The organism is Bradyrhizobium sp. SZCCHNR1098 (assembly GCF_032489375.1).
Lineage (GTDB): Bacteria > Pseudomonadota > Alphaproteobacteria > Rhizobiales > Xanthobacteraceae > Bradyrhizobium.
This window is the reverse complement of record NZ_JAUEXY010000007.1, coordinates 226,770-342,112: the sequence shown is the minus strand read 5'-3', so window position 1 is coordinate 342,112 and position 115,343 is coordinate 226,770. Positions and strand designations below refer to the sequence as shown.

The 115,343-nt window shown below is 65.0% G+C and carries 92 protein-coding genes, 1 tRNA gene and 2 pseudogenes (2 of these 95 cut by a window edge); 51 read left to right on the top strand and 44 right to left on the bottom strand.

Annotated features, from left to right (window positions below; genetic code table 11):
- On the top strand, positions 1-1,034 hold the 3' portion of the coding sequence (metC, locus tag QX135_RS17710; RefSeq protein ID WP_315738051.1) for a cystathionine beta-lyase. 160 nt of this gene lie to the left of the window's left edge; the window shows 1,034 of its 1,194 coding nt (coding positions 161-1,194); its start codon lies beyond the left edge, outside the window; it ends in the stop codon at positions 1,032-1,034.
- 120 nt (positions 1,035-1,154) lie between these two features.
- Positions 1,155-2,849, top strand: coding sequence for a Na/Pi cotransporter family protein (locus QX135_RS17705; RefSeq protein ID WP_316178151.1), 1,695 nt, complete (start codon positions 1,155-1,157; stop codon positions 2,847-2,849).
- 145 nt (positions 2,850-2,994) lie between these two features.
- Here the strand turns inward: QX135_RS17705 and QX135_RS17700 are convergent, their stop codons facing one another.
- From QX135_RS17700 to QX135_RS17675, 6 genes are all read right to left on the bottom strand, one after another.
- Positions 2,995-3,333, bottom strand: coding sequence for a lipid-A-disaccharide synthase N-terminal domain-containing protein (locus tag QX135_RS17700; protein ID WP_172109779.1), 339 nt, complete (start codon positions 3,331-3,333; stop codon positions 2,995-2,997).
- Positions 3,333-4,070, bottom strand: coding sequence for a glycosyltransferase family 2 protein (locus tag QX135_RS17695; RefSeq protein ID WP_315780016.1), 738 nt, complete (start codon positions 4,068-4,070; stop codon positions 3,333-3,335). The genes QX135_RS17700 and QX135_RS17695 overlap by 1 nt, the downstream gene beginning before the upstream one ends.
- 96 nt (positions 4,071-4,166) lie before the next feature.
- Positions 4,167-4,958: a phosphatase PAP2 family protein gene (locus QX135_RS17690; RefSeq protein WP_316158790.1), complete on the bottom strand. Its 792-nt coding sequence runs from the start codon at positions 4,956-4,958 to the stop codon at positions 4,167-4,169.
- On the bottom strand, positions 4,959-6,701 hold the full coding sequence (locus QX135_RS17685) for a glycosyltransferase family 39 protein (RefSeq protein WP_316178148.1): 1,743 nt from the start codon (positions 6,699-6,701) through the stop codon (positions 4,959-4,961).
- Between the two features lie 51 nt (positions 6,702-6,752).
- Complete coding sequence (gene pbpC / locus QX135_RS17680; RefSeq protein ID WP_316178146.1) at positions 6,753-8,966, bottom strand: penicillin-binding protein 1C; 2,214 nt, start codon at positions 8,964-8,966, stop codon at positions 6,753-6,755.
- Positions 8,963-14,182 carry an alpha-2-macroglobulin gene (locus QX135_RS17675; protein WP_316178144.1) on the bottom strand — a complete coding sequence of 1,740 codons (5,220 nt, stop codon included), beginning with the start codon at positions 14,180-14,182 and terminating at the stop codon, positions 8,963-8,965. Before QX135_RS17675 ends, pbpC begins: the two co-directional genes overlap by 4 nt.
- 485 nt (positions 14,183-14,667) lie before the next feature.
- Between QX135_RS17675 and QX135_RS17670 the strand changes: the two genes are divergently transcribed.
- The 3 genes from QX135_RS17670 (at position 14,668) to QX135_RS17660 (ending at position 16,247) form a co-directional block, all read left to right on the top strand.
- Positions 14,668-14,744 (top strand) — tRNA-Arg (locus QX135_RS17670).
- 131 nt (positions 14,745-14,875) lie between these two features.
- Positions 14,876-15,613, top strand: coding sequence for an FkbM family methyltransferase (locus QX135_RS17665; RefSeq protein WP_316234203.1), 738 nt, complete (start codon positions 14,876-14,878; stop codon positions 15,611-15,613).
- A 487-nt stretch (positions 15,614-16,100) separates the two neighbouring features.
- Positions 16,101-16,247: a hypothetical protein gene (locus QX135_RS17660; protein ID WP_315738058.1), complete on the top strand. Its 147-nt coding sequence runs from the start codon at positions 16,101-16,103 to the stop codon at positions 16,245-16,247.
- An 82-nt stretch (positions 16,248-16,329) separates the two neighbouring features.
- Here QX135_RS17660 and QX135_RS17655 read toward each other — a convergent pair whose 3' ends face one another.
- The 3 genes from QX135_RS17655 to QX135_RS17645 all read right to left on the bottom strand — a co-directional run bounded on the left by QX135_RS17655 (position 16,330) and on the right by QX135_RS17645 (position 19,345).
- Positions 16,330-16,542, bottom strand: coding sequence for a hypothetical protein (locus tag QX135_RS17655; RefSeq protein WP_316234201.1), 213 nt, complete (start codon positions 16,540-16,542; stop codon positions 16,330-16,332).
- Between the two features lie 122 nt (positions 16,543-16,664).
- Positions 16,665-17,138, bottom strand: a complete 474-nt coding sequence (locus QX135_RS17650) for a hypothetical protein (protein ID WP_315759349.1) — start codon at positions 17,136-17,138, stop codon at positions 16,665-16,667.
- A gap of 149 nt (positions 17,139-17,287) precedes the next feature.
- Positions 17,288-19,345 (bottom strand): acyltransferase family protein, encoded by a 2,058-nt coding sequence (locus tag QX135_RS17645; protein ID WP_316234200.1) that lies wholly within the window; start codon positions 19,343-19,345, stop codon positions 17,288-17,290.
- A gap of 1,105 nt (positions 19,346-20,450) precedes the next feature.
- On the opposite strand from QX135_RS17645, the gene QX135_RS17640 reads away from it, so the two are divergent.
- The gene (locus QX135_RS17640) at positions 20,451-20,606 is read left to right on the top strand and encodes a hypothetical protein (protein WP_315738062.1); all 156 of its coding nucleotides are present in this window, start codon (positions 20,451-20,453) and stop codon (positions 20,604-20,606) included.
- Between the two features lie 265 nt (positions 20,607-20,871).
- The gene (locus QX135_RS17635) at positions 20,872-21,147 is read left to right on the top strand and encodes a hypothetical protein (RefSeq protein WP_315738063.1); all 276 of its coding nucleotides are present in this window, start codon (positions 20,872-20,874) and stop codon (positions 21,145-21,147) included.
- An 85-nt stretch (positions 21,148-21,232) separates the two neighbouring features.
- On the opposite strand, the gene QX135_RS17630 is transcribed toward QX135_RS17635, so the two are convergent.
- Both QX135_RS17630 and QX135_RS17625 read right to left on the bottom strand, forming a co-directional pair.
- Positions 21,233-21,601, bottom strand: coding sequence for a PRC-barrel domain-containing protein (locus tag QX135_RS17630; RefSeq protein ID WP_315738064.1), 369 nt, complete (start codon positions 21,599-21,601; stop codon positions 21,233-21,235).
- A 72-nt stretch (positions 21,602-21,673) separates the two neighbouring features.
- Positions 21,674-21,838, bottom strand: coding sequence for a hypothetical protein (locus tag QX135_RS17625; RefSeq protein WP_315738065.1), 165 nt, complete (start codon positions 21,836-21,838; stop codon positions 21,674-21,676).
- Positions 21,839-22,049: 211 nt separating this feature from the next.
- On the opposite strand from QX135_RS17625, the pseudogene QX135_RS17620 reads away from it, so the two are divergent.
- A pseudogene (locus QX135_RS17620) lies at positions 22,050-22,461 on the top strand (SDR family oxidoreductase); the annotation flags it as partial.
- Positions 22,462-22,477: 16 nt separating this feature from the next.
- Here the strand turns inward: QX135_RS17620 and QX135_RS17615 are convergent.
- Positions 22,478-22,609: a hypothetical protein gene (locus tag QX135_RS17615; RefSeq protein WP_315756589.1), complete on the bottom strand. Its 132-nt coding sequence runs from the start codon at positions 22,607-22,609 to the stop codon at positions 22,478-22,480.
- Between the two features lie 24 nt (positions 22,610-22,633).
- On the bottom strand, positions 22,634-22,825 hold the full coding sequence (locus QX135_RS17610) for a hypothetical protein (protein ID WP_315770763.1): 192 nt from the start codon (positions 22,823-22,825) through the stop codon (positions 22,634-22,636).
- A 650-nt stretch (positions 22,826-23,475) separates the two neighbouring features.
- On the opposite strand from QX135_RS17610, the gene QX135_RS17605 reads away from it, so the two are divergent.
- Complete coding sequence (locus tag QX135_RS17605) at positions 23,476-29,655, top strand: HAMP domain-containing protein (protein WP_316234202.1); 6,180 nt, start codon at positions 23,476-23,478, stop codon at positions 29,653-29,655.
- A gap of 13 nt (positions 29,656-29,668) precedes the next feature.
- Positions 29,669-31,162: an HWE histidine kinase domain-containing protein gene (locus tag QX135_RS17600; RefSeq protein WP_315797467.1), complete on the top strand. Its 1,494-nt coding sequence runs from the start codon at positions 29,669-29,671 to the stop codon at positions 31,160-31,162.
- A gap of 14 nt (positions 31,163-31,176) precedes the next feature.
- Here the strand turns inward: QX135_RS17600 and QX135_RS17595 are convergent.
- Positions 31,177-33,428: pseudogene (locus QX135_RS17595) on the bottom strand (FdhF/YdeP family oxidoreductase).
- A 266-nt stretch (positions 33,429-33,694) separates the two neighbouring features.
- On the bottom strand, positions 33,695-34,255 hold the full coding sequence (locus tag QX135_RS17590; RefSeq protein WP_316178038.1) for a type 1 glutamine amidotransferase domain-containing protein: 561 nt from the start codon (positions 34,253-34,255) through the stop codon (positions 33,695-33,697).
- On the opposite strand from QX135_RS17590, the gene QX135_RS17585 reads away from it, so the two are divergent.
- Positions 34,248-34,832, top strand: coding sequence for a hypothetical protein (locus tag QX135_RS17585; RefSeq protein WP_316178036.1), 585 nt, complete (start codon positions 34,248-34,250; stop codon positions 34,830-34,832). The two genes, QX135_RS17590 and QX135_RS17585, sit on opposite strands and share 8 nt — an antisense overlap.
- Before the next feature lie 103 nt (positions 34,833-34,935).
- On the opposite strand, the gene QX135_RS17580 is transcribed toward QX135_RS17585, so the two are convergent.
- Positions 34,936-35,130 carry a hypothetical protein gene (locus tag QX135_RS17580; protein ID WP_316178034.1) on the bottom strand — a complete coding sequence of 65 codons (195 nt, stop codon included), beginning with the start codon at positions 35,128-35,130 and terminating at the stop codon, positions 34,936-34,938.
- 289 nt (positions 35,131-35,419) lie between these two features.
- Here QX135_RS17580 and QX135_RS17575 point away from each other — a divergent pair, with 289 nt between their 5' ends.
- Positions 35,420-35,707: a hypothetical protein gene (locus tag QX135_RS17575; protein ID WP_315738073.1), complete on the top strand. Its 288-nt coding sequence runs from the start codon at positions 35,420-35,422 to the stop codon at positions 35,705-35,707.
- 20 nt (positions 35,708-35,727) lie between these two features.
- Here QX135_RS17575 and QX135_RS17570 read toward each other — a convergent pair whose 3' ends face one another.
- Complete coding sequence (locus QX135_RS17570; RefSeq protein ID WP_316234199.1) at positions 35,728-37,089, bottom strand: glycoside hydrolase family 3 N-terminal domain-containing protein; 1,362 nt, start codon at positions 37,087-37,089, stop codon at positions 35,728-35,730.
- Between the two features lie 210 nt (positions 37,090-37,299).
- Here QX135_RS17570 and QX135_RS17565 point away from each other — a divergent pair, with 210 nt between their 5' ends.
- The 7 genes from QX135_RS17565 to QX135_RS17535 all read left to right on the top strand — a co-directional run bounded on the left by QX135_RS17565 (position 37,300) and on the right by QX135_RS17535 (position 46,457).
- Entirely contained in the window at positions 37,300-38,772 is a 1,473-nt protein-coding gene (locus QX135_RS17565; RefSeq protein WP_316234198.1) for a DUF4173 domain-containing protein, read from the top strand.
- Positions 38,773-38,795: 23 nt separating this feature from the next.
- Entirely contained in the window at positions 38,796-39,497 is a 702-nt protein-coding gene (locus QX135_RS17560; protein ID WP_316178029.1) for a response regulator transcription factor, read from the top strand.
- Positions 39,494-41,104: a HAMP domain-containing sensor histidine kinase gene (locus QX135_RS17555; RefSeq protein ID WP_316234197.1), complete on the top strand. Its 1,611-nt coding sequence runs from the start codon at positions 39,494-39,496 to the stop codon at positions 41,102-41,104. The genes QX135_RS17560 and QX135_RS17555 overlap by 4 nt, the downstream gene beginning before the upstream one ends.
- Positions 41,105-41,380: 276 nt before the next feature.
- Complete coding sequence (locus QX135_RS17550) at positions 41,381-42,997, top strand: ABC transporter substrate-binding protein (RefSeq protein ID WP_316234196.1); 1,617 nt, start codon at positions 41,381-41,383, stop codon at positions 42,995-42,997.
- A 24-nt stretch (positions 42,998-43,021) separates the two neighbouring features.
- A complete protein-coding gene (locus tag QX135_RS17545) occupies positions 43,022-43,999 on the top strand; it encodes an ABC transporter permease (protein WP_316160138.1) in 978 nt (325 codons plus the stop codon).
- Positions 44,000-44,001: 2 nt separating this feature from the next.
- Positions 44,002-44,832, top strand: a complete 831-nt coding sequence (locus QX135_RS17540) for an ABC transporter permease (RefSeq protein WP_316178023.1) — start codon at positions 44,002-44,004, stop codon at positions 44,830-44,832.
- On the top strand, positions 44,829-46,457 hold the full coding sequence (locus QX135_RS17535; RefSeq protein WP_316178021.1) for an ABC transporter ATP-binding protein: 1,629 nt from the start codon (positions 44,829-44,831) through the stop codon (positions 46,455-46,457). Before QX135_RS17540 ends, QX135_RS17535 begins: the two co-directional genes overlap by 4 nt.
- On the opposite strand, the gene QX135_RS17530 is transcribed toward QX135_RS17535, so the two are convergent.
- Complete coding sequence (locus QX135_RS17530) at positions 46,454-47,764, bottom strand: FAD-dependent oxidoreductase (protein ID WP_316178020.1); 1,311 nt, start codon at positions 47,762-47,764, stop codon at positions 46,454-46,456. The two genes, QX135_RS17535 and QX135_RS17530, sit on opposite strands and share 4 nt — an antisense overlap.
- A 150-nt stretch (positions 47,765-47,914) precedes the next feature.
- Between QX135_RS17530 and QX135_RS17525 the strand changes: the two genes are divergently transcribed.
- A complete protein-coding gene (locus QX135_RS17525; protein WP_316178018.1) occupies positions 47,915-48,772 on the top strand; it encodes a VOC family protein in 858 nt (285 codons plus the stop codon).
- A gap of 40 nt (positions 48,773-48,812) precedes the next feature.
- On the opposite strand, the gene QX135_RS17520 is transcribed toward QX135_RS17525, so the two are convergent.
- From QX135_RS17520 to QX135_RS17510, 3 genes are read right to left on the bottom strand one after another with little or no spacing between them, the layout of a single operon-like run.
- Positions 48,813-49,847: a 2Fe-2S iron-sulfur cluster-binding protein gene (locus tag QX135_RS17520; protein ID WP_315738084.1), complete on the bottom strand. Its 1,035-nt coding sequence runs from the start codon at positions 49,845-49,847 to the stop codon at positions 48,813-48,815.
- Positions 49,847-51,778 (bottom strand): ethylbenzene dehydrogenase-related protein, encoded by a 1,932-nt coding sequence (locus tag QX135_RS17515; RefSeq protein ID WP_315738085.1) that lies wholly within the window; start codon positions 51,776-51,778, stop codon positions 49,847-49,849. The genes QX135_RS17520 and QX135_RS17515 overlap by 1 nt, the downstream gene beginning before the upstream one ends.
- Entirely contained in the window at positions 51,775-51,957 is a 183-nt protein-coding gene (locus QX135_RS17510) for a hypothetical protein (RefSeq protein ID WP_315738086.1), read from the bottom strand. Before QX135_RS17510 ends, QX135_RS17515 begins: the two co-directional genes overlap by 4 nt.
- Before the next feature lie 777 nt (positions 51,958-52,734).
- Between QX135_RS17510 and QX135_RS17505 the strand changes: the two genes are divergently transcribed.
- The 9 genes from QX135_RS17505 to QX135_RS17465 all read left to right on the top strand — a co-directional run bounded on the left by QX135_RS17505 (position 52,735) and on the right by QX135_RS17465 (position 71,865).
- A complete protein-coding gene (locus tag QX135_RS17505) occupies positions 52,735-54,597 on the top strand; it encodes a type I secretion system permease/ATPase (protein WP_315738087.1) in 1,863 nt (620 codons plus the stop codon).
- 3 nt (positions 54,598-54,600) lie between these two features.
- Positions 54,601-56,556 carry an HlyD family type I secretion periplasmic adaptor subunit gene (locus QX135_RS17500; RefSeq protein WP_316234195.1) on the top strand — a complete coding sequence of 652 codons (1,956 nt, stop codon included), beginning with the start codon at positions 54,601-54,603 and terminating at the stop codon, positions 56,554-56,556.
- Between the two features lie 68 nt (positions 56,557-56,624).
- Positions 56,625-58,757 carry an autotransporter strand-loop-strand O-heptosyltransferase gene (locus tag QX135_RS17495; RefSeq protein WP_316234194.1) on the top strand — a complete coding sequence of 711 codons (2,133 nt, stop codon included), beginning with the start codon at positions 56,625-56,627 and terminating at the stop codon, positions 58,755-58,757.
- Between the two features lie 562 nt (positions 58,758-59,319).
- Positions 59,320-62,583: a hypothetical protein gene (locus tag QX135_RS17490; protein WP_316234193.1), complete on the top strand. Its 3,264-nt coding sequence runs from the start codon at positions 59,320-59,322 to the stop codon at positions 62,581-62,583.
- A 566-nt stretch (positions 62,584-63,149) separates the two neighbouring features.
- Positions 63,150-64,964 (top strand): hypothetical protein, encoded by a 1,815-nt coding sequence (locus QX135_RS17485; RefSeq protein WP_316234192.1) that lies wholly within the window; start codon positions 63,150-63,152, stop codon positions 64,962-64,964.
- Positions 64,965-65,216: 252 nt separating this feature from the next.
- Positions 65,217-69,443, top strand: coding sequence for a sulfotransferase (locus QX135_RS17480; RefSeq protein ID WP_316234191.1), 4,227 nt, complete (start codon positions 65,217-65,219; stop codon positions 69,441-69,443).
- Positions 69,444-70,140: 697 nt separating this feature from the next.
- On the top strand, positions 70,141-70,734 hold the full coding sequence (locus QX135_RS17475) for a formyltransferase family protein (RefSeq protein ID WP_315738093.1): 594 nt from the start codon (positions 70,141-70,143) through the stop codon (positions 70,732-70,734).
- A gap of 290 nt (positions 70,735-71,024) precedes the next feature.
- Positions 71,025-71,375 carry a hypothetical protein gene (locus tag QX135_RS17470; RefSeq protein WP_315738094.1) on the top strand — a complete coding sequence of 117 codons (351 nt, stop codon included), beginning with the start codon at positions 71,025-71,027 and terminating at the stop codon, positions 71,373-71,375.
- Between the two features lie 22 nt (positions 71,376-71,397).
- Complete coding sequence (locus tag QX135_RS17465) at positions 71,398-71,865, top strand: hypothetical protein (protein ID WP_316178006.1); 468 nt, start codon at positions 71,398-71,400, stop codon at positions 71,863-71,865.
- Between the two features lie 6 nt (positions 71,866-71,871).
- Here the strand turns inward: QX135_RS17465 and QX135_RS17460 are convergent, their stop codons facing one another.
- On the bottom strand, positions 71,872-72,102 hold the full coding sequence (locus tag QX135_RS17460) for a hypothetical protein (protein WP_315738096.1): 231 nt from the start codon (positions 72,100-72,102) through the stop codon (positions 71,872-71,874).
- 223 nt (positions 72,103-72,325) lie between these two features.
- On the opposite strand from QX135_RS17460, the gene QX135_RS17455 reads away from it, so the two are divergent.
- A complete protein-coding gene (locus tag QX135_RS17455; protein WP_316178004.1) occupies positions 72,326-73,216 on the top strand; it encodes a DMT family transporter in 891 nt (296 codons plus the stop codon).
- Between the two features lie 208 nt (positions 73,217-73,424).
- The gene (locus tag QX135_RS17450) at positions 73,425-74,885 is read left to right on the top strand and encodes a caspase family protein (RefSeq protein ID WP_315738098.1); all 1,461 of its coding nucleotides are present in this window, start codon (positions 73,425-73,427) and stop codon (positions 74,883-74,885) included.
- A gap of 75 nt (positions 74,886-74,960) precedes the next feature.
- On the opposite strand, the gene QX135_RS17445 is transcribed toward QX135_RS17450, so the two are convergent.
- Positions 74,961-75,200 (bottom strand): BrnA antitoxin family protein, encoded by a 240-nt coding sequence (locus QX135_RS17445; protein WP_315711784.1) that lies wholly within the window; start codon positions 75,198-75,200, stop codon positions 74,961-74,963.
- A gap of 2 nt (positions 75,201-75,202) precedes the next feature.
- Positions 75,203-76,165 (bottom strand): cysteine synthase A, encoded by a 963-nt coding sequence (gene cysK / locus QX135_RS17440; RefSeq protein ID WP_315738099.1) that lies wholly within the window; start codon positions 76,163-76,165, stop codon positions 75,203-75,205.
- Between the two features lie 488 nt (positions 76,166-76,653).
- Here cysK and QX135_RS17435 point away from each other — a divergent pair, with 488 nt between their 5' ends.
- Positions 76,654-76,872, top strand: a complete 219-nt coding sequence (locus QX135_RS17435; RefSeq protein WP_315775303.1) for a hypothetical protein — start codon at positions 76,654-76,656, stop codon at positions 76,870-76,872.
- A 174-nt stretch (positions 76,873-77,046) separates the two neighbouring features.
- Here the strand turns inward: QX135_RS17435 and tgt are convergent, their stop codons facing one another.
- Positions 77,047-78,201: a tRNA guanosine(34) transglycosylase Tgt gene (tgt, locus tag QX135_RS17430; RefSeq protein WP_316178001.1), complete on the bottom strand. Its 1,155-nt coding sequence runs from the start codon at positions 78,199-78,201 to the stop codon at positions 77,047-77,049.
- Between the two features lie 272 nt (positions 78,202-78,473).
- On the opposite strand from tgt, the gene QX135_RS17425 reads away from it, so the two are divergent.
- Positions 78,474-79,499, top strand: a complete 1,026-nt coding sequence (locus QX135_RS17425) for an aspartate-semialdehyde dehydrogenase (protein ID WP_315738101.1) — start codon at positions 78,474-78,476, stop codon at positions 79,497-79,499.
- A 39-nt stretch (positions 79,500-79,538) separates the two neighbouring features.
- Here the strand turns inward: QX135_RS17425 and queA are convergent, their stop codons facing one another.
- The 4 genes from queA to coaD all read right to left on the bottom strand — a co-directional run bounded on the left by queA (position 79,539) and on the right by coaD (position 82,655).
- Positions 79,539-80,633, bottom strand: coding sequence for a tRNA preQ1(34) S-adenosylmethionine ribosyltransferase-isomerase QueA (queA, locus tag QX135_RS17420; protein ID WP_315797486.1), 1,095 nt, complete (start codon positions 80,631-80,633; stop codon positions 79,539-79,541).
- Positions 80,634-80,772: 139 nt separating this feature from the next.
- Positions 80,773-81,237, bottom strand: coding sequence for a peptidylprolyl isomerase (locus QX135_RS17415; protein WP_316177999.1), 465 nt, complete (start codon positions 81,235-81,237; stop codon positions 80,773-80,775).
- A 291-nt stretch (positions 81,238-81,528) separates the two neighbouring features.
- Complete coding sequence (locus tag QX135_RS17410; RefSeq protein ID WP_315711771.1) at positions 81,529-82,092, bottom strand: peptidylprolyl isomerase; 564 nt, start codon at positions 82,090-82,092, stop codon at positions 81,529-81,531.
- A 68-nt stretch (positions 82,093-82,160) separates the two neighbouring features.
- Positions 82,161-82,655, bottom strand: coding sequence for a pantetheine-phosphate adenylyltransferase (gene coaD, locus QX135_RS17405; RefSeq protein WP_315738104.1), 495 nt, complete (start codon positions 82,653-82,655; stop codon positions 82,161-82,163).
- Positions 82,656-82,945: 290 nt separating this feature from the next.
- On the opposite strand from coaD, the gene QX135_RS17400 reads away from it, so the two are divergent.
- Positions 82,946-83,203 (top strand): hypothetical protein, encoded by a 258-nt coding sequence (locus QX135_RS17400; protein WP_316177997.1) that lies wholly within the window; start codon positions 82,946-82,948, stop codon positions 83,201-83,203.
- Positions 83,204-83,301: 98 nt separating this feature from the next.
- On the opposite strand, the gene gyrA is transcribed toward QX135_RS17400, so the two are convergent.
- The 3 genes from gyrA to QX135_RS17385 form a co-directional block, all read right to left on the bottom strand.
- Positions 83,302-86,052, bottom strand: a complete 2,751-nt coding sequence (gene gyrA / locus QX135_RS17395; RefSeq protein WP_316177995.1) for a DNA gyrase subunit A — start codon at positions 86,050-86,052, stop codon at positions 83,302-83,304.
- A 170-nt stretch (positions 86,053-86,222) separates the two neighbouring features.
- Positions 86,223-86,621 carry a DUF2306 domain-containing protein gene (locus tag QX135_RS17390; RefSeq protein ID WP_315797487.1) on the bottom strand — a complete coding sequence of 133 codons (399 nt, stop codon included), beginning with the start codon at positions 86,619-86,621 and terminating at the stop codon, positions 86,223-86,225.
- A 58-nt stretch (positions 86,622-86,679) separates the two neighbouring features.
- Positions 86,680-87,180, bottom strand: coding sequence for a single-stranded DNA-binding protein (locus tag QX135_RS17385; protein ID WP_315738108.1), 501 nt, complete (start codon positions 87,178-87,180; stop codon positions 86,680-86,682).
- 461 nt (positions 87,181-87,641) lie between these two features.
- On the opposite strand from QX135_RS17385, the gene QX135_RS17380 reads away from it, so the two are divergent.
- From QX135_RS17380 to uvrA, 6 genes are all read left to right on the top strand, one after another.
- Positions 87,642-88,397 (top strand): outer membrane protein, encoded by a 756-nt coding sequence (locus QX135_RS17380; protein WP_316177994.1) that lies wholly within the window; start codon positions 87,642-87,644, stop codon positions 88,395-88,397.
- 192 nt (positions 88,398-88,589) lie between these two features.
- On the top strand, positions 88,590-89,345 hold the full coding sequence (locus tag QX135_RS17375) for an outer membrane protein (RefSeq protein WP_315774929.1): 756 nt from the start codon (positions 88,590-88,592) through the stop codon (positions 89,343-89,345).
- A 266-nt stretch (positions 89,346-89,611) separates the two neighbouring features.
- Positions 89,612-90,397, top strand: coding sequence for an outer membrane protein (locus tag QX135_RS17370; RefSeq protein WP_315738111.1), 786 nt, complete (start codon positions 89,612-89,614; stop codon positions 90,395-90,397).
- A gap of 212 nt (positions 90,398-90,609) precedes the next feature.
- Positions 90,610-91,338, top strand: coding sequence for an outer membrane protein (locus QX135_RS17365; protein ID WP_315780073.1), 729 nt, complete (start codon positions 90,610-90,612; stop codon positions 91,336-91,338).
- A gap of 288 nt (positions 91,339-91,626) precedes the next feature.
- Positions 91,627-92,265, top strand: coding sequence for a porin family protein (locus QX135_RS17360; RefSeq protein WP_315774932.1), 639 nt, complete (start codon positions 91,627-91,629; stop codon positions 92,263-92,265).
- Positions 92,266-92,556: 291 nt separating this feature from the next.
- The gene (gene uvrA, locus QX135_RS17355; protein WP_316177990.1) at positions 92,557-95,544 is read left to right on the top strand and encodes an excinuclease ABC subunit UvrA; all 2,988 of its coding nucleotides are present in this window, start codon (positions 92,557-92,559) and stop codon (positions 95,542-95,544) included.
- Positions 95,545-95,729: 185 nt separating this feature from the next.
- Here uvrA and QX135_RS17350 read toward each other — a convergent pair whose 3' ends face one another.
- The 3 genes from QX135_RS17350 to QX135_RS17340 form a co-directional block, all read right to left on the bottom strand.
- Complete coding sequence (locus tag QX135_RS17350) at positions 95,730-96,059, bottom strand: hypothetical protein (protein ID WP_315756628.1); 330 nt, start codon at positions 96,057-96,059, stop codon at positions 95,730-95,732.
- A 235-nt stretch (positions 96,060-96,294) separates the two neighbouring features.
- On the bottom strand, positions 96,295-96,612 hold the full coding sequence (locus QX135_RS17345) for a hypothetical protein (RefSeq protein WP_316177988.1): 318 nt from the start codon (positions 96,610-96,612) through the stop codon (positions 96,295-96,297).
- A gap of 163 nt (positions 96,613-96,775) precedes the next feature.
- Complete coding sequence (locus tag QX135_RS17340) at positions 96,776-97,768, bottom strand: lipase family protein (RefSeq protein ID WP_316177986.1); 993 nt, start codon at positions 97,766-97,768, stop codon at positions 96,776-96,778.
- Positions 97,769-98,041: 273 nt separating this feature from the next.
- Here QX135_RS17340 and QX135_RS17335 point away from each other — a divergent pair, with 273 nt between their 5' ends.
- Positions 98,042-98,686: an HAD hydrolase-like protein gene (locus QX135_RS17335; RefSeq protein ID WP_315738118.1), complete on the top strand. Its 645-nt coding sequence runs from the start codon at positions 98,042-98,044 to the stop codon at positions 98,684-98,686.
- 128 nt (positions 98,687-98,814) lie between these two features.
- On the opposite strand, the gene QX135_RS17330 is transcribed toward QX135_RS17335, so the two are convergent.
- The 6 genes from QX135_RS17330 to QX135_RS17305 all read right to left on the bottom strand — a co-directional run bounded on the left by QX135_RS17330 (position 98,815) and on the right by QX135_RS17305 (position 105,488).
- Positions 98,815-99,747 carry a cytochrome D1 domain-containing protein gene (locus QX135_RS17330; protein ID WP_316178386.1) on the bottom strand — a complete coding sequence of 311 codons (933 nt, stop codon included), beginning with the start codon at positions 99,745-99,747 and terminating at the stop codon, positions 98,815-98,817.
- A 276-nt stretch (positions 99,748-100,023) separates the two neighbouring features.
- A complete protein-coding gene (locus QX135_RS17325) occupies positions 100,024-100,578 on the bottom strand; it encodes an SRPBCC family protein (protein WP_316160122.1) in 555 nt (184 codons plus the stop codon).
- A 114-nt stretch (positions 100,579-100,692) separates the two neighbouring features.
- Positions 100,693-101,514 carry a UPF0149 family protein gene (locus QX135_RS17320; protein ID WP_316177983.1) on the bottom strand — a complete coding sequence of 274 codons (822 nt, stop codon included), beginning with the start codon at positions 101,512-101,514 and terminating at the stop codon, positions 100,693-100,695.
- A gap of 662 nt (positions 101,515-102,176) precedes the next feature.
- Positions 102,177-102,947 carry an AAA family ATPase gene (locus QX135_RS17315; protein ID WP_316177981.1) on the bottom strand — a complete coding sequence of 257 codons (771 nt, stop codon included), beginning with the start codon at positions 102,945-102,947 and terminating at the stop codon, positions 102,177-102,179.
- A gap of 75 nt (positions 102,948-103,022) precedes the next feature.
- Positions 103,023-103,880 carry a PCC domain-containing protein gene (locus QX135_RS17310; RefSeq protein WP_316177979.1) on the bottom strand — a complete coding sequence of 286 codons (858 nt, stop codon included), beginning with the start codon at positions 103,878-103,880 and terminating at the stop codon, positions 103,023-103,025.
- A gap of 6 nt (positions 103,881-103,886) precedes the next feature.
- Positions 103,887-105,488 carry an acyl-CoA synthetase gene (locus QX135_RS17305; protein WP_316234190.1) on the bottom strand — a complete coding sequence of 534 codons (1,602 nt, stop codon included), beginning with the start codon at positions 105,486-105,488 and terminating at the stop codon, positions 103,887-103,889.
- A gap of 255 nt (positions 105,489-105,743) precedes the next feature.
- Here QX135_RS17305 and QX135_RS17300 point away from each other — a divergent pair, with 255 nt between their 5' ends.
- From QX135_RS17300 to QX135_RS17290, 3 genes are all read left to right on the top strand, one after another.
- Positions 105,744-106,286, top strand: a complete 543-nt coding sequence (locus QX135_RS17300) for a DUF3828 domain-containing protein (protein ID WP_316234189.1) — start codon at positions 105,744-105,746, stop codon at positions 106,284-106,286.
- A 6-nt stretch (positions 106,287-106,292) separates the two neighbouring features.
- Entirely contained in the window at positions 106,293-106,565 is a 273-nt protein-coding gene (locus tag QX135_RS17295) for a GNAT family N-acetyltransferase (protein ID WP_315774943.1), read from the top strand.
- Positions 106,566-106,680: 115 nt separating this feature from the next.
- Positions 106,681-106,845 carry a DUF1127 domain-containing protein gene (locus QX135_RS17290; RefSeq protein ID WP_315797499.1) on the top strand — a complete coding sequence of 55 codons (165 nt, stop codon included), beginning with the start codon at positions 106,681-106,683 and terminating at the stop codon, positions 106,843-106,845.
- A 91-nt stretch (positions 106,846-106,936) separates the two neighbouring features.
- Here the strand turns inward: QX135_RS17290 and QX135_RS17285 are convergent, their stop codons facing one another.
- Positions 106,937-107,341: a DUF3597 domain-containing protein gene (locus QX135_RS17285; protein WP_315738127.1), complete on the bottom strand. Its 405-nt coding sequence runs from the start codon at positions 107,339-107,341 to the stop codon at positions 106,937-106,939.
- A 403-nt stretch (positions 107,342-107,744) separates the two neighbouring features.
- Here QX135_RS17285 and QX135_RS17280 point away from each other — a divergent pair, with 403 nt between their 5' ends.
- Complete coding sequence (locus QX135_RS17280) at positions 107,745-108,656, top strand: DUF2189 domain-containing protein (protein WP_315810938.1); 912 nt, start codon at positions 107,745-107,747, stop codon at positions 108,654-108,656.
- Between the two features lie 193 nt (positions 108,657-108,849).
- The gene (locus QX135_RS17275) at positions 108,850-109,671 is read left to right on the top strand and encodes a lytic murein transglycosylase (protein ID WP_315770787.1); all 822 of its coding nucleotides are present in this window, start codon (positions 108,850-108,852) and stop codon (positions 109,669-109,671) included.
- A gap of 72 nt (positions 109,672-109,743) precedes the next feature.
- On the opposite strand, the gene QX135_RS17270 is transcribed toward QX135_RS17275, so the two are convergent.
- Positions 109,744-110,007, bottom strand: coding sequence for a hypothetical protein (locus tag QX135_RS17270; protein ID WP_316160239.1), 264 nt, complete (start codon positions 110,005-110,007; stop codon positions 109,744-109,746).
- A 474-nt stretch (positions 110,008-110,481) separates the two neighbouring features.
- Between QX135_RS17270 and QX135_RS17265 the strand changes: the two genes are divergently transcribed.
- From QX135_RS17265 to QX135_RS17245, 5 genes are all read left to right on the top strand, one after another.
- Positions 110,482-110,634, top strand: a complete 153-nt coding sequence (locus QX135_RS17265; RefSeq protein ID WP_006614327.1) for a DUF1127 domain-containing protein — start codon at positions 110,482-110,484, stop codon at positions 110,632-110,634.
- Positions 110,635-110,790: 156 nt separating this feature from the next.
- Positions 110,791-112,224: a methylenetetrahydrofolate--tRNA-(uracil(54)-C(5))-methyltransferase (FADH(2)-oxidizing) TrmFO gene (gene trmFO, locus QX135_RS17260; RefSeq protein ID WP_316177970.1), complete on the top strand. Its 1,434-nt coding sequence runs from the start codon at positions 110,791-110,793 to the stop codon at positions 112,222-112,224.
- Between the two features lie 7 nt (positions 112,225-112,231).
- Positions 112,232-113,332, top strand: coding sequence for a serine/threonine protein kinase (locus tag QX135_RS17255; protein WP_316177968.1), 1,101 nt, complete (start codon positions 112,232-112,234; stop codon positions 113,330-113,332).
- A gap of 67 nt (positions 113,333-113,399) precedes the next feature.
- Entirely contained in the window at positions 113,400-114,290 is an 891-nt protein-coding gene (locus QX135_RS17250; RefSeq protein WP_316177966.1) for a TauD/TfdA family dioxygenase, read from the top strand.
- A 244-nt stretch (positions 114,291-114,534) separates the two neighbouring features.
- Positions 114,535-115,227: a TauD/TfdA family dioxygenase gene (locus tag QX135_RS17245; protein WP_315797505.1), complete on the top strand. Its 693-nt coding sequence runs from the start codon at positions 114,535-114,537 to the stop codon at positions 115,225-115,227.
- 13 nt (positions 115,228-115,240) lie between these two features.
- Here QX135_RS17245 and QX135_RS17240 read toward each other — a convergent pair whose 3' ends face one another.
- A protein-coding gene (locus QX135_RS17240) for a phytoene/squalene synthase family protein (protein ID WP_315797506.1) crosses the window boundary here: on the bottom strand, positions 115,241-115,343 show its final stretch. It continues 761 nt past the right edge of the window; 103 of the gene's 864 nt are visible here — the last part of the coding sequence; the start codon falls outside the window, past its right edge; it ends in the stop codon at positions 115,241-115,243.

Here is a 115,343-nt window from a genome sequence, read left to right as displayed (position 1 = left end):
ACCGCGGCGAATTCCAGTATGGCCGCCACGGCACGCCGACGACGAAGGCCCTGCAGCAGGTCCTGATGGCGCTGGAGGGACCGCAATGCGCCGGCGTCGGCATCGCACCATCCGGCCTTGGGGCAATCTCGACCACGCTGCTGTCGGTGCTCAAGGCCGGCGACCACGTGCTGGTGTGCGACAGCATCTATCGTCCGACCCGCAATTTCTGCAACGGCATGCTGGCGCGCTACGGCGTCGAGACGACCTATTTCGACCCATTGATCGGCCCAGGAATTGAGCAACTGCTCAAACCAAATACACGCGCGGTGGTTGTCGAGGCGCCCGGCTCGCAGTCGTTCGAAATGCCGGACATCCCCGCCATTGCGGCGGTCGCACATGCGCACGGCGCACTGGTCATCGACGACAACACCTGGGCGACGCCGCTCTACCACCGCTCCCTCGACCAGGGCGTCGACATCAGCATGCAGGCGGCCACCAAATATATCGGCGGCCACTCCGACATCATGTTCGGCACGATTTCGGCCAATGCGAAGGCATGGCCGCTGATCGCCGAGGGCATTCGCCTGCTCGGCGTCTGCGCCGGCCCGGACGACGTGTTCCTCGCCCTGCGCGGGGTGCGGACGCTGGGCGTGCGCCTGGCGCAGCACCATCGCTCGGGGCTGGAAATGGCCCGCTGGCTCGCCGCGCGTCCCGAGGTGATCGAGGTGCTGCATCCCGCCCTGGAGAGTCATCCGGGACACGCGATCTGGAAGCGCGACTTCACCGGCGCCTCCGGCCTGTTCAGCATCGTGCTGCAACCAAAGCCGCAAGCCGCGGTTGATGCGATGCTCGACACGCTGACGCTGTTCGGAATGGGCTATTCCTGGGGCGGCTTCGAGAGCCTTGCGATTCCGTTCGACTGCGCGAGCTACCGCACGGCCACCACCTGGGCGCCGGGGGGGCCCACGCTGCGTCTGCATATCGGCCTGGAGAACGTGGAGGATCTCAAGGAGGATCTCGACCGGGGCTTTGCGGCGTTCAACGCGGCTTAAGCACGCCCGCAGCCAGCGGAGCGCCGCGCGATCGGGCAGCCGGGGCCGACAAATTGGCGTTGATGTCCCGCCGATTGGGGGTAGCCTGCGCGGCAAGGAAAGCTCGAACGAACGGAAATCATGGTTCTGCTCGATCTGATGGGCGGCGTGGCGTTGCTGCTGTGGGGCCTTCACATGGTCCACAGCGGCATTCTCCGCGCCTTCGGCCCGGACCTCCGGCTGCTGCTGTCGCGGGCGCTGCGCAACCGCTTCAGCGCCCTCGCTGCCGGCCTCGATCTGACCGCTCTGCTCCAGAGCAGCACGGCGACCGCGCTGATCACGACCTCCTTCGCAGCGGAAGGCCTGGTCGGCCTGATCCCGGCGCTCGCGATCATGCTCGGCGCCAATATCGGCACCACGCTGATCGTTCAGGTGCTCTCGTTCAACGTGGCGGCAGTCGCCCCCATCCTGTTCGTGCTCGGCCTGGTGGCGTTCCGCAGTGGGCCGCGATCGCGCATCAAGGATCTCGGCCGGGTAGCAATCGGCCTCGGCCTGATGCTGCTGTCGCTGCATATTCTGATCGATACGTTGGCACCCGCCGAAGAAGCGCCGGCGATGCGCGTGTTCATGCAGGCGATCACGGCCGATGTCACGCTGTGCATCATCTTCGGTGCGCTCGTCACCTGGGTCGTGCACTCCAGCGTCGCCAGCGTGCTGCTGGTGATGTCGCTGGCCTATGCGCATTTCGTTACGGCCGATGCGGCGCTGGCGCTCGTGCTCGGGGCCAATCTCGGCAGCGCCGTCAACCCGGTGTTCGAGGGCGCGCACCGCGACAATCCCGCGAGCTATCGCCTGCCCGTCGGCAATCTCCTCAACCGCATCATCGGCGTCGCGCTGATCACACCCTTCCTGCATCCGCTCGGCAATTTGCTGCAATCGTGGCAACCGGATCTGTCGAAGCTGACAGCGCAGTTCCACATGGCGTTCAATCTCGGCACGGCCGTGGTCTTCATCGGCCTGCTGGGCGGCATGGAGAAGTTGCTCACGCGACTGCTTCCGGACCGCCCGGCCGAGGTCGATCCGGCGAAGCCGCGCTATCTCGACGAGACCGCGCTGGAAACCCCGTCGCTTGCGCTTGCGGACGCGGCGCGCGAGGCGCTGCGCATGGGCGATCTGGTCGAGACCATGTTGCGCAACGTCATGACCGCGATGATGACCAACGACCGTGGCCTCGTGGATCAGGTGTCACGCGCGGACAACGTCGTCGACCGGCTCGACGAGGCCATCAAGCTCTACATCACCAAGCTGACGCGCGGCAGCCTGGACGAGCGCGAGGGCAAGCGCGCGATGGAGATCATCTCCTTCGCGATCAACCTCGAGCATATCGGCGACATCATCGACAAGAACCTGAGCGAGCTCGCGACCAAGAAGATCAAACGCAGGTTCCAGTTCTCCGCTGAGGGCGCCGACGAGCTGCAGGCCTTTCACCGCCAGATCATGGAGGCGCTCCGCATCGCGTTCGGCATCTTCATGTCCGGCGATGCGCAGCAAGCCCACCAACTGCTCGATCAGAAAGCCGAGCTCCGCAACGCCGAACTCGGCGCGACCGAGCGGCACCTCGAACGTCTGCGCGAGGGCCGCTCGGAGACGCTGGAAACCACCTCGCTGCATCTCGACGTGCTGCGCGATCTCAGGCGTATCCACTCGCACATCTGCTCGGTCGCCTATCCCGTGCTCGACGCGGCCGGCGAGGTCGCGACCCGCCGCAGCGAAGCAGTCGAGAGCGCAGAGGCCGCCGCCCTGCCCGCATCGTCGGCCCAGCCATTGCCGCGCTGAGTCTTGCGCGTCCTATCAGTGAAACTACTCTTCCGGTTTCACGGCCACCGTCATTCCTGGGCAAGCGTCAATGTGCAGCCGCGACGCGGCTGCGCGTGGCGATTGAACCCGGAATGTCGGCGGTGGTGAGACCCCTACGGCCCGATCAATTGCTCAGCGTCTGCGATTCCCGCTGGCGGTTCTTGAAGATCAACATCACGTTGCGGACGTAGATGATGTTCGACAACAGCTGGCCGAAGATGATGACCGGCTCGCGCTTCACGAGACCATAGATCAGCGTCATCAGCCCTCCCCCGATCGAGAAGAACCAGAATGCGAGCGGCACGACGCTCTTGCCCGCGCGCTCGCTGGCGATCCACTGCACCAGGAAGCGCGCAGCGAAGGCCAGTTGTGCGGCGAGGCCGAACACCAGCCAGAAATCGAACTTGGCGATGAAGATGTCGTAGAGATAGTTGCTGAACGCCTGCCCGAATTGAATCAGCATTACTTCACCTCGATCGCAACCGGCGTCGGCTTCTTGCGGCGGATCAGCCACCACACGCCGGCGAGATCCATGATCCCGATCCAGAGCCGGTCGAAGAACCCGTAGTTCGAGACACCGGAGTGCCGAGGCCGGTCGATCACGTCGACATAGGCGATGTCATAGCCCTCGCGCCGCACCAGCGCCGGCAGGAAGCGGTGCAGACCATCGAAATACGGCATCATCAGGAACACGTCGCGGCGAACCGCCTTGAGGCCGCAGCCGGTGTCACGCGTTCCATCGTGCAGCACCGCATTGCGGATCTTGTTGGCGAGCCGTGACTGCAGTTTCTTAAAGCCAGTATCCTTGCGGCCGACCCGCTGCCCGGCGACGAGGCCGACATGCGCACCGCCCTTTTCGAGCGCGGCGATGAGCTCGGGCAGAAAAGCAGGGTTGTTCTGCCCGTCCCCGTCGAGCGTCGCGACGACAGCGCCGTGGGCGGCGCGGATGCCGCTCCTGACAGCCGCCGATTGGCCGGAAGACGTCTCATGCCGCAGGACGCGCAGGTTCGGCCGCCGTGCCATTTCCTCGGCGAGCCGCTGCGCGGTCTCGTCGGTCGAGCCGTCATTGACGTAGATGATCTCGTACGGCCACAGACCATCGAGCGCGGTCGCGATCTCGCTGATCAGCGGCGTGATGTTGCCGGCCTCGTTGCGCACGGGAACGACGATGGAGACGGCAACGGGGGATTCGGTCGACAAGAGTTGAGACTCGTAAGGGCGTGATCGGGCCGGTTCCTGCCCCGGGGCGCTCCGGCGGAGGCTTCTTATGGGGCTTGGGGCCCGCTATCAACCCCTTTAGCGCGGTACGATTTGGCCGTCCTTGCCGAGACGAAAGCCGAGCCGACGAGCTGCGAACCAGTAGCGGACGAGCATGGCGCAGGCCAATCCCACCACGGCGCCGGCGACCACGTCGCTCGGATGATGCGCCAGCAGCACCAGCCGACTCAAGGCGATCACGACGGCATAGATGAACATGGGAACGCGCAACCGCGGCCAGATGGCGGACATTGCAAAGGCCAGCGCGAAGGCCGTCACCGCATGTGCGGACGGCATGCTGAAATAGGCCGGCGTGCCGTTGAACGGGTCGAAATTGAAGGCATTCGCCTTGCCGCCGACGAAGGGGCGGCCGCGGCCGATGATGTATTTCAGCACTTGGGCAGCAAGTACCGCGCTCAGCACCGCGAAGAAGGCGTATTGAACGTGGGTCGCGAAATTCAGCAGACGGCTGCGGCTGGCTTCCGGCCACAGCGGCGCAATCAGGATCGTCGCGACGACGCTCACGGCCAACAGTCCCAGCACGTATTCATCCTGACCGAACTCGGTGATGATCCGCACCGGCCAAAGGCTCGATGTTCCGCGTGTCGGCATCAGCCCGATCTCGTAAGCATCGAACGCGAACATCAGCATCAGGATCGCACTCAGGCCGATGGCGCCGAGCAGGAGAAGCTCGCGCCCCAGGCGTTGCCGGCTCGCGGCCTCCGGCGCCGTTTGCGGCTGGCGGACCAGCCGGCCGAGCGAGAATTTGCCGACCAGCGCGAGCTGGGCGAAATAGCCTGACGATCGCGCGGGGCTGTCGGGCGCCGACATCTATTCGGTGCCCTCCGAGCGATAGATCGCGATCGAGACCGGACGGCCCTGCGAGATGTTGTAGCCGTCGATGCGCTTGGCGACGTTGTAGCGCAGCCCGATCGCTTCGGCCCGTTGCACGAAGGCGCGCTCGGTGCGCTGCTCGACCAAAGCAAAGCGGCAGGTGCCCTGGCTGAGGAAGTCGGCGGCGCCGGAGCCGTCGGCGAGTTGCGTCGACGACCCTGTCATGAAGACGAGGCTCGGCTCGTGGAAGCCTGCCGCCGCCGCCTTCGGCCCGACGCAGACCACGTTGCGGAGCGCGCGCGCAATCTCCGCGCTGGGAAACAGCGGCGTCAGCGCCGGCAGCACGGCGCCGTATACCACGAACGCCAGGAACATCGCCGCCACGCCGGCATTCAAGAGCGAGCGCTCGGCACGGCCGTCGTCATAGAGCCACCAGGCGAACAGGCCGAAGATCAGCGACGCCGCGACGAACGGCCAGGCCAGGAACACCGGCTGGTGCGTGACGATGATGGCGCCGATCACGGCCACCACCGAGGTGATGGCGGGAATCGCAAACCACCAGGCCGCGCCGCGCCGCAGCCAGTTGCGCGCCAGCACCCGCCGCTCCAGCGCGCCCACCGTGAGGATCGCGATCGCCGGATACAGCGGCAGCACATAATGCGGCAGCTTGGTCAGCACCGCCTCGAACACGATCCAGGACGGCAGCAGCCAGGCCAGCAAGAACTGCGCCCCCGGCTCGCGCCGCGCGCGCCACACCGCAGGCGCCGCCATCGCGGCCAGCGGCGCGCCGGGCCAGAAGGTGATGAACAACAGCAGCAGATAGAGGCCCGGCGGCGCGCCATGCGACTCCTGGGCGCCGATCTTGCTCAGCATGTCGCCGCCGACGGAGTCGGCGAAGAAGGTGTCGCCGGCGCGCAGGAAGATCAGCACGAACCAGGGCAGCACCAGCACCAGCATCCACATCAGTCCCCACAGAGGGCGCAGACGCGATAGCCAGCCGGCGCCGCGATCCATGATCGCCAGGGTCACGATCGTCAGTCCCGCGAACATCAGGATCAGCGGGCCCTTGATCAGGATGCCGCCGGCGAGCGCCGTCCAGAAGATCGCGGGCGGTCCCCAGGGCGGATGCACCGGATCCTCGCCGCGCTGCCACGACAGATAGACGCGCGCCAGCGCACCCATGGCAGCCACCACCGTGAACAGCAGCATCGCGTCGGTCTTGGCGAGCCGGGCTTCCACGCCGAGCAGCACCGAGCAGCACATCAGCAAGGCGGCGAACACGGCGCCGCGCCGTGTCACGAAGGAGAGCGCGGTCCAATAGGTCAGCAGCACCGCGCCGATCGCGCCGATCAGCGAGGGAATGCGGTAGACCCAGATGCGCAGCTGCGCACGCGGCAGACCGATCGCCGACGCCGTCTCGACCGCGGCCGATTGCAACCAATAGATGCCGACCGGCTTCTTGTAGCGCACGTCGTCCTGGAAGCGGATGTCGACGTAATCGCCGCTCTCGACCATCTGCTTGGTCGCCTGGGCGAAGCGCGCCTCGTCGCGATCGATCGGCGGGATCGTGAAGAAGCCCGGCAGGAACAACAGCAGCCCGCAGACGAGCAGGAACGCCGCCGCCCTGGTGTGGCTCACGGTGACGGCATCGATCATCCGCACCAGCCGATTGCCTGGATTGACCAGGTTCTTCGGCTCGCGCGGCTCTCCAAAACGGGGGCGGGCATAGGTCTCGACCATGGGGTTCCGAATACGCTGAAACCGCCATGCCGACAACCGCTTAGCGAACCCTCACTGGATTCTGACCACAACTGTGTCCGCAGCGCCCGTGGCGTCGATCACGGTGAGGCGGGCAAAGCCCGGCCCGGGCGGATCGATCAGGCGCTGGCGGCGGCTGTCGATCTCGCCGACGGCCAGTCCATTGACCAGCATGGTCAGCGGCAGCACGCCGCCCGACACTTTCACCGGCATCACCGATGCCTCGCGTCCCGCGGATCGGTCGACATCGATGCGCGAGCCGTTCAGCGGGAACTGGATGTGCGGCGCCTGTTCGGCGCCGGTCCGCAGCAATTCGCCGATCGGCCGGAACCGGCGCAGCGGCAGCGGCAACTTTGAATTGCTGGCGACCAGCGCCCCCTTGGGCGGCTTCGGCAATGTTGCTGGCAGCTTGCCGCTGCGGGCAAAAGCGTCGAACAGGATCGGCGCCGCGGCGACGCGGCCGATCAGGCCGGGCACCGGCGCGCCATCGGGCCGGCCGACCCAGACGCCGATCGTGACGCGGCCGTCGAAGCCGACCGACCAAGCGTCGCGATAGCCGTAGCTGGTACCGGTCTTGAAGGCGATCCGGTTGCGGGCTGCGTTTTCCGGCGGCGGCGTCCCCAGCAGCACGTTGCCGACCTGCCAGGCGGCCGCCGAATCCATCAGCCGCATCGGCTCGCGCGCGCCGTCAGTCCCCTCAGCCGTCATGATCTCGCGCAGCGGCCTGGTGGTGCCGAGGCGCGGAAAGCCTGCATAGAGCTGGGCGAGGTCCTGCAGGGTCACGCCGACGCCGCCGAGCCCCATCGCAAGGCCGGGCGCCTCGTCCTTCGGCAGCACCAGATTGCCGCCGGCCTGCTTCAGCCGCGATGACAGCCGGCTCGCCCCGACGCGATCGAGCAGCACGATCGCCGGCACGTTCAGCGACAGCTGCAGCGCCTTGCGCACCGGCACCGTGCCCTGGAACGTCATGTCGAAATTCTCCGGCGCGTAGGAGCCGAAGCGCACCGGGCGATCCTCGATCAGGCTCTCCGGGTGCACGAAGCCGTCCTCGAAGGCGAGTCCATAGATGAACGGCTTCAGGGTCGAGCCCGGCGAGCGCACCGCGCGGGTCATGTCGACCTGCCCTGCCCGCTTCTCGTCGAAGTAGTCGGCCGATCCGACATGGGCGAGCACGTCGCCGCTGTCATTGTCGACCACGATGATGCCGACCGAGACGTTCGGTCCCAATGCGATGGCGCGATCGCGCGCCAGCGGCTCCAGCACTTTCTGCAGCGACGCATCGAGCGTCAGGCGGATGATCGGCTGATCCTTGACGGCCGCCGAGGCCTGGTCGGCGGCATGCGGCGCCAGGATCGGCATCGGCTTGCGGAAGGCCGGAACGGCTTGCGCCTTTGCCTGCGCCGCGTCCTCGGCGGAGATCACGTTCTCCGACACCATGCGGTCGAGCACGCGGTCGCGGCCGCGTCGAGCGGCCTCGGGATGCCGGTCGAGCCGCCGCGTCTCCGGTGACTGCGGCAGCGCCACCAAGAGGGCCGCTTCCGCCAGTGACAGCCGCTTCGGCTCCTTGCCGAAATATGCAATCGAGGCGGCGCGAATGCCTTCAAGATTGCCGCCATAGGGCGCCAGCGTCAGGTAGAGATCGAGGATCTCGTCCTTGCTCAGCTCTCGCTCGAGCTCGAGCGCGCGCACGATCTGCCGGAGCTTGGCATGCAGCGAGCGCTGCCGCCGCGGCTCGAGCAGCCGCGCCAGCTGCATCGTGATGGTCGAGCCGCCGGAGACGATGTGGCCGTGCGAGCCGAGCTGGATGGCCGCCCGCACCAGCGCGCGCGGATCGACGCCGTGATGGTCGAAGAAGCGCTGGTCCTCATAGGCCAGCAGCAGCTTCAGATAGGTCGGATCGACGTCTTTTTTGGCGCTGACCGGCAGCCGCCACCGCCCGTCCGCCATCGCATAGGCACGCAGCAGCTTGCCGTGGCGATCGACCACGGTGGTCGAGACCGCCTTAGCTTCCTGCAGCGGCAGCGGGCCGAGGGAGATGGTCCAGGCGGTGATGGCAACGGCGACCGACGCGACCAATGCGAGCGCAATGGCGAACAGCCGTTTGACGCTCCACCCTCTCCTGCCGTCATGGCCGGGCTTGTCCCGGCCATCCACGTCGTTCGGAGCGCGCGGAGCGACCGGGCATGGCGGAGTGTGGAGGTCCGTCTTGCCACCCAGCTCACGATCGCTCGTCCCACCCTCGCTCATTTGGCCGCGCGGACCTCCACCGAGCCCGTGCCCGTCCGACCATAGCGCGAGGGATTGTACATGTCCTCAACATAGGCCTGCGGCAGCACGTATTTGCCGGGCGACACCGCGCGCACGACGTAGGCGACCGTGAACACCGACTTGGAATCCGCGGCGCGGTCGAGCGCGGCGGTGAAGCGGTCGTCGCGGAACTCGGTGTTGACCGGTTCCTGGCCGTCCTCGATCCAGTCCAAGGTGCCGCTGTCACCCGACGACACCAGGTGCGGATTGTCGATCTCAAGCCCCGCCGGCAGATAGTCCGACACCATGATGTGGCCGTACTCCGGCTTGGCCTCGGTGACCTTCAGCACGACAGCGAAACGGTCGTTCTGCTTCGCGGTTCTGATATCGGCCGGCTTGCCGTCGAGCGTGTAGTAGCCGCGCTCGATCTTGAAACCGTTCGACGCGGCCGGCTCCGGCGTCAGCGGCGAGCCGGAGACCGAGACCACTGCCTGCACCGGCGCATCACCGGTGTTGGTGATCTTCAGCGGCTGGCCTGAGAGCTCCGCCGCCTTGTAGCTGCGGTACATCGCCTGCTTTACGGCCTGGCCGTTGATGTCGAGCGTCAGCGTCTCCTTGGCCAGCGCGCGCGCCGCCAGCACCATCCACGCATTCTCCTGCGTCGAGGTGTACGGCGTCAGCCCGCGCGCGGCTTCGACACGGGCGACGGCCTGCGTCAACGTCGCCCGCGGCGCATTGCCCTCGCCCGCCAACGACACCAACGCCGCTGCATCGCGCAGGTCGGAGCCGTAATCGGTGCGGCCGAACACCAAGACCGGCTTCGGCGCGAGGCTGTCGGCCGCGGCGGCATAGACCCGCTCCGCACGGGCGCGGTCGCCGACCAGCGCCAACGCCGCGGCAAGCTGCGCCTTGGCGATCGGGGTGGCGAGATTGCCGAGCTTGGTGTCGGCGAGATACCGCAGGTCGCCGATCGGCGCCGCGCCATTGCGCGCCAGCACGTAGAGGCCATAAGCGAGATCGCGGCCGCCCGTCTTCTCCGGCTCCTCGGCATTCACCACCGAGTTCCTGACGCGGTCGAGCGCGCTCTTGAGCAGCACGTCCGGCACCGCAAAGCCCTTCTCGCGGGCGCGGGTCAGGAAGTCCGTGACATAAGCATCGAGCCAGGGATCGTCGCCGCCCGACGACCACAGGCCGAACGAGCCATTGGATCCCTGCCGCGCCAGCAGCCGGTCGATCGAGTCGCGGATGCGCTGGTCGACCTCGGTGTCCATCGCCAGATGCGCGCCGGCCGCGAGCTCGTTGACATAGAGCAGCGGCATCGCGCGGCTCGTGATCTGCTCCGAGCAGCCATAGGGGTAGCGGTCGAGCGCCTTCAGGATGGTCGCCGCATCGAGCGCGGTCGACAACCCCGCCGACAGCGACACCGTGCCGGTGCCCGCCACGAGATCGGAGAACATGTCCGATGTCAGCGTCAGGCTTTCACCCTTCGCGAGTGTGCGGATCGAGCGACGCGCCAGCACCTGGGTCGCCGGCTTCACGTCGAACTGATAGTGCCGCGCCAGCGAAAGCCCGTTGGGGCCCTTGATGTCGACATCGAGCTGCGCCTGCCCGGTGCCACTGGCGTCCAGCGACAGGGTCGCCGACGCCCGCTGCTTGGCCGCGAGCTTCATCGTGACGTTGGCATTGCCGGACACCTTGACCGGACCGCCCGCCTTCACGCTGACGACATAGTCGCCGGGCGCACCTTCGACATTGTCGACATCGAACGACAGCGTGCCGCGATCGCCTGACAGGAGGAAGCGCGGCAGGGTCGCGGTCAGCACCACGGGATCGCGCACGGTGACGTCGACATTGGCGCGGCCAACTTTGGTGGCGCTCCACGCCACCGCCATCACCCGCGCTGTGCCGGCGAACTCCGGAATGTCGAAGCTGACCTCGGCAGTTCCGTCGGGCCCGACGGTGACGATGCCCGAATACAGCGCCAGCGGCTTCTGCGTCGGTGGCGAGCCCTGCAGCTCGGCGCCGCCAGAGTCACCGCCAGAGCGGATCTGGCCGCGCGTGCCCTGCATCCCGTCGATCAACTGGCCATAGAGATCGCGGATCTCGGCCGAGAGCTGGCGCTGGCCGAGATAATAGTCGTCCGGCGCCGGCGGCTTGTAGTTGGTGAGGTTGAGAATGCCGACATCGACTGCGGCGATCACGACCTTGGCGTCCTCGCCGGGATTGAGCCCGCCGATCTTGACCGGAATCTTCAAGGCCGAGCCCGGACGCACCAGCGCCGGGGGCGTCAGCGCGACATTGAGCGTGCGCGCCGACTTGTCGATACCGAACCAGGCGACGCCGAGCGCTCGGCCCGGCATGCGCTGCGCGGCCGTATCGAGCGGACGGCGCAGCGTCGTCACGACATAGGCGCCAGTGCCCCAGTCCTTGCCGACTGCAAGCTTGACCTGGTTGGTGCCCTCCTTGACCTCGGTGGTCTGCGTCGTCAGCAGCCGGTCGCCGAGCACATTGACCGTCAGCTTGCCGGCGGTGCGCGCATTGACCGTCACGACCATGCTGTCGCCCGACTGGTATTGCGGCTTGTCGAGCGAGGTCTCCAAGAGATCCGGCGTATCGGCGCTGCCGTCGGTGTACCAGCCGACGTCGAACTGCAGCGACGTCACCGGACCGTCGGCATCCGCCGACTTGACGTCGAGGCGATAGCGCCCGGCCTCCGGCAGGAAGCTCAGCCGCGCCGGCTTGTTGGCGGCGATCGTGACGTCGCCATCGCCGACGCGGCGCGTCGACTTGACCGGCTCGTAATTCCAATAGGCGTTCTGCCGATACCACTGGTACCGCGACTCGATCTTGAGCAGCTCATAGCGCAGGCCGTTGCGCGCCAGCGTCTTGCCCTCGGGCGAGACGAACACGACGTCGAACTCGGCCTTGTCGCCCTCGCCAACGCTTTTGCCGGTAAACGACGGCTTGATGCCGATCTGCGCGGCCTTGGGCGCCACCGGGAGCACCAGCTTGCGCTCGACGGCGCGGCCGCCGGTCTCAGCCAGCCGCACATAGATCTGCGCCTCCTGCGGCCGGCTGGAGGACGGCGGCTTGGACAGGCTCACGGGGAACGTCGCCGCGCCCTTCTCATCCGTTTCCGGCATGCCTTCGATCGGGGTGCGCTCGTTGGAGGCGCTCTCCTCGTCGGCGACGCCGAACTGATAGCCCGGGAAGCCCGGCCGCTCGGAGGCGGTGGTGACCAGGAGGTCGCCCTCGAGCTGCAGGCCGGAGGCCGGCGCGCCGTAGAGGAAATGGCCGTCGACCTTCACCTCCACAGGAGTCTCAGCCTTGATCTGCTTGTCCTTGGACGACAAGTCGAATTCCAGCCGCTCGGGGACGTAGTCCTCGACCATGAAGGTGGTCTCGCCGACGGACGCCCCCTTGGGATCGGTGAAGGCGCGCACGCGGTAGGTGCCGGTCGGCACCGCCGAATTCAGCGCCACACTGAACGACCGCCCGCCGGCACCCTGGTCAGGCAGCACGGCGCGGCGGAACTCGACTCCATCCGGGCGCTCGACCACCAGCGTCAGCGGCGTGCCGGTCATGGCGTTGCCCTTGCCGTCGCGCAGCAGCGCCGTGAGGTAGACGGTCTCGCTGGACCGGTAGACGCCGCGCTCGGAATACACGAAGGCGTCCGGCCCGGCCGGCGCCTCGCGGCCGGACACGCCACGGTCGGAGAGATCGAAGGCGGTCGTCTTCAGGCTGAGGAAGGCGTAGTCGGCTTTCTCGCCGACCACCGTCAGCATCGCCGGCGACAGCCCGCCCTCGCCCCGCGCCAGCCCCGTCTCGAAAAGCGCGTGCCCGGCCTCATCGGTCCTGCGGGTCGCCAGGATCTCGTTGTTGCGCGCCACCAGCCTCACCTCGGCGCGCGCCACCGGATCGGTTGAAGCCAGCGAATTGACGAACACGTGGATCCCGTCATTGCCGGAGAACGCGGCGACGCCGAGATCGGACACGATGAACCATTGCGTGGCGAGCTGGCCGCCGCTGTCCTCGTCATTGCCGCTGGTCGGGCCCTTCGGCGCGGCCGTCATCACATAGACGCCCGGCTGCATGTCGCTGAGCGCCTGATCCACCGGAAAGGCGGTGGTGACGTCCTGGTTCAGGGTCATCGCGGTCGAGAGCTCGCCGCTCCACACCTTCATGCCGCGCTGGTCGCCGAGCTCGCTGAGCTGGTAGCTCGACAGCGGCCGCTGGAAATCGCTCTCGATCACCGTGTTGATCAGGTTGCGGTCGCCGATCCGGAAGACGTTGATGTTGACGGCGGGCGTGTTGACGCTGACCAGCGGAATGCCCTTCTGGCCGGTGCGCGGCAGCACATAGGCCTTGCCGGTGAAGCGCACGAACGGCTTGCGGTCGCGGACATAGATGTTGAACTCGGCCGATTTCGGCAGGCTCTCCTTCACGACTGACGGCAACCCGGCGCGCAGGTTGATGTTGTAGCGCTCGCCATGCTTGAGGCCCTCGACGCAGAGCTGCTTGTCCTCCGAGGTCAGCGCCGGCTTGTCGGTACCTGCCTGTGCCACGAACGGCGAGAAGTCGGTGCGCTTGGCAAGATCCTCGGAGAACTGGAAGCAGGCGCGCGGGCTCGCCGAGTCCGAGTCAACGGTGTAGTCGAGCAGCTTAAAGCCGTGCTCGTCGCGCATCCGCTCATACTGTCCCCTGATATCGGCGACCTCGCGCAGCTCGAGCGACATCCTGAGCGTATCGAGCGCCGGCCGCCACAGCTTCCGCTCGGCCATGGTCTTGCCGAGCACGGCGAGCGCGTCCGCTTCCTCGCCGGCATTGCCGGCGCGCTGGTAGGCGATGTAGGCCGCCGTCGAGGCGCGCTCCAGCAGGAAGGTCTGCTCCGACGAGTTGATCGGCTTGATCTGGTTGAGCACGGTGCGCGCCAGCCGCAGCCAATTACCGGAATCATCCGGGGCCACTGTGGCGATCTGTCCGAGGATTTGCAGACCCGTGCGCAGGTCGTTGCGGCGCAGCGCAGCATCGGCGTCGGTGCGCAAGGTCGCCAGCGGCTTGTTGACCGCCCCCGCCTCGCTCTTTATCTGGGCCTCCAGCTTGACGGCGGCGTCAGCCAGATCGTCGCGCTTGAACGCCTTGTCGGCGGCATGGGCGGACACGAGGCCGAGCGCCATGATGGCGCAGAGGGCGGCGGCGCGAACCAGACCGATCATGGGACAGCTCCTTGGACGGCTCTTTGAAAGTTCTCTGGAAAGATTTCCAGACAGGTCCTGGCGGTGCACGGATCGACGCCCGTGTTTGGCCGATTGGTGGCGAGAATGGACGCGAAATGGTGACGGACTGGTGGCAAGGGTTGTAGGGGCCAAGATAGCGACCCGTGGCCTTGGCTGCCATCGGCAGGCGGCCGCGGCCGGGAAAATCTGTTCATCAACGGCAATTCACAGGACATGTTCACAGGACATGGCATACCGGCAAAGGCCGCGGCAGCCGTTTGACCAGCGCCGCTGACGCGCGAACGGCCCTTGATGACCCTCCTCCGCCTCCGCTTGGTCGCCGCCGGCCCGTATCCGGTTCGGATGGTCTTGGCGAAACGGAAGATTTTTCATATGACCCATGCTATGGGATGGCCGTACCGGCGGGGCTCCGCCTCGGGGGGTCATCCCGCGACGTCCGCCCGTGCCGTTCACGTCGCGACGACGGTCCCATAGCTCAACTGGATAGAGTAGCGGATTTCTACTCCGCGGGTTGCAGGTTCGAGTCCTGCTGGGATCGCCAGTCGCCACGCCAGCGCCATCGTGGCGCCCCGCCGCTCGTCCATTTCGAAACATTGCCGTGAACGACAGGGCGTGCGCACCCAAGCTTGCCTTCGTTTGGCGGATGCGTGGCCATGGCATTGGGGGGCTCGGTTGGCGAAACATGAGGCATCCCGGTTTCTGGTGAGAATTTTGCGGTCCAGATTCCGCGACCACAAGACGGAGCTTTCCGAGCTGCGGCGTCACATCCGGCGCGGCGACGTCGTCTGCGACATCGGCGCCAACAAGGGCAGTTTTCTCTACTGGCTGGCGCGGTGGTCGGCGCCGGGGCGGGTCGTCGCCTTCGAGCCCCAGCCGGACCTGGCCGAAAGATTGGCGCGGCTCTGCAAGCGGTTCTCGCTCGACAACGTCGTGGTCGAACCACGCGCCGTCTATTCGTGCTCCAGCAAGAAGACCCTGTTCGTGCCCGAGGGGCACCAGCCCGGGGCCTCGCTGCTCCGCCCCGCCGAGACCTCGAAGACGATCCAGGTGCAGACGACGTCGTTGGACGACTATCTCCCCGATACGGGAAACGTGTCTGCGATCAAGATCGACGTCGAGGGTGCCGAACTCGACGTGCTGCGCGGCGCCGAGCGCACCTTGCGCCGATGCCGGCCGTTGATCGTGGTCGAGTGCGACCACCGCCTGGCGACGCTCGACAGGGTGAAGGAGACGTTCTTGCTCCTGCGGGGTCTTGGCTATCGAGGCCAATTCCTGAGCCGCGGGAGATTGCTTCCGTTGTCCGCCTTCGACCCGGAGATCCACCAGCGCGCCGATGGCGAATGGTTCTGGAAGCGAAAGGACTACTGCAACAACTTCATCTTCAGGAGCTTGCACGCGCCCACGTCCTGAACTGCGGATGAGCCGGGCTGGTCGATGATGACGTCACAGTCGCTGATCACTCGCCCCTCCCCCGCGCAGGACGAAACATTCCGGGAGCCGATCGAAACCATTTCGCCGCACCTACGAAGTCGTCGTGAAACAGACCCCCGGCATGTTGCCGAACATCAAATCGACCGTAGGGGCTACCGATGTCCGCGTTGCTGAGCTTCATTTTCGAATCCTATTGCCTGAGCTGCCGGGCGATGTTTCCAGAGCTCAATACCGATCAGTCGACCGTCGCGGAGTAGGTCGCGGCCGAGTGGCCGGAATTTCGATCCGAGATTGAGCCGCGCGGGCGCCGCCGGCCCACTTTGGCTGTCTGCCTGCAGACTGCTCGTCCGGAAAACCCACGCGCATCAAGCTTTGCTCTTCAGCTTAATGGCGGCTTCCATTTGACGCCGACGCCCTTCATCCGCCACGTCTTGGGCGATGGAGTTGGACCATGTTTGAACTAGCCATGTTTGCCGCAATCTGTTTCATCGCCGCTGTCGCCCTCACGATCATTTACCGGCGGCGTCAGGACGTCCTCTACGGCCCCTATATCGCGGATGTCTCGTGGCCGACGGCGCTGCCCGACGACCGCATCGAAGCGTCGTCACCCTGAACCTGGATGTGCTCCCGGGAGGCACCGGGCAGGCCGTCGCGATCACGCCAGCGATGATTGCCGATCTGCATGACGCCCGGCTTCACAAGCCGATGCGCCCGCCGGAATCGTTGAGCAGCGCATCGAGCCGGTCTGGGCTCATCCTCTGTCCACCCGGCGTCTCTATGCTGACGCAGGCAGCGCCGAGACGCAGATAGGCGTTTGCCGTGAGCAGCGCATCCTGCGCGCTGCAGCACCTGATGGTGGCGATCGCGCTGGCGCTTTCGGCCCGGACGGTGAAGGACGCGGCGGCCATGAGGGGCGGGCTCGTCTGTAAGCGGCGACTGAAATGAAGCCGAAGTTTATGCGACGGAGCCCGACGGTATCATTGAGGCGGATCAAAGCCGCCGGTCCCAGGCTTCGCTATGGGCGTCCCGCTCAGCTCCGATTCAGCGACAGGCTGATGCGGGTGACGATGCCGTCCCAATCGCGCTCCCAGGCCCGGGGGTAGTTGATCAGCACGCAGTGGACATAGCCCCCAACGAAGTTGCAGCGATTATACCAGACGTAGTCGCCCTTGTAGCTCGACACCGCGAAGAAGCGCGAGGTGATCCGCTTGTACTGGATGTTCGGCGGCGGGTTCTTCTGGGCGAGGAATCGCGCCGGCGACTCCCGGGTGTCATTGGGCATCGACTGCACGGTCAGATTGGCGCGACCGTCCGCGGTCTGGAAGCGCTGGCCATAGCCCCCGGGTTGGCCCGCCGTGTCGCTGAAGATCGAGACGGGAATGTCGACCGACGTGCCGGTCTCCGGGATCCTATAGGTGTTCCAGCGCACCGATTCGGCCGGCGCGGCGTTGCTCCAGCACGCGGCGCATGCAAGCACAGCCATGGCCTTGATGATCGGATTCATGTCTGTCGTCCCCAACGGCTTGAGAAAACATGACGTTGAACCACCTTCGCGGCTCAGCGAAGGCAGCGTCCGCCATCAGCGGCAGGCGAACGCGCGACCCCAGTCGAAGGTTCATGGCTCCCGCAGGTCCCGTGCTCGATCGCTCCTCATCATTGAACCTGGGATGGAGCGACGTTCCGGGTTGCCGTCGGGCCGTCACCCGCCATGAGTTCGTGCGTTCCGGTCTCGGCGGGCTGCTCAAGTCTCCGCAAGAACGCATCCAGTTGCGGCGCGAGTTGCGAAAGGACAAACCTCAACCCTTCCGGGGTGAAATGGATGGTGTCCCAAACAATCGGCGTTTCCGCGTCGATCGTCAGCGGGCAACGCCTCTTGCTGCAAATCGTGTCGAGAATGGAAACGTATTGAACGAGCGGATACGCGCTGGCGATCTCCTTCAAACGGTCGTCCGCCTTGAACGCCCCCTCTCTCGGCAAGAGCGAATTGCCGATTGGGACGTGCGTCTGCTCATGGTTGAACAACGTCGAAGCCAAGGGAGCGGGGAACTCGATCGAAGGACCGAGGAGCAGAACTGGAACGCCGGCTTCCTGAGCTGCCGCCAGCAGCGCGTTCAAATACCGATCGACGCGCCGTGCAGGAGGCTGGCCGTAGGTTTCGAGATAGGCGCGCCAATTGCCGGAAAGAACGACGCCGTCAAAGCCGTGGGCCCTGATCTGATCGCGTAGCAGCTGATTGACGTCGTTGCAGTTTCGCGAGGTGCTCAGCTTGAGCTCGACGAACGGGGGACAGGCCGCTGACGTAAGCTGCAGAAGATGATAGGCATCGGAGGATAGGTAGCTGCGCAATCCCCAGGCATAATGTGCGGCGAGACTGTCGCCGGCGAGCAGAATGTTGCGCTTGTTTGCGGCCGGCTTCAGGCACGCATCAAAGTCGTAGGCCGATGGCGGCTCATCGGGCTGCAAGAAGCAGCTGTGCGCACGATAGAACGGCTCCATCGTCCGGGAATCGTACCGGAGCATTCGTGCCTGGGATTGCGGGAAGCGATCGGCGTAGCCGTCATGAGCGATGCCGTGAACTCCGACCGCGATCAGGACGACGGCAATGCCCGCGATCACCGGGGAGCCACGCACGCCAACCCACTCCGTTCGCGCGCGTGCCGGCCGCTCGACGATGACGTAAGAGAGATAGGCCAGCAGCAGCGAGCACAGCAGGAGCCCGGCGGTAGCAAACGCCGAGGTCGCGACATCGAGCGGCAGCGCGGCCCTGCCGAGGACGAACACCGGCCAATGCCAAAGATAGAGCGAATAGGACAGACGGCCGAGGAAGGCTCCGGTCTCGCGGAACGGCAGCCGGGGCCTGCCCTGCTCCTGATTGAAGGCGACAATATAGAACGCAGTACCGAGACAGGGAATCAGCGCATGCAACCCGGGGAATCGTGTCTCCGCGCGGAAGATGACCACGGGAATCAGCATGGAGCCCATGCCGGCTGTCGCAAGGATGAGACGCGCCTCGCTTCTGACCGGTGACCATCGATGCAGAAAGAACGCGATGCTTCCGATCAAAAACTCCCAGGCCCGCAGCGGGGCGATGTAGAAGGCGGCAGAGGGCGATTGCTTGATCCAAAGCTCATCGAGCACGCACAGCGCGACCGTTCCGGTGACGACCAGTCCGAGCGACAGCTTCGACGTTGGGTCGGGAAACAGCCTGCTCCAGAGCCAAGTCACGACCGGAAACAGGAAGTAGAACTGCTCCTCCACCGACAATGACCAAGTGTGGATCAGAACCTTCCCGATCGTTGGAAGATCGAAATAGCCGGTCTGCGACCAGAAGAAGATGTTCGACGAAAACAGAAGCGTAGAGACCGCGCTTCCGAAAAACATTCGGTAGTCGCCAGGAGGCGCAAAGAACCACGCGACTATCCCGGTGACGACAATCATCAGGTAGAGCGCCGGAAGCAGGCGCCGCGCCCTTCGTTCGTAGAAGGCGATGAACGAAAACGAATTGGATTGAATGCCGGTCCAGATGAGCCGGGAGATCACATAACCGGAGATGACGAAGAAGATATCGACGCCGACAAACCCGCCGCCAAAACCTGGCAACTCGAAATGAAATCCAATGACCGAAATCACGGCTACGGCGCGCAGCCAATCGATGTCCGGCCGGTACTCAAAAACTTTGTGCGCGTCATGCTGGTAGCCTGGGCGGGCCATTCGCCCTAACGAGTTACCTGCTGACATGTCCGCAAATGGATTGCAACGTACCGAAACACACGGAAATACCGTTCTTGGTTGGTGTATCCGAATTGCCGCACCATCTCACGGCCCCGCCGCGTGGGGACGCCGACGGATCGCAGACCCAGCGGGAGGCCATTCGCCTGCGGGGGTCATCCCGCGAGCATCAAGAGAACTCGCACTCGGTCCCGATCCCGGTGCTGACTTTGAGGCGGTGATTGAAAGCCCGACGCGCCAGAGAGAATGGCAGCACCGTCAAGGCCAACATGCCGGCAAGCCGGATCATTCACTGCGCCAGCGCGCCCCCGCCCGACGCAGCTTTCGACACGAGGACCGCTTGTGTGTCAGTGACTGACCAGCCCTCCGCCTTGATTGCTCCGGCTAGCAACGCGCTGTCGTCACGCGGGCAGACGTGCCGCGCGTACTCCCGCGATCATCATCCACGAAACGCCTGCCACGCTGACGCCTCAACTAGGCTCGACGCGAGACGCACGCGGGATCCACGCTCGATGATTGTGCGGCTGTTGTTTGATGAGCACACCCACCCGCGAGATTTCAGCGACCGCCTTCCGTCGTCACCACTCACATGATACCAGTCATGCCAAAGAAGCTGGCGAGCGAGTGGCGACATCGCCATAGCCGTTAACACCTCGCCACAAATCGGCCGAGGTCGAGGTGGGCTACCTCTATACTTCGAGTTGCTTTTGCAACCGCATTGGCGTCGTACCTCGGACAGTGCTTATCGGCACCGGCCCGCGCAGGCTGAGCGCGCCTAAACCGCTTCCCTGAAGGAATTTGGCTTAAAAACGTGCGACGCCGCGTCTCCGCAACCTGGCAACTTCTTTCAACAGCCAAAACGTGCAACAATACTGCACGCAACTAATATCAACCTCAGATTTCATTTACTGATCATTTACTTTCCGCAACTTTGCCCCAAAAACTGCACGATGCTGGGTTCCTCTTTCACAATTAGAACTCTTCTGGGGCCCTACAAAACCACCTCCCCAGAAACGGGATCTAACAACCTCGGATATACTTTTCAAAACTCACTCTCCGTCTTCGTTTCGCGTACAGAGGTCCCACAATGACAACACTCATCAAGGCTCTCCCGACCCATCTCGAAGAGACTCGTATCGACTCCGAGAAGCTGCGCACGATCCTGATGCTCTGCGGCGCCACTGCGTTTGGCTTCATTCTCCACGCCACCTACGGTCTCGATCTCAGCTACGCCTTCTTCTGATTTGATCAGTCTGCCGGTCGAGGCTGGCGGCTCTTCATTGCCGGACGCAATCGGCGTCGGTCCGGGCTCGCGGGGTTGTTGAACGGCCCCGCGCGTCGCCTTTTCGAAGTGATACGCGCCACGCGAAGAATATGGCAGATGCCGTCCATTGCAGGCTTGATCGTGCTTTTGCACAGCTTGGCCGCGCCGCTCCCACAATTCCGCCGCGACGACGCGACACGCTGAGGGTGTTGAGGATTGCGGTTGCTTGAGGACGAGTAGCGTCATGCGTTCACCAGTATATGATCTCTATCAGATGAAGCAGGATCGCTTGCCGAAAGGAGCTCGTTCGGCATGGCTGAGGACGAGGCCGAATGAGCCGCCGCCCGCCGCCGACGACTGGGTCTTCGTCGGCAAGGAACGGCATCCGAGCCGGTGGACGGTCGCGGAGATGAATGAAAAAGGCACCTGCTACCGCGAGATCCCGATCTGGCTGTCGAGCCGCCGCAGCATGATGGCTGGATCGGCGGCCGAAAGCGGCGCTCAGCCGCCGGCCGCCTGAGATTCATCGGAGATCGCTGACGATGGCCGCTACGCGCCACGTTCGTCAGCAAGCCTCGCCAGGGCAATGAACGGGATCGGCGGTCCTACGCGAGTTGGACGCCGTAATAGTCGTCGACCTTGCGCCCCGCCCCGGCATCCCCCCAGTCCCACTCACGCTCGTCGGAATATTTCGGCGCTCCTCGCAGTTGGTTCTCGGTCACGCCGGTAACGTAGCCGCCGAGTCGCGTGTCGTACTTCAGGGATTGCCAGGGCAACGGGTAGTGATCATTCCCAAGCCCGAGGAAACCGCCGAAGCCCAGGACGGCATACGAGACCCGCCCGCTCAGCTTGTCGATCATCACGCGTTCGATGGTGCCGATCTTGGTGTCGTCGGCGCCATAAACGGCCGTGCCTTCGACCTTGTCGCTTCCAATCAGGTTGCCATATTCGCGTTCATCGAGCATCGACGTCATGTGGTCCTCCCGGTGCGAGTGGATCGATAACGTTCGGCCGTCACCGGCCGTTCCCAAGAGCCTGAAGCGCTCTCAGTCGGCCTCCGACGGGTTACCGTCCTGCTCGGGATGACGTGTCGCCTCGCGGGACGGAGCATCCGGAGATGTGGTCTTATGAACCTGCTGCGCACGCTCCTTGTCGGCGGGCTGATCCTCACCGCGTCCTGTCCTGACGATGCCTTGGCCTTGCTGCGCCATCGGATGGCTCTCCTTGGTTGGTGATCCACGAAGGGCGCCGGATTGGATAGCGCTGACGCCGCTGCGATTCGATCGAAACGACGCGGGCCGCGCCTGTTCGTTCCCTCCTTGAGCCAACAGGCCGCAGAGCCGACCGCGCATCTGGCGCAACACGGTGCTTTGAGCGATCCAAACGAAACGTTGGCGATCTCAGGCTGTTGACCACGTCCCTCGAGAGGAGACGTTCTGCCGGCGGCTGGTGCAACGGGCCGTCGAAGCACTCGGCGGACTCGACATTGTCGTCAATAACACCCGCGCGGCAGCAGACGCGTCAGTCGACCCTGGATGTCTCGTCCGAAGATTTCGACGCGACGATGAAAACCAATATCTATGCCCCGTTCTGGATCATCAAGGCCGCCCTGCCCCATCTGAAGCCGGGATCGGTCATCATCGGCACCTCGTCCGAGCAGGCCTATGATGGCTCTGCGGATCTCTACGACTATGCGCGAACAAAGGCGGCGACCATGAACTATGTGAAGTCGTTGGCCAAGCAGCTCGGACCGAAGGCCATACGCGTGAACGCCGTCGCGCCCGGGCCGATCTGGACGCCGCTTCAGGTCTCCGGCGGGGCCACGATGGAGAAGTTCGGCTGCCGCTGGTTCAGATGTGGGTGATGGGCTGCGGCAGCGAATACGCTTCCGTATGCACCTGACGAATCGTCGTGAACGCGGCGACGGCCGAGGCCAGGCTAAAGGCCGTCAGCAGCGCAATGAGAACGGTGCGGGGGGTCATGGGACGCTCCTCCATCCAGATTGGTTACTCGCGTAGCGCGGTCCGGTACTCGCCGAGCGGTGCGATTTCGCCATCGAGCCAATCCTGCTGGAGCGCGAGCGCTTTCCAACCTTGGGCCATGCGTCGATAGCGCCGGAACGCCGGCTCTCCGTCGGCGCGCTCCGCGAGCTGGAGACAGTTGTCTGCGTTCTCTCTGAAAAGATCCGATCGTTTCATCTCAATCAGCTGGGAGCCACGGCGGACCGCCGCAACTCTGTTACACGATATTAATGTTCGCTCTGCGCTGGTGGAACATGGCGCACGTTGCAGCGCGGGTCCTGCTCAGAAGCGACGCGACACTGCCAACGTGAAGGGCCTGCATTCTTAGGCGTCTCGGGATCTTCGGATCCGTCGGCATCTCGGCGCCATTGCTTCCGGCATCCCCGTCTCTGCCGTGGTTTCCATTGCTAGTCCCCTTCGGAGGCATCAAGACGGCAGCAATAGCGAACTTGAGGCGGGTTCTCCTCTTACTCGAATGAGACGCGCCCCCTTTCCCCGTTCCAATGGAAATCGCCTCCTTCGTCAGCGACGAATAGATGGGAACCCTTTTCCTGGATTGGAGTTGAAGCACTCGCGCCAGTAAAGGCCGGTTCCATTAGCCTTGGAAATCGGCATCCTGGCTTGATTTGAGTAGTTGCGGCGGCTTCTATGGCCGCCGGCTATCCGAGTCTCGGATTTTTGCTGGTAGACGGTCTGCCACGGGGAACTTGATGAGCGATCTCGATTCTGCTGCCGGTCCGATGCCCGAGCGCCAAGGGTTTGGCCGCCAAGGCAACGGAGCCGAGGCGGCCGATGCCAGCCAGGACCTGCTCCGCGCTCTCCAGGCCATGCGTTCCGGAGATTTCTCCGTGCGTATGGGCGGCGACTATCTCGGCATCGACGGCAAGATCGCCGACACGTTCAACGAGATCATTGCGGCCAACGAGCGGATGGCGCAGCAGCTCGAGCGCGTCGGCCAGGTCGTGGGACGGGAGGGAAAGACGCGCCAGCGCGTGCGGTTCGGCATCGCAAGCGGCTCCTGGGCGGATATGGAGAGCTCGATCAACACGTTGATCGACGATCTTCTATGGCCCACCCGTGAGGTGACGCGCGCGGTTGCCGCCGTGGCCCAAGGCGACCTCCTGCAGACCGTGAAACTGGACGTCGATGGCCGGCCTCTGGGCGGCGAGTTCCTGCAGTCGGCGACCATCGTCAACACGATGATCAAACAGCTCAGCGTCTTCACGTCCGAAGTGACCCGCGTGGCGCGCGAGGTCGGCACCGAGGGCAAGCTCGGCGGCCAGGCCCAGGTTCCCGAAGTCACGGGCGTCTGGAAGGACCTGACCGAGAGCGTCAACTCCATGGCCAACAACCTCACCGGCCAGGTCCGCAACATCGCGGAGGTGACGATCGCAGTCGCCAATGGCGACCTATCGAAGAAGATCACGGTCGACGTTCGTGGCGAGATCCTGCAGCTGAAGGAAGCCATCAACACGATGGTCGATCAGCTCAGGTCGTTCGCGTCGGAGGTGACGCGTGTGGCGCGCGAGGTCGGCACCGACGGCAAGCTCGGCGGTCAGGCCATCGTTCCCGGCGTTGCCGGCACCTGGAAGGACCTCACCGACTCCGTCAACGCGATGTGCGGCAACCTCACCGCTCAGGTCCGCAATATCGCCAACGTCACCACTGCGGTCGCCCGCGGTGACCTATCACGCAAGATCACGGTCGACGTGCGCGGCGAGATCCTGGAGCTGAAGGACACCATCAACACGATGGTCGACCAGCTCAACGCCTTCGCCTCCGAGGTGACGCGCGTGGCGCGCGAGGTCGGCACCGAGGGCAAGCTCGGCGGCCAGGCGCAGGTGCCCGGCGTTGCCGGCACCTGGAAGGATTTGACCGACAACGTGAACTTCATGGCGTCGAACCTGACGGCACAGGTCCGCAACATCGCCGACGTCGCCACGGCCATCGCCAGCGGCGACCTGTCGAAAAAGATCACAGTCAACGTCTCCGGCGAGATCCTTCAGCTGAAGGAAACGCTGAACACAATGGTCGACCAGCTCAATGCGTTCGCCGGCGAGGTCACGCGCGTGGCGCGCGAGGTGGGCACCGACGGTCGGCTCGGCGGCCAGGCCAACGTGCTCGGCGTCGCCGGCACCTGGAAGGATCTCACCGAGAGCGTCAACTCGATGGCGTCGAACCTGACGGCGCAGGTCCGCAACATCGCCGAGGTGACGACCGCCGTCGCCAATGGCGACCTGTCGAAGAAGATCACCGTCGACGTGCGCGGCGAGATCCTGGAGCTGAAGGACACCATCAACACGATGGTCGACCAGCTCAACGCGTTCGCCGGCGAGGTGACCCGCGTCGCGCGCGAGGTCGGCACCGAGGGCAAGCTCGGCGGCCAGGCCATGGTGCGCGGAGTCGCGGGCACCTGGAAGGACCTGACCGACAGCGTCAACTCGATGGCCTCCAACCTGACCGGCCAGGTCCGCAACATCGCGGAGGTCGCCACCGCCGTCGCCAAGGGCGACCTGTCGAAGAAGATCACGGTCAACGTCTCCGGCGAGATCCTTCAGCTGAAGGAGACGCTGAACACGATGGTGGACCAGCTCAACGCCTTCGCCGGCGAAGTGACGCGCGTCGCGCGCGAGGTCGGCACGGACGGCAAGCTCGGCGGACAGGCCGAGGTGCCCGGCGTCGCCGGCACCTGGAAGGATCTCACCGACAGCGTCAACTCGATGGCCGGCAATTTGACGGCGCAGGTGCGCAACATCGCCGAGGTGGCAACGGCCATCGCCGGAGGCGACCTGTCGCGCAAGATCACCGTCGACGTGCGCGGCGAGATCCTGAGTCTCAAAGAGACGCTGAACACGATGGTCGATCAGCTCAACCGCTTCGCGGGCGAGGTGACGCGCGTCGCGCGCGAGGTCGGCACCGAGGGCCGGCTCGGCGGCCAGGCCAACGTGCCCGGCGTCGCCGGCACCTGGAAGGATCTGACCGACAGCGTCAACTCGATGGCCGGCAATCTGACGGCTCAGGTCCGCAACATCGCCGAGGTGACCACGGCGGTGGCGCGCGGCGACCTGTCGCGCAAGATCACCGTCGACGTGAAGGGCGAGATCCTCGAGCTGAAGAACACCATCAACACCATGGTCGATCAGCTCAACGCCTTCGCCTCCGAAGTGACGCGCGTGGCGCGCGAGGTCGGCACCGAAGGCAAGTTGGGCGGCCAGGCCGAGGTGCCGGAAGTCGCGGGCACCTGGAAGGATTTGACCGACAGCGTCAACTTCATGGCCTCGAACCTGACGGCCCAGGTGCGCAACATCGCCGAGGTCGCGACCGCGATCGCCGGCGGCGACCTGTCGAAAAAGATCACCGTCGACGTGCGCGGCGAGATCCTGCTGCTCAAGGACACCCTGAACACGATGGTGGAGCAGTTGCGCTCGTTCGCGGCCGAAGTGACGCGCGTCGCGCGCGAGGTCGGCACCGAGGGCCGGTTGGGCGGCCAGGCCGTTGTGCCCGGCGTCGGCGGCACGTGGAAGGACCTGACCGACAACGTCAATCTGCTCGCCGCCAACCTGACCACGCAGGTCCGCAACATCGCCGAGGTGACCACGGCGGTGGCGCGCGGCGACCTGTCGCGCAAGATCACCGTCGACGTGAAGGGCGAGATCCTCGAGCTGAAGAACACCATCAACACCATGGTCGATCAGCTCAACGCCTTCGCCGGCGAGGTGACGCGCGTGGCACGCGAGGTCGGCACCGAGGGCAAGCTCGGCGGACAGGCGCAGGTGCCGGGCGTTGCCGGCACCTGGAAGGACCTCACTGATACCGTGAACTTCATGGCCGCGAATTTGACCGAACAGGTCCGCGGCATCGTCAAGGTCGTGACCGCCGTCGCCAATGGCGATCTCAAGCAGAACCTCACGGTCAAATCGAAGGGCGAGGTCGCAGCACTCGCCGAAACCATCAACAACATGACGGAGACGCTGGCGACCTTCGCCGACCAGGTGACGAGCGTTGCCCGCGAGGTCGGCGTCGAGGGCCGGCTCGGCGGCCAGGCCAACGTGCCCGGCGCGGCTGGCACATGGAAGGATCTGACCGGCAACGTCAACCTGCTTGCGGCCAACCTGACATCCCAGGTGCGCGCCATCGCCGAGGTCGCGACGGCCGTGACCAAGGGCGATCTCACCCGCTCCATCCAGGTCGATGCCCGCGGCGAGGTGTCCGAGCTCAAAGACAACATCAATACGATGATCACCAATCTGAGGCTCACCACCGACCTCAACACAGAGCAGGACTGGCTCAAGACCAACCTGGCCAAGTTCACCAACATGCTGCAGGGCCAGCGCGACCTGACCACCGTCGGCCGCCTGCTGCTGACCGAGCTGACGCCGCTGGTGAACGCCCACCGCGGTGTGATCTACCAAGTCGAGACCGAGTCCACGCCACAGCTGCGCCTGCTTGCCTCATACGCCGATGACGGCATCTATCCTCACCGGACGCACGTCCAGTTCGGCGAGGGGCTGATCGGACAATGCGCGATCGACAAGCGACAGCGGCTCGTCTCCGAGATTCCATCCGACGTCATCCCCGTGGGCTCCGCCCTGCTCCGCGCCGTCCCGAAGAACCTCGTGGTGCTGCCGGTGTTGTTCGAGAACCAGGTCAAGGCGGTGATCGAGCTGGCGTCGCTTAGTTTGTTCACGACGTCGCAGATGACGTTCCTCGAGCAGCTCACCGACTCCATCGGCATCGTGCTCAATTCGATCGAAGCCACGATGCAGACCGAAGGGCTGTTGAAGCAGTCGCAGCAGCTCGCCGCGGAGCTTCAGACCCAGCAGCGCGAGCTGCAACAGACCAACGAGCAGCTCGAGCAGAAGGCGCAACAGCTCGCCGAGCGCAACGTCGAGGTCGAGCGCAAGAACCAGGAGATCGAGCAGGCCCGCCGCGCGCTCGAGGAAAAGGCGACCGAGCTCGCGCTGACATCCAAGTACAAGTCCGAGTTCCTCGCCAACATGTCGCACGAGCTGCGCACGCCGCTCAACAGCATCCTGATCCTCGGCCAGCAGCTGACCGAGAATCCGGACGGCAATCTCACCCTCAAGCAGGTCGAGTTCGCCCGCACCATCCATGGCGCCGGCACCGATCTGCTCAATCTGATCAGCGACATCCTCGATCTCTCCAAGATCGAGTCCGGCACCGTGACGGTCGATGCCGAGGAGATCCTCACCACCAACCTCCTGGAAACCGTGGGACGTCCGTTCCGCCACGAGGCGGAAAATCGCCTGCTCGCCTTCAACATCGACGTCGACCCGAACCTTGCGCGTAGCATCGTCACGGATTCCAAGCGCCTGCAGCAGGTGTTGAAGAATCTGCTCTCGAACGCCTTCAAGTTCACCGCCGAAGGAGGGGTGCGCTTGAAGGTATCTGCGGCGCTCGGCGGATGGAGCGCAGAACATCCGGTGCTCAACACTGCGCCGGCCGTGATCGCGTTCGAAGTCTCGGACACCGGCATCGGCATTCCGCAAGACAAGCAGAAGCTGATCTTCGAGGCGTTCCAGCAGGCGGATGCCGGCACGAGCCGCAAATATGGTGGCACCGGCCTCGGGCTCGCGATCAGCCGCGAGCTCGCCAACCTCCTGGGCGGCGAGATCCATCTCAAGAGCGCACCCGGCAAGGGCAGCACCTTCACGCTCTATCTGCCGCTCAAATATTCTGGTCCCGCAACGACGCCGCGCGTCAGTCCAGCATCGCCCGCTCCCTATGTTCAACCCCCAGCCCTACAGCAAGCGGCCGCGCCGGAGCGCGGGATCGAGCCCCCGCCGGACGATCGTCTCGATCTCGAACCCGGCGATACGATCCTGCTCGTGGTCGAGGACGATCCGCACTACGCGCGCGTCCTGATCGACCTTGCGCGCGACAAGGGCTTCAAGGTCCTGATCGCCGGCCGCGGCGCCGAGGCGCTGGACCTCGCCAAGCAGTATCAACCGGCCGCGATCTCTCTCGACGTCTTCCTGCCGGACATGCTCGGCTGGACCGTTCTGAGCCAGCTCAAGCACAATCCGCTGACGCGGCACATCCCGGTGCAGATCATCACGCTCGACGAAGACCGCCAGCACGCTTTGGCGCGTGGCGCGTTCTCCTTTGTCAGCAAGCCTACGACAACGGAAGGCGTCAGCGCGGCCCTGTCGCAGATCAAGGAATACGCCAAGCCGCGACGCAAGCGGCTGCTGATCGTCGAGGACAACGCGGCCGAGCAACTCAGCATCCGCCAGCTGTTGGATCACGACGACATCGAGATCATCGCGGCGGATACGGGAGCTTCGGCGCTCGAGACGCTGCGCAGCGCGCCGTGCGATTGCGTGGTTCTCGATCTGCGGCTGCCAGACATGAGCGGGTTCGACGTACTCGATCAATTGCGCTCCGACGATTTCTTGTCGAGCGTTCCGGTGGTCGTCTTCACCGGGCGGGAATTGTCGGCCGAGGAGGATGCGGAACTGCATACGATGGCGCGCAGCATCGTCGTCAAGGGCGTCGAGTCACCGGAGCGGCTGCTCGACGAGACGTCGTTGTTCCTACACCGTGTGATTACGGAACTGCCGCTCGAGAAGCAGCGCATGCTGGAGAAGCTGAACAGTTCCGACGAAGATCTGATCGGCAAGACGGTGCTGCTGGTCGACGACGACGCCCGCAACATCTTTGCTCTCTCCAGCGTGCTGGAACGCCGCGGCATGAAAGTGCTGACGGCGACCACCGGAAGCGAAGCGATCGACCTGGTGCAGAGCAATCCCGCGATCTCGATCGTCCTGATGGACATCATGATGCCGCAGATGGATGGTTACCAGACGATCGGCGTCATTAGGCAAAATCCCGCCTTCGTCCGGCTCCCCATCATCGCGTTGACCGCGAAAGCCATGAAGGGAGACCGCGAAAAGTGTCTCGAAGCTGGCGCCTCCGATTATCTGGCAAAACCCGTCAACACCGAGCAGCTGCTCCTTGCGATCCGCATGTGGCTGCACCGCTGAACGGTTCATCATGATGGAACATGCGAAGGTCAACATCCTCCTGGTCGACGATCAGCCGGCGAAGCTGCTGGCTTACGAGGTCATCCTGAAGGAACTCGGCGAGAAACTCGTAGTCGCCACCTCCGGGCGCGAGGCGCTCGAAATTCTGTTGAAGAACGAGATCGCGGTGATCCTCGTCGACGTCTGCATGCCCGAGCTCGACGGCTTCGAACTGGCGCAAATGATCCGTGAGCATCCGAGGTTCCAGAAGATTGCGATCATCTTCATCTCCGCCATCCAGGTGAGCGACTTCGATCGCCTTCGTGGCTATGAGATGGGCGCCGTCGACTACGTACCGGTTCCCGTCGTGCCGGAGGTGCTGCGCGCCAAGATCAAGGTTTTTGCCGAGCTCTATCGCAAGACACGCGAGCTGGAACATCTCAACCTTGAGCTGGAGGACCGGGTACGGGCCCGCACGGCCGAGCTTGAGCGATCGACAGCAAAGCTCGTCGAGAGCGAGCAGCGTCGGAGCATGGCGATCGCGGCCGGCAGGATGGGCTCGTGGGACTGGGACGGTGTCAATGGCGATTGGATGTGGGACGAGGGCCAGTACCGCATCTTCGGCGTCTCGCCTCAGAGCTTCGAGCTGAACACCGTGAACATCATGGCGCTCCTGCACCGGGAGGATGCCGAGCGTGCCCGCCAAGTGGTCGCGGAATTCAGCCGAGGCACGACATCGTATGAGGCTGAGTTCCGGATCAACCGGCCAGATGGCGAAGAACGCTGGTGCGTCGGAACAGCCGCAGCGACAACCGACAGGACCGGTCGCGTGATCCGCGTCAGCGGGGTCACGATCGACATCACCGAGCGCAAACGCGCCGAGGAACGCCAGAACCTGCTGACCCGCGAGGTCGATCATCGCGCCAAGAATGCGCTGACCTTGGCCCAGTCGATCGTTCGCCTGACAAAAGCCGACAGTGTGAAGACCTATGTCGACGCGGTAGAGGGGCGCATCAGCGCGCTGGCCCGCGTACACACCATCCTCTCGCTATCAAGCTGGGAAGGTGCGAAGATAAGCAGGCTGGTGGCCGAAGAACTCGCGCCCTATGCAACCGGCGGCCAGGTCGCCTTCGACGGCGCCGAGCTGCAACTCGAGCCGGCGACCGCGCAGACGCTGGCGCTGGCGCTGCACGAGCTGGTGACAAACTCGGCCAAATACGGCGCGCTGTCGGTCCGCTCCGGGCATCTCTCAGTCAAATGGACCATCGAGAATGAGCGCCTGGATCTGATCTGGATTGAAACCGGCGGTCCCTTGGTGCGCGCGCCGACCTCGCGCGGCTTCGGCACGCGCAGCCTGATGGCCAGTGTGGAAAGCCAGCTCGGTGGGCGCGCCTCGTTCGACTGGCGTCCCGAGGGATTGGTGTGCCGGCTGGTCGTCCCGCTCCGCCCCGGCGCGACCCCGCCGGAGATCACAAGCCCTTGCGCAACGGTGGCGCCGGGCGACGCACGACAACGGGCTGCGGGCTGACCGCTCCGGACGGCTCAGGCGGCCATGTCGCGCGAGATCCGGACCGGGATCGACTTGGCGGCGGGCACCTTGCTCCCCTCCGCGTAGTGCCATAGCGGAATCAATCCGTTGCATTCGGGGTAGTAGGCCGCGACGCTGTAGCGCGGAATGTCGAACGCCACCGCCTGAAGCCCGCCCAGCGAGCGCGCCACGCCGTCATCGGCCTCGGTCGAAAGCCGAACCAGTTCGCCCTGCTTGATGCCCAGATCAGCCATGTCGCTCGCGTTCATGAAAACGATCTGACGGCCACCCGTGACGCCGCGAAATCGGTCGTCCTCATTGTAGATGGTGGTGTTGAACTGGCCGTCGGCGCGCAAGGTCATCAGCTGGTACACGCCATTGCCTTCCTCCAGCGGATTGAGTGCCGCCTTGGGCACGGTGAAGTTCGCCTTGCCGGTCGATGTCTTCCATTTGCGTTCGCGGGCGCCAATGGGCCGCGGAAAGCCGCCGGGCTGAAACAGGCGCTTGTTGAAGTCGTTGAACTGGTCGGGATAGGTTCGCTCGATGGCATCTCTGACGCGCGCGTAGTCGCCGACCCAGGCATCCCAGTCGACTCGCGGATTTGGCTTCAGGGTGGCCTTGGCGAGACCGGCGACAATGGCTGGTTCGGACAACAGGGTCTCGGCGACTGGCTGGCGCTGGCCGCGCGAGCCGTGAATGCAGGTAGTGGAGTCCTCCATCGAGACCGCCTGCTCTCCGCCCGCCTGCCGGTCGATTTCGATGCGGCCGAGGCACGGCAACAGATAGGTCACCTCGCCCGGAACGAGGTGACTGCGATTGAGCTTGGTTGCGATCTGCACCGACAGCCGCAGCTTCGACCATGCCGCCTCCATCAGCGAACGTTCCGGAACGGCGCGCAGGAAATTGCCGCCGAGGCTGACGAAGCCCTTCACGTCGCCCTTGATGATGCCCTGGCAGGCATCGACCGTGCTGAGACCGTCCCAGCGCGGCGGCTCGAAGGAATAAAGCTCGGCCAGCTTGTCGAGCGGCACGAGCTTGGTCTTCTCCGAGATTCCCACGGTACGCTGCCCCTGCACGTTGGAATGGCCGCGGACAGGCGAGATACCCGCCCCGGGCTTCCCGATGTTGCCGCGCAATAGCAGCAGATTCACGATCATCTTGGCGGTCTCGACGCCATGGCGATGCTGGGTAATTCCCATCCCATAGTTGGCTATGACGGCGCGTGAGCCTGCGTAGACCTTGGCGGCCTCCAGAATAGCGCTGCGCGTGAGGCCGGAGGAGCGTTCGATATCGCTCCACGACGCCTGCCGGCAGCAGGTTGCGAAAGCTTCGAAGCCGGACGTGTGCTGCTCGATGAAGGCGACATCGAGCACGCGCGCGCTCTTGGTCGCGACCGCGGCATCATCCGCCTCGATCACGGCCTTGCACAATCCGAGTAGCGCCGCACCATCGCCGCCAATGCGCAGCTGATGATACTGCGTGCTGATCCGCGTTCCCCCGGTCAGCACCATTTGAATGGGATTTTGTGGATTGGTGAAGCGCTCCAGCCCACGCTCCCGCAGCGGATTGAACGTGATGATGGGCACGCCGCGTTGTGCCGCCTTCTGCAACGGATGCAGCATGCGCGGCGAGTTGGTCGTCGTGTTCTGGCCGAAGAAGAAGAAGCAATCCGCCTTGTCGAACTCCTCAAGGAGCACCGTACCGACGGGGACGCCAATCACCTCCGGCAGAGCCACTGATGTGGATTCGTGGCACATGTTGGAGCTGTCTGGAAAATTGTTGGTGCCGTACATGCGGCCGAACAACTGATACATGTAGCTGGTCTCGAGCGAAGCCCGGCCCGAGGTATACATCACGACCGAATGCGGATCGAGATTGTTCAACTCCGCGCCGACGTCACGAAAGGCCTCCTCCCAGCTCACGGCGACATAGCGATCCGCCGCAGCATCGTAGCGCAGGGGATGAGCAAGACGCCCTTGCTCTTCCAGCTGATGATCCGACCATGTCCGTAACTCAGCTAGCGTGTGCCGAGCAAAGAACTCCGGTCCGACCGTCTTGCCGGTGATTTCCCACGCGGTTGCCTTGGCGCCATTCTCGCAGAATTCGAACGGGTGCGGCTTTGCCGGCTTGGCTTGTTCTGTTTGAGCAGGATCTCGCTGCCGAGCAGCGTGACCTCCTCCTGCGTCAGGATGCTCGCGACCGCGCGCACCGATCCCCAACCGCCGGCCGGAGCCTTGTAGTCCTCGATTTTTGCTTTCTCACTCACGACACATCTCCCGCGGCCCGTTCAAGAGCAGCAAGCCCGGGATGAGCAGCGAAGTTCCGACGTCTCACTGAACGTTGCGAGGCCGTCGACCACTGGCCAATGTGCGATCGGGGGCGGAATTGGGAACGACCCGGCCCGCCGCGCGTCTTTTCCGGGTCTCTGGCGGCGTTCCCCCATCGCGCTGGAGGCGCTCCGTGTGGACTGCGGCCCAGCGTCCGAACACCTTCGAACGCTGGGCCCGTCCCCGCGCCCCGATCGTTGCGGATTCAGGCCGCATTGCGTTTGAGATGGCGGCCTTCCTTGACCTCTTCGATGATCTTGGCGCTGAAGGCTTCCAGATCGCTGGGATTGCGCGACGTGATCACGCCCTCATCGACCACGACCTCCGCGTCCTGCCACTGCGCACCGGCATTGGCGACGTCCGTCTTGATCGATTTGTAGGACGTCATCTTGCGCCCCTTGGCAATTCCTGTCTCGATCAGGAGCCACGGTGCATGACAGACCGCCGCAACGATCTTCTTGGCTTCGAAGATCTCCTTGATGAATCGCAGTGCCTTCGGCTCCAGACGCAGCAGATCCGGATTGATCTGGCCGCCCGGCAGCACGATGGCGTCGTAGTCCGCAGCAGAAGCCTGGTCCAAAGTCTTGTCGACCTTGACGGACCGTCCCCAATCCTTGTCATCCCAGCCCTTGATCTCGCCCGGCGCGAGCGAGATGATCTCGACGGTCGCGCCCGCATGCTTGAGGCGATCGCGCGGCACTTCGAGCTCGGATTGCTCGAACCCGTTGGTTGCGAGGATCGCGATCCTCTTTCCCTTGATGTCCATTGAATTCTCCTGGAAATTCGACACCGCGGGCAACCTCGCGCTTGCGTCCATGTTCCGCCGGGCGGGCCGGACGGATCCTCACAACTGGTCGATCGGATCGGCTCTCTCCTGCGTGGAACCAGCCAGCACCTGCAGCAGTTTGTCTGGACGTGCCTGCCTCGAATGGACGGCCGGCTTTGAGCAGCGCGGCATCGCTGCCTCGATGGATCGCAATCTGGAGGCGCTCGTGCCCTACGCATTGTTTGAGAATGACGAACAGCTGACCCGTCCGTTTCGTACCGAGCGCGAGGTCTGGGAGGCTGCGGAACAGGCTGATCTCATCACGCTCGGCACGCACGGCGAAAAGATCCTGGACAACAATTTCGAGATCAAATCGTGCGAGGCTACCGCGGAAGAGCTCATGACCGTGCCGCCGGACATCGTCTTGCCCGAGGCTCGTACCTCCGAACCAGCGCCAACGACGGCAGCCAACAGGAAGTCGCAGGGCTCCGCACGCCCCAGCCAGGGTGCAACGGATCAGGATGAAGTCGGCTCGGGCGCGCCGAACAACGACCTGTCGCAAGCATCGAACCGCTGACGCACATCGGCCGGTCAGAGCCCTCGCGTCCGGAGGGTCCGTTTTTCGCTCTGGCTCCAGATGACTGGCATCGCTCCGCGATGCTCCCAACGCCGCCAGCATCTCATGCGTGCCGGGCGCCCCGCTGCTTGCGAGGCAGCAGGCTCGCCTGCTCCACCTTGAGCTGCTCGCGCTGCTGCCGCAGCCGCTCGAGAGTTTGCGGCATGCGCTGCAACAGCGCCTCGGCCGCGGCTGTCGCCACTCCGGCTCGCCGCAGTTGCAAGATTTCACGACGCTGCCGCCCGACCTGTAGACGCATTCGATCGATCTCGTCTCGGACCCAACACAGATCGCGCATGGAGCACCCATAGGCAAGCATCGCTGCAATCTAGAACAAATCATGAACTTACGCAAGCCACTCCACAGGCTGGGGCATCCGAACTGATTAATGAGATCGAGACGCTCGCGGGGGACTGGAGCGTTCGTGCCCCAAGTAATCAGGACAACAGATCGACAAATGGTATTCCCATGTTGCCGATGCCGGCCTGGAGCCGTCGCGAATCAAGACCTGGTTGTGTAGTCTTCGCGGCATTTCGCGGGAGTGCACCATGGTTGCGGACAGTGACAGCAAGGTTGCCTGGCATCGCGCCCAGCTCAAAAAGAATCGTGCGGTCTTGAAGCAGATCGAGACGGCCCGGTTCACCGTCGGCGAGAGCGCCGACGGGAAAGCGCTGGAACTGACCAAGCGGCAAGTGGCTGAGCTCCAGCTCAAGATTCGTGAGTCCGAGCAGGTCATTGCCCAGCACGATAAGCAGACGCGACGCCCGCTGGCGACCGACCTGCGTAGCCTCTCCAACGTCGCCTGGCGCAACTGGACGGGCAACGGCCCGCGCTGAGTGTGGGCTCCTGCTGCGAGTCAGTCGACGACATTCCGACGCACGCCTTCCACCCGAACCGTCGAGATGGTCGAAGGCTCGGACGGATTGTCCTCAGGCCTCCAGCGCCTCAGCCGCTCATCGCTCCTCCGGAGTGCATCGAGATCAATGCGTCTTTCCGCCAGAGCTTCCTTGGCGCAAGCAAGCACGCGATGGAACTGGGTCCCGTCATAGGCCACCAGCAAGAGATCGGCGCCGCCATTGAGCGCTTCCACAACGGCTTTGCACAGATCATTGCCATAGACCGCCCCCATGACCAGATCATCCGTCACGATCACGCCCTGATAGTTCCAGCGGCCGCGAATGAGGCCATCGAGCACGGCCTTGGAATGTGAGGCAGGCCGTTCTGGATCGATCGCATAGACCATCACGTGACCGACCATCATTGCCGCGTGCGAGCCCTGCAGCACTTGTCGGAACGGCCGCCAATCCGACTGTTCCAACACATCGACTGCCGTGTCGAGCTGTGCCGAGAAGTGATGCGTGTCCGCCGCGACGCGCCCGAGGCCAGGGAAGTGCTTCACCGCCGCGCGAACACCGCTTGCTTCCAGGCCGCGGACATAACCAAGCGCGATGTCGCCGACCACCGTGGGATCGTTGGAGATCGCGCGCCGGCCGATCAAGGTGTGGAAGTCCAGTCGGTTGCGCGTCCAGCTCGGGCGAAGGTCGACGACAGGAGCCAGATTGAAGGTGATGCCCGCAGCCGCGAGCGCCTCACCTTGGGTACGTCCCATCGCGAACGCATCCTGCGCGCGGCGAGAGGCCGGCAGATCGGCCAGCGTCGCGAGGCCGAGCATGTTCGGCAGGGTCGGAGACAGGTGTGCGACAGTGCCTCCCTCCTGATCCGCCGCAACCAGCAGGGGCGACAGCCCGGCGCTCCGGCGCTCGGCCTGCAACCGCGCGATCTCGGCGCGCAATTGAGGCTCGGTCCGGCCACGTACGTTGTGGTGTGTCACATAAACGCCCGCGATCAATCCCTGTCGCGCCAGCGCGGCGGCGTCGTCCACGGCCGTGTAGCCGACGATGAAATGCCGGCCGAGCAGATCCGCCACGTCCGGAGGCGTGCGGAACGTCTCGTACTTGCGCCAAGCAAACATGAACTGCGTCGACGTCAGCATGACCAGCGGGACGCACCATGCGACGACGAGCGCGCGTCCGGCGGCACCCCGCCGCCACCGACCGCCCAGCATCAGCAGCAGCGGAGCGGCAAGTCCTATGAGAAGCAGGGCTGCGTGGCCACTGCCCCGCAGCCGAACCAGATAGGGCTCGTTGCTGTTCAGCGTGACGAAAATGAAGAGCAGAGCAAGAAGCCAGAGAACCGCGGTCCTGATACGTCCGAGCATGTGTGCAGCCGATCATCCCAAGGAGAGACGACCATTGCGTAACAATCACGCTTCCCCTGCGCCAGATGTGGAATCGCGTCTGCACGAAATCTGCAAACAAACCCTGAAATGCTGCAGACCGTCTCCGGCACCGCTGCACACGCGGGGGTCATGCTCGCTTCATCGGCGGGCGCTGCCGACCGAGTCGTGATTCAACCAAGGACTACTTCAATGAAAGGCTCCGCCGAGCTGACGGCTTCCCCAGAGGCATCTGAGTCCATGTGGCACAAGTTCATCATCGCGATCGGCCTGCTCGGGCTCGCCGACATCCTGCTTTACGACCAGACGCTAGGCCTCTCCTTCCCGATCTTTGCGGCAGCGCTCTTCGCAGCCAGCCTCCTCGCCAATCACGACCGGATCCACCGCCCGCGCGCGATTCTTGCGAATATCGTCCTCGTTGCAGGCCTGTTGCCCGCGATCGAGGACCTGACGACGTTGTCGGTATTGATCGTCGTCCTCGGGACGATATCGGCCGTCGCCCTGTCGACCGATCCGGCCGCCGAAGGACTTCTCGTGCCGCTGAGCGCAGCACGGCAACTTCTTCTGATCGGACCGTTCCAACTGATCCCCGATACTTTGGCCACGCTTCGTGCCAACGATTTTGCACGCATCGTGCTGACCTGGAGCATCCCCCTCGCCCTCAGCCTCGTCTTCATTCTCCTGTTCGCGGCAGCCAATCCCGTCATCGAGCAATGGCTCGACGAACTGCATCCTCAGCACATTGCGTCGAGCCTGAGCGTAGGCCGTCCCATCTTCTGGCTCCTGATGGTGTCCCTGATCTGGCCATTCATCAACTTGCGCTGGCGCCAACGAGGCAAGACGCAACGTCCTCCGATCGATCTCGATGGCGACCAGGCGCCGTCGGTCGTCAGCCCCCTCCTCAACCAGCAGACCGTCGTCCGCTCCTTGATTCTGTTCAACCTGCTGTTTGCGATCCAGACCGCCCTGGATGGCGTCTATCTGTGGGGACATGCGGCGCTTCCCAACGGAATGACTTACGCGACCTACGCCCACCGAGGCGCCTACCCGCTGATCGCTACGGCACTTCTGGCGGCCGCCTTTGTCATCGCCGCCGTCCGCTCGGGACAGGAGGGGTCGCGGCTCATCCGCCCGCTCGTCTATCTCTGGGTCGGACAGAACGTGATGCTGGTCGTATCCTCGATTCAGCGGGTCCACATCTATATCGAGAGCTATCTCCTGACGCAGTGGCGCATCGCGGCTCTGATATGGATGGCGCTGGTCGCCGTGGGACTGATCCTGATCATGGCGCGGATCATTCTGGAGAAGCCCAATGCATGGCTCGTGCGCATGAACCTGCTTGCGCTCGCGGCGACGCTCTACGGCTGCGCGCTGGTCAATTTCACCGGGCTGATCGCCGACTACAACGTGACCAACAGCCGTGAGGCAGGACGCAGCGGCTCCGCCATCGATAGGGACTATCTTTCCAGCCTGGGTACCCAAGCCCTGCCGGCCGTGCGGCGCGCCATGTTGCTGTTGCCGCAGGACGCCGGTCTGCCCCGGATCCACAACCGGCTGCTGGACCAGCAGGTGGCCGAAATGGCGTCGTGGCGATCCTGGAGTTTTCGCGGCTGGCGCTTGCAGCGCTATCTCGATAGACATCCTCTAACGCAGAATCCCAGTTGATGCCTCGCCGCGGAGCCCTGGCCGTGTCCCCCCGAATCCTCATTGTCGACGATGACGCGCACATCCGCGAGGTCCTGCGTGTCGCCGTGAGCAAGGCCGGCATGGCGGTGACGGAGGCGGCCGACGGTCGGGCCGCGCTGGTCAGGTTCGCCGAGGACCGGCCCGACCTGATCGTGCTCGACGTCGGCATGCCGGAGTTCGACGGGCTCGAAGTCTGCCGGCGCATCCGCCGGACCTCGCAGGTGCCGATCCTGTTCCTGTCGGCACGCGACGAGGAGATCGACCGCATTCTCGGGCTCGAGATCGGCGGCGACGACTACGTGACCAAGCCGTTCAGCCCGCGCGAGCTGGTTGCCCGCGTCAACGTCATTCTCCGCCGGGTCAACTCCGGTGCTGCGGATCGTTCGCTCGAACCGGAGGAGCTGGCGCACGGCAGGCTTCGTCTCGACCCGCAGCAGCATCTGGCGCGCTTCGGCGATACGCCGCTGACGCTCACAGCGCTGGAGTTCAGCATCCTGCGTACGCTGATGACGCGTCCTGCAGTCGTTTTCAGTCGCGAGCAGATCATGACCGCCGCCTATCAGCTCAACATCCAGGTCTCCGACCGAACGATCGACAGCCACATCCGCAACATCAGAGCGAAGCTCGCAGCCGCGCATTGCGAGGACGCGATCGAGACCGTCCATGGCGTGGGCTTCCGGCTCGGCCGCTGCGGCGCCTCATGATCGCGCCCAAGCCCAAGGCGAAATGGCGGCCGTCGCTGGGACAGATCGTCTTCGGCGTGCTGGCGCTGGTCGCCACCCTGCCCCTGGTCGGGCTGTTCTTCTTTCGCATCTACGACAACCAGCTGATCCGTCAGACACAGGCAGAGCTGATCGCGCAGAGCCGTGTGCTCGCGGCGGTCTTTGCCGAGGAGGTGTCCGCGCGCCTTGCCGCTGGCCTTCCGCTCGGCGCCGAAATCCCGCCCGAGGCACGCCCCGATTCCGCAGACGAGGTGACACCCATCCGTCCCCTGCTCGATCTGCTGGCCAACGATCTGTTCGTCCGCCGCCCGGACGCCCGCGACGCGATCCATCCTGCGGATCCCGCCTATGTCGCGATTGGCGCGCGGCTGCTTCCGATCGTCAGGGAGACGCAGAAGGTCACCTTGGCCGGATTCCGTGTGCTCGATCCGCAAGGCGTCGTGATCGCCGGCCGCGATGAAATGGGCAAGTCACTCGCCCATATCGACGAGGTGGCTGCCGCCCTGAAGGGACGCTACAGCGCCGCGCTCCGCATTCGCATTCCGGACAAGACGCCGCCACCGATCTATTCGATCAGCCGCGGCGTCGGTGTCCATGTGTTCTCGGCCATGCCCGTGATCGTCGACGATCACGTCGCCGGGGTCATCTATACCTCGCGCACGCCCCGCAACATCTTCGAGCATCTTTATCAAGAGCGCGGCAAGTTCGTTGCCGCAGGCTCCGCCATTGTCCTCACGACGCTGCTGGTCGGCCTCATCGTGGCACGGACGATCACACGGCCGATGCGCGAGCTGGTCGATCGCGCCGGCAGGATCGGACGCAACGATCCCGCCGGCTTCCGCCCGCTCGCCCATTACGGCACCCGCGACTTCGCCGAGCTCGCCGAGCACTTCTTCGCCATGGCCGAGCAACTGGCCCAACGCTCCAACTACATCCGGAGCTTTTCCGCGCATCTGACGCACGAGCTCAAATCGCCGTTGACCTCGATCAAGGGCGCAGCCGAGCTGCTGCTCGACTCTCTGGCCAGTCCTTCCGAGACCTTGACACGCGCCGAGCAGGAGAAATTCCTCACCAACATGCTTGGCGACGCCGACCGCCTCGCGGCGCTGGCCCAACGCTTGCGCGAGCTGGCACGGGCGGAGACGGTGTCGACGGTCGAGGCCGGTAGCATAGCCGAGGCCGTCAGCACGCTGCGAGCGCGTTTCCCGTCGACCGTCATCGAGACGTCCGGCCCGGTCGAGCGCAGCACCATGCTCCCGAACGAGACCGCGCTGATCGTGCTCACGCATCTCGTCGACAACGCCGTCCGGCACGGCGCCCGGCGCATCCGCCTCGAGGCCGAGGAGAGCAAGGAGATGCTGATCGTCATCGCCAGCAATGACGGCGATCCGATCTCGCCGGAGAACCGCGACCGCATCTTCGATGCCTTCTTCACGACCCGGCGCGACAGCGGCGGTACCGGCATGGGGCTGTCGATCGTGCGCGCCATCATGGCAAGCCATGGCGGCGAGATCTCGCTGCGGCCGGGCGACAACGGTGTTGCGTTCGAGCTGCGGCTGCCGATCGAAGGCCCCATGACGTCGACCTGAGATAGCGCAGTCTATTGGCGCCGCGTCAGAGTTGCCTCCGGTCGGTTCGTGGCAGCCGGCAATCCCCACCTCATTCAAGTCCCCGTCGGCGAAGATCTTCTCCCATTCGTTTGTATACGAGCAATGTATGCCACGGTGCCGCCGGCTGCATGGACCGGCCGAGAATGCCGCAGATCTGCATCGCAATTCGCAAATGACTTGGACCCGCGATCCGCGTAATCTTCGCCGCGATTGCACCATCGGCCAGCGTCCCCGCTTGGCCTTCGGGAGACCTTGATGAATTCGAGCCGTTTCGAGATCAGCCGCCGGACCGCCCTCCTGACCTCCGCCGCCATCGCCGCGAACGTGGTCAATCCATTCCGGGCCTTCGCCCAGGAGACCCCGCGCAAAGGCGGCGTATTCAACGTGCACTACGGCGCCGAGCAGCGCCAGCTCAACCCGAGCCTCCAGGCATCGACCGGCGTCTACATCATCGGAGGCAAGATCCAGGAGAACCTCGTCGACCTCGATGCCAACGGCCAGCCGGTCGGCGTGCTTGCCGAGAGCTGGGAGGCGACGCCGGATGGCAAGACCGTCACGTTCAAGCTGCGCAAGGGCATCACCTGGCATGACGGCAAGCCGTTCACGTCGGAGGACGTCGCCTTCACCGCGATGAACATGTGGAAGAAGATCCTCAACTACGGATCGACCTTGCAGCTGTTCCTGACAGCGGTCGACACGCCGGATCCGCAGACCGCGATCTTCCGCTACGAGCGGCCGATGCCGCTCAACCTGCTCCTGCGCGCGCTACCGGATCTCGGCTACGTCTCGGCCAAGCACATCTATGAGAGCGGCGACATCCGGCAGAACCCCGCCAACCTCGCCCCCGTCGGCACCGGTCCGTTCAAGTTCGTGAAGTACGAGCGCGGGCAATACATCATGGCCGAGCGCAACACCGATTATTGGCGGCCGAACGCGCCCTACCTCGATCGCATCGTGTGGAAGGTGATCACTGACCGCGCCGCCGCAGCCGCGCAGATGGAGGCCGGCGAGTTGCACTACAGCCCGTTCTCTGGCCTGACCATCTCCGACATGGCGCGGCTCGGCAAGGACAAGCGCTTCATCGTCTCGACGAAGGGCAACGAGGGCAACGCGCGCACCAACACGCTCGAGTTCAACGTCCGCCGCAAGGAGCTGGCGGATGTCAGGGTCCGCCGTGCCATCGCGCATGCGATCAACGTTCCCTTCTTCATCGAGAACTTCCTCGGCGATTTCGCCAAGCTGGGCACCGGCCCGATCCCGTCGACCTCGACCGATTTCTACCCCGGCGCCAATACGCCGCAATATCCCTACGACAAGGCCAAGGCGGCAGCGCTCTTGGACGAAGCCGGCTACAAGCCCGGCGCCGGTGGCAGCCGCTTCTCGCTGCGGCTGCTGCCCGCGCCATGGGGCGAGGACATCTCGCTGTGGTCGACCTTCCTCCAGCAATCGCTGGGCGAGGTCGGCATCGCGATCGAGATCGTGCGCAACGATGGCGGCGGTTTCCTGAAGCAGGTCTATGACGAGCACGCCTTCGACCTCGCGACCGGCTGGCACCAGTATCGCAACGATCCGGCCGTCTCGACCACGGTCTGGTACCGCTCCGGGCAGCCCAAGGGCGCGCCGTGGACCAACCAGTGGGGGTGGGACAACGCCAAGATCGACAAGATCATCGATGACGCGGCGACCGAGGTCGATCCGGCCAAGCGCAAGGCGCTCTATGCCGATTTCGTGCGCGAGGCCAATACCGAGCTGCCGGTGTGGATGCCGATCGAGCAGATCTTCGTCACCGTGATCACGGCCAAGGCGCGCAACCACTCGAACACGCCGCGCTGGGGATCGTCGAGCTGGCACGATCTGTGGCTTTCCGCCTGAGCCGGAATCCGTCAGGATAAGGCCATGCGCATCTTGAGCCTTGCGGGGCGGCGGCTCGCCGCCTCGATCCCCACCCTGTTCCTGATCCTGATCGGCGTCTTTCTTCTGCTGCAACTCGCGCCGGGCGACACGGTCGACGCGATGATGGCCCAGATGGGCGGCGGCGATGCTGCGACTGCCCGCGAGCTGCGCCGCTTCTATGGGCTGGATCTGTCGGTCCCGATGCAGCTGGCCAATTACCTGTGGCGGCTGGTGCGCCTCGATCTCGGATTCTCCGCGATCTACGGCAAGCCCGTCGCCACCGTGATCCTGGAGCGGCTGCCGCCGACCCTGCTGTTGATGACTTCGTCCCTGTCCTTTGCCTTTTTCTTCGGTCTTGTCTTCGGGGTGATCGCTGCGCGCGACGTCAACCGGTGGCCCGACACGCTGATCTCCACCGTGGGGTTGATCTTCTACGCGACCCCGTCGTTCTGGTTTGGTCTGATGGCCATCGTCGTGTTCTCGATCTACCTGCAGTGGCTGCCAGCCGGCGGCTTCGAGGATATCGGCGCGGTCACGAGCGGCCTCTGGCGCGTGCTCGACATCGCCCGCCACCTGATGTTGCCGTCCTTGACGCTCGGCCTGATCTTCCTGGCCATCTATCTACGCATCATGCGCGCATCCATGCTCGAGGTCCAGAACCTCGATTTCGTCCGCACCGCACGTGCCAAGGGCCTCGACGAGACCCGCATCATTACCCGCCACGTTCTGCGCAACGCGCTCCTGCCGATGGTCACGCTGATCGGACTGCAGGCGGGGACGATGCTCGGCGGCTCCGTCGTCGTCGAGACCGTGTTCTCGCTGCCTGGCCTCGGACGCCTTGCCTATGAATCGGTGGTCCAGCGCGATCTCAACACCCTGCTCGGCATCGTATTCGTCTCCGCGCTCCTGGTGATCGTGGTCAACTTCATCACCGATCTGCTCTATGCGCGGCTCGACCCGCGCATCACGGCGGAGAACTGAGCATGGACGCCGTGAAACGCTATTTCCGCAGTCCCTCCGCGGTGTTCGGCCTGATCCTGCTTCTCGTGGTGGTGGGCATGGCGATCAGCGCCGGCTATCTCTATCCGCGCGATCCGCTCGCGCTCGCCGGGCGTCCGCTGATCTGGCCGTTCGCCAATCCGCGCTTCCTGCTCGGCACCGACAATTCCGGCCGCGACATTGCCGCCCAGATCTTTCATGGCGCCCGCATCTCGCTCCTGATCGGCGGCGTCGCGACGCTGATTGCCGTGGCGATCGGCGTCATGGTCGGCGGGCTCGCGGGCTACTACGGCGGATGGGTCGACAACATCCTGATGCGCATCACCGAGGCCTTCCAGACGCTGCCGAACTTCGTGCTGCTGCTGGTACTGGTGGCGGTGTTCGGCTCGACCTTGACGACTGTCACGATCGCGGTTGGCATCGTGTCGTGGCCCGCGCCGGCGCGGTTGACGCGGGCTGAGTTCCTCTCGCTGCGCGGCCGCGAATTCGTCCAGGCCGGACGCACCCTCGGCATGCGCGACACCCAGCTGATGCTGGGCGAGATCCTGCCCAACGCGCTGCCCCCGGTGATCGTCTATGCCGGCGTCGTGATGGCGGTCGCGATCCTCCTGGAGAGTGCACTCGCCTTCCTGCGGCTGTCCGACGCCAACGTCGCCTCCTGGGGCAACCTGATCGGTCTCGGGCGCGATGTGCTGCGCGTGCAGTGGTACGTGTCGGCGATCCCCGGCGTTGCCATCCTCATCACCGTGCTTGCGGTGTCGCTGGTCGGCCAGGGCCTCAACGATGCACTAAACCCGCGGCTGAAGCAGCGATGAGTCCAGCACAGCCCGTTCTGACCGTCGATCGCCTCAGCGTTCGTCTGCCGAAAGGCGCCGACCGCACGCATGCCATCTCCGAGGTCTCGCTTGCGATCGCCGAAAACGAGATCGTCTGCATCGTCGGCGAATCCGGCTCCGGCAAGTCGATGATGGCCAATGCCATCATGCGGCTGCTGCCCGACGGTGTAGGCACGGATGGCGGACGCATCCTGTTTACCGGGCGCGATCTCTGCACCGCCACGGCGGCCGAGATGCGCAGCATTCGCGGCGCCGAGATCGCGATGGTGTTCCAGGAGCCGATGACCGCGCTCAATCCGTTGCGCTCGATCGGCGACCAGATCGGCGAGGTCTTCGACATCCATACCGATCTCTCCAAGGCCGAGATCAGGTCGCGCGTGCTGTCCCTGTTGTCCGACGTCCATATTCCCGATCCGCCGCGCGCGGCGAAGGCATATCCGCACGAGTTGTCCGGCGGCCAACGCCAGCGCGCGATGATCGCCATGGCCTTGGCGCTCGATCCGAAGCTGCTGATCGCCGACGAGCCGACCACGGCGCTCGATGTCACGACGCAGGCCCAGATCCTCAAGCTGATCCGCGAGCTGCAGCAGCGGCGCAAGACCGCGGTGCTGTTCATCACCCACGACTTCGGTGTCGTCGCCGAGATCGCCGATCGCGTCGTCGTGATGCAGCATGGGATCGTCGTCGAACAGGGCGCGGCGGCGGATATCCTGCAACGGCCGCAGCATGACTACACCAGGCAGTTGATCGCCGCGGTGCCGCCCGTGGCGGCGCCCCCGGCACGCGAGCTGTCGGACCGGATGATCCTCACCATCTCCGGCGTCTCGAAGACCTATCGCACCGGTGGCTTCCTCGGCCGCGGCGAGCGCGTCACCCATGCGGTCAGGGGCGTCTCGCTCGCACTGCCAAAGGGCGCAACTCTCGGCATCGTCGGCGAGTCGGGCTCCGGCAAATCCACCCTCGCCCGCTGCATCATCCGCCTCATCGATCCCGACGCAGGAACGATCCTGCTCGACGGTGAGGACTGGGCTCGCCTCTCGCGCAGCGAGGTCAGAGGCCGGACCCGGCAGATGCAGATGGTGTTTCAGGACCCGTTCGCCTCGCTGAATCCCCGGCGCAAGGCGGTCGAGCTGGTGGCGCAGGGACCGATCGTGCACGGCACCGCGCGAGACCAGGCACTGACCGAGGCGCGCGAGCTGTTCAGCCTGGTGGGGCTCGACCCGTCCGCCGCCGACCGCTTCCCGCATGAGTTCTCCGGAGGTCAGCGTCAGCGCATCGGGCTGGCGCGCGCGCTGGCACTGAGGCCCAAGGTGTTGGTCGCGGACGAACCGGTGTCCGCGCTCGACGTCTCCGTCCAGGCGCAGGTGTTGAAGCTGCTGACCAGCCTGCGCGAGCGGCTCGACCTGTCGATCATCTTCATCACGCATGACTTGCGCGTTGCAGCCCAGATCTGCGATCTGGTCGCGGTGATGAAGGACGGCGTCGTCGTCGAGCATGGACCCACGCACGACGTGTTCGGCAACCCGCAGCATCCTTATACGCAGGCTCTGCTCGAGGCCATTCCGGGCGGCGACTTCGCCCGGACCGAACATCCCACCTCTTAGCTGATCTCGCGCTCGTCACGGTATCGGTACAAGAGCAGCATCAGCGGCGCAAACGGACGCAGCAGGGCGTGCGCCGGAATGGTGACCGGCTCCGTGAATGGCAGCGCCAGCTCGTTCGCCGACACGCCGCGCACCGCTTTCGCAAGCTCCGCACCGAGGGGGATCGTGAGCGCGACCGCCCGGCCGTTGCAGCCGGTCCAGCCATAGGCATCAGGACCGAGGCGATGAATCCGCGGCATGTAGTCCGTGGTCATGCCGACATAGCCGTTCCAGACGTAGTCGAACCTGACCTCGCCGATCTGCGGCCACAGGCGCTGCAGGCGTTCGGCGACCCGCGCCTTCAGCCGCTCGGCCTTGTTGCCGGGACCGATGACGGCACCGCCCGTGACCAGACGGTTGCGCGCATCGTACCGGGCGAAATAGAGCTCGCCATGGGTGTCGGACATCGCCTGCCGCGCCGGGATGACGGTCTTCCGCACATTGTCCGACAGCGGCTGCGTCGCCATCTGCCACGACAGCACGGGCATCACTTCGTGTGCGATATCCGGTGCGAGCGCCTTGGAGAACTCGCCGCTATAGGCATTGCTCGCCAGCACCAGCGCGCGCGCCGACAGCTCCCCTCGTGCCGTGCGCACGATCCAGCGATCCCCCCGCCGGGCGAAGTCGATCACCGGAGAGCGCGCGTAGATCCGGCCGCCCAGGCTCAGCACCGTCCGCGCCAAGCCACGCGCCAGCGCGAGCGGATTGATGTGGCCGCCGGTCTTGTTCCAGAAGCCGCCATGCCAGGCGTCCGAGCCGAGCATGTCTCGCGCCTGATCGCGCGACAGCAGCTCGACCGGCGCGCCGAACTTCGACCACTGCTTGAACCTGCGCTCGGCGATCTTGATCCGGCCGGGCGTATGCACCGGCTGGACCCAGCCGGCCTGCTCATGCTCGGCGTCGATGTTGTACCGTCTCACGGTATCGAACAGACTGGACGCGCTGTCGCGTAACATCGCCACGAAGCGCTCGCCCGCGGCGCCATGACGCGCGACGAGGTCGTCAGGATCGGGACGTGACAGCGTCGGAATGACCTGACCGTTGTTCCGGCCGGATGCGCCCCAGCCCGGCTCCATCGCCTCGACGATCGCGACACCGACGCCGGCCTCGCGCAGATGCAGCGCCGTCGACAAGCCGGTGAAGCCGCCGCCGATGATCACGACATCGGCCTGCAAGCTGCCCTGTAGCACGGGCAGATCAGGGCCAGGCGGGGTCTGTGCGGCCCACAAGGACGGCGGCCATTGAACGTTTTCTGCGGTCATGCTCATGGAGGACAGCTCATCCTTGCTGATCGACCAACATCCCGGAGGTCGATCTTGCCTTGCGCCCGGCGCCCGGCTGCGCCGGTTGCGGTGCATGGGTCGATTGGGCATAGTTCGGCCGCCAATATGCCAAGTTCGCGGCAAGGAGACAAACGCGTGGCCCTCAAGAATGTCATCGGTATCGATCACGCGGTCGTCGTGGTGAAGGATCTCGACGCGGCGGCGGATACCTGGAAGCGGTTGGGTTTTACGCTGTCTCCGCGCGGCACGCACAGCGCCAAGATGGGATCCGGCAATTACACCATCATGCTCGATCCGGACTACATCGAGCTGCTCGGCATCCTCGCCGAGACCGACCATAACGTTCCGACCCGCAACTTCCTCGCCCAGCGCGGCGAAGGCATCGAGCGCATCGCCTTCACGGCGATTGATTCCGCGGCCGGCGCCGAGGAAATTCGCGCGAAGGGCTTCGAGCCGATTGGTCCCATCGACTTCGAGCGTCCGGTGCCCCTGCCCGACGGCAGCATCTCGGCCGCGAAATTCCGCGTGTTTCAATGGCCGGTCGCGGAGGCCCCGGGCGGCCTGCGCATTTTCGCCTGCCAGCACAAGACGCGCGAGACGGTCTGGATCCCGGAACTGATGCGCCATGCCAACGCCGCCAAGCAACTGAAGCAGGCGCTGATCGTGACGCCGGACCCGGCCAAGGACGCGGCTCACCTGTCGCGCCTGATCGATCGCGACGGCCGAGACGAAGCCGACGGCGCCGTGACCGTCACCTCGGGCGGTGACCGCGCCGATTTCGTGTTCCTGACCAGGGACCAGCTCGCAGCGCGCTATCCGGGCGTGTCGCTTGCCGGCCTGCCGGAGCGGGGCGGCGCCGGCCTCGTGCTGGCCTCACACGATCTGACCGCCACCGAAAAGGCTCTGGACGCGGCAGCCGTGCGCAGTGGCGCGAGCCTGATCGTTCCGCCCGCGTCGGCGAGCGGCACTCTGCTCGCTTTCGTGGCCGGCTGAGCGCCGGACTGCGGCCGCGCGCGTCGCGGCCGCCACGATCTCATTCCGCCGGCTGGAACATGGCCGGCCGGCCGCGCTGGCTGTCGAGCCACCCGACCAGCCGATTCATGAGTCCGCCGCTCGACTCGGAGGGCTGCGCCGATGATACGAACGGATCGCAGTGACACTTCGCTCCGGCCCCGCGCGCCATCTTCGCAACCGCCTCCGTCATGGCCGGCGCGCCGCAGGTGTAGACGACGTCGTTCGGTGTGAGCTCCGGCATGTGTTCGGTCGGCCGGCCGCTGCGAATCGCCGGCGAGACGTTCTGCGGCTCCGACACGATCGGGATGATCTTCACGTTCGGGAAGCGCGCGAGCCGGCACAGCGCCTGATGCATGTAGAACGACTGCAAGGTGCGCGACACAACGATGAAGACGATCTCGCGCTTCGGATTTTCGGTGATGGCGGCGACCGCGATCGCCCACATCGGGGCAAAGCCCGTGCCGCTCGCGACCAGGATGATTCGACCGCGATGCTTCTGCCGGAAGAACGCAGTGCCCAGCGGCGCCGTCAGCTTGACGCGATGGCCGACCTGGATGTCGCGGCCAAGCGCCGACGACACCAAGCCATCCTTCAGGATGCGGATGTGCAGATACAGCAGATGGCTGTCAGGCGCGCCGACCATCGGATAGGTCGGGCTGTAGCAACGCGTCGGAAAACCGCGGTACTGGACCTTGGCGTATTGCCCGGGGAAGAATCGCAGCGGCTTCGGCATCTCGATGGTGACACCGACGACATCGGGCGCGAGCCGGACGAGATCACCCACCTCGCAATTCATCGTCACCGTGTCCGGCACGGGCTCCGTGATGATCTTCAGGTCGGACACCACACGCGCCTGGCACGCATGCGCCATGTCGCCTTCCATGCCGCCGAACAGCTTGCCGTCGACGACCGTCACTTTGCAGGATCCGCAGATTCCGCTGCGGCAGTCATGGGGCAGATCCACGCCGCTGTTGATGGCGCCGTCGAGCAGGATATCGCCCACATTCGCGTAGAACGTTTCCCTGTTGTACTGGATTTTGCAAATCTTACCCATCACTGCACCTCAAGTCGCATAGGCCGGATCTGCCTCGTATGTCTGATCTGGGTATGGTCGAACGCTGCGACACGCATGAACACGCCATTCTTGATCGGAACGTCGTACTTGCTTTTCGTGTCCATTTTGCGGGCAATTTCGAGCGTCCAATGGCCCGCGGCCCAACGCGCTGCGCAACGGATGTCCGCGCGATCACCGGTGAACTCGCCGCTGACGAGAACACCGGGCACGACGGTCCCGATCGGCGTCTGCGCATCCGCCTCGGCCGAATACGGCACGGATTCGGCCTCCGTCATGAACCAGCGTGCGCCTTCACTCTCGCCGATGTTCGGATCGAGATTGATCTCGCCCATCGCCGCGGTCATCGCGGCGACGTCCTTCGGAAGACGCTTCGGTCTCACACCCCGATTCCCTAGTCTTGCGGCCTCCCTGTCGATCACGAAATTGTCCGAATAGTTCGCGGTGCCCGGATCCGATGCGAACCCACCCTTGTAGGGCGTGAGTCCCTTGACCTGATCCGGTGTCGGCTCCGCAGGCGGACCGAAATGATCATCGTCCATCCATCCAGTCGGGCCGCCGCTCGTCGCCTTCCACAGCCAGGCGTCGGCATAGAGATTCGGCGCCGGCGTGTAGTGGATGCCGCGACCCGACAGGGTCGGCGGCTTGTCTGGCATCGGCTGCGAGCTCATGTGAAACGTTCGGTCCGCGGCCAAGGTTATCGGCAGCGTCGTGAACAACAGCGAGAACTTGTCCTCGTTGAAGTCGTTCTCGTCGCCCTTGTCGAATCCGTTCTGCAGGAGATGCCAGCCATCCGCCTTCTTGATCAGCGGCAGCTGCTTCAACGACCGCGTCGGATCCTCCCAGATGACGAGGAAGTAGACCCACGTGCCGTCATGCGCTGCCTTGATCCACACCCGCGATTCGCCAGTACCGTCGAAATTGTCGCCCTGGTTGGTCGTGACCATGTGCGGCTGGATGTTGCGCCAGACACGATCCGACGAATCGCCGTCGAGGGTCGGCGCATCGGACGTGGCAATCCGGTACACCGTGACGGTGTCCTCGGCGTAGTAGTCGGCGGCGAACATCGCCGAACCGATCACGATGGCTGCGGCGATCGCGACCATGAACGGGTTGGATTGGAAGCTCGGATTGCGGCGGCGGGAATTGCCCTTGGCAGGTGCCGGCGGCGGACGCATGCGGCCTGGCGGCACACGCGGCTCGGAACGCGCCCGCATCGGCTCCTCCATGCGCCGCGGCGCCGGCATCGGCTCACGCGCTGCAGGCCGCGCAGCGGGCGCCGGCCTCTTCGGAGGCGCCTCCGCTTCCTCCAGCTTTTCCGACTGCTCGACCAGCATCGTGAGGAGCTCGACGGGATCGAGCTTCGGCGGCGGGGGCGGCAACGGCGCCGGCCGGAACACGCGATAGAGCTGCATCTTTCCGCCGATGCTGAAGTGAACCAGGACGTGCAGCACCACGAAGGCCGGGATCACCCAGGTCGCGTACCAGTGGATCATCATGGTGACGTAGCCGGAGGCCACGCCGAAGAAGAGCATGCCTCCGGTGACAATCAGGATCGCCATGGAGATGAAAAGCACCCAGTGCAGCATCACACTGATCGATCCCAGCCGCGCCGGCCGGCGGCCGAGCAAGCCCTTGAAGCGCATCTTGTCGATGGTGACGCGGCGACCGAGCCCTGACTTCGAGATATAGATCATGTAGGCGAGGGCCACGCTCGCGAGCACGACCCCAGCCGGCATGTGCCAGGTCCAGGTCCGGTGCCGGGGCAGCAGCCAGTCGAGATTGTTGGCGATCCACGCGTGTCCAGGCGCTTCGGTCGCCATGCGAAGCCCTGTCATGAAGGCGATCACAGTGGCCCCAACCAGGGTCCAGTGCAGGATGATCGTTCCATAGTCGGTCTTGCGGATCTTCATGCGTGCGCCTCCAGAGCTGCGCGCACGCGATCGGCGCGATTCACCGCCGACCCGGCGACCGTATTTCGTCTCAGCGGATCGATCCGGCGCGGGATGATTAGGTATTCAACCCTGCAGGCCGCCCCTCGACCCGAATCCATTCCCGCATCACGCGTCTCGATGGTGATGTCGTCCAGCAACTTTGTCGTCCCCCGGATACGCTTTACTAAGTGAGCAACTTCGTCCGACTTCGGCGTCACAGCGCCGTTCTGCACCCAATCGTTGCCCCGCTACGCCTGAACGTGATCGGTTGGATCACGCCTATGGTCGATCAGCTGCCGCGGCCCGAGCCGGTGACGAGTTGCTCGGATCACCCGCGGACTGATCTGCTTCGTCCTCCCTCGAGTTGATGTTGATCTCGTGCGCCCGATGCTGGACGGGTCACTGGTTCCACAGCGGCCGCACGTTCGATGATAGAACACATCGTCGGCCACCATGGCCGGCTGAGCTGATTGCACGTCTTGGATTGGTGCGCGGAGCCGCACGCCCTCGTGTTGCCGCCGCCATCATGATCGTTCTCAGCACCATCATCGAATACCGCATGATCGAGATGACAACGCCTGTGCGTTGCACCGCAGGAAGATTTATTCGCCTTCGTGGCGTCATTCGGCCCGGACCGCGACCAATGAGTACGGAACCAAGGTGATAGACGGACGAATGTGTGACGCGCGTCGCATGCCGACGGCTGTTATCACGCTGCAACTATCGACGATCGCGAACAGATTTCGCGCAGACCCGATCGCGCTGAGCGACGCCACAACTTTTCAGAGCCGGCCCGGCGCATTGCGCCTCGTGCCGGTCGTTTGCCCGCGACGCTGCGACGGAATTGCCCACTTGTCCAATTGTTGCCGGAAAATCGTCGGTATCGACTGTCAATAGCGCGGAGTGAAGCACTGTGTTTTGGGAGACGCGCCTGGATGAGTCTGGCTCAAGACCGCCCGAGAACGAAAGCCGCGGCTGCCCTCAACGACCTTCTCTCGGGAAGCGACGATCCGGTGACGCGCGGGTTGCGCCAGGCTGTCAAACGCATGGCCGGCATCGGCGTGTTCAGCGGCGTCATCAACATCCTGATGCTCTCGGGCTCGGTTTATATGATGCAGGTCAATGATCGCGTCGTTCCGAGCAAAAATCTCGCCACGCTCGTCGGCCTGTCGGTGATGATTCTAGTCGTCTATCTGATTCAAGGCTATTTCGACGCATTGCGCACCCGCATGCTGTGCCGGGTAGCGACCGTGTTCGACGCGAGCTTGCAGGACGCGATTCATCACGCTCTGGCCACCCTGCCCCTGCGCGGCACCAAGCCGATGCTGATGCAGCAGCCACTGCGCGATCTCGACCAGCTCCGCGCCTTCATGTCGAGCATGGGACCGACCGCCTTTCTCGACATGCCATGGATACCGATCTTCCTGATCGGCATGTTTCTGTTTCATCCGCTGATCGGCATCACGGCCGTCATCGGCACGGTCGGAATCATCTCGATGACGCTGGTGACCGACCGGTTGTCGCGTCAGGCGAGCAAATCCGCCAGCGATACGAGCGCCGCGCGGCAGGTTCTCGCCGATGCCACCCAGCGCAATGCCGAGGTGATTCGCGCGCTCGGAATGCTGGATCGCTTCTCGGCACGCTGGAACGCCGTCAACGAGCGCTATCTGAAGGACAACATTCGCGCGAGCGATGTCTACGCCAATCTCGGGGCCGCCGCGAAAGTGCTGCGCTTCATCCTGCAGTCGGGCATGCTCGGCATCGGCGCGGCGCTCGTCGTCTCCGAGCAGGCCTCCGGCGGCGTGATGATGGCCTCGTCGATCCTGATGGGCCGCGCGCTCGCCCCGATCGAGATCGCACTTGGCAGCTGGAAACAGCTGGTCGCCGCGCGACAGGGCATCGCGCGTCTGCGCGATATCTGCAAGGCTACCGCCAGGCCGGAAGCTCCGCCGGTCGCGTTGCCCCGCCCGTTCCGCGAGCTGACCGTACAGGAGCTGACGGTCACCGCGCCGGGCACCGATCGGCCGATTGTTCAAAACGTGTCGTTCTCGATCAAGGCAGGCACGGGTCTGGCACTGCTCGGCGCGAGTGCCTCCGGCAAGACCTCGCTCTCGAAGGCGCTGGTCGGCATCTGGCCTGCACAGCATGGATCCGTCCGCCTCGACGGCGCAGCGCTCGACCAATGGAGCAACGAGGATCTCGGCCGCCACATCGGCTACCTGCCGCAGGACGTTGCCCTGTTCGATGGCAGCATCGCCGACAACATCTGCCGCTTCGACGAGAATGCGAGCTCGGATGCGATTCTGAAGGCGGCGCAGATCGCCGGCGTGCACGACATCATCCTGCGGCTGCCGGAAGGCTATTCGACGCGAATCGGCCAAGGCGGCATGTCGCTGTCGGCCGGTCAGCGGCAGCGCGTGGGTCTGGCCCGCGCGGTGTATGGCGATCCGTTTCTCATCGTCCTCGACGAGCCAAATGCCAATCTGGACACCGACGGCGAGAACGCGCTCAGCCGCGCCATTCAGATCATGCGGCAACAGAATCAGAGCATCGTGATCGTGATCTCACACCGTCCCAGCGCGCTGAATGCGCTCAACGTGGCGCTGGTGCTGTACGAGGGCAAGGCGATCGCATTCGGGCCCTGCCAGGAGATCTTTGCCCGCGTCGCCGGGGCCAACAAGGCCGCGGGACCTGCCGTCGCGCATGCTCCTGCTCCGCCCAGGGTTGCAGCTCCGGCAGCGGCGCCAAATCCGAACGCCCGCTCGCTTCGTCGCGCCGCCCCAGCAGAAAGCGCTTGATCAATGAAACACATCAACGACTTCAGGCCCTTCGACGACGACGACTATGTGCGACCGAAGACCCGCGCCGTCGGTCCGCAGGGCGATGCATTGATTCTCGAACTGCAGCGGCTGCAGGGCGCATTCGACGACGGCTCGGACGAGGACCCGCGGCAGCGCCGCGGCGCACGTGACGGCGGCAAGAAGCGCCGGCGTCCGCCGCCGTCGCAAGTCAGGCCAAAGCCGCGCTCGAAGAAGAAGGGCAGCACCATGGGCCGCGCCCTCGGTGCGTCGCTGTCGCTGTTCGGTCTCGGCGCCCAGGCGCCCCGGGCACGCCGGGGTGAAGGCATCCGCGAGATGGACTGGCAGCAGCCCGCACCGATGCGTGGCTACGAGCCGGAGCTGTCGCCACCCCAGCGCAATCCGTCTGCACGCATGGCGGGCGGCAATTCGGCACCCCTGCTCGACCTGCAGGATGCGCGACGCGACGGCAATTTCGGCGTCGGTGCGCCGCGGCCGATGGGACAGCAGAACCTCCCTGCCCGCCTGGCGCATGCGCCTGTCGTTCCGCAAACCCGAGTCGGCCGCCTGGTCGGCACCGCCGGCACGGCCTTGACCACCGGCATGACCTTCATTGCGACGCAAGGAACGGCGGCCGATCTCGACGACGGCTCGGACGAATCGCTGGTGCCGCGCGTCAGCCGCATGTTCGAGAACGAGCTGCGTCTCGGCATGCGGGTGCTGCTTGTCGCCGGCGTTCTCGGCGGCGGTTGGCTGACCCTCGTGCCGCTCGCCGGCGCGATCGTGGTCCCCGGCAATCTCGTGGTGCAATCCAACGTGAAGGCGATTCAGCATCCGACCGGCGGCATTGTCGCGGAAATCAAGGTCGACAACGGCAAGCGCGTCGCAGCGGGCGATCTGCTCGTGCGGCTCGACGCCACGCAGAGCCAGGCCCAGCTCCAGGCGATCACCAAGCAATTGAACGAACAGCGCGCCAAGATTGCGCGGCTCTCGGCCGAGCGTGACGGTCTCGATCAGCCGGACTATCCGTCCACGCTGACCTCACGTCAGGACGATCCAAATGTCCGCACCGTCATCGCGTCGGAGAACGCGCTGTTCAAGGCCCGTGCCACGACCCGCAAGAGCCAGAAGGAGCTGCTGCAAGGCCGCATCGTCCAACTGAACAACGAGATCAGCGGTATGGAGTCTCAGCTCGAATCCAAGAACAAGCAGATCGAGTTGATCAAGGGCGAGTTGGCCGGCGTGCAGGAGCTCTATGACAAACGGCTCGTTCCGCTAACGCGACTGACGACGCTGCAGCGGGAAGCCGCTCGAATCGACGGCGAACGCGGCCAGTTGGTCTCCAGCGTGGCCGAGACGAGGTCCAAGATCAGCGAAGCCGAGCTCCAGACCGTCAAGATCGATCAGGATTTCCGCAGCGAGGTGGTCAAGGACCTCAGCGAGTCCCAGGCCAAGGAAGGCGATCTGGTCGAGAAGGGCGTCGCCGCGCGCGACCAACTCGATCGCATCGAGATGCGCGCGCCGAACTCCGGCACCATTCACCAGCTCGCGATCCACACCATCGGCGGCGTCATCAAGCCGGGTGAGACCGTCATGGAGCTGGTCCCCGATTCGGACGAACTGCAGGTCGAAGGGCACGTCCAGCCCAAGGATATCGATCACGTTCACACCGGGCAGGATGCGATGGTCCACTTCAACGCCTTCAACCAGCGCACCACGCCGAAATTGAGCGGCCAGGTCTCGTTCGTGTCGCCTGATATCACCAATGACCCGCGAACCGGCTCCACCTTCTACACGGTCAGGATCACGCTGTCCGACGAGGAGCGCAAGCGGCTTGGCAACGTCAACCTGATGCCCGGCATGCAGGCCGAAGTCTATGTTCAAACCGGCAGCCGGACGATGCTCAGCTATCTGATGAAGCCGGTTCTCGATCAGTGGCGCCGCGCCTTCGTGGAGTAACAAGGCCCGAACAGCCGCGGTCGGCGTCATCGCACACGAATGAACGCAGACCGCGTCAGCACCTCAACATGAACGCTGCAAATTTTCCCCGCACCTCGGACCCGGCGATGGTGCCGACACGTGCGTTACCCGCCGACGCCCAGCCCGGCGCCCGCACCGAGGCGTCTGATCACGCACGCAAGCCGCGACTGCCGCCGCCAGCGGCCGTGCCGACCCAGGAGGGTCCCCAGGGGCTGCGCTTCGATTTCAACGACGGCTGCCGCGTGATGCTCCCCGACACCGGACACCCCTGGCGCGTCCGGCTGAGCGATCTCGAGACCACCAACGTCCTGTTCGACATCGACCTGCGTTCAGGGCACGTCAACAGCAGCAAGCGCTATTTCGTCCCGTTCAGGCTCGAAGTCTGGTCAGGGCCCGAGCTGCTGTTGTGCCACGACTATGATGCCACCGACCGAGACGTCCTGATCCAGTTCCCGGTCGGCACGATCGGCGACATCATCGGCTGGATGGGCTATGCGGTGAGGTTCAAGGACCTGCATCGGTGCCGCCTGAGCTGTGCTATGGGCGAGCCGCTGATCCCGCTGTTCCGCGGCGCCTACCCTGACATCACGTTCCTCAGCCATGAGACGATCCAGGCGGAGCGATACTACGCCACCTACTCGGTCGCGCTGTTCTTCGACGATGCCGAGCTGGTCCATCAGCCCTGTGATTTCCGGCAGGTCGGCCTGCATCGGACGGCCGCTCATATCCTCGGCGTCGATCCGGCCGAGCAGCCGCCGCGCGTCGCACTGAGCGAAGACAGCCGTCCCATCGAGGAGCCCTATGTCTGCATCGCGGTGCAGGCGACGACCGCGTGCAAGCACTGGAACAATCCTGAGGGCTGGCAGAGCGTCGTCGATTTCCTGCGCGCGACCGGCTATCGCGTGATCTGCATCGATCAGACCGCGGCGCGCAGCCACGGCGCCTACCAAACGAAAATTCCTGCCGAAGCCGAGGATCAGACCGGTGACCGGCCGTTGCCCGAGCGCGCCCGCTGGCTCAAGCACGCCGCATTCTTCATCGGTCTTTCCTCGGGGCTGTCATGGCTGGCCTGGGCTGTCGGCACTCCGGTCGTGCTGATCAGCGGCTTCACTCATCCGACCAACGAGTTCGCGACCCCCTATCGGGTCATCAACCGTCACGCCTGCAACAGTTGCTGGAATGATGTCCGTCATCGCTTCGACCATGAGGACTTTCTGTGGTGCCCGCGATGGCAGGGCACGCCTCGACAGTTCGAATGCACGCGCCTGATCACGGCCGCGCAGGTCGAGGGCATGTTGCTTCGAATTCCCGGCTTCGGACAGGGATTGCGTCCGAAACCGCGCACCTCTCAGCAGCAGACGCCGCCTGCGCCCTTTGATCGGCATCGAACCTCCAGGGCAGAGTCTGTGCAGGACTCCGTAGAGAGCGACGAGCCGGTCGCGCTCGCCGCACTGCTGGCGCAGCCGCGCGGCGACGTTCCCCACGGGGGCCTTGCGGTCGGCGTCACGGTCGCCGCCGGCAGACTGCTGGATCAGGCCGCCGCCGGGATCGCGGAAGGCGATCGCGCGGCCACCGCCAGCGATCTGATGGAGGCCTTGCAGAACTACAAGCAGAGCATCGCCATCGTCAGACACCTGACCGGAGCCAATCCGGACGACGCCGGGTTTCAACGCAACCTCTCGGTCGCCTTGAACCGCATCGGCGCCGTGCTGTTCGTTCAGCGAAACCTCGAGGCCGCGCATGCCGCCTATTCCGCCAGCCTCGCCATCGTTCAGAAGCTGACCGCAGCACACCGCGGCAATCTCAGCTTCCAGCGCGATCTCGCCTGGTGTCACGCTCTGCTGGCGGACGTGCTGGCCGCCCAGGGCCGGCATGCCGAAGCCTTCGATCAGCGTCGCGCCAACACCGCGCTGATCACCCACCTCGCCAACAGCGCCTCCAACGATCCGTTGCTGCAGCAGACGCTTGCAAACTCCTACCAGAATCTGGGTGATGCCTTCGTTCCGCTCGGCAACGTCGACGGCGCCCTCGCCGTCTACCGGATCAGCCTCGGCCTCACCAAGCAAGGGCTGGACGCGAACGGGCAGAATGATCCGGCCTGGAATCAGCTCTACACGACGCTGCTGCAGAAGATCAGGACTGCGCTCCTGGCGCAGCGCCAGGTCGCGCCGACATCCTGAATTGCGTTCGGCGCGGTTGGCCGGCCGCCCCGCCCAGGGACGCCTTCACCTTAAAGCTCACCCGGACGGATGATCCATCGCGGCATTTTTCCAGCGATGGCCCTGCGGCAAAGCCGCGCGCAAGTGTCGCCGGGCAGCCTTGACAACGTCTGACAGACCCTACGGCTGACTTCTGGAGACCGGCCACTCACCGGCGAGATGCAGGCAGCATCTTGACGACAACATGCAGCTCGCGCCCGATCGCGCCCCCTCGCGTTTGCCGCTTGCCACCAAAAATCAATCACTTGGCACGCGATCGCGGCGCATCCGTCACAGATCCGCGATGTCTCGAGAACAACATAATTGCGGACTCCCCCACGCCTTTTTTGGCCCGATTGCTCCGAGCATATAGCGAGGTGCGACAAAGTAACGCGCGTCAGAAAAGCGCGCGGCACAGAAGCGCACGGGCGTGAGGCGCGGCGCGCAGCACGTCCGACGCAGGGCCGATGCGCTTCCGCATCGTCTGGCCAGTTTCGGTACGGGGCCCTGCCGGGCGTCGGATGAACTTGGGGAGAGATGACCTATGGCGAACAACACCTTCAACCCGACGGCGCTGGCCAACGGAACGTCGAACCTGCTGGTGCGCGCCTCAGCGCTCAACATGTCGACCGACCTCGTCCAGGCCGGCGTGGTGTTCAACGATGCAGTGCGCGCCTCGCTCGGCCTGTTCTCACAGGCCGGCAGCGGCAACTCGAACCCGTTCCTCGGCAGCTACACGACCGACCTCCACGCCGTACAGAACGACATCGCCGCGATGCTCGCCAATCCCGGTCAGGTGACGCTGGGCGGCCAGACCTTCACGCTGAATGCGACCGACACCGCCGTTCTCACCAACGTGCAGGCGCAGATCTCGACGCTGCTCACGGCCGCACCGCAGATCACGAATGCTGGCACGATCACGGCCGCGGATCAGACGCTGCACGCGGTCCAACAGGAGATCCTGCAGGAGATCAACGGCGACGCGCATCTGTCCGGCGCGCTCAACAAGGTCAACTTCCTCGCCAACACCGGCGGCCAGGACGTCGGCTTCCAGAATACGCCGGCCGGTGCCGATGATGCGGCGACCTTGGCCGCTGCGACCGCAGGCAACACGCTGAAGGACGTCGGCCTCGTCTTCAACAAGGTCGTCGACCTCGCCTCCGGCGGCATCCACACCGGCAACCTTCAGGAGGTTACCACCGACCTCACCGCGATCTCGCAAGGTCTCACCAACATTCTCAACAACAAGACCCAGCTCGCGCAAATCGAGAAAGGCGAGACGGCGAATGCAGCCGCGCTGACGACCATCCATCTGCAGACGGTGCTCGGACAGGTCAACCTCGAGCTCAACCAGTATGCCAAGGCGGAGACGACCGGCAATCAGGCCGCGTTGCGCGGCACCGCGGACAATCTGCTCGACAGCATCGACATCATCCAGAACGACGCCAATCTGAACATGGCGGCCGGCGGCAACGGAATGCCCGGCCATGCCGGCGGCTTCGCGGAGGATCCCGGCGGATTGACCGGCACGGTCACCAAGTTCCAGGACAACCAGGCGCAGACCAATTTCTGGGCCGCATTCCTGGCCGAGGCCAACACCATCAACGCGACGCTGCAGAAAATCTCGACCGGCGGCGCGCAGGCGAGTGCGGCCCTGATCACGCAGATCCAGAACTACCAGCAGTTCGGCGCCAATTTCGACGCCGCCCAAGGCAACGTCTTCCGTGGCCGCTTCGACAACGAGCTGCTCAGCGGCACGCTGGAAGCCGACTCGGCGGCCGCCGTGAAAGGCTTGCAGGGCATTCTGAACGGCGACACCGGCGCGGCGCTGGCGGCCGACAAGGCGGCGCTCGCCGCTGCCGGCCAGGGCTTCGCGGCCGACGCCATGGACGTCTCCGGCAACAACATCGCCATCGGCGGCGCGACCTATGTCGGCTCGGCGACCACGGTCTCGACGGCTACGTCGGTGCACGGCCTGGCCCAAGGCACGATCCCGGTGACGGCAACCCCGAACATTGCCAACGGCACCGGCGGCTCATCGTCGACGCCGCCGGCTGGCGGCGCCACGCCGGTGAATTTCAGCCCGACCGCGCTTGCCAACGGCACGTCGAACCTCTTGACCCGTGCCACGGCGATCCAGCATTCGACCGACCTGGTGCAGGCTGGCGTCGTCTTCAACGACGCGGTGCGCGCCTCGCTCGGTCTCTTCAGTCTCGCCAACAGCGGCAACTCGCCGGCCTTCCTCAGCAGCTACCAGGCCGACATCACGGCGGTGCAGGCCGATATTGCGGCGATGCTGGCCAACCCTGGTCAGGTCACGCTCGGCGGCAAGACCTTCGCCCTGAACGCGACCGACACGGCGGTGCTGACCAATGTCGAGGGGCAACTGGGCACACTGCTGCAGGCGGCGGGACAGTTCGCCAATGCCAGCACATCGGCAGCGGCAAGCCAGACGATCCACGCGCTGCAGCAGGAAATCCTCGGCGAAATCCACAACGACGCGCATCTGGCGAACGCGTTGAACAACGTCCCCTTCCTCGCCAATACTGGCGGCCAGGACGTTGCCTTCCAGACGTCGCCCGCGGGCGCGGACGATCCGGCGAGTCTTGCCGCCGCTACCGCCGGCAACAGCCTGAAGGACGTTGGTCTGGTCTTCAACAAGGCCGTCGAGGTCGCCTCGGGCGGCATCAACACCGGTAACCTTGCCGAGGTGACCGCGGACTTCACCGCCGTCCAGCACGGACTGACGGCCATCCTCAACAACAAGACCCAGCTCGCGCAGATCGAGGCTGGCGAGACTGCCAACGCCGCGGCGCTGACGACGATCCATCTGCAGACTGCGCTCGGCCAGATCAACCTGCAGCTGGGCAAGTATGATCAGGCTGCGACCACCGGCAATCAGGCCGCTCTCCGCGGCACTGCCGACAACCTGCTCGACATCATCGACATCATCCAGGGCGACACCAACCTCAACATGGCGGCAGGTGGCAACGGCAACGCCGGCCACGCGGGCGGCTTTGCCGAGGATCCGGGCGGGCTCAAAGGGACGGTCACCAAGTTCCAGGACAACCAGGCACAGACGAATTTCTGGGCCGCATTCCTGGCCGAGGCCAACACGATCAACGCCACCCTGCAGAAGATTTCGACGGGCGGCGCGCAGGCGAGTGCGGCCCTGATCACGCAGATCCAGAACTACCAGCAGTTCGGCGCCAATTTCGACGCCGCCCAGGGCGCCGTGTTCCAGGGACGGTTCGACAACGAACTGCTCAGCGGCACGCTCGAAGCTGACACGGCCGGTGCCGTGAAGGGCCTGCAGGGCATCCTCAACGGCGACACCGGCGCAGCACTCGCGGCGGACAAGGCGATGATCGCCGCTGCCGGCCAGGGCTTTGCGGCGGACGCCATGGACGTCTCCGGCAACAACATTCCCGTCAATGGCGGCACCTATGTCGGGACGGCCACGACGGTCTCGGCGGCAACCTCCATCAAGGGCACCGCGCACGGCACCATTCCCGTCACTGCGACACCGAACCTGGCCAACGGCACCGGCGGCACCGCAGCGGCAGGAACCACCGCCGCTGGCGGCGCCGCAGCCGGCGGCACCGCGGCGACCGGAGGCACGTCGACCGGCGGAACGGCGGCTGGCGGCACGTCGACGGGTACCACGGCCAACAACGGCAGCAACGCCACGCATCACAGCGATCATCACCATCATCACGATCACAGCCAGGGCGCGCATACGAGCCAGGCCGCGGCTGCCGGGCCCGACATGTCGCATCTCCACGCGATGCATCACATGTGGGGTTGACGAGGCAGCCGCAGCAGCTGCTGCGGCTCGAATACGGATACCTGGGAGCAAGCAGATGAGGTCCACTCGCGCAGTGCTCCCGGGGGAAATGAGAAGGACAATGAGCCGGGCGAGACGACACGCGTTGAAGAAGGAGGCCTCAGAAGATCAACAAAGATGCACGTTCCGTTCCGCATCGCGGAGGCTCGTCACGCTGGAACTTTTCTAAGGAGAGATCGGTGACCGGTCGCGAGATCGGGGCAACTTCTTGTCTGGACCGTGCGTCGAAGCGCCGCTGAGCGACGATGTTGCGGGGATGCCACGACGGAAATCAACGAGTTAGTAAGCTTCCGATCGCCGCCGTGACCCGGCTGCGACAGGAGCCATTTGCCCGAACAACATCATATTTGAGGACTCGGCGGCGCTTCTTTTGGCCCCATTGGAGCAAATAATTCCCAGGTGCTCTGAGGCTGCGACATTTCGCCCGTTCCGCGAGGGGTGAACGAGACGTCGCAGCCCGATCAACGCCCGCGTGCTGCCGATACGCCAAGCAGCAGACGCCGGGTTGAAACTTGGGGAGATGATCAATGGCAGCCAATACCTTCAACCCGACGGCGCTGGCGAATGGCACGTCCAATCTGCTGGTTCGCGCCTCTGCGCTCAACCTGTCGACCGACCTCGTGCAGGCCGGCGTCGTGTTCAACGACGCTACTCGCATCTCGATCGGGCTGTTCTCGACGCCGCAGAACAGCGGCAACTCCAACCCGTTCCTCGGCAGCTACACCACCGACCTGCATGCCGTGCAGAACGACATCAACGCGATGCTGGCCAATCCCGGCCAGGTCACGGTCGGCGGTCAGGCCTTCACGCTCAACGCGACCGACACCGCGGTGCTCACCCAGGTTTCGAACGAGCTCACGACGCTGATCAACGCCGCCCCGCTGACGGCCAATCCGGCGACGCTCGCCGAAGCCGACCAGACCATCCACAACGTGCAGATGCAGATCCTGGCGCAGATCCAGGGTGACGCGCATCTTTCGGCCGCGCTCAATAACGTTCCCTTCCTGGCCAACACGGGTGCCATGGACGTGGCGTTCCAGAGCCTTCCCGCCGGTAACGACAGCGCCACCAATCTTGCTGCAGCGGCAGCGGGCGACCTGACCGCCATCGGAACGGTGTTCAATGCCGTCGCTGACCTTTCGCTGGGCGGCATGAGCGCCAACAACATCAACCAGATCCAGACTGATTTCACGGCCGTGACGCAGGGCCTTCAGGCGATCCTGAATGACCCGGCGAAGCTCGCCGCGATTGAAGCAGGTCAAACCTCCGTTGCTGCCCAAACGACGACACTTCATCTGATGACGCTGCTCAGCCAAGCAAACCTTCAGCTGAACAAATACGACGTCGCCGAGACGATGGCCAGTCCGACGGCGCTGCGCGGCTCCGCCGACAACATCGTCGACATGATCGACGTGTTTCAGAACGACGCGGCGCTCAACGCGGCGGCGGGCGGCACCGGGGCGCCCGGTCACATTGGCGGGTTCTCCGAAATGGCCGGCGGCCTGACCGGGACCGTCACGAAGTTCCAGGACAACCAGGCGCAGACCAATTTCTGGGCCTCGTTCCTCGCCGAGGGCAATACGCTGGGCGCGAAGTTGGTTGCGGTCGCCAATGGAACAGGTACGGCGTCGCAAGCCCTGATCGACCAGATCACGAACTACCAGAACTTTGGCGCGGCGTTCGATGCGGCGCAGGGGGCGGTGTTCAAGGGACGGTTCGACGACGAGCTCGCCGCCGGAGCTCTACAGTCTGACACCATCATGGCCACCAAGGCGCTGATGGGCATCATGAACGGCGACACGGGTGCAGCCCTGGCGACCGATCAGGCGATGTTGAAGGCTGCGGCCGCGAACTACATCGGCAATGCCGGAGACATTGCTGGCAACAACATCGCGATCGGCGGATCGGCCTACGTGACATCCGCGACGAGCTTCGTGACGGCGACTGCGGTCAATGGCATTGCCCAGGGCACCGGCATGCCGGCGGGCGCCAATCCGAACATCGCCAACGGCACGGGCGGCGCCCCGGCGAGCCCGACCACGCCCGGCGGCGGCATGGGCGGAGGTGGTACGACGGGAGGCGGCACCACCGGCGGAGGCACTACGGGCGGCGGCACCACGGGAGGCGGGACGACCGGTGGCGGCACGACGGGCGGTGGAACGGCCGGCGGAGGAACAACCGGCGGCAACAACAACACCACCACGACGCACCACTGCGGCGGCCACCATAGCCATCATGGCAGCCACCACACGGCGGCAGCGGCCACAGCCGCAACGGCCGCAGCAGCTTCGAGCGGTCCGGACATGTCGCACCACCACGCGATGCATCACATGTGGGGCTGACGCCTCCAACGACACGCCCGATCAAAGCCGGTGCAGACTCCTCGGTCTGCGCCGGCTTCGCTGCATTCCGGCGAGAGCCGGCGATCGCGCGCAAGACATTGGCGAGACCGGGCAGCGAGATCGCGGAGCGCACCGACCGCACCGGCTCGAAGGGTTCTAGACGATCAATCGGGATCGGCACCCGCCAAGCCTCCGTTTCGCTTCATTCCGCCACGACAACTGCTTCCGTCGAACAATCAGTCAGTTGTGATCATGAACGAGCCAGCACTCGCCTTCCGCCCCCGACTCGTGTCCGCATCGACCAACTCCAGCGCGCCACTCCCGTCTACGCTCGACGGTCGCGCTCTGCAGGTTGCCGAGGAGGCCTACCGGAAAGTGCTTGCTCTTCAGCCAAGGCATTTCCGGACCCTGTGCAGCCTTGCGACTGTCCGCCTGCAACTCGGCGACGCGCAGGAGGCACGAACCCTGCTCGACCGGGCCGCGGACGCGGCGGGCGACTCGGCAGACCTGCACTTGACGGTCGGAAAGGCGTTCGCAGGTTTGGGCGACCTCGCCAAGGCGACATCGCATTTCGCGCGCGCTGCCGCACTCGACGAATCCTCGATCGAGCCCCGCCTGCTGCTCGGCGGCGCGCTGTACGGCCTGGGGGATCCCGCAGCGGCCGTCCGGCACCTCGAACTGGCGCTTGCCATCGATGGCACGAACCCGGACCTCCACCAGGCGCTCGGACTCGCCCTGCAGCGGCTCGGCCAGTCCGAGCGAGCGATGTCGCATCATGAGGCAGCGCTTGCGGCGAGGCCGCAATTTGCGGCAGCAGCCAGCAGTCTCGGTGATGCCTGCCGGCAGCTCGGCCGGCATCCGGAAGCCATCGCTCACTATACCCGAGCGCTCGCCATCGAGCCCAGGATGCCGACGGTCCTGCTCAATCTCGGGGGCTGTCATCAAGCGATGGGCGAACTGGATGCCGCCATTCGCACCTTGCAGCAGGCGCTCGCGTTGAGCCCTCATCTCGCCGAGGCGCACTACAATCTCGGCAATATCCACCTCGACATGAAGAGCTGGCCGGGGGCGATTTTCCACTACGAGCGAGCCGTCACTGAGCGGCCGGACTTCCCCGAAGCGCACAACAATTTCGCCAATGCGCTGCAGTCGGCGGGCCGGCACGAGGAGGCCCTGTCCCACTATGACGAGGCACTGCGGCTGCGACCAGACTACGCCATTGCCCACCGCAATCGCGCCGACTCGCTGCGGAACGTGCAGCGCTACGACGAGGCCATCGCCGGATATCAGGCCGCTCTTGCGCACGATCCCGGCGACACCACGACCATGAACCACCTTGCGGGCGTCCTGACGATCGTGGGCCGGCTCGACGAGGCGGCGCGTGCCTACGAATCCGCACTGGCTGTCAACCCGCGCAGTATCGGCACGCACCTCAACTACGGCGTGGTCAAGCCGTTCGCGGTCGACGACGCGCGCTGGGCGCCCTTGCAGGATCTGGCCGCGAGATCGGAGACGCTCACCGAGGATGCGCGCATCGCCCTGCACTTCACCCTCGGGCGGGCTTATGCCGACATCAAGGACGGCGAACGGTCGCTGGTCCACCTCAACGCCGGCAATGCCCTCGAGCGCCGCCGCATCAACTATGACGAGAACCAGACGCTGCGCCAGATCGAGCGCATCCGTGCGGTGTTCTCCAGGGACATGCTACAGGCGCGCGCAGGCCATGGCGATCCATCGCACGCGCCGGTGTTCGTCATCGGCATGCCCAGGTCCGGCACCAGCCTGATCGAGCAGATCCTGGCCAGCCATCCCGCCGTGCATGGCGCCGGCGAGGTCAACTACTTCGCGGCAGCCGCGGGGCTCTTCACCGATCGCGCCCGCGGCGACTATCCGGAGATGCTCGCCCAACTGTCCGATGCCGATGTCACCGCCCTCGCGCGCGCCTATCTCCAGCGTTTCACGGAGCTTCCGGCGAGTACCCAGCGCATCGTCGACAAGATGCCGTCGAACTTCCTGTTCGCAGGGCTCATCCATCTCGCGCTGCCGAATGCGCGCATCATTCACGTCTGGCGCAATCCGATCGACACCTGCCTGTCCTGCTACACGCAACTGTTTGCCGAGCCGCAGCCATTCGCCTATGACCTCGCCGAGCTCGGTCGCTACTACCGGGCCTACGAGGCGCTGATGAGCCATTGGCGTGCGGTCCTGCCGCAGGGCGTCATGCTCGAACTGTCCTACGAGGACGTCGTGCGCGATTTCGAGCCGAATGCCCGCAAGATCGTCGCGCATTGCGGGCTGGACTGGGATGAGGCCTGCCTTTCCTTCCACGAGAACGAGCGCCCGGTGAACACCGCGAGCGTGGTGCAGGTGCGCAAGCCGCTGTTCACCGGATCGGTCGGCCGCTGGCGCATGTATGGCGACCGGCTGAAGCCGCTGCTCGATGCGCTGGGCACCGAGGCCCTGCGGCCGACGATCGCCGAGGCGATCGCGGGCGCCAAGCCGCCCCAGCCGGTGAACGTCGCTCCGCCCGTGGTGACGCCGACGACGGCATCGCTTTCAATCGCTTCGCAGCAGGCCGGATCGCTGCAGACTCTGGCCGAAGGCGCCGCCGCCGTGGCAAAGAAGCTGCAAGGCCGCGGTGACTTCACGGATGCCGAGACGATCTTCAAGCTGATCCTCGCCGGACAGCCGAACCAATTCGACGCGCTGGTCGGGCTCGGCATGGTCTGCACCACCACCAACCGGCTCGACGAGGCCAAGGAGTTCTTCCGGCGCGCGGTCGCGGTGAACGACAAGTCCGCCGAGGCCCATGGCAGCATTGGAGCCGTCGAGGCCTCCGCCGGCCATTATGAGACGGCCGTCCAGCACTACGAGACGGCACTTGCGCTGGCGCCGAGCCACCCCGGCATCCTCTACGCCTTCGCCATGGTGCGCCAGAACCAGGGGCTGATCGACGAGGCGATGGCCCTGCTCCGGCGGGCGATCGACAACAAGCCGCAGCACCTCGATGCGCATTTTGCGCTCGGCAACCTGCTCTACACGGCGGGCAAGGATATCGAGGCGGCGAAGCACTATCTCAAGGTTCTCGACTTCAGTCCTGAACACGCCGAGACCCACAACAACATCGCCAATGTGCTGCTGCGCCAGGGCCATCGCGAGCGCGCCATCGAGCATTACAAGCGGGCCATCGCGAGCCGGCCCGACTATGCCGACGCCTATGGCAATCTCGGCAACGCCTTCCTCGAGCTCAACCGGCTCGAGGAATCGATCGAGCAGAACCTGCTGGCCATCAAGATCAAGCCGGAACGCTTCGGCTCCTACAACAATCTCGGCGTCGCCTACCAGGCGCTCGGCCGCTTCGAGGAGGCGACGGCGGCGTTCCAGAAGGCCTTGGAGCTGGCGCCGGACGACGCGCCGATCCATCTCAATCTCGCGAACATGTCGAAGTTCAAGCCGGACGACAGCCGGCTTCCTGGTCTGCGGCAGCTCCTCGAACGCGTCGACCGGCTCGATCAGGAGAAGCAGATCGCAGCCCATTTCGCGATGGGCAAGGCGTTGTCCGACCTGAAGGACTACGACCTGGCCTTCTCGCATCTGCACAAGGCCAACACCCTCAAGCGCAAGACCTTCGACTACGACTCCGAGCAGCGGCTCGGCATGATGAAAAATGTCGCGGCGCGCTTCACCCCCGAGTTCTTTCGCACGGTTACCGGGCACGGCGACAACTCCTGGGCCCCGATCTTCATCGTCGGCATGCCGCGCTCCGGCACCACCCTGATGGAGCAGGTGCTGGCCAGCCATTCCAAGGTCTTCGGCGCGGGCGAGCTCGAGACCTTCAAGGAGCTCGTCGGCGAATGCGCCAACCGCCAGAAGGTCGTGCCGGCGTATCCCGATCTGATCACGCTTCTGCCACCCGAGGAGATGACGAAGATCGGGCAGGAATACACAGCCCGCGTTCGGACGCTGGCGCCGGAGGCCGAGCGCATCGTCGACAAGATGCCGCTGAACTTCCTGTTCGTCGGGCTGATCCACGCAGCATTCCCGCGCGCCAGGATCATCAACACGCGGCGCGACCCGCTCGACAATTGCGTCTCCTGCTACTCGCTGCTGTTCACCGGAGCCCAGCCCTTCGCCTACGACCTGACCGAGCTCGGCCACTACTACCGGGGCTATGAGAGCGTGATGGACCACTGGCACCAGGTGCTGCCGCCCGGCATCTTGATGGACGTTCAATACGAGGATCTGGTCGACGACCTCGAGGGCGTGTCGCGCCGCGTGCTCGCCCATTGCGGGCTCGACTGGGAGGATGCCTGCCTCGATTTCCATCGCACCGAGCGCATGGTGCGCACGGCGAGCTTGATGCAGGTGCGCGAGCCGATCTACCGCCGTTCGATCGGAAGCTGGCGCCGCTACGAGAAACATCTCGGACCACTGTGCGCCGCGCTCGGCATCGACCATCCGCCGCCGGAAGCCACATGACCGCCGGCAAATAACCGGGTGCTGTTGCCCAGGGATCGGTGACAGGCGCGGCACCCGGCTATCCGGCCGCGCGGCGGAGCGGCTTGAGCATTGTGCTGCAGGGCCTTTAAGAAATTATCTTCGTCATATGCAGAAGCGTCAATTTTACTACGCAGACGGCCAACTGATAATACAATCACAAGTGCATTGACCTCTTCAGCCATTGGCCGAGGGGAATTGCGTTCGCAGACCGACCAGATCGCGTCCATTGAGCCGGCAGGAGTAGCGTCTTCGGTTGTCCTCATCAGTTCGGCTGATAGTTCGACCCTTTTAGTTGAGGTGTGTCGACCGATATGCCGTGATGCAGCAACCGGCCTTGACACAACCTTTCGGCGAGCTGCCGGTACCTATCCTGACTCCCGGTCCATCTGAAGCTGCAGCCGGCACCAGAGAGGGCATGTCATCCGCTCGGCCTGCATCTTGATGGCGGCCATGGCGATCGGCGCGCCGATAGGCGCGAAGGGCCCTACCCAACTCTGGCTCGGAGCGGCTTTCCCGTTCCCGTTTGGGTCCCCCAACGCCTCGGCCGGCCGGACGAAGCCAGACTGTGACGACGGCCCAGCAGGCGCTTGACCTGGAGGCCAAGGCTTGGTTTGACCCGTTTCATCCGGTCAGAGTCCGACCGGATCCAGCCCCCAACCGTGGAAGATCCCTGACCATGCGCATCACTCTCGTCGGCTCCCGCCATTTCGGTGTCGCCACACTGAACATGCTGCGCGAGAGAGGAATCGAGATCGCGCGGGTCGTCGTTCATGATGGCGAGGACCGGCTCGCAGCAGCGGCGCGGGCGGCCGGGATCGAGGTCGTAGTCCAGGCCAATCCGAAGGTCGTGCCGGCGGGCGAGATCGCCCCCGACACGGACCTGATCGTCACGGCGCACAGCCACGCCCGCGTCACCCACGAGGCGGTCGCAGCCGCCCGGCTCGGCGGCATCGGCTACCATCCGTCGCTGCTGCCGCGTCACCGGGGCATTGCTGCGGTGGAGTGGACCATCAATGAAGGCGATCCGATCGCCGGCGGCACCATCTATCACCTCGCGGACCGCATGGATGCGGGCGCCATCGCCGCTCAGGATTGGTGCTTCGTCAAGAAGGGCGAGACCGCCCGCGAGCTGTGGGAGCGCGCGCTGGCGCCGCTCGGCCTCAAGCTGCTCGGCGATGTCATCGAATCGGCCAAGGTGACCGGCACGATTCCGGCCAAGCCGCAGGACGAGCAGTTCGCGACCAACGCGCCCAGCCTCACCCCGCACTGAGCATCCGATCGCATCGCCCCGACAATTGCGTCGTCGCTCCAGCCGGCGCGCTGTGCCCTGCGACGGCAGCATCACCTGCCACTGCAAGGCTGCGACGCTGATCCGCTCGTGGGGTGCGCGAAGGCGCAGTTTGTCCATAATGCCGCCCGAATGGTTCAAGGCGGGGTTCCGCATTAATCGTTAATGATCTGAAATTGCTCGATAAAATTCCGTTGCGGCGGTGCGGCAAATTTTCGTCACAATTCTTCCAAATAAGGTCCTGATCAAACGACATTGAGGGACAACGATTCATGCGTCTCGACCGCATTGGAATGGCTTTCGCCGCGTCGATCCTGGTGGGTAGCTCGGCCGCCCCCGCATTCGCCCAGTCGCCCTATGACGGCCAGTGGCAGGTGACGATCGTGACCAACAGTGGCACCTGCGAGCCCACAGCCAGCTCGACCTTGATCGTCGCAGACGGTAAGATTTCTGCGGCTGGCGCCAATGTGTCGGGTTCGATTGGACGCGAAGGCCTCGTCAAGGTCTCCATCAATGGCGCATATGCGAATGGGCAGCTCAACGGCAATTCTGGCTCGGGCAAGTGGAACGGCGCCTCGGCAGGTATCCCCTGCAGCGGCCGCTGGCAGGCTTCGCGCCTGTAACGGCGCGCACGCGCTCCTGAAGATGGTGCGGCGGCTCGCGGCCGCCGCCGTCGTTTTGACGGCGGGTGTGACCGCTTCGCCGGGGCACGCCGATCCCGGTCCCTTCACCGCCTTGGCCGGAACATGGGGCGGCAGCGGCACGGTTGCCCTCGAGGACGGCTCAACCGAGCGCATCCGGTGCCGGGCCCGTTATGGCGTCTCGGGACCGCGGATGACGCTCGTCCTGACCTGCGCCAGCGATGCCTACAAGTTCGCTCTGCAGGCCGAGGTGATCGCCGAGGGCTCCGCCATCTCGGGAACCTGGAGTGAGTCCAGCCGCGGCATCAGTGGCATGCTGCAGGGACGCGGCGGCGGCGGCAACTTCCAGCTGGTCGCAACCACCGCCGGCTTCAATGCCAACATCGCGCTCGCCACCCGCGGCAACAGGCAGTCGGTATCAATCCGGGCCGACAGCCAGTTCCGCGCAGCCAACATTTCAATGTCGCGATGATCCCGATCAGCCGCTGCGCTTGGCGCCGGGGACCGCACCTGCGGACGGCGCCGGAGCCAGCTGCGCGGCGGTGCGCTTGATGGTCTTGGCGACCAGCAGCGCCTGCTCCCGCGTCATGGCAAAGTCCTGCACACCTTTATGGGTGGTCAGCGACAGCACCATGAGATGAGGCTCCCGCTCCGGCCAGCCAGTGGCAAAGGCGGTCACGAAGTCGGCTGAAGCGGCGCGTTCGGTCATGTCTTGTCTCTGGCTGCCTTGGGCTGTTTCACGGGCTGTTTCGCGGCGGTCGCTTTAGGACGAAACACAGCCACACTCCACGTTTTTCTCGATGACACGCGTCCGTCGCGAGCAAAGCCTGTAGCGGCGTTGATGCACTGCACCGTTGATTTCATTTGCATTGCTCTGCACGCGAGGTGATACAGCGCGCCTTCGCCGCCCTCCTCCCTGTCCCCACCACCTCATGAATCGTCCCGCTTCGAAACTGATCGCCGCACTGTGGATGACGGGCTGGCTCAGCCTGATGCTGGTGATGGCGGTGGCCGGACGCGAAGCCATGCGCGAGCTCAACGTGTTCGAGCTGATGGAGCTGCGCTGCCTGATCGGCCTGGTGATGCTGTCGCCGGTCATCGCACTGAGCGGCGGCTTTGCCAGGCTGCGCACCTCGCGGCTCAAGCAGCACGCGGCGCGCAACCTCGTCCATTACGGCGCGCAGCTCGGCTGGTTCTTCGCGCTCACCTTGATCCCGATCGGCCAGGTGGTGGCGATCGAGTTCACGATGCCGATCTGGACGGCGCTGCTGGCAGCAGCCTTCCTCGGCGAGCGCATCACCCTGTTCAAGCTGGCGGCGATCGGGCTCGGCCTCGTCGGCGTCGTCGTGATCGTCCGCCCGGATACCGGGGCGGTCAATTCGGGACAGCTCATCGCGCTGGCCGCCGCGGTCGGCTTCGGCATCTCGATCGCTCTGGTCAAGCTGCTGACGCGCACCGAGCCCACCGTGTCGATCATCTTCTGGATGCTGGCGGTGCAATCCATCGCCGGCCTCATCCCTTCGCTCGTATTCTGGACGCCGCCATCGGCCACGACCTGGGGCTGGATCCTCCTCGTCGCCTTCTGTGGGACCTTCTCGCATTTCTGCATGGCGCGCGCGCTGCTCTACGCCGACGCCACCATCGTGGTACCCATGGATTTTCTCCGCGTTCCGCTGACCGCCACCGTCGGCTGGCTGGTCTATGCGGAGCGTCTCGACGGATTGACCGTGCTCGGCGCTGGGTTGATTCTCGCCGGAAACCTGCTGAACCTGCGTCCGCCGCAACCTCGGCCCGTGCCGATCGGCGGTTCGGCAGGGACCTGAGGCGCCGGGGAGCCCCTGCCTCCCCTCGAGCGACGTGATTCGGATCACGAAACGGGCGCGCTACACGCGACCGTCGTGGATCTGGCGCAACACCCGCGAACTGGTTTGTGGCGGAAGCGTGATTTTTTGCTCGGGAACAAGACTTTTCGCGCCGATCCGCGACAAATGCTGCAGTGAACGCTTCGCTTGATCGTTGGGGGATCTCCTGATGCGCTATCTCACCGTCGCTCTGTCCCTGCTCTGCATGGTGCTGACCGCTGAAGCCGCCAAGGCCGACCGCCGCGTCGCCTTTGTCGTCGGAAACGGTGCCTATAAGAGCGTGGCTCAATTGCCGAACCCGCCGGTCGATGCCAAGGCCATGGCGGCAACCCTGCGCAACGTCGGCTTCGACGTCGTCGAGGGCACCAATCTCACGCGCGACAAGATGACCGAGAAGCTGCTCGATTTCGGTCGCAAGGCGCAGGGCGCCGATATTGCGGTGTTCTATTACGCCGGGCACGGCATCGCCATTGCCGGCACCAACTACCTGCTGCCGGTCGACGCCGACCTGAAGTCGGAAATGGACGTCAAGCTGGGCTCGGCCATCAACATCGACGTGACCCTCGACCAGACGATGGGCGACGCCAAGGTCAAGCTGGTGTTCCTCGATGCCTGCCGCGACAATCCGTTCGCCGCCAAGATCAAGTCGAACTCGCCGACCCGCAGCGTGTCGGTGCAGACCGGTCTGGCCGAGATGAAGTCCGGCGAGGGCACGCTGATCGCGTTCGCCACCGGCCCGGGCCAGACCGCCCTCGACGGCGAGGCCGGCGCCAACAGCCCGTTCACCCGCGCGCTGATCTCGCACATCGCCCAGCCCGGCATCGAGATCCAGCAGGCCATGACGGCGGTGCGCGCCCAGGTCAATGAGGAGACCAGCAAGGGCCAGTTGCCCTGGGGGCATACCAACCTGATCGGCGCGGTCTACCTCAACCCGGCGGCTGCCCCTGCTGCAACGGCCGCCACGGCCGGGACGACGCCGGCCGTCGCGACGGCCACCGTGACCGCGGGCGAGGCCGAGCTCGAATTCTGGCGCTCGGTGAAAGATTCCAACAAGCCGGAAGAGCTCAACGCCTATCTCGCGACCTACCCGAACGGGCAGTTCAAGTCGCTGGCGATGGCGCGCATCGCCGCGATCGAGAGCGGCGCCATCAACACCGCGACGCGCAATGTCGCCAAGGGCGTCGATCCCGCCACCTACACCGAGGAAGGCAGCCAGGTCAGCGAGGATCAGATCGGCCTCGACAAGACCAAGCGCCGCGACGTGCAGCGGCGGCTGACCGGCCTTGGCTTCGACACCAAGATGACAGGCGTGTTCGACGACCAGACCCGCGGCGTCATGAAGCGCTGGCAGGCGGCCCGCGGCTATCCGTCGACCGGATTCCTGACCAAGCTGCAGCACAAGGCGCTGCTGGCCGAGCCGCAGCCGGCGCCGGCGACCGCCGCAGTCGGTGACGAGGCCAAGCCGCGACGCGCCAAGCCGGCCGGCAACGTCGCTGCCGGTGGCCCGCCGCCGCAGGGCGCGCCCGTCTATCGCAATCCGCCGCCGCAGGACAACGCGGGAAACGCCGCCGGCGCCGCCTTCATCGGTGGCATGATGGGCGGTGTGCTCGGCAGCGCGCTGCGCCGGTAAACGTCGTCGTCTCCCCCACGTCAAAAGCCCGGAGCACGAGCTCCGGGCTCTTTCGTTAGAATAATGCGGCCGCCCTCAGAGCCCTGCCGCCTTGCGCAGCGCCGCATTGATGCGGTCCTGCCAGCCCGGCCCTTCAGACTGGAAGTGCTCGAGCACGTCCTGGTCGATCCGCAACGTCACCTGCTCGCGCACGCCAGGGACCGCCGCCTTCTTCGGCGGCGCCTCCACCGGCTTGGTGGTCACCTTCTTGAACGCGGCCTCGGCCTCGGTACGGGCGTCAGCGAGGGTGCGGGGCCGCCGCGGCTGGTCGGCCATGATCAGATCCCCTCGAACAGCGCGGTAGACAGATAACGCTCGGAGAACGACGGCACGATCGCCAGGATTGTCTTGCCCGCGCTTTCCGGTCGCTTGCCGATCTCGATCGCGGCCGCAATCGCCGCGCCCGAGGAGATACCGCCGGGAATGCCCTCGTTGCGGGCCAGCGCACGCGATGTCTCGATCGCGGTCGTGCTGTTGATCTTGACGATCTCGTCGATCACGGACCGGTCGAGAATGTCGGGCACGAAGCCGGCACCGATGCCCTGGATCTTGTGCGGCGAGTGCTGGCCGCCCGACAGCACCGGGCTCTCCTCCGGCTCGACCGCGACGACCTTGAGGCCGGGCTTGCGCGACTTCAGCACCTGGCCGACGCCGGTGATGGTGCCACCGGTGCCGACGCCGGCGACGAAGACGTCGATATTGCCGGCCGTGTCGTTCCAGATCTCCTCGGCCGTGGTGCGACGATGAATGTCCGGATTGGCGAGGTTCTTGAACTGCTGCGGCATCACCGAGTTCGGCGTCGTCCGCAACAGCTCCTCGGCAGTGGCGATCGCGCCCTTCATGCCCTGCGACGCCGGCGTGAGCACGATCTCGGCGCCGAGGAAGGCGAGCATCTTGCGCCGCTCCACCGACATCGACTCCGGCATCACCAGCTTCAGCTTGTAGCCGCGCGCCGCCGCGACGAAGGCCAGCGCGATGCCGGTATTGCCCGAGGTCGGCTCGATCAGCACGGTGTCGGGCTTGATCACGCCGGCCTGCTCCATCGCCAGGATCATGCCGACGCCGATCCGATCCTTCACGCTCGCGGCGGGATTGAAGTATTCCAGCTTGGCGAGGATGGTCGCCTTGACGCCATGCTGCTCCGGCAGCTTTCGCAACCGCACAATCGGCGTATTGCCGAACGCGTCGACAATTGAATCAAATACGCGCCCGCGTCCGGGACGCTGTGCTGACGACTCCATGAAATCACTCCTCTGCGCGCCCCGCGCGACATCGACAACGCTTCTGACCATCTTCAGCGAGCCTGTTGCGCTGCGCAAGCACGTTTGCGCGATCTTAAGACGATCGCGGCGCACAACAAGTCGTGGCTAAATTGCGAAAAACCAACGCATTTGTGTTGCGACAAGGTCAATAAACCGGGTGTATGTTTGACTTCAGCCGGACGAAAATTCATGATGCAGGTCGACGGCAACCCGGGCGGACATCAGCAAGATGTCATCTTCGGAGTGATACAATCGGGGCGTTCGTGCCAAACGACACCGCCGTTGTAGAACAGACATAAGAACAGACCACCCAGACAAACTCTTTGTGTGACGGACTTGATATCCGCGAAAAGTTGGACTCGTCGGAAATAGACCCGTTCGAACGCGACTCGTTCGAAATCGACCCTTTCGAAATTGACGTCGTTCAAGCAGAGATCGCCCACAAAGAGATCGTACAGGAGGTCAATATGTCAGCACTCGCTGATCTCGTGTCGACCGCAACCGCCCGCCCGAATCCCCGCGGCTGCGATCTGCCGACATGCCCGGTCTGCGCCGACTCCATGATTGCCGCGGAGGCGTCGGCATACTTGGCCGACGATGCCATCAGCTATCTCTGGACCTGCGACACCTGCGGCTATGGCTTCGTCACCAAGCACTCCGTGAAAAGCCGTTTCGTCTGCAACTGAACGGCGCCAGGGCGAGAGAGTTCCGCGACGCGATATCACGGCCGTCCGTCGCTACGGATCGCACAACGGTCGGCCACCGGGCAGGTCGGCAATGCATCACCAGCACGATTTCATGTGGGCCGGCGCATAGGGGCGGGCTCACAACAAGCTGACGGCCTTCACCTGACGCGGCCGTCAGCCGGCGCGCGGGGCGATGTCGCCGCGGGCCCAATCCGCCTTGGTGCGCTCGTAGAATTCCGTGAAGCGCCCCTGTGCGATCGCCTCGCGCATCCCAGCCATCAATTGCTGGAAATAGGCAATGTTGATTTCCGACAGCAGCGTCGCGCCGAGCGCCTCGCCGGCCTTGATGAGATGATGCAGATAGGCGCGGGCATAGCTGCGCGCCGCCGGCCACGGGCTCTCTTCATCCAGCGGACGCGGGTCGTCGGCGTGACGCGCGTTGCGCAGGTTCACCGGCCCGAAGCGCGTGTAGGCGACGCCGTGGCGGCCGTTGCGGGTCGGCAGCACGCAGTCGAACATGTCGATGCCGCGCCTGACCGACTCCAGGAGATCGTCAGGCGTGCCGACACCCATCAGGTAGCGTGGGCGGCCGGCCGGCAGTGCCGGAGCGGTCGCCTCGATCATCTCGAGCATGACCGCCTGCGGCTCGCCGACGGCCAAGCCGCCGATCGCATAGCCGTGGAAGCCGATGTCGACCAGCGCCTGCGCGCTGGCGACGCGTAGCGCGGGCACGTCGCCGCCCTGCACGATGCCGAACAGCATGTAGCCTGCCGGCGCACTCTCGAAGGCGCGGCGGCAGCGTTCGGCCCAGCGCAGCGACAGCCGCATCGCGCGCTCGATGTCGTCGCGCTCGGCCGGCAGCCGCACGCATTCGTCGAGCTGCATCGCGATGTCGGAGTTCAGCAGGCGCTGCACCTCGATGGCGCGCTCCGGCGACAGCTCGATTCTAGCGCCGTCGATATGCGAGCGGAACGTCACCGCCTGCTCCGTGACCTTGCGTAAGCCCGATAGCGACATCACCTGGAAGCCGCCGGAATCCGTCAGCATCGGACCGCCCCAGCCGGTGAAGCGCTGCAGGCCGCCGAGGGCGGCGATGCGCTCGGCCGTGGGCCGCAGCATCAGATGATAGGTGTTGCCGAGCACGATGTCGGCACCGGCCTCGCGCACGTCCCGCCAGTGGATCCCCTTCATGGCGCCGGCGGTGCCGACAGGCATGAAGGCCGGCGTGCGGACCACGCCATGCGGCGTCGTCAGCCGGCCCGTGCGGGCCGCGCCGGAGGTCGCGAGCAATTCGAAGTGGTTGGGAAGGTCGCCAGCGGGAGAGCTCATGGCCGGCTTATTGCGTCAGGACGGCCCCCGATTCAACCGCGATGGCGCCGTTTTCGCCCCTTTTGGCCGTTGACGGCGGTTCCGACCGCCCCTATGGTCCCGCGCCATGTCGATCTTGACCAAACGCACGACGAAAACCACCAAGCCCATGAGGGCCTCGGGAGGCGTGCGCGCGTAGTCGAACTCGATTGCGACCATCTTCGAACCGAAGCCCCGCCTGATGAAGGTCCGGGGCTTTTTTATTGCCCGAATTTCAACCGGAGACTTGAGACGTGCCCCACGATCCCACCATTGCCATCGTCGGCGTGACCGGCGCCGTCGGCGCCGAGTTCATCGCCACCCTGGACCGCCGCAACGTCCGCGTCGGCAAGCTCAAGGCGCTGGCGAGCGCCCGCTCGGCCGGCCAGACCGTGACCTTCCGCGGCCAGACCATCGTGATCGAGGAGCTGACCGAACGCTCCTTCGAGGGCGTCGACATCGCGCTGTTCTCGGCCGGCAGCGGCATTTCCAAGAAGTTCGCGCCGATCGCCGTGCGTTCCGGCGCCGTCGTGGTCGACAATTCCTCGGCCTTCCGCATGGACCCGAACGTGCCGCTGGTCATCCCGGAGATCAACGCCCGCCGCATCCGCGACCACAAGGGCATCATCGCCAATCCAAACTGCGCGGCGATCACGGCGCTGGTGCCGCTGTGGCCGATCCATCAGAAGAACCGCATCAAGCGCGTGATCATCTCGACCTATCAGGCCGCCAGCGGCGCCGGTGCGGCCGCGATGGACGAGCTGGTGCAGTCGACCCGCGCGAGCCTCAACGGCCAGGTCTACGCGCCCAAGGTGATGCCGCATCCGTTCGCCTTCAACCTGTTCAGCCACAACACCGCCATCGATCCCGAGACCGGCTACAACGACGAGGAGACCAAGGTCATCAACGAGACCCGCAAGATCTTCGAGGACGAGGGCATTGCGATCGGCGTCACCTGCGTGCGCGTGCCGGTGCTGCGCGCCCATTGCGAGTCGATCACCTTCGAATGCGAGAAGCCGATCACGGAAGATGAAGTCCGCCGCATCCTCGCCACCGCGCCGGGTGTGCGCGTCGTCGACGACCGCGCCAAGAACCACTTCCCCATGCCTGTCGACGCGTCGGGACAGGACGACGTGCTGGTCGGGCGCATCAGGAAGGATCTGTCCGATCCGTCAGGCCACTCGATCGCGATGTTCGTGGCCGCCGATCAGCTGCTCAAGGGCGCCGCGCTCAATGCGGTGCAGATCGCGGAGCTCTTGCCGGAGCGCGCGATGGCGTAGCTCTCAGAGCGAACTTGCAGGGTGGGCCTTTTGCCCACCCTACGGCTCGACGATGCGCTCGTCTGGCTGACGAAACAACAGGCACGCATCGCCATACGAATAGAAGCGATAGCCGCTGCGGATCGCATGCGCATAGGCCGCGTGCATCGTCTCCAAGCCGGCGAAGGCCGAGACCAGCATGAAGAGCGTCGAGCGTGGCAGATGGAAGTTGGTCATCAGGATATCGACCGCGCGGAAGCGATAGCCGGGCGTGATGAAGATCGACGTCTCCGCCTCGAACGGCGCGATCGTGCCGTCGGGCTGCGCCGCGCTCTCCACGAGCCGCAGCGACGTCGTGCCGACCGCAACGAGGCGGCCGCCCTTGGCGCGCGCCTCGTTCAGCGCCGCTGCCGTCTCAGGCGTGAGGCTGCCCCACTCCGCATGCATGCGGTGGCCTTCGGTGTCATCGACCTTCACGGGCAGGAACGTGCCGGCGCCGACATGCAGGGTGACACGCTGCAGCCCGACGCCGCGCTCGCGCAGCCGCTGCTCCAGCGTCGGCGTGAAATGCAGCCCAGCCGTCGGCGCAGCCACCGCGCCCTCTTTGGCCGCGAACATGGTCTGATAATCTGTCGTGTCCTGCTCGTCTGCGGGCCGCTTGCCGGCGATGTAGGGCGGCAGCGGCGGCCGGCCGAGATCGGCGATCGCTTGGTCGAGCGCGGGCCCATGGAACACAAAGGACAGCGTCAGCTCGCCCTCCTCGCCCTTGGCCTCGACGGTGGCGTCGAGATGGCCGAGCAGGCAGACCTTGCCCTCGTTGCCGAACCGGATCGTATCGCCTGGCGCGAGCTTCTTGGCGGGCCGCACCAGCGCCTGCCAGCGCGAGCCGTCGAGCCGCTTGATCAGGGTCGCCTCGATCTTCGCTTCGGTCTCGCGGCTGATGCGGCGACCGGACAGCTGCGCCGCGATCACCTTGGTGTCGTTGACGACGAGCTGATCACCCGGCTCCAGCCAGTCCGGCAGGTCGGCGACCGTGCGGTCGCGCAAGACACCGTCGCCCTGCACCACCAGCATGCGCGCGGACTCGCGCGGGCTCGCCGGGCGGAGCGCGATGTTTTCGGGGGGAAGATGGAAATCGAACAGGTCGGTGCGCATCGTCGTTCTGGGACGACCATCGGCCCTTCATTCCGGGGAGCGTGCGACAGCACGCGTCGCGAAGGATGAAGGCCCGACTGTCTGCCTCATGGTGCGAGACGCGTGCTGCGCACGCGCCTCACCGTGAGGATCGCAAAGTCTACGCCGCGTCGGCGGCCATGTAGGCCTTCACGATCTTGTCCGGGTTCTGCACCGGCTCGCCGCGCTTGATCTTGTCGACGTTCTCCATGCCCTCGGTGACCTTGCCCCAGACCGTGTACTGCTTGTCCAGGAAGCGGGCGTCGTCGAAGCAGATGAAGAACTGGCTGTCGCCTGAATCCGGATTGGCCGCACGGGCCATCGAGGTCGTGCCGCGCACATGCGGCTCGGCGTTGAACTCGGCCTTCAGCTTCTTGCCGGAGCCGCCCATGCCGCTGCCCTGCGGGCAGCCGGTCTGCGCCATGAAGCCGTCGATGACGCGGTGGAAGACGATGCCGTCGTAGAAGCCCTCGCGGACGAGCTCCTTGATGCGCGCGACATGGCCGGGCGCGAGATCGGGACGCATCTCGATGGTGACGGGGCCCTGGGTGGTTTCGAGGATCAAGGTATTTTCGGTCACAGCCATGCTGGTCTCTCGGTTTTTGTGGAATTGACGGGGGTCAGGACAAAGTAAATCCTGGGTCTGAAATGTCGCGGCGCCTTCCCATGTGCGGCCGTCACCCCTCCTGACGGCGATCCGAGCACGACGAGGCCCGCGATGCTGGTCGAGAATAGACCCAATGCGCTTAAAGCTGAAGCCACCGGCCCTGTCGATGTGACGGGGCGGCAGAATCGGCATGCCTCCGCGACGTGGCAAAAGGTTCCTTAATGCCTGAGGGAACCGGGCGCGAGACCCAGGTGCCCTGCTTTCTCGGACCTACTTGATGTCCGAGGCGACCTGCACCTTGACCATCTTGTCGGGATCGGTCACGGCGCCGCCCGACGAGCCCGGAGGCGCCTTCTTGAGCTTGTCGACGACGTCCATGCCCTGCACGACCTCGCCGATCACGGTGTATTGGCCGTTGAGGAAGGAGGCGTCGCCGAAGCAGATGAAGAACTGCGAGTTGGCAGAATCGACGCTATCGCCCCGGCGCGCCATGCCGACGGTGCCGCGCTTGAACGGCGTGCTCGAAAACTCCTGCTTCAGGTTCGGGTACTTCGAGCCGCCGGTGCCATTGAAGTTCTGGCCGTCACCGGTCTGCGCCATGAAGCCGTCCATGACGCGGTGGAACGGCACGTTGTTGTAGAAGCCTTCGCGCGCCAGCGTCTTCAGCCGCTCGGCATGCTGCGGCGCCAGATCGGTGCGCAGCTTGATGATGATGCGGCCCTTGGTGGTGTCGATGACCAGGGCATTCTGCTTGTCGAGCCCGGCAGGCAGCGACTGGGCCAACGCCGGCAATGCGAACACGAGAGCAAAGACGAAAGCGAGAGCGCGGATCATGGCAACTCCGATGGCATGAGACGATGAGGAGAGGAAGGCACCGCCGGAAGCGGCCGGTGCCTGAAGGATCAGTTGAACTTGGCCTTGAGACTTTCGGCCACCGACGGCGGCACGAAATGCGAGATCTCGCCGCCCATGGCGGCGATCTGGCGAACCAGCGTGGCGGCGATCGGGCGGACACTCACCGAGGCTGGAACGAACACCGTCTGGACCTGCGGTGCCATGGTCTGGTTCATGCCGGCCAACTGCATCTCGTAGTCGAAATCGGTGCCGTCGCGCAGGCCCCGGATCATCATGATCGCGCCGGCTTTTTCCGCGGCCGTGACGGTCAGATTGTCGTAGGTCGAAGCCTCGAAGCCGCAGCCCGCAGCGGCTGCGACGGGGCCGAAGATCTCATGCGCCATCGCCAGCCGCTCCTCGGTCGAGAACAGCGGCTTCTTGCCATGATGCACGCCGACCGCAACGATCAGGCGATCGCAGAGATGAACGGCCTGCCGGACCACATCGAGATGGCCGTTGGTGACGGGATCGAACGAGCCCGGATAGAGCGCAATGCGTTGCATGCGCCCGTCCTATACCGCCGGGAACAGGCCGGCAAGCCACCGCCAGGCCCGCTGGCGTGGCTGTGATGGGCAAAGAGTGGCCGAGACTGCACCGCAATGAAATGAGGTGCGACGCCGGGGGGCCGGAACTGTGGTCGGCTACCGCGATTGTTTCATCGGAACTTGGGACATGAAACACGCCGGGCCGAGAAGAAACCAATTCGCCCGTCCCGCGAAGACGTCTCGAAACCCGAGCTGATTATCAAATCCTTAACGAACAACGGGCCGAACGGCCCGGACAGGGGACCGTCATGATCAAAGCGCTATCTGCAGTCGCAGCTGCCGGCTTGGTGGCTGCCGGCATCACCGTCCTGCCCGGCTTCGCTCCTCAGGTTGAAGCCAGCGTGCCGCGTCCGCTCGCCAAGGCGGACCGCCTGGACATTCGCCCGATCGGCCGCGACTGCTCGCAGCAGGCTTGGCCGAACTTCGAAGCGGGCTGCCTGCGCAGCGCCGGCACCAGGGGAACGATCGGCGAGGCCAGGATGGTCTCCGTCGAGCGGACACAGTAAGGGCGAATAGCGAATAGCGAATAGCGAATAGCGAATAGCGAATAGCGGGAAGACTTGATTCCTCCTCTGTTCGCTACTCCCTATTCGCCATTCGCAACTCACTCGCCATTCGCACCTTCAGTCCCGTTCCCACCGGTGCCGTTCTCGGTCTCCTCGCCGATATGCTCCACCGAAACGACGTGCTCATCATCGGCGGTGTCGAACACGATGACGCCCTGGGTCGAGCGTCCCGCGATGCGGATGCCGTCGACCGGGCAACGGATCAACTGCCCCTTGTCCGTCACCAGCATGATCTGATCGCCGTCCTCGACCGGGAATGAGGCGACGAGCTTGCCGTTGCGGTTGTTGACGGACATCGCGACGATGCCTTTGCCGCCGCGGCCGGTGGTGCGATACTCGTAGGACGAGGTGCGCTTGCCGTAGCCGTTGACCGAGACGGTCAGCACCACCTGCTCCTGCGCGGACATCTCGACATAGCGTTCCTGCGACAGCTGGATCGCGCCAGCGGCCGCCTCCTCGCCCTCGGTCTCGACCGGCTCCTCGGTGGCAGTATCGCCCGACATCGCCCGGCGCATCTTCAAATAGGCCGTACGCTCATCCGAGGTCGTCTCGACATGGCGCAGGATCGACAGCGAGATCACCTTGTCACCGCCGGCGAGCGCGATGCCGCGCACGCCCATCGAGGTTCGCCCGGTGAAGACGCGCACATCGGTGACCGGGAAACGAATGCACTGGCCGCCGGCCGCAGTCAGCAGAACGTCGTCGCGCTCGGTGCAGATCTGCACGTTGACGATCTCCTCGCCCTCGTCCAGCTTCATCGCGATGATGCCGGAGCGCCGCACGTCGACGAAATCCGACAGCTTGTTGCGGCGGACGTTGCCGCCGGTGGTCGCGAACATCACGTCGAGATTGGCCCAGGAGGATTCATCCTCCGGCAGCGGCATGATCGTGGTGATGCGCTCGCCCTGCTCCAGCGGCAGGATGTTGATCAGCGCCTTGCCGCGCCCGTTGGGCGCCGCGATCGGCAGCCGCCAGACCTTCTCCTTGTAGACCTGGCCGCGCGACGAGAAGAACAGCACCGGCGTGTGCGTGGATGCCACGAACAGCCGGCTGACGAAATCCTCCTCGCGGGTCTGCATGCCCGAGCGGCCCTTGCCGCCGCGACGCTGCGCCCGATAGGCCGACAGCGGCACGCGCTTGGTGTAGCCCGCATGCGACACGGTCACGACCATGTCCTCGCGCTGGATCAGGTCCTCGTCCTCGACCTCGCCTTCCTGCTCGGCGATCACGGTGCGGCGCGGCGTGCCGAACTCCGCCTTCACGGCGGCGAGCTCGTCCTTGATGATGCCCTGAACCCGCGCCCGCGAGCGCAGGATGTCGAGATAGTCGTTGATCTCGACCTTGAGCTTGTCGAGCTCGTCGGAAATCTCTTCGCGGCCGAGCGCGGTCAGGCGCTGCAGACGCAGGTCGAGAATGGCCTTGGCCTGCTCGAACGACAACCGGATGGTGCCGTCCTCGGCCAGGCGATGGCGCGGATCGTCGATCAGCGTGATGATGGCCTCGACGTCGCGCGCCGGCCAGTCGCGCGACATCAACGCCTCGCGCGCCGTCGCAGGATCTGGCGAGGTCCTGATGACCCTGATGACCTCGTCGATATTGGCCACGGCCACGGCAAGGCCGACCAGGATATGAGCGCGGTCGCGCGCCTTGTTGAGCAGGAACTTGGTCCTGCGCGTGACGACACGCTCGCGGAACGCGACGAAGATCGTCAGCAGGTCCTTCAACGTCATCGTCTGCGGACGGCCGCCGTCGAGCGCCAGCATGTTGGCGGCGAAGCTCGTCTGCAGCGGCGTGAACTTGTAGAGCTGGTTGAGCACGACGTCCGGCACGGCGTCGCGCTTCAGCTCGACGACGACGCGGTAGCCGTCGCGGTCGCTTTCGTCGCGCAGGTCGGCGACGCCTTCGATCTTCTTCTCGCGCACCAGCTCGGCGATGCGTTCGACCATCGTGGCCTTGTTCACCTGGTAGGGGATCTCGGAGATGATGATCGCCTCGCGATCCTTGCGGATCGTGTCGATCGTCACCTTGCCGCGCATCATGATCGAGCCGCGGCCCAGGTGGTAGGCCGAGCGGGCGCCCGCGCGGCCAAGAATGATGCCGCCGGTCGGGAAATCCGGCCCCGGAATGATGTTGATGAGGTCATCGATCGTGAGCGCGGGATTGTCGATCAGCGCGATGCAGGCATCGATCACCTCGCCGAGATTGTGCGGCGGGATGTTGGTGGCCATGCCGACCGCGATGCCGCCGGCGCCATTGACCAGCAGGTTCGGATATTTGGCCGGAAGAACCGACGGTTCCTTGTCCGAATTGTCGTAGTTCGGCTGGAAGTCGACGGTGTCCTTGTCGATGTCGTCGAGCAGCGGGATCGCCGACTTGGCGAGCTTGGCTTCGGTGTATCGATAGGCGGCCGGCGGATCGCCGTCGACGGAGCCGAAATTGCCCTGGCCGTCGATCAGCGGCACGCGCATCGAGAAGTCCTGCGCCATGCGCACCATGGCGTCGTAGATCGACTGGTCGCCATGCGGATGATATTTACCGATGACGTCGCCGACCACGCGCGCGGACTTGACGTATTTCTTGTCGGGCGTGTGCCCCTGCTCGTACATCGAATACAGGATGCGCCGGTGCACGGGCTTGAGGCCGTCGCGTGCATCGGGCAGCGCTCGCGACACGATCACGCTCATCGCGTAATCGAGGTAGGAGCGTTTCATCTCGTCGAGGATGGAAACGGGACGAATGTCGGAAGGTCCACCCGGCTCGCCGGGCTTCTCATCTTCTTTATCGGACAAAGGGGATACCGGTCGGTTTTGACACGCGAAAATCGCTTGGAATCATATAGCGCAGGAGCGCGCCGCAGGCCACCCCCAAACCGAGGTGGGCCGCGCTTTTTCTGCTCGCCTTTCCAGGGACTTAACCACATGACGCGGCTCCGCGAGGCCTGCTCGGGAACCGTCTCTGGCTAGGGCCCGAAGACCACCTTGTGCATGATCCGTCCGGGCAGCAGCGTGAACACTCCGGCAATCACGAGGGCACCGGAAAACAGCGTGATCATGGCCCGGCGATGGGCCGCCACCCGATGGCGGTGCGCAGCCCACACCGCAAGCGGCAGCACGGCCAACGTGTAGAGCGACAGCAGGTGGATCGGGCTCCATGGCCCGACCAGCCGGATGGTGTGGATCCAGAACGAGCTGGCTGCAACGGCCGCCATGAGCGCGACCCAGACCCAGCCGATCGTTCGATGCGGCAAGGTCCCCTTCGGGGCCGCGAACTGGACGAGTCCCAGCGCAAACGCCGTCATCGCGGCGACGGCGTGCAGCAGGACGGCGGGTTCAGCGGCGAGCAGCGGTGCGAAGCTCATGCAACACCCCCGTGGTCAGACGGCAGCGGCCTGAACGTCGTGCGGCCGCCCCTGCGCCTCAGAACGGAATGTCGTCGTCCATGTCGCTGTTGCGTCCGCCACCACCGGCCGAAGCGACCGCGCGGCGCGGAGGCGCCATCGACGGACCGCTGCTGCCGAAATCGCCGCCACCCATGTCATCGGAGAAGCTGCCGCCACCGCCGCCGCCCCGGCCATCGAGCATCGTCAAGGTCGAGTTGAAGCCCTGCAGAACGACCTCGGTCGAGTACTTCTCGACACCGCTCTGGTCGGTCCATTTGCGGGTCTGCAGCGCGCCCTCGATGTAAACTTTGGCGCCCTTCTTCAGATACTGCTCGGCGACCTTGCAAAGACCCTCGTTGAAGATCACCACGCGGTGCCACTCGGTCTTTTCCTTGCGCTCGCCGGTCGCCTTGTCGCGCCACGTTTCCGACGTCGCAATGCTCAGATTGGCGATCGGCCGCCCATCCTGCGTACGCCGGATCTCGGGGTCCTTGCCGAGATTGCCGACCAGAATCACCTTGTTCACACTACCCGCCATCACCACTCTCCCGCGGTTCTCGATCATCGGACCGGCCGTCCACACCGGCCTCACGGCGTCCGGTGGCTAACCCTTCCTCTCGCGGCGGACCCTATACGGTTGCCGCGCGGTCCACCCGCCCTGTCCATTGCTTATCCACATATAGCAGGCGGAAGGCCATTGTTCCAGTTTTGTTCGTGCGCATATGTCCACAACCGTGCGTCGAGTTCCGCGGAACTCGACGGAACCGCAAGTGCTCGCAAATGGAACCCGGAAAAAGTTCCCTATTCACGAAAAAGGGATTAACTTTCATCAAGTTAGCTCGCCGCACTTCCTCCTCGGCTGTGGCTTTTGGGAGACGGTATCCAGGGTTGAATAGCGTATATTTCCGGACGGATTGGGGCCGCAAGCGTGGTCGCACCAACTTCACAGAAGTGCGTCTCCGGGGACCAATTGGAGACGCCCAACGCGGGAGACTTGGGATGAAAAGAATTTTTCTCGGAGCTGTCAGCTTAATGGTTTTGGGGGCGCTGACGCCGGCGGGAGCCGCCGATCTCGCCGCCCGCCCGTACACGAAGGCCCCGGTGGTGGCGCCGGCGCCACTTCCGACCTGGGCCGGTTTCTATCTCGGTCTGCAGGGCGGCGGCGGCTGGGGCCGAAGCAAAGAGACCTTCTTCGGAGCGCCCAATACGGCGATCTTTGCCGGCACTCAGAACTATAACACCAGCGGCGGCTTCATCGGCGGTGTGGTCGGCTACAACTGGCAGGTCGACAACATCGTGTTCGGTCTCGAGGGCGACTATCACTGGGCCGACATCAACGGCCGGTCGGGCGTCATCAACGCCGGTCTCGGCGATACCTACTTCACCAGGCTGCGCGGCTTTGGCGACATCAAGGGCCGCCTCGGCTGGGCTGCGGGTCCGGCGCTGTTCTTTGTCAGCGGCGGCGCTGCCGTCGGCGATCTCCAACACCGCTACGACGCAGCGCTCAATGGCGGCGCGGCGAATAGCTTCGCTCAGAACAACTGGCGCTGGGGTTGGACGATCGGTGCCGGCGCCGAGTACATGTTCGCGCCGAACTGGTCGGCCAAGGTCGAATACAACTATCTCGACTTCGGCAAGAGCTCGATTCAGTACAGCGCGGTTCCGACCAATCGCTCCGAGTGGAGCGACACCGTGCACACCGTCAAGGCCGGCGTCTCCTATCACTTCAGCGGCCCGATCGTGTCGCGCTACTGATTGCACGCGCAAATCGAATGTGTCGAAAGGCCGGCTTCGCGCCGGCCTTTTTTGTGTGCCAGAACCGGTACTTGCTGAGCCGTTGTGTCATTTGGGTGACGGATTTTTACGACGGAAGGGGCTATCAAGGTCCGGCGGGTGGGCGTTGGTGAGAGTGTGCGTGCGGGCGTCGGACTTGGTTTGGGGAATGCGATGAGAAGGCTGTTGCTGGGGGCGACAACTTCGCTGGCGCTGGGGATTGCGCCGGCCATCGCTGCCGACTTGCCCGCGCGCACCTTCACCAAAGCGCCTGCGATGATCACGACGATCTATGATTGGAGTGGCTTCTATATCGGCCTGAATGCCGGTGGCGCATCGGCCCGCACCTGCTGGACCAACAAGGTCAGCTTCGCCGGTGTGGCCGCAACCAACGCGGAAGGCTGCCATGATGCGACCGGCGCGCTGGCTGGCGGCCAGATCGGCTATCGCTGGCAGGCTGGCGGCTGGGTGTTCGGCGTCGAAGGCCAGGGAAACTGGGCCAACCTCAAGGGCAGCAACACCAGCCAGTTCGTCCCGCCCGTGACCAACCAGACCAAGATCAATGGGATCGGCTTGCTCACCGGCCAGATCGGCTATTCCTGGAACAACGTGCTCTGGTACGTGAAGGGCGGCGCCGCGGTTGCGGGTGAGAAGTACAACGGCCTGTCCACGGCAACTGGCGGTGTGCTCGACCAGTCCAGCGCCACGCGCTGGGGTGCGGCTGTCGGCACCGGCGTCGAGGTCGGCTTCGCCAAGAACTGGTCGGTCGCAGCCGAATACGAGCACCTGTTCATGGGCAACCGCACCCTGGGCTTCTCGGGCGTACCCGGTGGAGCCGCGGGCCGGACCGATGCGGTCGGCCAGGACGTCGACATGGCGACGGTCCGCGTGAACTATCGCTGGGGCGGCCCCGTCGTATCCAAGCACTGACTTTTCCAAGCGCTGACCCTCGAGGACTGGCAGTCGAGGGTCTGACGCGCCAAGCGCTCACTCGCGCCTCGGGACAGCTCTGCGATCTGCACGACCGGTCGCGATCTTTACCAGCGCTTAAGTACGTTCGGCACATCCCGCCACGCGCCTGCTCCCGATCACGAGTTTAGAAAGCAGTCTCTCCTACAATCAGCAACAGGCCACCTTCGCGTGGGCCCGGATCGGAGGGATCCGGAGCGTGGTGTATTGGGACTGGGGAGAGACGAATGCAGAAGACGACCTTGATCTTGACCGCAAGCGCCGCGGCGCTGGGGCTGGCGCCGGCCTCAGCGGCCGACTTCGCGACGCGCCCTTACAGCAAGGCGCCGCCGCCGGCCTATGTCACGCCGCTGCCGAACTGGGCCGGATTCTACCTCGGCGTCAATGGCGGCGCCGACTGGAGCCACAATTGCTGGACGCTCAATCGCGTCGGCGGCGTGCCGGTCGTGCCGACCCAGTCCGAAGGCTGCCACAACGCCTCGAGCGGCCTCATCGGCGGCCAGGTCGGCTATCGCTGGCAGGCGGCGAGCTGGGTGTTCGGCGTCGAGGCCCAGGGCAACTGGACCGACCTGAAGTCGTCCAATGCGAGCACGGCGGCGCTGGCTGCGGGCATCACCAACAACACCAAGACCGATGCGATCGGCCTGTTCACCGGCCAGGTCGGCTACGCCTGGGGCAACGTGCTCTGGTACGTGAAGGGCGGCGCCGCCGTCACCCACAACAAATACACTGGCACGGCGAATGCGGCTGCGCCCTTCCCGGTCGGCACGCTGCTGGATTCGGCCAGTGAGACCCGCTGGGGCGGCACCGTCGGCACGGGCGTCGAGTTCGGCTTCGCGCCGAACTGGTCGGTCGCCGTCGAGTACGACCACCTGTTCATGGGCTCGCGCGACATCAGCTTCCCGGCCACCGCAACCGTGCTGTCGCGCGTCGATACCATCAAGCAGGACATCGACATGGCGACCGTCCGGGTGAACTATCGATTCGGGGCGCCGATGGGCACGCGCTACTGAAAAAAGCCGCCGCTCGCACGCATTCGGAAAGGCCGGCCCTCGCGCCGGCCTTTTTCGTGTCAACAGCCCGGCAGCGTCGCGGCGTTTTTGTGCTAAATATATGATTTATAACGCTTTTTCGTTTCTGTGGCGGGCGCGTTACAGCCTCGCCGGGATGCCCTGTGTATGACTTGCCCATCGCTTGTCATTCCAACCTCCCGGGGGAGAATTTGATGAAGAAGTTGTTTGTGATCACGACGGCGCTCGTCGGCATCGCAACGGCCACGTCCGCTTCGGCGGCCGACATGGCGGCACGTCCCTATACGAAGGCGCCGCCGATGATGGTCGCCATCAACGACTGGGGCGGCTTCTACCTTGGCATCAACGGCGGCTATGGCACGAGCCGCAATTGCTGGACGCTCGTGAATGGCCCAGCCGAGGGCTGCCATAACGCCACCGGCGGCACGATCGGCGGTCAGTTCGGCTATCGCTGGCAGATGGGCTCGGTCGTGTTCGGCCTCGAGGCGCAGGGCAACTGGGCCGACCTCACCGGCAACAACGTCAGCCCGGTGTTCGCGCCCGATCGCAACCGCACCAAGCTCAGCGCCTTCGGCCTGTTCACCGGCCAGATCGGCTATTCCTTCGACAATGTCCTGCTCTACGCCAAGGGCGGCGCGGCCGTCACCGACACCAAGTACGAGATCTTTTCCGGCGTGATCAACACCGTGCTGGCCACCACGACCGTGCACAAGTGGGGCGCGTCCGTCGGCGCTGGCGTCGAATACGCCTTCTCGCCGGGCTGGTCGGTCGGCTTCGAGTATGACCACCTGTTCATGGGCAACACGAACGTCCCGTTCCGTGGCGCGGTCTTCACCCAGACCGACACCATCAAGCAGGACGTCGACCTGTTCACGGCGCGCCTGAACTACCGCTTCGGCGGCCCGGTTGTCGCCAAATACTGATCGATCCGTTCGACAATCGAAAGTTCCAAAGGCCGGCGTAAGCCGGCCTTTTTGTTGCTCAGGAGCCGCCTTTGCCGCCCTGCAACACTCGGAACCAAGTAATTGAGTAACTTAGGCTTTCTGGAGCCGCCCGTAAAAACGCGGTTTGGCCGCGAGTGTGTCTTCGGGGTGACGGCAATCCGCACGGAACCGGGCTATAGGAACCGCGTCAACTTGAACGGGTGAGTCTGTTTCGTGCGTAAAGCTTTCGGTGCGATGCGGACTGCTAGGAATAAACTGGAGACTGGAATGAAGAAGATCCTGCTCGCGACCGTGGCTTTGGCCGCCCTGGCCGCTCCCGCTGCCGCCGCAGACCTCGCTGCGCGCCCGACCTACACCAAGGCGCCGGTTGCCGCGCCTGTGCTGACCTGGACCGGTTTCTACATCGGTGCCATGGGCGGCTACGCCACCGTTGAAGACAATGGTCCGGATGGCGGCCTCGCCGGCGGCACCATCGGCTACAACTGGCAGCAGGGCGCCATCGTGTTCGGTCTCGAAGCTGATGCGGCCTGGGCCAGCATCAAGAGCGGCGACGGCGTGATCCCCGGCTTCCTGGGCACGTTCAACACCAAGATCCAGGACACCGGCAGCGTTCGTGGCCGCATTGGTTATGCCTTCGGCCCGACCCTGGTGTACGCCACCGGCGGTTACGCTTGGGCTGAGAACAAGCTGACCAACACCTTCCTTGGCACTTCGGTCTCGGACACGAAGTTCCACAGCGGCTGGACGGTTGGCGCTGGCCTCGAATACATGTTCGCGCCGCAGTGGTCGCTGAAGGGCGAATACCTTTACAAGAGCCTCGGCAGCGAGAACTACTTCGCCAACAATATCGCTTCGGGCACTCTGAACCTGCACTCCGTCCAGGTCGGCGTGAACTACCACTTCTAAGAACGTCGCCCTCCGGGCCAACGCACAAGGCCTCCGCTCGACGAGAGCGGAGGTCTTTTCTTTTGGGCTCTCGACTCTTTGGGCTCTCGACGCGGCCGACGGAACCGGTCCGCCTCCTGCCATTCGCTGCCATTCCCTGAGCGCATTGTTGATGATTCGCTGACGGCACTGGAAATCCATTCCCGTTCTTCCTACGTTCCGACGATACCTTTTCCCTCTGGCGTCCGATGGCCGGCTTCCGGCGAACGCGCCTGCAACGATGGCGCGACTCTGCGCCGTGGGACGATCGTCATGGATGAAGTGCTCAAGGCCAAGCAGCGCGCGCAAGCCAACCAGTCGAGCCTGCGGGCGATCACGATCCGCGGCGCCCGCGAGCACAACCTCAAGAACATCGACGTCGAGATCCCGCGCGACAGGCTCGTGGTCTTCACCGGCCTGTCCGGTTCCGGCAAGTCCTCGCTCGCCTTCGATACGATCTATGCCGAGGGCCAGCGCCGCTACGTCGAATCGCTGTCGGCCTATGCCCGCCAGTTCCTGGAGATGATGCAGAAGCCTGATGTCGACCAGATCGACGGCCTGTCGCCGGCGATCTCGATCGAGCAGAAGACGACATCGAAGAACCCGCGCTCCACCGTCGGCACGGTCACCGAGATCCACGACTACATGCGGCTGCTCTGGGCGCGCGTCGGCGTGCCCTACTCCCCGGCCACGGGCCTGCCGATCGAAAGCCAGACCGTGTCGCAGATGGTCGACCGCGTGCTGGCGCTGCCCGAGGGCACCCGCCTCTATCTGCTGGCCCCGGTCGTGCGCGGACGCAAGGGCGAGTACAAGAAGGAGCTGGCAGAATATCTCAAGAAGGGCTTTCAGCGCGTCAAGATCGACGGCACCTTCCACGAGCTCGCCGAGGTGCCCACGCTCGACAAGAAGTTCCCGCACGACATCGACGTCGTCGTCGACCGCATCGTGGTGCGCCCCGACATCGGCCAGCGCCTGGCGGAAAGCTTCGAGACCGCGCTGAAGCTCGCGGAGGGGCTGGCGGTGATCGAATATGCCGACGCGCCGGCCGCAGCCGACGACAAGAAGTCCGACAAGAAGACCGCAAAAATCCATGACAAGAGCGGGCCCGAGCGCATCCTGTTCTCGGAGAAGTTCGCCTGCCCAGTCTCCGGTTTCACCATTCCCGAGATCGAGCCGCGGCTGTTCTCGTTCAACAATCCCTACGGCGCCTGCCCGGAATGCGGCGGCCTCGGTGTCGAGCAGCACGTCGATGCTGATCTCGTCATCCCCGACAAGGACGTCACCCTGCGCAAGGGCGCGATCGCGCCCTGGGCCAAGTCGTCCTCGCCCTATTACCTGCAGACGCTGACAGCGCTCGGCAAGTTCTACAAGTTCACGCTCGACACCAAGTGGAAGGACCTGCCGAAGAAGACGCAGAACGCGCTGCTGCACGGCTCCGGCGACGACGAGATCAAGTTCACCTATGAGGACGGCGTCCGCGCCTACGACACCAAGAAGCCGTTCGAGGGCGTCATCACCAATATCGAGCGCCGCTTCCGCGAGACCGAGAGCGAATGGGCGCGCGAGGAGCTCGGCAAGTACTTCAACGACGTGCCCTGCGCCGGCTGCAACGGCTTCCGGCTGAAGCCCGAGGCGCTGTGCGTCAAGGTCGCCGGCAAGCACATCGGCGAGATCTCCGAGCTCAGCGTCAGGGCTGCCGGCGAATGGTTCGCCGAGGTGCCGAAGCAGCTCAACGCGCAGCAGACCGAGATCGCCACCCGCATCCTCAAGGAGATCCGCGACCGCCTGACCTTCCTGCTCGACGTCGGCTTGAACTATCTGACCCTGGCGCGCTCCTCCGGCACCTTGTCGGGCGGCGAGAGCCAGCGCATCCGCCTGGCGTCGCAGATCGGCTCGGGGCTGACCGGCGTGCTCTACGTGCTCGACGAGCCGTCGATCGGCCTGCACCAGCGCGACAACGCCCGCCTGCTCGACACGCTGAAGCGGCTGCGCGACCTCGGCAACACCGTGATCGTGGTCGAGCATGACGAGGATGCCATTCGCCTCGCCGACTACGTGCTCGACATCGGCCCCGGCGCCGGCACCCATGGCGGCAACATCGTCGCCGAGGGCACGCCGGCCGAGATCATGCGCAATCCGGCGTCGCTGACCGGCAAATATCTCACCGGCGAGCTCGAGGTCGAGGTGCCCGAGCGGCGGCCGCCGAACCATCGCCGCACCATCAAGGTCGTCAACGCCCGCGGCAATAACTTAAAGAACGTCTCGGCCGAGATCCCGCTCGGCCTGTTCACGGCGATCACCGGCGTCTCCGGCGGCGGCAAGTCGACCTTGCTGGTCGACACACTCTACAAGGCGATCGCGCGCAAGCTCAACGGCGCCAACGAGGCCGCCGCGCCGCACGACCGCATCGAGGGCCTGGAGCACATCGACAAGATCATCGACATCGACCAGTCGCCGATCGGCCGCACCCCGCGCTCCAACCCCGCGACCTATACCGGCGCATTCACCCCGATCCGCGAATGGTTCGCCGGCCTGCCGGAATCGAAGGCGCGCGGCTATGAGCCCGGCCGCTTCTCCTTCAACGTCAAGGGCGGCCGCTGCGAGGCCTGCCAGGGCGACGGCGTTATCAAGATCGAGATGCACTTTTTGCCCGACGTCTACGTCACCTGCGACGTCTGCAAGGGCAAGCGCTACAACCGCGAGACGCTCGACGTGCTGTTCAAGGGCAAGTCGATCGCCGACGTGCTCGACATGACCGTCGAGGAAGCCGCCGAATTCTTCAAGGCGGTGCCGCGCGTGCGCGACACCTTCGAGACGCTGCGCCGCGTCGGCCTCGACTACATCCACGTCGGCCAGCAGGCCACCACGCTGTCCGGCGGCGAGGCCCAGCGCGTCAAGCTCGCCAAGGAGCTGTCCAAGCGCGCCACCGGCCGCACGCTCTACATCCTGGACGAGCCGACCACCGGCCTGCACTTCCACGACGTCAAGAAGCTGCTGGAGGTGCTGCACGAGCTGGTCGCGCAGGGCAATTCGGTGGTGGTGATCGAGCACAATCTCGAGGTTATCAAGACCGCCGACTGGGTCATCGATCTCGGCCCCGAAGGCGGCGACGGCGGCGGCGAGATCGTCGCCTGGGGCCCGCCGGAGGACATCGTCAAGGCGCCGCGCAGCTACACCGGGCAGTTCCTCAAGCCGGTGCTGGAGAAGTCAGCCAAGCCGAAGAAGCGCAGCCGCGGCGCAGCCAGCGAGGCGGCGGAGTAGTTGCCCTCAATTCCCTTTTATCGATCGTCGTTGCGAGCGAAGCGAAGCAATCCAGGGCCGCGTACGCGATTCTGGATTGCATCGCGCTCCTCGCAATGACGCATGTGGTCGATACCGGTTCATCACAGCAAAGCCCGCCACTCTCTACAGAGCGGCGGGCTCGATGTTTCCACAACGAACTCAGATTACCACTGGCGATAATATCCGCTGCGCGTGCCGTTGTTGTTGCCGCCCGGGCCGACGTCGCCCTGGGTCGAGCTCGGTGTCGGATGGTTGGTGCCGTTGTAGCCGGTGCCCCAGCCAGGGCCGTCATACGGGCCCGGCGCGACCGCGACGTAGCCTTCCTCATAGACCGGCCCCGGCGCCCAGGCGAAGGAATCGCGGTAGGCGTAGGTGCTGGTGACCTGGCCACCATAGCCGTAGCCGCCCGGGCCGTATTCGCCGGCCGAGGCCGCAGCGGTGCCGGCCACGAGCGTGACGGCGGTCAGCGCGGCGAATCCAAACGTGCGCGTCATGAACTTGCTCCTTCGTTCCTAATTCTCGGAGAACAAACGATATCGATCCATCCAAGGTTCCGCCGGTCCCCACAACAATCGTGCGACACAACGCGACGCTCACCTTCGCGCGACCTCGTGATCCAATGGCTTCGTGACATCGCCGACACGCGCAGCGAACCCGTCCGACACGACAAACCCGCCGCTCTTGTCGAGCGGCGGGTTTGATCGCCTAACGTCTAACGCGAGATGGCGGCTACCACTGCCGGTAGACACCGGTCAGCGTGCCGTTGTTGTTGCCGGACGGACCGACATCGCCCTGGGTCGAGCCAGGGGTCGGATGGTTGGTGCCGTTGTAGCCGTGGCCCCAGGTCGTTGTGCCCCAGGTCACCGGACCGCGCGCGTAGGCCGGCGCCGGCGCGGCGTCATACAGCGGCTCGGACTCGTTGCCCTGTGTCGGCGGCACCCAGGCCATCGAGTCGCCGTAGCGGGCATAGCCCTGCGCGGATGCGGCGGCGGTGCCGAGCACCAGCGTGGCGGCGGCCAGCGCGGCCATCTTGAGCGTGCGTTGCATGTGTCTCTCCTTGCTTCTGTGCGGGGTCAACGACCGCACAGCGCCAGGCGTTCCTGCAGCGCCCACTCACAAAAATCGTGACGAAAGGTTGATCGGCCGCCGCATCAAGACCCCCCTTGCAGGACTGAGCGAACCCAGCCCCGCAAAGGCTGCTCTGCGGCGCTCAGGCTGCGACGGCGACCGCCCGCGGCCGCGCCACACCGGTCTTGGTGACACCCGGCAGCGGCGGCGCCTTCGTGCCGGTCGCATGCGGAAAATACTGCAACTGCATGGAATGCATGTAGCCGGCTTCTGCGGTCCAGGAATCGTTCGTCTCCACGATCGGCGTGATCGTGAACAGGTCCGGATTGCTCGGCCCGATCGACGTATAGGTCGGGATCGTTGCGCTGAGGATCTCAAGCGGCTTGTAGATCGAGTAGTAGTTGGTGTCCTTCAGGACCGGCGCCGGCGGCGCATAGGTGACGAGAATCCCTTTCAGATTGGCCCATCCCATCGGCACGATGTCGTTGCTGTTGACCGCCGCATAGTAGGTATAGGCCTTCGCGAAGGTGGTCGCGAAGCCCGCGTTCCACATGGTCGGAGCCGCGAAGGTGTGCGGCCACAGCGTGAACTTCAGCGACGAGTTCAGCTTCGGCAGTTGATCCTGCAGCCACGCCGTCGCCACCACGGCGAGCGCGCCACCCAGGCTGTGCCCGGTCACCATCAGTTGCAGATTCTGCTTGGCCGCAAGGCCGCGCAGATAGTCGAGCAGCGACAGGTCCGTCGCGGGATCGGTGAGCGCGATGACCAGCGCCAGCGCATCGTTGATCCCGGCACTGATCTGCAGCGGCGAGCCGGCCTGCTGCGGATACAGCCACGGCACCTGGAAGACTGCATCGACGTCGGCGAGCACGTTCTCGAAGGCACCGCCGACCGAGCCGTCGACATCGGTGCCGCGGAACGCCAGCGCGTAGCTGCCGTCGCTGCCTTGCGCGACATAGGCGAGCACGCCGTTGTTGACCGCCGGGCCCCAGACGAGCGACCACGGACCGTTCGCCGCGCCCGACGGGACGGACTTCAGCATCGTCACGAAATCGCTCGGCTGAACCACATCGAGCGCGTCGTCGATATAGGCGAAGTAGGACAGATACGCTGCAGCAACCTTGTTGAGGGCCATGTGAAATCTCTCTGGCTTGAATGATAAAAACAAATTCGATCAAATCGGGCAGGCAGACCCTGATCCGCCGGCGCATCGGGATCATAGACCGCGTTATTTCCAGGTGCACATCACAACATGTTCAACCCCTGATCGTCGAACGTCACCATGGAGCTGCGACACGCAAGGGTCGCATCTCATTGCGCGCCGCCCCTCCCATTGCTATGGCCCAGGGCTGTCGCAGGACGACACGCCTCGACGATCATCAGCCCCTCGCCACGCTCACCCCGCGCGATGCCATATTCCCTCGTCATCTTCGATCTCGACGGCACGCTCGCCGACAGCTTCCCGTGGTTTCGCACCCACGTGAATGCCGTCGCCGTGCGGTACCGCTTTCGTCAGGTCGAGGAGCAGGACATCGACGGGCTGCGCCATGCCTCGACCCGTGAGATCCTCGATTTCCTTCAGGTGCCGCGCTGGAAGCTGCCCTTGATCGCGCGCCACGTGCGCCGGCTGAAGACGGCGCACGCAGCAAGCATCCCGCTGTTTGCAGGCGTCGACATCATGCTCGACACCCTTGCCGCGAACGGCACCATGCTCGCATTGGTCTCGTCGGACAGCGAGGCCAATGCGCGGCAGAAGCTCGGATCGCGCGCCGGTCTGTTCGCCGATTTCGATTGCTCGGCCTCGGTGTTCGGCAAGGCACGGAAGTTTCGCCGGGTGCTGAAGCGGCTGCGCGTCGACCCGGCCCAGGTCATCGCGATCGGCGACGAGACCCGCGACATCGAGGCTGCGCGCGCCGCCGGCATCGCCTTCGGTGCGGTGACATGGGGCTATGCCGCGGAGCAGGCGCTGCGCGACCACCAGCCGGAGATGCTGTTCACCCGGATGGACGAGATCGTGGAACGGTTGGTGGTGCCCGCCAGACGAGATTCGTAGCCTGCATCAGCGCCGGCGACATGCAGGGATAACGACGAGCCTCGATACCTCCCCGCGTCATTGCGAGCTGCGCTCGCAATGACGGAGGCTGCAGATGCAACTCCATTCCCGCAATCGGCGGACCTGCTTCACCGCCGCAGGAACGCGCCGAACGCGCGCGGGCCGTTGCCGACCTTGATCTCCCCTGTGACCTTCAGTGCGGCCACGTCGATGACGCTCAGGATGTTGCTCTCCCAATTGGCGACGATGACACGCCGGCCGTCGGCCGTCGCCTCGATGCCCTCGGGATAGTCGCCGACATTGATGCGCTGGAGCGGCTGCAGGCTCGCCAGGTCGAACACGCTGACCGTGCCGTCATACTGGTCGGTTACGAAGCCCCTGCCCTGCGCCAGCGCCACCGCATAGGGCCGCAAGCCGGTCTTGACCCGGCCGATCTCGCGACGCTCGGCGAGGTCGATCACCGAGACGTCGTTGGAGGCGACATTTGCCGTGTAGGCGCGCTTGCCCTCGGCGTCGATGGTGACACCGAACGGCCGCGTGCCAACCTTGATGGTCGCAAGGCGCTGGCGCGTCGCCGTGTCGATCACCGAGACCATGTCGTCGTCGCGGTCGGCGGAGAGCAGCAGCTTGCCGTCCTGTGTCACCGCAAGCCCCGACGGCGAGGCGCCGACCGCGATGCTGCCGGTCACGGTCCGGGTCTTCGCATCGATCTCGCGAATTGCGGCGTTGTACCAGTCTGCGACGTAGACCGTCGAACCGTCCGGCGTCACGGCAATGCCGAGCGGGCCGCCACCGACCTCGATCCGTCCAACAACCTTTCGCGCGACAGCGTCGACGACGCTGATGCTCTTGTCGTCCGGACTCGCCACATAGGCGAAGCGTCCGTCGGCAGCCACCGCAACGCCGGCCGGCTTGCCGCCTATCGGGATAGTCGCCACCGGCTTCGAGGTCGCGAGGTCGACGATGGTCAGATCATCGCTGAGCTGATTGGTGACGAAGGCTTCTTCGGCGTGGGCACTGGCGCAGCAGACGAGCACGGCTGCGAGCAGAAAAGCTCGAATAGGATCTGAGAGACGATGAGTGGCACAGCGGCTTGCCTTGTACCCACCTCGCCCCGCTCTTGTCCGCCGTAGCTCGCAGAGCGAAGGCGAATGCGGGGCCGCGACGAGCTTCGCTCGCGCTGAGAGGTCGGATTGCATCGCCAGATGCAATCCGGGTGAGGGGGCACAGGTCTCACCACCCACACCACCCGTTCGGCTGCCCCTCACCCCAACCCTCCCCCCGTAAGAACGGGGAGAGGGAGCGCAGCGCTGACTTGGCGACATGGTCGCATCCAATCAGCTCCCGCTCTCTACCTTCTTCTTCAGTCCCTCGAGCCCGCCCTTGTAGAGCCCGGTCACCGCATTGACCGCGGCCTCGTCGCTCAGCTCCGGCGGCGGATCGTTGTTGGGGAAGCCGCGGTAGAACGCGCCGGTCCATTCGACCACGCTGCCTTTGCCATCCGCACTCGGCGTCACCGCGATGGTCGACGAGTAGTTTGTCACCGGCAGCACCTTCACATCGACCGCCGTGATCCGGTACGAATAGCTCATCTTCTCGGCGTCGTATTTGTAGAGCTCCTCGTCGACCGTGGCGCCGCCCTTCAGGGTCAGCTTGCGGGTGGCGCCGATCTCGTTGCCCTTGTCGCCCGCGGTCTTGTCGACGACGCCGAGCCAGCTCATGTCCTGGAAGTTGCCGATCACGGCCCACACCTTGGCGGGTGCGGCGTTGATCTCGACGTGCTCCTGCACCTTGCGCCGGGTGGGACCATGCGCATCCGCCGTGCTCAAAGCCGTCGTTGCGATCGCGAGCGCCGCCGTCGCGGCCAGCGCCTTGCCGAACACCATCCTCATCTCGTTTCCTCAACCATTTTCGTTTGGCCGGCGCATCTGGCGCGGCGGACCCATCTTTGCACCGCTCCCGATTGTTGCAACAAAAAAGACCGTGTCGTGGCGCTCGAAAGCGGGTCAATTGGCGCCACAGCAGCGCTTGTATTTCTGGCCGGAACCGCACGGACAGGGATCGTTGCGGCCGACCTTGCCGAAGGAGGCGAACGGATTGGGTTGCTCAATGAAGGCGGGCGCGCCGGGCACGGGCGCCCCGCTCCGCCGATGACGGTTGAGGGTCAGCACCGCATGGCGGATGTCAGCAGGTGCTTCGCGGTCGAGCCTGGTATTCTCGACGCGGTCGGCATTCTCGTCGCGCGCCAGCTCGATCGCCACCATCAGGCTCAGGGCCGCCTCGCCCACATCGCCGTCGACGTTCCGGTAGGCCTTGAACCGCTCTTGACGCAGGTCCACCGCCGCAGCAAAGCCGTCGATCCACAACTCCCAGATCACACTGCCGTCGATCGGATCGACCGGATAGCGCGGCTGATACAGCTCCGGCGTTTGCGTGAGCGTCCGGGCGATCTCGTCATGATACGCCATCACCAGGTCGAGCACCGCGTTGGCATGGGCGATGCTCGCAAACACCGAGTGGCGGCCTTTGCCGAACCCGAACGCCGCGGCGAACCATTCGCCGGGCGGGACCTGCTCCGGCAGGACCAGCAGGCCGGCGATGAAGCCGTCGAGCTCCTCCAGCACCATGGCGCGGTCGTCGAGGGCGAGCAGCGCCTGGTCGAGCTCGTCGTGACGGTTGGCCTGCTCCGACATCTGAAACCCTGCTCCCTCACCCGCGTCGCGACCTGATTTGCCCGACGCGCACGCCGCGAAGGCGTGACGCGACCGTTTTGACACCAAAACGGCCATGCGCGCAAAATCTATATTTCGACGCAGGATCAGCGCCATCACCCCTGTCCAGTCGTGTCGCGAAAAATATTCTTATTTCGTTTTTTCTGAATTTGCGTTCTTCTGGGTGCGTCCTGCACTCACGAGAGGGGCGCTTCGCGGTCGTCACGGGCGTTGAGTGCGGGATGCGATGGACGTCACGGGCCCGGCGCAAATGCGCAGACGACGGGTCCGGCGGCGGACGGCGAAATCGTGTGGTCCTGACCTCCCGACGCTGAGGTCAAGCTGGTGGTGATGCTCACGCATCGCGCCGGTGACGGTGGCCAGAAAGCCCGGTGCACCGAGGAGATCACGTATAAGCCGTAACACCATCGCGCAGGGAAGGCCGGGTCATCTCGGCTGAGCCTGTGGTTCCTGCCCCGTGCATTTTTCCCGCACGGGGGCCGCGGGCATCAGCGGATGCCCGGCCTTCCCTGCGCCCTCTCACTTCGAGGAGGGCAGAATATGATGCAAAGCCCGGACGCCATTCGCACGCGGGAACGCGGACTCATGTCTCTCCGTCATCGCGAGGAGCAAAGCGACGAAGCGATCCAGAGTCTTTGCGCAGCCCTGGATTGCTTCCGCCTGCGCCCGATGGGCTTCGGCGGACACGTCGCTTCGCTCGCAATGACGGCGGAGCAAGTTGGTCGACCTCGCCAACTCCCATGCACCACACCCCGCCCTCACTCCGCCAGCACCGCCTGCACGAAGCCGTCGGGATCGGCGCAGAACTCGCGCAGGGCCTTGAAGTGATCGGTGTCCTGCACAGCGACCTTCTCGAGACCGTATTTGGTCAGGCGCAGCAGGGTCGCGCCGGGATAGGCCATCAGCACCGGCGCATGCGTCGCCATCAGCACCTGACAATGACCAGACTCGTCCATCCGCCGCATCAGCTTGAGAAACTCGATCTGGCGCACCGGCGACAGCGCCGATTCCGGCTCGTCGAAGATGTAGAGCCCCTGGCGCCGGCAGCGTTCCTCGAAGAAACGCAGGAAACCCTCGCCGTGCGAATGCGACAGGAAGTCGGGCGGCGGCCCTCCGAATGGATCGTCCAACGCAGCCTCGTCGAGATAGCGCGCCACCGAGAAGAAGCTCTCGGCGCGGAAGAACCAGCCCTGCGTGATCTTCGGCAGCCAGCTCGCACGGAACGCGGCACCGAGCGTGCCCCCCATGCGCTCGATCGCACGACCATGATCCACCGGCCTGTAGCCCTTGCCGCCGCCGGCCTCGTCATAGCCCGCCAGCGCCGCGATGCCTTCGAGCAGGGTCGATTTGCCGGTGCCGTTCTCGCCGACGATGATGGTGATGGCGCTCGTGAAGCTCAGCTCGAATTCGTCCTGCAGGAACGGCAGGCAGAACGGATATTCAGCGCGGTCGGCGATCTTGGCCGGATCGAGCCACAGCCGCTTCAGATAGGGTGCGCGCAGCCGGATCTCACGTTGCTTCCTCGCCATGACGAATTCACAAATTCGGTGACATCGCGGGCAATCTCGCACAAGGCGGCGGGATCGGCCACCGTCACCGGCGGGTTACGCCGCGACCTCCAGCACCAGCTCCATCGTCATCAGCACCGGGTTGTCGCCGCGAACCAGCCGCCCCTGCGCCAACGCGCCGGTGTAGTCCACCAGCGCGACGTCGAGCGTGGCTTCGAGACCGACAGCGCCGGGCGCGATCGCGCCCGAGGCGATGGTCAGCTCGGTCGCAAACGGCTCGACCACACCACCGCTCTCGAAGCGCGCGCCGATGGTCGAGCCGACACCGCCGCGGATCCGCGCCCTGCTGATGCCTTGCGCGCGGCAGAACTCCTCCAGACAGCCGGCAAAATCCTGGTTCGGCCGCAGCCGCAGCGCGAAGGCACGGCGATCCGTTGGGGCGCTGCTCGGTGCGGCCGCCACCGGGCCAAACAGCTTGAAGCCGGTTTCGGGATCAGGCGCGGCGCTGAAGATCGCGCCATCGAGCCCGAACGCCTCGACCTCGAACGGCTCGGCGACCACAGTCTCCTCGGGCAGGATGTGGCCACCACCGGCCCGGCCGCCCTCTTCGGTCCACAGCGCGTGACAATGGAAGAACGGCGCGCTGTCGCGCACACCCAGCGTCATGGTCGCGGTCGAGAGCTGGGTGACACCGGCGGGCCGATAGGTCTCGCTGTAGAACGCGGCATGATCCGGCGCCTTCGACAGCGCCGGCATGACATAGGCGAACGGTCCGAGCGCACCACCTTTGATGTCGAGCACGCCGCCGGCAAAGCCTTCACGCGCAAAGCCGCGATGGGCCGCTTCCAGCAGCGGCAACCCCTGCTCCATGGTGAAGGTGAAGGCGCGGCCGCGCGCCTCGACCCAGTGGATGCGGTCGGCCACCGGCGCGCCGGGCTGTTTGATGAATCGCATCAGTGCTCAGCCCTGCCTGGTGAGATCGAGCAAGCCGCGCGCCTCGAGCTCGTCGCGCACGAGACGCTTGGGGATCTTGCCGTAGCCAGACTTCGGCAGCGCGTCCCAGAAGAAGAAGCGCTTCGGCATCTTGTAGCGCGGCAGCTTGGTGGCGAGATAGCCGGCGATCGCGCTCTCGCTCGGCGCTGCCGCACCTTCGCGCGCCACGCAGACGGCGACTCCGACCTCGCCCCACACCGGATCAGGCACGCCGAGCACGGCGACCTCGCCGATGTCGGGATGGGTCAGGATCTTCTCCTCCACCTCGCGCGGATAGATGTTGGAGCCGCCAGAGATGTACATGTCCGACGCGCGGCCGGTGATATAGACGAAGCCCTGCGCGTCCATGTGTCCGAGATCGCCGGTGCGGAACCAGCCGTCGCGGAACGCCTTCGCATTGGCGTCGGGATTGTCGTAGTAGCCCGCGAACACGGCCGGACCGATGACGCAGATCTCGCCGGTCTCTCCCGGCTTCAGCTCACGGCCCTGGTCGTCCTGGATCGAGACCTGCATGCCCGTTCGCTCATAGCCGCAGGTGCCGATCCGCGCCTCCGGTCCATCCTCTTCCTCGTGCGCCGCGGCCGGCAACACCGTGATGTTGCCGGTGACCTCGCCGAGGCCGAAATACTGCACGATCACCTTGCCGAGCCGCGCCAGCGCGCGCTTCTGGTCCTCGCGATACATCGGCGCGCCGGCATAGATCACATGGCGCAGCGAGGAATGATCGAACTGGTCGGCGGCGGGATGCTCGACCATCATCTTCAGGATGGTCGGCACCGTGAACAGGTTGCTGATGCGATGCGCCTCAATGAGACGGAACGCCTCGGTGATGTCGAACTTCTCGCTCGGCAGCAGCACGGTCGTGGCACCGCGCGCGCTCTGCATCAGCTGGTGCACGCCGGCGCCGTGCGACAGCGGCGCCACGACGAGCGACGCGTCGTGCTCGGTCGTGCCCGGCGTCAGGTCCGCCAGATGGTTCGTGATGACGAACGCCATCTGGCCATGCGTCAGCACCGCCGCCTTGGAGCGGCCGGTCGTGCCCGAGGTGAAGAAGAACCAGCAGGGATCGTCGTGCTCGACGGCAGCGTTCGCGACGTGTGCGCCGACATGCGCCTTCATTGCGTCGGCCACGGCCCTCGTGCCGAAGCTGCCGCCTTCACCGATGCGCCAGGTGAAGTCAGCAGTCGTCACTGCGGCAGCGTGCTCCGGAAAGTCGCCGTGGCAGAGAAACGCCTTCGCGCCCGAGGCGGTCGCGAGGTAGGCGACCTCGTCCGGCATCAGGCGGAAATTGGTGGGCACCCAGACCGCGCCGAGCCGGAACGCGGCAAACATCGAGACGAACATCTCCTCGCAGTTCTTGGAGTGCACCAGGATGCGATCGCCCTTGGCGATGCCCTGCTCGGCCAGCGCCGCCGCGAGCGCCGAGACCATCGCGTCGATCTCGCGCCAGGTCCACGACCTCTCGCCCCAGACGAAGCCGACGCGGTCGCCGAGCCGGCGGCCGTTCTGCGTCACGATATGCGCGAGATTCATCACCCGCCGCGACATCCGCAGCTGTGTGCCACTCATCGACGAGCCCTCGCATCCCGGCAGCAAATGAACAGACCCATGACAGCGTCCCCTCGATCGATTCTCGGGCGGTCTCGGCCACCCGTTACCTTCCCGCTTGTTTATCGCGGTCCCGCGCGACCTCGCAAGCGCGGCCTGCCCATCGCTCCCATGCGACGGTGTCATTCGAACGAATGCAGATGCCGTGCGACAAACCCGAGGCCGGCCGCGCATTCCTTCGTTTCACCACGCACCGAATCTGATTTGAGGACACCCATGATCAATCGTCGTTTCCTGCTTCTCGGCCTCGCTGGCGTGCTCGCCGTATCCCCGCTTCGCGCGCAGGCCCCCGCCGCCAATGAGCCTACCGGCATCATGACCGCGATCTACACCCGCGTCGCCAAGGGCAAGGGCGAGGATGGCGGCAACTTCGTCATCGAGAACAAGGCGGCACGCGCGAACTATCTGTCGAAGTCGCTGGCCGCCCAATGGGCCAAGATGGACGCCCGCACGCCGAAGGGCGAGGTCGGCGCGGTCGATTTCGATCCGATCACCAATTCGCAGGATCCGGATGTCGCCTCGTTCAAGGTGAGTCCAGAGAAGCAGGAGGCCGACAAGGCGACGGTCGCCGTCACCATCGCCGGCCATCGCAACGATCGCACGGAACAGGCCGACAACGTCATCCGTTACGACTTCGTGCGCGATGCCGGCCAATGGAAGATCGACGACATCCGCGGCGCCGTCGACGGCAAGCCCTGGTCGATCCGCGAAATGCTGGCCGAATTCATCAAGCAGACCGACAAACCGAAACGAAGGTAGAGAAGCATGACCGCCGTCCGCGACAACAAGGCCCAGAGCCGCTTCGAGCTCGACGTCGAAGGCAGCATCGCTTTTGCAAACTACCGAGCGACGCCGCAGGCGGTCGTCATCACCCACACCGAGACCCCGGCAGCCCTGCGCGGCCGGGGCATCGGGTCCGAGCTCGTCAAGGGCGCACTGGAGTTGATCCGCGCCGAGGGCCGCAGGGTGATCGCGGGCTGCAGCTTCGTCGCCGACTACCTCCGTGACCACCCGGAGAACCGGGACATCATGGCGTGACGTTCCGTAGAATTACCGAGCAAGACGATTGGACCGTGTACTTTAACGCAATGGCTACCCGGATGGATCAGCAATCCCCCGCCGAACAAGCAACCAGACCGGTGGGGAGAGGCTCATGTTCGTCACTGCCATTTTCGACGTTCTCAAGCGCTACGTCCACTACCGCACCCAGCTCGCTTATCTTGACCAGCTCGACGAGCGCACGCTGCGCGACATCGGCTTCAACCGCGACCAGTTGCACGCCGAGGCCTGGCAACGCGCCGGCGTCGTGCACGTCTGAGCCGTTCGAGCAACCTCTCGCGACACGATATCGACGACAAAGGCCCGCGCGATGGCGGGCCTTTCGCTTTTGGGCCGTCGGCGGCCGACGCTCAGTGCTTGATCTCCGGCGGAAGCTTGCCGCCATTGGCGGCGAGCTTGCTCATCACCTGCTTGTGCAGCCACACATTCATGCTGGCCGAGTCGTTGGTGTCGCCACTGTAGCCGAGCTCCTTGGCAAGCTCCTTGCGCGCGGCGAGGCTCGAATCGATGTCGAGCGCCTTCATCAGGTCGACGATCGAGGTCCGCCACTCCAGCTTCTCGTGTTTGGCAGCCGCGGCCTTGTCGACGATCGCCGCCACATCGACGTTTTGCGCCGCAGCAGCCGGGCCCCCGGTCGGAGCTGCCGTGCCGCCTGCCGGCGCGGTGCCGCCCGCGGCGGGCGTGCTGCCGCCGGCCGGGGCAGCCTCGGCATGATGACCGAAAATAGCGCCCATGATCTTTCCGAAAATGCTCATCAATGGCTCCCAATGGATGGTGATCGTAAGAAGAACTCGGCCGGCGTTGTTCCGTTGCAAAGACGGCCGTAGAGCCGCTCCGCCACCCGCCGAGGCCTGCCAAGGCGACCACGGCGACGAATGTGAAGCTTACCCAAGGCGGAATGACGGCGGAATGACTTTGTCCGTGGATGGCTCGGCTTCTTCGGTCGCGGGCACCGTTCTAATGCACCGCGACATTCACAGCACTCACCGAGGCGTGAGTAGGCGCGGCCTGTTTTGCCACTATCCTGATGACTTCCGTTCGCGAATGGCCGCCCCGAGGTTCGTCGCGTCTGGCCATCCGCGAATTTGTTCCAACGAGAAGCGCAGCCCGCCTGCGTGGTTGGGTAGCGCCCTACGCAAGTTGAGGGAGCACACGACGATGGCCACCTACCACAGCAATGCCGCCTCCCACGTTCGGGCGGCAGACGAGGTCGCGGCTGAGCTGACGATTCGTACGATCGACATGTCGAGCCTGATGCGCGCGCTGCGGCTCGGCTGGGACGATTTCAAGGCCGTCCCGAGTCACGCCGTGATGCTATGTGCGATCTATCCCGTTCTCGGCCTGGTGATCGCGCGCGCGGTGTTCGGCTATGCGGTGCTGCCGCTGTTGTTTCCACTGGCGGCGGGCTTCGCCCTGCTCGGCCCATTCGCCGCGCTCGGTCTCTATGAGCTCAGCAGCCGCCGGGACCGCGGCGAGAACACCAGTGCCTGGGATGCTCTGGAGGTGCTGCGGTCGCCGTCGTTCGGCTCGATGCTCGGACTAGGCACGCTGCTGCTCGCGCTGTTCGTCACCTGGGTCGCGACCGCGCAGGCGATCTACGTCGCAGTGTTCGGCTATGGCGGCGCGACGGGCGCGGGCGATTTCCTGCAGCGGGTGTTCACGACGCCGCAAGGCTGGTGGCTGATCGCGGTCGGCTGCGGCGTCGGCTTCCTGTTCGCGCTGCTGGCGCTGTGCCTGAGCGTCGTCTCCTTCCCGCTGATGCTCGACCGACACGCCGGCGCGCTCGAAGCAGTCGTCACCTCGCTGCGCGTGGTGGCCAAGAATCCCGTTCCGGTTGCGGCCTGGGGCCTCATCGTCGCGGTGCTTCTGGTCGCCGGCACGATTCCGTTCTTCCTGGGGCTCGCCGTTGTGATCCCAGTGCTCGGCCACGCCACTTGGCATCTCTACCGCGAAGCCATCGCGATCAATCCCGACGCAGCCCGGATCGTGCCGCCGGCCCCGCGCGGCTCCAAACCCGCGGCCGACTTCCCGGCGAACCTGTTCCCATGGCGCTCGCGCGACGGGATGTGAGGACGCAGCGACGAGTTTGTCACGGCCGCCGGCCTCCCAGGCCGGCGGTCGCCTCGAGAAGCCGCCAGCGTGTTGCAGCGCTCACGAAATCCGACGCCAATGTGATCGAAAGGCCTTGTTGCTGCCGCGGTTACGCCCGACATGGAGCGCGCCCAGCAACGCTTTTTGAATCCATTGCCGTCCAGGTGTTTCGATGATTGCTCGCGTTCTCGCCGTTTCCGCTCTTGCCTGCCTCGCTGCCCTCACCACCCTGTCAGCGCCAGCGCGCGCCGCGGTGCCTTGCGGCAGCGGCAATTTCGACGGCTGGCTCGCCGAGTTCAAGACCGAAGCTGCGGCCAAGGGCATCTCACAAAACACGATCAATGCGGCGCTGACCGGCGTGACGCCCGACCAAAGCGTGCTGAACCGCGACCGCGGTCAGAAGGTGTTCAGCCAGACCTTCGAGGAATTCTCCGGGCGCATGATCCCGCCGCGCATGACCCGCGGCTCCAACATGCTGAAGCAATACGGCTCGGTGCTGTCGCGGATCGAGCAGAGCTACGGCGTGCCGGGCGAGGTGCTGGTCGCGATCTGGGGGCTCGAGACCGATTTCGGCGTCAATGTCGGAAAATTTCCGACCATCCGTGCGCTCGCAACCTTGGCCTATGACTGCCGCCGCGCCGAGCAGTTTCGCGGCGAGTTGCTGGATGCGCTGCGGATCGTCGACCGCGGCGACCTTCAGCCGGCCGACATGCGCGGCGCCTGGGCCGGCGAGATCGGTCAGACGCAGTTCATGCCGTCGTCCTGGATCAAATACGCCGTCGATTTCGACGGCAATGGCCGGCGCGATCTGATCCGCAGCGCGCCCGACGTTCTCGCCTCCACCGCGAACTATTTGAAGGGCTATGGCTGGCAGAAGGGCAAGGATTGGGAGCCCGGCGGCCCGAATTTTGCGGTCATCCAGCAGTGGAACAAGAGCGAGGTCTACGCGCGGACGGTCGCGACCTTCGCGACCCAGCTGGCGCGGGCGCCGTAGCCCGGGTCAGGAATGAGGCCGATCGCGGTATCGCGACCGGCCGTTCGTTCGATGATGCGAACGATGCGCCTGCTACTTGATCATCCCGGCCTGCATCGCCTTGGTCAGGTGCGCGCTGCAGGCGCCCATCTTGCCGCTCAGCAGCGCGTCCTGCGCTGCCGCAATCTCCTTCTGCGCAGTATATCTGGCGTCGCCGTCAGCCATGGCCTCGATCGCCGTCTCGGTCTTCTCCAGATTGGCCCCGCTACAGCCGACGCCATGCATCCGCGCCGCCTGAGCCGGACCGACCGCCACAATTGCCGCAGTGATGAGCGCGGCCCCAAAAAGTTTGTTCATTGTTTTTCCTCGCTGGTGCGACGGCGCCGGCATCATTGCCCAGCACCGCGACACTTTGTCGCACCTTTCGTTATATGCCGCGAAGTGAAATCCGCGCGAGCGGTCCGTGATGGCGATCATCGATTTGAGAGGTGCAACGTATATAATGAATTTATATTCATTTCATTGACCCATGCGTTTCGTGAGGTGTATGTCGGGCATTGGCTTCGTGCCTGGATCAGCCTCGAAGCCGGCATTGCTCGATCCGGCAACTCGAACGGGCGATCGAAAATCCGCATGAATACGGAGCCTTGCGCGGGTCGCTTAGCTGCCGGGCGCCTGCCCGATTCTTACTCAAGGGTTACGCAAGCTATGCGTCCGGGGTTTAGCTGCATCGCAACATTCACGCTTCCGCATCGCAACAAGCTCTTCTATGTTCATTTCAACGATGAGGTTCCGATGAAGAACTGAATCGCGAACTAAAGGAGATTTCTCATGTTGCTCTCGCTCATCCGCATGGTGCAGGCGTTCCGTGAGTATCAGCGCAACGTTGCCGAGCTGTCGCAGCTCAGCGATCGCGAGCTCGCCGACATCGGTCTCGATCGTTCGGACATCCCGCGCGTTGCTGCCGGTCACTACAACGGCTGATCAGCCTTCTTCCGATATCTACCGGACATCGCCCGCCTCGCTGCGGGCGTTGCCGCGTCTAGGCCCTGGCGCAACGAAACACACGCGCCCGGTTTCTCACGCTGAACCCCACTGGCGCATTTGCAGCGCTCGGGAAAAGCGCTACCTGTCCCGCGCATGACAGGGACCAAATCACCTTCGAATACCGTCCACGTGATCGGTGCCGGCCTCGCCGGATCCGAAGCCGCCTGGCAGCTGGCCGAGGCCGGCATCGACGTGGTGCTGCACGAGATGCGGCCGGACCGCATGACCGAGGCGCACCGGACCGCCACGCCTGCCGAGTTGGTCTGCTCGAATTCGTTCCGCTCCGACGATGCCGCCAACAACGCCGTCGGCCTCCTGCATGCCGAGATGCGCCGGCTGGGCTCGCTGATCATGCGGGCCGCTGACGCCAACCAGGTCCCGGCCGGTGGCGCATTGGCCGTCGACCGCGACGGCTTCTCGGCGGCCGTCGCAAGCGCGTTGGAAGGCCATCCACGCATCGCGCTGCGCCGCGGCGAGATCGCGGGCCTGCCGCCCGCGGAGTGGGAGAAGGTGATCATCGCCACCGGTCCCCTCACCTCGCAGCTGCTCGCCGAGGCCATCCGTGACCTGACCGACGAGACGGCGCTCGCGTTCTTCGACGCCATCGCGCCCATCGTGCACAAGGACACGATCGACATGTCGGTCGCTTGGTTCCAGTCGCGTTACGACAAGGTCGGTCCGGGCGGCACCGGTGCCGACTACATCAACTGTCCGATGACGAAAGAGCAGTACGACGCCTTCGTCGCGGCGTTGCTCGCCGGCGAGAAGATCGACTTCAAGGAGTGGGAGACCAACACGCCCTATTTCGACGGCTGCCTGCCGGTCGAAGTGATGGCGGAGCGCGGCCACGAGACGCTGCGTCACGGCCCGATGAAGCCGGTCGGCCTGACCAATCCGCACAATCCGACGGTCAAGCCCTACGCGATCGTGCAACTGCGCCAGGACAACAAGCTCGGCACGCTCTACAACATGGTCGGGTTCCAGACGAAGCTGAAATACGGCCCCCAGCAGCAGATCTTCCGCACGATCCCAGGCCTCGAGAACGCGGAATTCGCGCGGCTCGGCGGCCTGCATCGCAACACCTTCCTCAACTCGCCGAAACTGCTGGATTCGCAGCTCCGCCTGCGCGTCCAGCCACGGCTGCGCTTTGCCGGCCAGATGACGGGATGCGAGGGCTATGTGGAGTCGGCGAGCATCGGCCTGATCGCCGGGCTCTACGCCGCCGCGGAGACACGTGGCGCAAATCTGCTGCCGCCGCCTCCGACCACCGCGCTCGGTGCCCTGCTCGGCCACATCACTGGCGGCCATATCGAAACGATCGATGGAGCGACGCGCTCGTTCCAGCCCATGAACATCAATTTCGGCCTGTTCCCGCCGCTGGCGACGGCCCCGACCCGCAAGCCCGACGGCACGCGGCTGAAGGGCAACGAGAAGACGGTGGCGAAGAAGCAGGCGATGAGCGCCCGCGCGCTGGCCGATCTCGACCGCTGGATCGCCGAGCACCTGCCCGTCGCGGCCGCTGCGTGAGAGTACGATGAGCCTGCCGAAGACCGATTCTGCCTTGCTGGCGGCCCGCTGGAGCGAAGGTGTGCTGCTCAAGCGCGACGTGTTCTCGACCGTCGAGCGCGGCCGCTTCAAGAGCGAGGCCGGCGATGTCGATGCCGTGCTGCGCCGGCTCGACGAGGTGCCGTGGTGGTCGTTCGTGCTGGCGCGGCATTTGTTCGCGCGCGAGCGCAAGGCGCTGATGCGCGCCAAGGGGCTCAACGCCGGCCCTGATCTGCTATGGGCGGGGGATCGCGCGCTGATCCGCGGCTTCATCAATGGCGTGGCGCTGCATCTGGCCAAGCCGCACGGCAACGTCGCCTATTTCCGCTCGGCCAAACAGATGATACGCCGGCTGCATCGCGCCGGGATCACGCACAACGATCTCGCCAAGGAGCAGAACTGGCTCGTCGGTCACGACGGCCATTGCTACGTGACCGATTTCCAGTTGGCCGCCTGCTTCGAGAGCCGCAGCCGGCTGTTCCGGATCGCGGCCTATGAGGACCTGCGTCATCTGCTCAAGCATAAGCGGAGTTACGCGCCCGAGGCGCTGACGCCGAAGGAGCGCAAAATCCTGGCGCGCAAATCGCTGTTCGCGCGCATCTGGCTGATGACCGGCAAAAAGGTGTATCGCGCCATCACGCGCGGCATCTTCAATTTCACCGACCGCGAGGGTGGCGGACGACGCCTGGTCAACGATGCGCCGGTGCTGATGGACATGATCCGGAAGAACCCGGCCGTGCGCGACGCCGCGATCGTTGCCTTCGCCGATCGCCGGACCGGCGTCGGGCTCTATGCGTTCGTCGAGGGAGAGCAGCCGATGCTTGAAACTCAGCTGCAAAACGAGCTTGCTTCAGCCAAGGGCCCGAAGCCGCCGGAGCATATCCAGGTCGTGCATGCCCTGCCGCGCGACGCCAGCGGCAGGCCACGCACTGAACTGTTGCAGCTGGTGGCGATGAACCAGATCGACCTGATCGAGCCGATGCTCACGAGCGACAGCGATCGCGCTTTCCTCAAGGACATCCTGGACTCGCGCAAGAACCTGCGCGACCGGTTCAATTTCGAGGCGGACCTGAAACTGCCTTCGGCCTGAGCGGACGAGACTTCGCGGTCCGACCATTGTATCCTGCGAATGCAATGTCCTTTGGGAGGATCTGGCAATGAACGTCGAGACCCGCGCGGCCGCAACGTCTCGGTCGTCGAACATCGAGATTATCCCGACCGGCCGGCAACTGGGTGCCGAGATTCGAAATGTCGATCTCAAGCATCTGGACGACGCGGGCTTCAGCGCCCTGCTCCGTGCCTTTCACACGCACTCCGTTTTGCTGGTGCGCGGCCAGGGTCTGACGGACCAGGATCTGATCGCCTTCAGCCGCCGCTTCGGCGATCTCGACTGGGCGCCGGTGCAGGAGAACGGCCGGCGCTTCGTCGACGGTCTGCCGGAAATCTACATCGTGTCGAACGTGAGGGTGAACGGCGAGGCGATCGGCAGCCTCGGCGCCGGCGAAGCGGTGTGGCACACGGACATGTCATATCTCGACACGCCGCCGATCGCGAGCGCGCTCTACGCGCTGGAAATTCCCCCCGTCGGGGGCAACACGTCGTTCTGCAGCATGTATGCCGTGTACGACGCGCTTCCTCCTGAACTGAAGCGCCGCGTCGCGGATCTGAAGATCAAGCATGACGGCACCTACAACAGCGGCGGCTTCGTCCGGCAGGGCGTGACGCCGACCGATGATCCGCGCACGTCGCCGGGCGCGATCCATCCGCTGGTCTGCACGCATCCCGATTCCGGCCGGCAGATGCTCTATCTCGGCCGCCGGCGCAACGCCTATCTGGTCGGCCTCGGGCTCGCCGAGTCGGAAGCATTGCTCGACGAGTTGTGGACCTATGTTGCTCGTCCGGAATTCGCCTGGGAGCACGTCTGGAAGGTCGGCGACCTCGTCATCTGGGACAATCGCTGCACCATGCATCGGCGCGATCCGTTCGATGATCATGCGCGGCGAATCATGCATCGAACCCAGATCAAGGGAACAGATCGCCCGCACTGATTCGCTTGCGCGCGGGCATCCGCACGATCAAGCGCCAGAATGCCTGCGAATGAGTTGCAGGTTGCTGGATATTTCCTCGCGCGTCGCCTTGAAGCGTCCAATTTCCGACTCAGAGCGGCAGAGTGTGCCGACAATCGCCAGATCGTGCCGCGATCCTTCCGCGAATTGCCTCCGAGCCGAAACACCCCCGACAAATTACGATGGTTGATTTGCAGGCGCTGGTGAAACTTGGGAGATGACGCAAGTGAGTCTCAGAAGCAACGTTGCTCGAAGCGCCGAAAGCAGCCTCATCCAGGTCATCCCGACGGGAAAGACGCTCGGTGCCGAGGTCTGCAATGTCGATCTCAGATCCTTCGACGATTGGGCGTTCGCCTCGTTCATGCGCGCGCTGCTCAAGCACCAGGTCCTGCTCGTGCGCGGCCAGCGTCTTGGTGAGTGTGACATCGCGGCCTTCAGTCGTCGCTTTGGTCACGCGGATCTATTTTACACCTCCCCCGGCAGCTTGCTGGGCGGCAGGCTGTCGTTCTGCAGCCTCTACGCCGCTTATGACGCGCTCTCGCCGGCGCTGCGCAGCCGCGTCGCTCATCTGAAGGTCCGTCATGTCGCGAGCGACACCGCCGATGATGGACGTCGCACCATCGTCGCAGGCCCCGTGCATCCGCTGGTCGGCAATCACTCCGATACGGGCCGAGCGATGCTCGCGCTTGGGCAGCGCCGCCATTCCTGTGTCGTCGGTCTCGAGCAAGACGAATCGGATGCGCTGCTCGACGATCTCTGGCAGCTTGCCGAGCGGCCCGAGTTCAGCTGGGCCCACACCTGCCGGTCCGGTGATCTCGTCGTCTGGGACACCCGCTGCACGATCCACCGGCACGAGCCGCCAGACATGCCGAGACTCCTTCACAGCCCGCCACTCTGGAATACGATGCCCTCGGCTTGAGCCCGCGAGAGCGTCAGCGCGCGCCAAAACTCGCCGTCCTCGCAGCGCGCCACAGCGTCCACAACGTCGCAAGGCGCGAGCGGGGTTGCGGCTGAAACGGATCGTCGGTGCGGCGA

Bases quoted from the DNA above. Each gene is read 5' to 3' on its own strand.
- QX135_RS17465 (WP_316178006.1), top strand. From the start codon at position 71,398: ATGGTGCGGCGGCTCGCGGCCGCCGCCGTCGTTTTGACGGCGGGTGTG.
- QX135_RS17360 (WP_315774932.1), top strand. From the start codon at position 91,627: ATGAAGAAGATCCTGCTCGCGACCGTGGCTTTGGCCGCCCTGGCCGCT.
- QX135_RS17325 (WP_316160122.1), bottom strand. From the start codon at position 100,578: ATGAGGATGGTGTTCGGCAAGGCGCTGGCCGCGACGGCGGCGCTCGCG.
- trmFO (WP_316177970.1), top strand. From the start codon at position 110,791: ATGACAGGGACCAAATCACCTTCGAATACCGTCCACGTGATCGGTGCC.
- QX135_RS17310 (WP_316177979.1), bottom strand. From the start codon at position 103,880: ATGCGATTCATCAAACAGCCCGGCGCGCCGGTGGCCGACCGCATCCAC.
- QX135_RS17650 (WP_315759349.1), bottom strand. From the start codon at position 17,138: ATGAATCCGATCATCAAGGCCATGGCTGTGCTTGCATGCGCCGCGTGC.
- QX135_RS17470 (WP_315738094.1), top strand. From the start codon at position 71,025: ATGCGTCTCGACCGCATTGGAATGGCTTTCGCCGCGTCGATCCTGGTG.
- QX135_RS17435 (WP_315775303.1), top strand. From the start codon at position 76,654: ATGTCAGCACTCGCTGATCTCGTGTCGACCGCAACCGCCCGCCCGAAT.
- QX135_RS17365 (WP_315780073.1), top strand. From the start codon at position 90,610: ATGAAGAAGTTGTTTGTGATCACGACGGCGCTCGTCGGCATCGCAACG.
- queA (WP_315797486.1), bottom strand. From the start codon at position 80,633: ATGCGCACCGACCTGTTCGATTTCCATCTTCCCCCCGAAAACATCGCG.
- QX135_RS17515 (WP_315738085.1), bottom strand. From the start codon at position 51,778: ATGAAGATCCGCAAGACCGACTATGGAACGATCATCCTGCACTGGACC.
- QX135_RS17370 (WP_315738111.1), top strand. From the start codon at position 89,612: ATGCAGAAGACGACCTTGATCTTGACCGCAAGCGCCGCGGCGCTGGGG.
- QX135_RS17565 (WP_316234198.1), top strand. From the start codon at position 37,300: ATGAAAGGCTCCGCCGAGCTGACGGCTTCCCCAGAGGCATCTGAGTCC.
- QX135_RS17700 (WP_172109779.1), bottom strand. From the start codon at position 3,333: ATGCTGATTCAATTCGGGCAGGCGTTCAGCAACTATCTCTACGACATC.
- QX135_RS17475 (WP_315738093.1), top strand. From the start codon at position 70,141: ATGCGCATCACTCTCGTCGGCTCCCGCCATTTCGGTGTCGCCACACTG.
- QX135_RS17585 (WP_316178036.1), top strand. From the start codon at position 34,248: ATGTCCATTGAATTCTCCTGGAAATTCGACACCGCGGGCAACCTCGCG.
- QX135_RS17455 (WP_316178004.1), top strand. From the start codon at position 72,326: ATGAATCGTCCCGCTTCGAAACTGATCGCCGCACTGTGGATGACGGGC.
- QX135_RS17300 (WP_316234189.1), top strand. From the start codon at position 105,744: ATGATCAATCGTCGTTTCCTGCTTCTCGGCCTCGCTGGCGTGCTCGCC.
- QX135_RS17605 (WP_316234202.1), top strand. From the start codon at position 23,476: ATGCGTTCCGGAGATTTCTCCGTGCGTATGGGCGGCGACTATCTCGGC.
- QX135_RS17410 (WP_315711771.1), bottom strand. From the start codon at position 82,092: ATGATCCGCGCTCTCGCTTTCGTCTTTGCTCTCGTGTTCGCATTGCCG.
- QX135_RS17315 (WP_316177981.1), bottom strand. From the start codon at position 102,947: ATGGCGAGGAAGCAACGTGAGATCCGGCTGCGCGCACCCTATCTGAAG.
- QX135_RS17625 (WP_315738065.1), bottom strand. From the start codon at position 21,838: ATGGCGCAGCAAGGCCAAGGCATCGTCAGGACAGGACGCGGTGAGGAT.
- QX135_RS17705 (WP_316178151.1), top strand. From the start codon at position 1,155: ATGGTTCTGCTCGATCTGATGGGCGGCGTGGCGTTGCTGCTGTGGGGC.
- QX135_RS17645 (WP_316234200.1), bottom strand. From the start codon at position 19,345: ATGGCCCGCCCAGGCTACCAGCATGACGCGCACAAAGTTTTTGAGTAC.
- QX135_RS17350 (WP_315756628.1), bottom strand. From the start codon at position 96,059: ATGACGCGCACGTTTGGATTCGCCGCGCTGACCGCCGTCACGCTCGTG.
- QX135_RS17530 (WP_316178020.1), bottom strand. From the start codon at position 47,764: ATGAGCATGACCGCAGAAAACGTTCAATGGCCGCCGTCCTTGTGGGCC.
- uvrA (WP_316177990.1), top strand. From the start codon at position 92,557: ATGGATGAAGTGCTCAAGGCCAAGCAGCGCGCGCAAGCCAACCAGTCG.
- cysK (WP_315738099.1), bottom strand. From the start codon at position 76,165: ATGGAGTCGTCAGCACAGCGTCCCGGACGCGGGCGCGTATTTGATTCA.
- QX135_RS17520 (WP_315738084.1), bottom strand. From the start codon at position 49,847: ATGGGTAAGATTTGCAAAATCCAGTACAACAGGGAAACGTTCTACGCG.
- QX135_RS17295 (WP_315774943.1), top strand. From the start codon at position 106,293: ATGACCGCCGTCCGCGACAACAAGGCCCAGAGCCGCTTCGAGCTCGAC.
- QX135_RS17600 (WP_315797467.1), top strand. From the start codon at position 29,669: ATGGAACATGCGAAGGTCAACATCCTCCTGGTCGACGATCAGCCGGCG.
- QX135_RS17535 (WP_316178021.1), top strand. From the start codon at position 44,829: ATGAGTCCAGCACAGCCCGTTCTGACCGTCGATCGCCTCAGCGTTCGT.
- QX135_RS17460 (WP_315738096.1), bottom strand. From the start codon at position 72,102: ATGACCGAACGCGCCGCTTCAGCCGACTTCGTGACCGCCTTTGCCACT.
- QX135_RS17375 (WP_315774929.1), top strand. From the start codon at position 88,590: ATGAGAAGGCTGTTGCTGGGGGCGACAACTTCGCTGGCGCTGGGGATT.
- tgt (WP_316178001.1), bottom strand. From the start codon at position 78,201: ATGAGCTCTCCCGCTGGCGACCTTCCCAACCACTTCGAATTGCTCGCG.
- QX135_RS17450 (WP_315738098.1), top strand. From the start codon at position 73,425: ATGCGCTATCTCACCGTCGCTCTGTCCCTGCTCTGCATGGTGCTGACC.
- QX135_RS17275 (WP_315770787.1), top strand. From the start codon at position 108,850: ATGATTGCTCGCGTTCTCGCCGTTTCCGCTCTTGCCTGCCTCGCTGCC.
- QX135_RS17305 (WP_316234190.1), bottom strand. From the start codon at position 105,488: ATGAGTGGCACACAGCTGCGGATGTCGCGGCGGGTGATGAATCTCGCG.
- QX135_RS17380 (WP_316177994.1), top strand. From the start codon at position 87,642: ATGAAAAGAATTTTTCTCGGAGCTGTCAGCTTAATGGTTTTGGGGGCG.
- QX135_RS17505 (WP_315738087.1), top strand. From the start codon at position 52,735: ATGAGTCTGGCTCAAGACCGCCCGAGAACGAAAGCCGCGGCTGCCCTC.
- QX135_RS17495 (WP_316234194.1), top strand. From the start codon at position 56,625: ATGAACGCTGCAAATTTTCCCCGCACCTCGGACCCGGCGATGGTGCCG.
- QX135_RS17445 (WP_315711784.1), bottom strand. From the start codon at position 75,200: ATGGCCGACCAGCCGCGGCGGCCCCGCACCCTCGCTGACGCCCGTACC.
- coaD (WP_315738104.1), bottom strand. From the start codon at position 82,655: ATGCAACGCATTGCGCTCTATCCGGGCTCGTTCGATCCCGTCACCAAC.
- QX135_RS17590 (WP_316178038.1), bottom strand. From the start codon at position 34,255: ATGGACATCAAGGGAAAGAGGATCGCGATCCTCGCAACCAACGGGTTC.
- QX135_RS17320 (WP_316177983.1), bottom strand. From the start codon at position 101,514: ATGGCGCTGATCCTGCGTCGAAATATAGATTTTGCGCGCATGGCCGTT.
- QX135_RS17615 (WP_315756589.1), bottom strand. From the start codon at position 22,609: ATGACCCCCCGCACCGTTCTCATTGCGCTGCTGACGGCCTTTAGCCTG.
- QX135_RS17335 (WP_315738118.1), top strand. From the start codon at position 98,042: ATGCCATATTCCCTCGTCATCTTCGATCTCGACGGCACGCTCGCCGAC.
- QX135_RS17655 (WP_316234201.1), bottom strand. From the start codon at position 16,542: ATGGCCGCCGCGTCCTTCACCGTCCGGGCCGAAAGCGCCAGCGCGATC.
- QX135_RS17265 (WP_006614327.1), top strand. From the start codon at position 110,482: ATGTTGCTCTCGCTCATCCGCATGGTGCAGGCGTTCCGTGAGTATCAG.
- QX135_RS17500 (WP_316234195.1), top strand. From the start codon at position 54,601: ATGAAACACATCAACGACTTCAGGCCCTTCGACGACGACGACTATGTG.
- QX135_RS17550 (WP_316234196.1), top strand. From the start codon at position 41,381: ATGAATTCGAGCCGTTTCGAGATCAGCCGCCGGACCGCCCTCCTGACC.
- QX135_RS17290 (WP_315797499.1), top strand. From the start codon at position 106,681: ATGTTCGTCACTGCCATTTTCGACGTTCTCAAGCGCTACGTCCACTAC.
- QX135_RS17690 (WP_316158790.1), bottom strand. From the start codon at position 4,958: ATGTCGGCGCCCGACAGCCCCGCGCGATCGTCAGGCTATTTCGCCCAG.
- QX135_RS17340 (WP_316177986.1), bottom strand. From the start codon at position 97,768: ATGGCCCTCAACAAGGTTGCTGCAGCGTATCTGTCCTACTTCGCCTAT.
- QX135_RS17675 (WP_316178144.1), bottom strand. From the start codon at position 14,182: ATGATCGGTCTGGTTCGCGCCGCCGCCCTCTGCGCCATCATGGCGCTC.
- QX135_RS17490 (WP_316234193.1), top strand. From the start codon at position 59,320: ATGGCGAACAACACCTTCAACCCGACGGCGCTGGCCAACGGAACGTCG.
- QX135_RS17400 (WP_316177997.1), top strand. From the start codon at position 82,946: ATGATCAAAGCGCTATCTGCAGTCGCAGCTGCCGGCTTGGTGGCTGCC.
- QX135_RS17580 (WP_316178034.1), bottom strand. From the start codon at position 35,130: ATGCGTCTACAGGTCGGGCGGCAGCGTCGTGAAATCTTGCAACTGCGG.
- QX135_RS17345 (WP_316177988.1), bottom strand. From the start codon at position 96,612: ATGCAACGCACGCTCAAGATGGCCGCGCTGGCCGCCGCCACGCTGGTG.
- QX135_RS17280 (WP_315810938.1), top strand. From the start codon at position 107,745: ATGGCCACCTACCACAGCAATGCCGCCTCCCACGTTCGGGCGGCAGAC.
- QX135_RS17545 (WP_316160138.1), top strand. From the start codon at position 43,022: ATGCGCATCTTGAGCCTTGCGGGGCGGCGGCTCGCCGCCTCGATCCCC.
- QX135_RS17250 (WP_316177966.1), top strand. From the start codon at position 113,400: ATGAACGTCGAGACCCGCGCGGCCGCAACGTCTCGGTCGTCGAACATC.
- QX135_RS17485 (WP_316234192.1), top strand. From the start codon at position 63,150: ATGGCAGCCAATACCTTCAACCCGACGGCGCTGGCGAATGGCACGTCC.
- QX135_RS17390 (WP_315797487.1), bottom strand. From the start codon at position 86,621: ATGAGCTTCGCACCGCTGCTCGCCGCTGAACCCGCCGTCCTGCTGCAC.
- QX135_RS17635 (WP_315738063.1), top strand. From the start codon at position 20,872: ATGCGTTCACCAGTATATGATCTCTATCAGATGAAGCAGGATCGCTTG.
- QX135_RS17540 (WP_316178023.1), top strand. From the start codon at position 44,002: ATGGACGCCGTGAAACGCTATTTCCGCAGTCCCTCCGCGGTGTTCGGC.
- QX135_RS17660 (WP_315738058.1), top strand. From the start codon at position 16,101: ATGTTTGCCGCAATCTGTTTCATCGCCGCTGTCGCCCTCACGATCATT.
- QX135_RS17610 (WP_315770763.1), bottom strand. From the start codon at position 22,825: ATGAAACGATCGGATCTTTTCAGAGAGAACGCAGACAACTGTCTCCAG.
- QX135_RS17685 (WP_316178148.1), bottom strand. From the start codon at position 6,701: ATGGTCGAGACCTATGCCCGCCCCCGTTTTGGAGAGCCGCGCGAGCCG.
- QX135_RS17255 (WP_316177968.1), top strand. From the start codon at position 112,232: ATGAGCCTGCCGAAGACCGATTCTGCCTTGCTGGCGGCCCGCTGGAGC.
- pbpC (WP_316178146.1), bottom strand. From the start codon at position 8,966: ATGAGCGAGGGTGGGACGAGCGATCGTGAGCTGGGTGGCAAGACGGAC.
- QX135_RS17630 (WP_315738064.1), bottom strand. From the start codon at position 21,601: ATGACGTCGATGCTCGATGAACGCGAATATGGCAACCTGATTGGAAGC.
- QX135_RS17555 (WP_316234197.1), top strand. From the start codon at position 39,494: ATGATCGCGCCCAAGCCCAAGGCGAAATGGCGGCCGTCGCTGGGACAG.
- QX135_RS17270 (WP_316160239.1), bottom strand. From the start codon at position 110,007: ATGAACAAACTTTTTGGGGCCGCGCTCATCACTGCGGCAATTGTGGCG.
- QX135_RS17575 (WP_315738073.1), top strand. From the start codon at position 35,420: ATGGTTGCGGACAGTGACAGCAAGGTTGCCTGGCATCGCGCCCAGCTC.
- QX135_RS17480 (WP_316234191.1), top strand. From the start codon at position 65,217: ATGAACGAGCCAGCACTCGCCTTCCGCCCCCGACTCGTGTCCGCATCG.
- QX135_RS17285 (WP_315738127.1), bottom strand. From the start codon at position 107,341: ATGAGCATTTTCGGAAAGATCATGGGCGCTATTTTCGGTCATCATGCC.
- QX135_RS17415 (WP_316177999.1), bottom strand. From the start codon at position 81,237: ATGGCTGTGACCGAAAATACCTTGATCCTCGAAACCACCCAGGGCCCC.
- QX135_RS17385 (WP_315738108.1), bottom strand. From the start codon at position 87,180: ATGGCGGGTAGTGTGAACAAGGTGATTCTGGTCGGCAATCTCGGCAAG.
- QX135_RS17640 (WP_315738062.1), top strand. From the start codon at position 20,451: ATGACAACACTCATCAAGGCTCTCCCGACCCATCTCGAAGAGACTCGT.
- QX135_RS17570 (WP_316234199.1), bottom strand. From the start codon at position 37,089: ATGCTCGGACGTATCAGGACCGCGGTTCTCTGGCTTCTTGCTCTGCTC.